The organism is Burkholderia sp. BCC1996, assembly GCF_905339955.1.
Classification (GTDB): domain Bacteria; phylum Pseudomonadota; class Gammaproteobacteria; order Burkholderiales; family Burkholderiaceae; genus Burkholderia.
Genome location: NZ_CAJPHM010000001.1, coordinates 286,518 through 399,111, shown reverse-complemented (window position 1 = coordinate 399,111; position 112,594 = coordinate 286,518). Strand labels below are relative to the sequence as shown.

The window sequence follows — 112,594 nt, the reverse complement described above, 5'->3', positions numbered from 1 at the left end:
CCGTCATTCCCCCCTGGAGCCGGAGCAATGGAGAAAGTCATTTACGTGTTGTGGCGCGACGCGCAGGCCACGCCCGAGCCGTGGAGCCGCAGCGTGCGCGCGCAACTCGCCGACAGGTTGCTGTCGCTCGGCGCGCACGGCGTGCAGGTGAACGTCGCCGACGCCGATGTCGCGCCGGCCGCCGGCCTGAAGCAGACCAACACGCATCCGGGCATCGACGGGATCGTCGCGGTGTGGATCGACAGCGCGAACCCGATGTTCCGCCAGCCGTTCGACGACGCGGTGCGCGCGGTCGTCCCGCACATGGCCGCGTATCTCGTCACTGAATCGCAGCCGATTCCGAACACGCGCTTTCCCGCGCGGCCCGGCGAGCGCACCAGCGGCTTCTCGCAGCTCGCGTTCCTGAAGCGCCCGCCGCGCCTCACGCACGAAGCGTGGCTCGATGTGTGGCACGGCCATCACACGCGCGTCGCGATCGATACTCAGGATAACTTCCTGTATGTGCAGAACGTGGTCGTGCGCGCGCTCACGCATGCGGCGCCCGGCTACGACGCGATCGTCGAGGAGTGCTTCCCGGCCGCGGCGATGACCGATCCATACGCGTTCTTCGATGCGGTCGGTGACGAGGAGAAATTCCAGCGCAACGTGGCGGAGATGATGGACAGCTGCGGGCGCTTCATCGATTTCGACAAGATCGACGTAGTGCCGACGAGCCAGTACGTCGTGAAGGCGGTGCGCGGATAAAACGCGGATAAAAAAAACGCCAACCCGTCATGAACGGGTTGGCGTCGTGCAGCGGGTATGACGATTACGAGAACTGGTTCATCGTGTTGTCCTTGCCCGCCGCCTTCAGCGCTGCTTCGCCGCTGAAGTATTCCTTGTGGTCGTCGCCGATATCCGAGCCGGACATGTTCTGGTGCTTGACGCACGCGATGCCCTGGCGGATTTCCTTGCGCTGCACGCCGGCCACGTAACCGAGCATGCCCTGGTCGCCGAAGTATTCCTTCGCGAGGTTGTCGGTCGACAGCGCGGCCGTGTGGTACGTCGGCAGCGTGATCAGGTGATGGAAGATTCCGGCTTCACGCGATGCATCGGCCTGGAACGTGCGGATTTTCTCGTCGGCGAGCTTGGCCAGTTCGGTCTCGTCGTACTCGACGCTCATCAGCTGCGCGCGGTCGTAGGCCGACACGTCCTTGCCCGCGGCCTTCAGCGCGTCATATGCCTGCTGACGGAAGTTCAGCGTCCAGTTGAACGACGGGCTGTTGTTGTACACCAGCTTCGCGTTCGGGATGACCTTGCGGATTTCGCTGACCATGCCGCCGATCTGCGCGATGTGCGGCTTTTCGGTTTCGATCCACAGCAGGTCGGCGCCGTTCTGCAGCGACGTGATGCAGTCGAGCACGCAGCGTGCTTCGCCCGTGCCGGCGCGGAACTGGAACAGGTTGCTCGGCAGGCGCTTCGGACGCAGCAGCTTGCCGTCGCGCTTGATGACGACGTCACCGTTGCCCAGCTGGTCGGCCGACAGTTCCTCGCAGTCGAGGAACGCGTTGTACTGGTCGCCCAGGTCGCCCGGCGCGTTGGTCACGGCGATCTGCTTGGTCAGGCCGGCGCCGAGCGAGTCGGTACGGGCGACGATGATGCCGTCGTCCACGCCCAACTCTAGGAACGCGTAGCGGATCGCGCGGATCTTCGCGAGGAAGTCCTCGTGCGGCACCGTGACCTTGCCGTCCTGGTGGCCGCACTGCTTCTCGTCGGACACCTGGTTCTCGATCTGGATGCAGCACGCGCCCGCTTCGATGAACTGCTTGGCCAGCAGGTAGGTCGCTTCCGCGTTGCCGAAACCGGCGTCGATGTCGGCGATGATCGGCACGACGTGCGTCACGTGGTTGTCGATCTTTTCCTGGATCGCGGCCTTGGCAGCGGCGTCCTTCGCGGCATCGAGCTCGCGGAACAGGCCGCCGAGTTCACGCGCATCGGCCTGGCGCAGGAACGTGTACAGCTCGCGGATCAGCGCGCTGACCGAGGTCTTTTCGTGCATCGACTGGTCCGGCAGCGGGCCGAACTCCGAGCGCAGCGCGGCGACCATCCAGCCCGACAGGTACAGGTAACGGCGTTCGGTGCTGTTGAAGTGCTTCTTGATGGAAATCATCTTCTGCTGACCGATGAAGCCGTGCCAGCAACCCAGCGACTGCGTGTACTTGGCCGGGTCGGCGTCGTACGCGGCCATGTCGGCGCGCATGATCTTCGCGGTGTACTTCGCGATGTCGAGCCCCGTCTTGAACTTGTTCTGGGCACGCATGCGGGCCGCATACTCGGGGCTGATGGCATTCCACGCGCTGCCGTGGTTTTCCTTCAAGCCAGCCACTGCCTTGATGTCGTCTTGATATTGGGACATGTCAATCTCCTGGGAACGAAGCGCATTTGAGTAAAGGGTTCAGCGTGCCCGCTCCGTGTGACGAAGCGAACTGCATGGACTCAATGGTAACGCCGCGCGACGCACTGTCGAGCAACTCTTATATAAGACATAAGATATAAATTCTGCTTGTTTTTCAATGAGATAAGCAACGCGTTTTGCGATGCAAAACAGGTTTTCAAGCGGCGGGAAGATGACGCGACCGGAATTCGGCGCACATTCCGCGATATGAAACGGCCTTTCGGCAGTTGGTGGGAGGACAGGCGCGGCAATTCATGTTTCGCGCTTTTGCCACCGACATGACAAAACGTCTATACTTGGACAATCCATCGACGGCGAACCGACAGGCGCCGTCCCCGCGTACCGCGATGCGCGCCCTCCTGCCTGGAACCCCATGAGCGACTACCCCGTCTTCGACGCGCTGTGCGAACTGCTGAACACCTCGGGCGCGCGGTTCCGCGTGCTCGATCACCCGGCCGAAGGCAAATCCGACGCGATCGCCGCGCTTCGCGGCACGCGTCCCGAACAGGGCGCGAAGGCGATGCTCTGCACGTTCAAGGACGGCGGCGACGCCACCGCGCTCGCGGTGATCCCCGGCCACCTGAAGATCGACTTCCGCAAGGTCGCCGACGCGGTCGGCCGCCGCAAGGCGACGCTCGCGCCGCCCGAACTCGCCGCCGCGGTCACGCGCTGCGTGATGGGCGCCGTGCCGCCGTTCGTGTTCGACGCGAACGTGGCGCTCGTCGTCGACCCTGCCCTTATCGAACTCAACGACGAAATCGCGTTCAACGCGGGCCGCCTCGACCGCTCGGTCGTGCTCGACGCGTCGGACTACGTGCGGATCGCCCGCCCGCTGCTGGCCGACATCACGCGGCCGGAAACGACCGGCGCGCCCGCGCTCGAGGCCGGCGCATGACCACGCCCCGCCCCAGGCCGCAGTCGGAACAGGCATCGCTGATCGAGCAGGTGCTGCGCATCGCCGAAGGGCTCGGCGCGATGTTCGCGCCGTTCACCGAAGTCGTCGTGCACGACCTGCGCACGCCGGAGCACGCGATCCTCGCGATCCACAACAACCTGTCGGGCCGCGCGATCGGCGATCCGGCGACCGAACTCGGGCTCGCCCGCATCGCGGACGACGACTTCCCGCAGGTGCTCGCGAACTACGCGAACCGCTTCGCCGACGGCCGCACCGCGAAAAGTACATCGATCGGCATCAAGGACTCGGGCGGCCGCTACGTGGCCGCGCTGTGCCTGAACGCGGACGTCACGCTGTTCCGCGGCTTCCAGGGGATGCTGAACCAGTTCTGCAGCACCGAAGGCGCGCCGGTCGCCGAAACGCTCGACCCGGCCGGCGCGGACGCGATCCGGCAGCGCATCGACGCGTTCGCGACGCGCCTCGCGACCACGCCGCGCGAGCTGAAGACCGACCAGCGCCGCGAGCTGATGCAGGCGCTGAAGGCGGAGGGCTTCCTCGAGGTTCGCCGCGCGATGGAAATCGTCGCGCAGCACCTCGGCGTGTCGCGCGCCACTGTATACAACGATGCGAAATGACGCGTGCCCGCGGCGCGCCCCGCTTACCAGTTGACTGACTCTTCCGACGAGCGACTCATGAACACTCCGACCCTCCCCACCTACGACGACGTCGCGGCCGCCGCGGCACGGCTCGATGGCCACGCGCACCGCACGCCCGTGATGACGTCGCGCACGCTCGACGAAGCGCTCGGCGCGCAGGTGTTCTTCAAATGCGAGAACCTGCAGCGCATGGGCGCGTTCAAGTTCCGCGGCGCGTTCAACGCGTTGTCGCGCTTCGACGCGACGCAGCGGCGCCACGGCGTCGTCGCGTTCTCGTCCGGCAACCATGCGCAGGCGATCGCGCTGTCGGCGCGCATCCTCGGCATCCCCGCGACGATCGTGATGCCGCAGGACGCGCCGGCCGCGAAGATGGCCGCGACGCGCGGCTACGGCGGCAACGTCGTGACCTACGACCGCTATACCGAGGACCGCGAGCAGATCGGCCGCGAACTCGCGGAAAAACACGGGCTCACGCTGGTGCCGCCCTACGACCACGCGGACGTGATCGCCGGCCAGGGCACGGCGGCGAAGGAACTGTTCGACGAAGTCGGGCCGCTCGACGCGGTCTTCACGCCGCTCGGCGGCGGCGGCCTGCTGTCGGGCACGGCGCTCGCGACGCGCGCGCTGTCGCCGCACGCGAAGCTGTATGGCGTCGAGCCGGAAGCCGGCAACGACGGCCAGCAATCGTTCCGGTCCGGGTCGATCGTCCATATCGACACGCCGCGCACGATCGCCGACGGCGCGCAGACGCAGCACCTCGGCAACCTGACGTTCCCGATCCTGCGGCGCGACGTCGACGACATCCTGACCGCGACCGACGCGGAGCTGGTCGACTGCATGCGCTTCTTCGCGACCCGTATGAAGATTGTCGTCGAGCCGACCGGCTGCCTGTCGTTCGCGGCCGCGCGCCGGATGAAGGACGAACTGCAAGGCAAGCGCGTCGGCATCGTGATCAGCGGCGGCAACGTCGATCTCGAAAATTTCTGCGCGCTGGTGTCCGCCTCCGCGTAATGCGTCGCGTCGCGCGGATGACCGCATGAACATCCTGTCATCCGCGCGCCGCCGCTCCTTCACGCCGCGTTAAGTTTCGCGCCCTAGACTGAATGCGTTGTCCCGCAGTCAGTCGTGAAGAAGGAGTCACCATGAACACGCACGCGATCGTCGCCGCCTCCCTCGCGGCAGCATCCCTTTCGGCGTTCGCTCAACCGGGCGTGACGTCATCCGGTTTTCCCGCCACGCTGCTGCACGCACCGCACGCCTCGGTCGCGCAGGCAGCCCACCGTTCGCCCGCCGCGCTGCCGCATGCCGGCTTCGTGCTCGCGAAGATCGATCAGAACAATACGCCGCCCGATCGCGGCGGCGACCCGAGCGGCCGCACGCACGGCGGCATGCATATGTAACGCGGGTCACGCTGCGTGAGCCGGCCGCGTCGGTCGGCCGGCCCGCGTCACGCCATCACAACGACGGCAGCGACGGATCGCGCGCGGCGAGGATGTCCGCGGTGCGCCGCTGCAGCGCACCGTCGAGCGTCTCCGGCTGCGGAATCAGCCAGTAGCGCCCGTCGCGAATGCCGTCGAACGCGCGCGCCGCGAACACGTCGGGCGTGAGCCCGTGCGCGTTCAGCATCGCGCGCATCGTATCGACGAAGCCCTGTACTTCGGGCCGGTCGTGCGCGGCGCCGAACGGGTCGTTGAAGATGCCCGTCTGCACCGGGCCCGGCGCGAGCAGCGACACGCCGACCGGCGCGCCGAGCATCTTCAGTTCGCCGTACAGCGATTCGGTCAGCGCGACCACCGCGAATTTCGTCGCCGAGTAAGGCGACATCAGCGGGCTCGGCAGGAACCCGCCGACCGACGCGGTATTGACGACGCGCGCCGGCACGTTGCGCTCGAGCATGCGCGGCACGAAGCTGCGGATCCCGTTCATCACGCCGTGCACGTTGATCGCGACGCTGCGCTCGAACCGTTCCGGCGTGATTTCCCAGCTGAAGCCGGTCGCCATCACGCCCGCGTTGTTGAACAGCAGGTCGACGCCGCCGAAGCGCCGCCAGGCGGCGTCGGCCAGCGCGTCGACGGCTTCCGGGCGGCTGACGTCGGTCGGCACGCACAGCACGTCGGTGTCGAGCGTCGCGGCGAATGCGTCGAGCTTCGCCGGGTCGAGGTCGGCCAGCACCACGCGCATCCCGAGCGCGGCCGCGTGGCGCGCGAGCCCGCTGCCGATGCCGCTGGCCGCGCCGGTGATCACGGCGGTGCCGCCGTCGAAGCGAATCGGGTTCGTCATGTCACAGTCCTGCCGGGTCGATATGGGGATGCGCGTACGCCGGAATCTCGGGCGGCGGCAACGGCGTGCGGCCGTCGAGCGAGCGCACCGCGAGCCCCTGCGACAGCGGGAAATGCAGGCTGTGCGTGACGAGGCCCGTGCGCTCGCGCGCCGGCAGGCTGCACAGCGCGAGTGCGGTTTCCGCCAGATACGCGACGTCCTCGGTCGGATAGCCTTCGGGGATATAGCGGGCCGCGCCCGGCGTGCGGATCGCGGTGCTCGGCGCGACCAGGTTCACCGCGATGCCGTCGGCTTCGAGTTCGGCCGCGAGCCCCTGCGTGAAACGCGACAGCGCGGCCTTGACCGCCGCATAGACGGTCGCGCCGCCCGCGCGCGCGAAGTCGTCGAACGGCCGCAGCGGCGCGAGCGCGGTGACCGAGCCGACGTTCACGATCCAGCCGGCGCCGCGCGCGCGCATCAGCGGAATCGCGGCCTGGCTCAGTGCGAACGGGATGCGCAGGTAGTGTTCGATCGTCGCGTCGAACATCGTCATCGGCATCGCGTCGACGCACGCATAGTCGGCCACGCCCGCGTTGTTCACGAGGATGTCGAGGCCGCCGGCCGCCTCGGCCGCGCGCGCGACGAGCGCATCGCGCTCGGCCGGATTCGACAGGTCGGCCGCGAGTGCGATCGCGCGGCCGCCGGCCTGTTCGATCAGCGCGACCGTTTCGGCGAGCGTGCCGGCGGTCGTCGCCGAGTGCGTGAGTCTGCGCGCCGTCACGACGACGGTCGCGCCTTCGGCTGCGAGGCGCTGCGCGATCGCGCGGCCGATGCCGCGGCTCGCGCCCGTCACGAGCGCGCATTTGCCCGCGAGCGTCGCGGTTCGGTGGTCAGTCATGATGTCTCCGGTGTAGATGATGGTGTGTCGGGGTCGTTATGCGTCAGCCCGCGATATCCGCAACGTGCAGCACGAACTTGGTTTTCGCGTCGCCCGTTTGAACGAGGTCGAGCGCGCGCGCCGCCTGTTCGAGCGGAAAACTGTCGAAGCGCGGCACGCGCAGCGCGCGCGTGCCGAGCCGCTCGGCGATCGATGAAAGCGTGGCGCCGCTCGGCATCCGGCTGTAGGTCATCGCGGTGCGCAGCCCGCGCCGCGCGGCCTCCGCGCCCGTCGCGGCCAGCCGCTGCGCATCGCCGGGCGCGAGCGTCATGATGGTCACGAGCGTGCCGCCCGGCGCCAGCAGGTCGAGCGCGGCGGGCAGCGTATCGCCGCCGACCGCATCGAGCACGAGATCGACGCCGCCGGGCGCCCACGCCCGCACGGCCGTCGCGATGTCCTGCGCGCGATAGTCGATGCTCGCCGCGGCGCCGAGCGCTTCGACGCTCGCGCGGTTGCGCGCCGAGCACGTCGCCACGACGCGTGCGCCGGCCTGGGCGGCAAGCTGGATCGCGAAGGTGCCGACCGCGCCCGCGCCGCCGTGCACGAGCGCGGTCTGCCCGGCCCGCAGCCCGCCGTCGTCGAACAGGCCGGCCCACGCGGCCAGCGCGGGCGTCGGCGTGGCGGCCGCTTCCGCGAAGCCGACCGCGTCGGGCAGGCGCACGACCGAGTCGTGCCGCACCGCGACGTATTCCGCATACGCGCCCCAGCGCCCCGCGCCGACGTCGGTCTGCGCGAACACGCGCATCCCGGGCGCGACACCTTCGACGCCGTCGCCGACCGCCGCCACCACACCGGCCGCGTCGAACCCGATCACGAATGGAAACGTCATTTGCATGAACGCGCCGAGATAGCCTTCGCGGCATTTCCAGTCGGCGGGATTGACGCCCGCGTACGCGACGCGGATCAGCACGTCGCCGGGGCCCGGCTTCGGGGCGGGAACGTCGGCCAGTCGCAGCGCGTCGGAATGGCCGACGCGGTCGATCAGCAAGGCTCGCATGGTGGTGTCTCCGGTGTTGTGGTTTGCATTGCGGCGGGTCGCGTGCGCGTCGCGCGTCACGCCGCCGTGTCGGCCAGCAGGCTCGACGCGAGCGGACAGAACGCGTGCGAGATCGCCTCGACCGTCCAGTCGGGGCTTTCGGCATCGAAGCGACGGTCGACCCAGCCCCAGTGATACGGATGCAACAGGTATTCGCCGAGCAGATCGCCGACGTGCGCGAATTCCTGTTGCCAGACGTGGGTCCACATGCCCGGCGTCACGATCCGGTTCAGTCGCCAGTTGCGGATGCCGGGCATGAATGCCGGCATGCGCAGCAGTTCGCGCTCGAGATCGCGCACCTGCGCTTCGGCGGCCGTGGGCCGCACGCGCAGCATCAGCGTGCGCCATATGCCGTCGTGCAGCGCCGGTTCGCGCAGGCCGCCGCCGATCGCATGACACGCCGCGCCGTCGATCCGCACGACGCCCGGCAGGCCGGCCAGCGCGGCGAAATCCGGCGCGTGGCCGGTCGCCCGTTCGTCGCGCAGCACGTCGAGCGTGTAGTCGCCCGCGCCCCAGCAGCCGTCGAGATTGCGCGCGAGCGCCACGCGGGTCGCGCCCGGCAACGCCTGCGCGGCTTCGCGCAACGCGTGCTCGAATGCGCCGGCATCGCCGGTCGCCGAAACGAAAATCTGGGCCGTGTCATGCCGCATGGTCGACCTCCGTCAGGGCCGGCAGCGGCGCATCGGCATCCGTCATCACATGGCGGCGGCGGGCGTCGCACAGTGCGTCGACGGCCATCCAGAACGCAACCACGTCGCCGTCGGTCAACGCGCGCATCCGGTAGTACGACGGCACATCGGCGACCTGCCACGTCAGCCACAGCGTGCTCGGCTGCCCCGGCACCGCGACGGGCGGCGACACCCAGCGGCCGGCCGCCGTCAGTCCGCGTGCCGCGTGGCCCGGCAAATAGCGGTCGCGCAGCAGCGCGAGAACGTCGGGAATGCGCTCGGGCGCGAGGGTGATTTCGTCTACGATCTGAATCATTCGCGGGTCGTCTCGGGTGGTTCGTGGCGGGATGCGATGCCGGCCGCCTACGCCGTTCCGGCGAGGCCGGAAGCGGCCGGCGTGGATAGCATTCTTGCGTGGCGGCGGCCGGCGAACCCCTATCGGCACGCTCACCGGCCCCTGTCGCAACGCTCAGATCGGGAGACATATGAAACAGCGTGCATTGCCGGCACGCGGCCGCGTGCTGCCGGGCTTCGGTGCCCGTCTGCTCGACGAACTGGCGCGCAGCGGCGTGCCGCCGGCGCAACGGCCTGCGCCGACGGCCGTTGCTGCTGCGTCGACGACGACACCCGGCGGCTTCGTCGCGCTGTACCGCGACGCGATCGAGCGGCTCGAGGCGCAGGTCGCGCGCGGCGACGGCCATCCGCCGATGCGCAAGCAGGAAGTCGACCTGATGTGCCGGTGCCTCCTCAGTTGCGCGACGCTCGCCGACGCGATCCGCTGCGCCGCCGAGTTCTGCGAGATGCTGACGCCGCGCGCCGGCGCACTGTCGCTCGCGGTGCGCGACGGACGCGCGACGTTCCGGATGGATTCGCTGCGCCGCACGCGCAGCCCCGCCGCGTGCCTCGTCGACCTGACGGGACTGTTCTGCTATCTGCAACTGTTCGGCTGGCTGATCGGGCAGCCGCTGCGGCCGGACGAAGTCTGGCTCGGCCATCCGCGCCGCGAAGACGCGATGCCGCTGCTCGGGCTGTTCAACGCGCCGGTCGACGTCGGCCGCAAGACCTACGGCTTCGCGTTCGACGCGGTGCGGCTCGATGCGCGCGTGATCCGCCAGCCGGGCGAGCTGGCCGCGTTTCTCGTCGATTTTCCGTTTCGGCTGATCGATGCCGCGCCGGCCGTCGTGTCATGGGCTCAGCAGGTGCGCGGCTTTCTCGATGCGGCGCTCGCGCGCGAACAGGCGCTGCCCGCGCTCGCGGCGCTGGCGACATGGCTCGGCGTCAGCGAAGCGACGCTGCGGCGGCGGCTGGCGGCCGAAGGCAGCGGCTATCACGCATTGCGCGAACAGTGCCTCGCCGACGTCGCGCGGCGCTGCCTGCGCGAGTCGGACTGGCCGGTCGCGCGGATCGCCGCGCATCTCGGGTTCGGTGGCGAAGAAGCGTTTCGGCGGGCGTTCGTGCGATGGACGGGCATCGCGCCGAGCCGGTTCCGGCGCGATTGCAGCGCCGCCGACGGTGCGTTTCGTCAGACATGAAACGCGGTGCGAAGTCTCGAATTGAAATGATTTCGAAAGCATCCGGCGAGCACTGACGTTTTTTCGCATCCCTGCGCACTTCGATAATTGACGCACCGGCGCGCTCGCCATTACGCTTGCGCGCTGATGGTTCCCGGGAACGGGATCAAAAGGGAACGCAGGAGAGGCCGTGCCTCGAATCTGCGGCTGCCCCCGCAACTGTGAGCGGCGAATCCGCACCACCCCATGCCACTGGGAAACCGGGAAGGCCGGTGCGAATCGCGACCCGCGAGCCAGGAGACCTGCCATCGACCCGAGGTCCAAGCAGCCGCACCGGGCGGGGTGTCCCGATGCGCCAGCACCGCCTTTGGCGGTCGCCCCGTTGCATGGACGGCCCGACCTCAGGACCCTTCAGATGTCCGATCTTTCCGCCTCCGCTTCCACGCCGGAAGCATCGTGCCGTTGCGCGGCCAGTCTGCGCCGCGTGTCCGCACGCGTGTGCCGTGCCAAGTCGTCCGGCACGTGTCATGACGACACGCGTGAATGCCGCCCACGCTGCCCGGTCCCGCGATAGACCAACGAAAACCAGGCGGTACTCGCCGCCCCCCCGCTTACGCTCGCCGTACCTGCAACACGATCACGCTCGCTGCCTCATGAATCTTCGCCACCTTCTCGCCACGTCCGCCGCCACGGCGCTGCTCTCCCCGATCGCCCACGCCGCGGGCGACATGCCGCCCGCGCAGCCGCCCCAACCCGCCGAAGGCGCCGACCTGCCGACGATCAGCGTGACCGACACGCGGCATCTGCCCGAGTCGTTCGACCAGCGCTTTGCGACGACGCAGGTGCTCACGCGCGCCGATCTCGACCGGCTGTCGCCGAGCGACCCGAGCATCACGCAGGCGCTCGCGACGCTGCCGGGCGTGACCGTCTCGCAGAACGGCGGCCCGGGCTCGTCGGCCTCGGTCAGCATCCGCGGCTCGTCGGCCAGCCAGGTCGCGGTGTTCATCGACGGCATCCGGATCGGCTCGCCGACCACCGGCATCGCGCCGTGGGCCGACCTGCCGACCGAAGCATTCGAGCGCGTCGAGGTGATCTCGGGGCCGGCCGCCGCGTCGTTCGGCGCGAACGCGATGGGCGGCGTCGTGCAGCTGTTCACGCGCCGCGCCGCCGGCCAGCCGAACCAGACCACCGTGTCGTTCGGCGGCGGCTCGAACAAGACCTTCGACACGCAGTTGCGCACGTCGGGCACCGTGCCGTCGACGGGGCCGCTCGCCGCGCTGGGTGGCCTCACCTACACGCTCGGCCTGCACGACTACAACACGGCGGGCATCGACGCAACGCGGCCCGTGTTGCCCTACCACGAAGACGGCCGCAATCCGTATCACGCGCAGGACCTCGATGCGCGCCTCGGCTATGCGCGCGACAACTGGTCGATCTCGACGTTCGCGCTGTACCACCGCTCCGACCTGTCCTATGACAACGCCGGCTTTGCGAACCGCGAGCTCGATCATCAGCTGACGACCGGCCTCGCGTTCCATCTCGACGTCACGCCCGACACGCAGTTCGACCAGTCGTTCGGTTATGCGAACGATCGCCAGTTCCTGTACGCGAGCGACCCGGCCATCCCGACGGACCAGATCAACTCGCAGCGCATCAGCTCGTCGACGTCGCTGACCCATCAGGCGCACGGCTTCCACCTGTTCGGCCTGCCGCTGTCGGGCGAGACGAAGGTGGCGTACGACTTCACGCGCGAACAGGCGTTCCTGCCGGTCGACGTGCCGGACGGCGTGCCGACGCGCAACGATTCCGCGTTCTCGCTGCATCAGTCGGCGACGCTCGGCAGCGTGACGATGTTCGTCGCGGGCCGCCACGAGATCATTGCCGGGAAGGCCGTGAACACCGGCAACGCCGCGCTGTCGTGGGCCATTACGCCGGTCTATACGGCGCGCGTGTCGTACGGCAATGCGTTCCGCCTGCCGTCGTTCAACGATCTGTACTACCCGGGCTACGGCAATCCGGACCTGAGCCCGGAACGCAGCGATTCGGTCGAGGCCGCGCTCGACGCGAACACCGCATACGGCACGTTCAGCGCCGCGATCTACGACACGCGCGTCAGCAACCTGATCGCGTACAACCCCGCGACGTTCTCGCCGATGAACATCGGCCGTGCGCATATCCGCGGCATCGACCTGTCGTACAAGGGCACGATCGGCCGCTATACGCCGGTCAGCGTCGCGATCGGGATCCTGAATCCGCAGGACGAGACCAACGACAGCTGGCTCAACCGTCGGCCGCGCCAGACCGTCAGCGTGAACGTCGACCACACGTGGGACGAATTCCATCTGCACGCGCTGAGCACGGGCGCGTCGCTGAGCTACGGCGGCACGACGTTCGACGATCCGGCCAATACGACGTACCTGCCGTCGTACCTGAGCGTGAACCTGCGCGCGTCGTACAGGATCAACGCGCACCTGACGGTGTCCGCCACGCTGTCGAACCTGTTCGACCGTCAGTACATGACCGCGTACGGCTACAACACGCTCGGCCGCACGGCGTTCGGCAAGGTCAGCTATACGTTCTGAGCGGGGTGGTCGGGGCATCGGCACCCAGGTGCGCGGGTGGCGATGCCGACGGGTGTACGGGTGCCGGATCTCGTCGGCCGCGAGCGCAAGATCGCGTGCGCTCGCACCGCGCTACGCGTCACGCCCCTGCGACGCCCCGCACGCCCGCGATCAACTGGATCGCGCCGAACGCGGCGATCACGACGGCCGACATGCGCGATAGCCCGTGCATGAACGTCAGCGACATCTTCGTGCGCAGCGCGGCGGTCGCGCTGCTGAGGCACAGCCACCACGTCGCGGAACCCAGGAACACGCCGGCGACCATCAGCGCCACGGTTGCCCCCATCGAGCCTTCATGCGTGCCCGCCAGCGGGCCGAGCGCCGCGAAGATCCCGACGAACGACAGGATCGTCATCGGGTTCGACAGCGTGAGGCCGAAAGTCGTCAGGAAATCGCGCAGCACGGTCGTGCGCGGCAGGTCTCGAACCGCCGCCGATGCGGTCGACGCAGCCGGCGGCTGCCGCGCAATCGACCACGCCAGCCACACGAGGAACGCGCCGCCGCCGATTTTCAGCGCGACGGTCAGCATCGGGAACGCGGTGACGATGCCGGCGACGCCCAGCGCGCCGAGCAGCCCGTAGATCGCATCGGCGCACGCGGCGCCGATGCCCGTCGCGAACCCCGCGTGAAAGCCGCGGCTCAGGCTGCGCTGGATGCACAGCATACCGATCGGGCCGACCGGCACCGCGATCGACAATCCCATTACGACGGACTTGATGAACAGCATGGCCGGTTCCTCGCGACATGCAATGCGTTGAACCGTCATCGTAGGGAAACTCCGGTCGCCGCTGAAGGCGGTTTTTAAGGAAAAATAGCCGCTTCACCTTAAAAACTCCGCCGCGATGGACGAACTCGACTGGAAAATACTCGCGCTGCTGCAGGCCAACGGCCGCATCAGCTACACGGAGCTGGCACGCCAGGTTCACCTGTCGGTGCCGGCGGTCACGGAACGCGTGAAGCGCCTCGAATCGGCCGGCGTGATCGACGGCTACACGGCGCGGGTCAATCCGGCCGCGGCCGGCTACCCGGTGAGCGCGCTGATCGGCATCACGGTGCCGCAGCCGGCGAAGGCGAAATTCCTGAAGCTGCTGGAGACCATTCCCGAAGTGGTCGAGTGCCATCACGTGACCGGCGCGGATTCCTACGTGATGCGGTTCGTCGCCGTCAGCATGGCGCATCTCGAACAGCTGATCGAGCGCATCAACCTGTATGGCGAAACGCGCACGTCGATCGTGATGTCGACGCCGCTGCCGGCGCGCGGGCTCGCGCGTCCGGCCGCGGCGGTCAAAGGCGTTCGGGGGTGACAGGATGCCCCGCGCTGCGCGATGCTGTGCCATGCGCCGCTTGCGCGAACCGGACAACCTGCCATGCCAGTCATCGGATTCGATCATTACAACCTCCGCGCGGATCGGGCCACGCTCGATACGCTGCGCGACTTCTACGTGAACGTCGTGGGCCTCGAACCCGGGTATCGACCGCCGTTCCAGAGCAGCGGCTACTGGCTCTACGCGGGGGCGCAGGCGATCCTCCACCTGTCGGAAGCGCGGCCCGGCGAGGCGCGGCCGGCGCATGTCGTCAATACGTTCGACCATGTGGCGTTTTCGTGCGCGAATGCCGACGACATGGAGCGGCGTCTTGGCGACGCGCAGGTCCGGTACACGCGCCGGCACGTGCCGGTCACGAGCCAGCTGCAGATCTTTTTCACCGATCCGGCCGGTAATGGCGTCGAGTTGAATTTTGCGGAAGCCGGCGGAGATTCCGGTGACAAACGGTATTAGTGCTCAGCACATCGATCGACGCTGCGGCTTTCCTGAACGTCGTCACGCATGCGGTTTCCGCGTACCTCGCGGCGGAAACTGGCGCTTTCGCGACCATTCCATCGACGTCAGACACATCGGCCCTTACTTGAGATGAATCGATCCAACGCGAAACTGATCACCCTCGTTCTGCGATTTCTATTCGCAAGCCTCTACTTGCCGGCCGCCAATTCGCAAGCCAGCCCTTTTACAGCCCAGAGCAGTCAGTTGAGTGCCTCCATGTCCGACCTGCCCCGTTACGAGAAACTGCCGTTATTCAGTCCTCATCGCAAGTCCTTCGCGTGCGTGTATCAGGCCCAACACGTACCGCCTGTCGACCCCCAGGCTGAATTGTGGTTTCAGCAGGCGCTGGCGCTTGATGATTCGACCATTGACTACGATAAGCGTGATTACCCGAAGATTTACCAACTCTACTCGCAGGCTGCCGAGCGCAATCACTGGAAGGCCATGCTCAATATCGCCTCACTGATATTGAGCGATCGTCAGGGCGTACCAACCCATGATCCCGAAACGGCTATCCGCTGGGTAGAAAAAGCGATGAAACTGGGCGTGCCTGACGCCTACGACATGATGGGGATCTACCATCAGAACGGGCTGATTAAAGGTGGTGATGCCACCAGTGCCTATGCCTTCTTCCAGCGCGCGGCTGATATCGGTAGTCCATCCGCGCAAACTTTCATTGGAACAAAGACGGATGCTGCATATGACGATCCAGGCGGTGAATTCTGGGCCAATTTGCCGGTTGCGACTCAAATGCTGGAATGTGCCTTCGCACAGGGATATGGAGATGCGGCAGATGAATTAGGGCTTGTCTACGCAAGAGATAACACCGCCGAAGGTAAGGCACGCGCCCTAAAAATCTTGCACGAGGGTGTAAAGCTCGGAAGTGCCAAATGCGCACATAGCCTCGCACCGGAGTTCCGAGGCCTAGACCTTACCGATGGAACCAACCTGGTCGGGCATATCGACAAAGCGCGTGCGGAACGTTACAGCAAGCTCGGGGATACGCTCGAGTTCTATCAGGGTCGCCTGAAGCTGCCGAATCTCGACAAGGTGCTCCCGCTGCCACCCGCCCCGTTGCCGAAATGGGATGGTAAAGCACAGACGCTGATCGACGGCGCAAAGGCCGTGACACCGCCCCCCAAACCGCAAAAGAGTGCGGCGCAACAAGGCCGGGAATTCATTCCGGACGGGTATGCCGTGGCGGCACGAGAACGTAGCACGATGGTTGTCACGGGCGACAATCCAGTACCACGCGATGGCTATTGGCTCGCGCTGTATGGCCCACCCTCTGCCTCCAAAGCCGAGCTGATCCCCGTCCGCCGTAACATTGCGGAGCGCTATCAAATCGGGGCACGCTTCGGCACACCGTCATTCGACTGGCTGGCCGCTGAGCAGGTGCAGTGGCACGACCTTGGCGAAGCCTATGCCCTGCCCCCGCAACGCCATGATTGACAGGACTACCGTTCCCCGGAATGCTCGCCGGACGCGCCCCCTCACGCGCCGTACCTGCGATCGTTCCCGGGCACGATGTGCCGCATGCAGATCGAAGCGTTCGGGTTTGGCCCGTCTCGCCTGCCATCACGCGCGGCAAACTTCACCGCTGCTTCTCGAGCTTCACGATCGTCAGCGCACCGTTCACGCGCTCGACCCGGACCTTGACCTTGTCGCCCACGTGCAGCGACGCGATCATCGCCGGGTCGCCGGCCTTGAATGCCATCGTCATCGGCGCCATCCCGACGTTCTGGAGCGCGCCGTGCTTCAGCGTCACCATGCCGTGCTCGGCATCGATCCGTTTCACTTCGGCGTCGGTCAGCGCGGCATCCGACGCCGACGTCTTCGAGTCGCCCATGTCCATGTTCATGTCGGACATGCTGCCGGCTGAATACGCCGGTGTCGCGACGACGTTCATCGCGCAGAGGACGGCGACGGCAATATTTCGAATCTTCATCAACCGACTCCCGGCTGCAGCGGGTAACGCATGGAACGCACCCGCTACACCAGCAACGTCGCGACCGCCCACCCGATCAGCACGACACCCAGCGCCCGGCCGACCCGCTCGCCGCCCGGCAGCACCTTTTCGACCAGCACGAACAGCGACAACGCGACGATCCACACGACGTTCATCACGCCGCCGACGAACAGCAGCGCCATCAGCAGCCAGCAGCAGCCCACGCAATACGCGCCGTGGCGCGCGCCGAGCAGGAAGCTGCCCGTGATCCCCGGGCGCCAGTATGTCGCGAGAAACCGCACCGGCGACCGGCATTGCCGCAGGCAGGCCTGTTTCAGCGGCGAGAACTGATAGACGCCGGCCAGCGCGAGGACGATCGCGGACAGCACGGCGCTCTTCGACCACAGCATCATCCCGGAGATCAGGCCGGCAGGCTGCAGCAGCAACTGCAGCACGGCAGCGCCGACCGAGAACGCGAGCCATACGGCCAAATAGCCGGCCAACAGGCTCGTCGACGTGAATGCCGACCCGGCATCGCCCCGACCGTGATGCCGCAGCACGCGCCGGTACAGCAGCACGACCGGCGCCGCGCCGGGCGTCATCATCGCGATCATCATCACCCACCACATCAGGATCACGGTCGCGAGCGACGGATCCATGGCGCCCATGCCGTCGGCCAGCCGATGCGGAAACAGCGCGACCGCCGTCATGTCCAGCGCCGACATGCCGGTGCCGGCCCCCGTCCACAGGTAGGCCCAGCACGCGCCGACGAGCGCGGTCATGCCGAGCAGCGTGACGACGCGCTCGCGTCCGAGAAGCTCGCCGACGGGGATCATGCCGCGACGCGATGCCGGATCAGCCCGTGGTTGTTCAGGTGCAGCCGTGCGAACTGCGCGTAGCTCCGCTCGAGATCCAGCTGGATGTGGCCGTGCGACCGGCCGGTGCCGGATCCGATCTCGGCCAGCTCGTATTCGAAGCCGTGCGGCAGGTCGATCCGCACGCGATGTTCGGCGCCCGTCACCGGATTGCGGATCGGCTCGCCGACGATGTCGAGCACGCCGTCGATGCTGATCCGGCCGCGCCGCGCATCCACGTCGACGTCGAAATCGATCTTCGCGAAGATCGGCTCGTAGGCCTGCTCGAGCGTCGATGCGAACACGGAAAACATCGTCGCGAACGGATCGGTGTCCTGACCGGTCATGATCTTCAGCACGGCTTCGCACTGCGCGGGACTCGCACGCTCGTCGACGATCGGCTGGCACCGGCCGTGGCCTTCGTGAATCGGTCCGGGCCACTGGAACACGACCGCGATCCGGACGCCGTCGAGCACCACGTCGCCGTAGTGGCCGCTGTCGATCGAAATCGCACCCATCGCTTCGCAGTTGCCGTGCGTCGGCAACGAATTGAACTGGCAGGGGCAACCGTATGAGCAATTGCAGTTCATCAGTTCGGTTCCCTGGATCTCCCACGGCGTCATGGCTTCACCTCGCGCAGTCGCTGGCACGTAATGTTTCGAATCTAGTGCAGCGGACAGGGGAAATCAAAGTGCGCGCAGGTGCCTCGTGCGTCGAAAAAACCAGGCGCCGCGCGGCGCGCAACGATGCCGGCCCGACGCATTCAACCTCGTCGTGCAGCCTCGCCGATGCAGGCGTTTCGATGCGCAACGGCGCGCTCGGACGAGCGTGTTCGAGCCATGTCGGACAAAAGCCGACGGCACGCACGCAGCATCACGAATGCGGGCATCCCGCATCGGTCCTGGTTCATACTGTCTCGCAATCGACGATTCACCCCGACCGTCGCCGTCGCCCCGGATAGCCGTCATGCGCGTTCAAAGTGCGTTGCTGTTTCTCGTCGGCACCCTGCTCACCGCGGGCGGCTACGGTGCAACCTTCCTGCTGTCGATGCGCTTTCGCGCGATCGGCGGCAGCGATCTCGATACCGGCGCGGCACTGGCCGCGGCGACGGTCGGCACGTTCGCCGGCTTGTCGTTCGTCGGCTGGTTCTCGCAGCAGATCGGCACCACACGGATCGCCGCGCTGTCGTCACTGTGCATCGGCGCCGGCATCGTCGGCTTCGCGCTCGTCGGGCGCGCGGCCTACGCGGACCTGCCGTCCGGCTTCCTGGTCGGCTTCGGCTGGGGCGCGTTTCACCTGGCCGCGCCGATGTCGCTGGCCGAGCGTACCAGCGGTGCGGAGCGCGGTACCTGGTTCTTTCGATCGGCGACGTTCCAGATGACCGGAATCGGCGCATCCCCGGCGTTTGCCGCCTATGCGATGCGCATGCTCCACTGGTCGATCGACGACACGCTTTACGCGGTCGGCGCGCTATGCGCGCTCGCGTCGCTGATGCTGGAAGCATTCGGCCGCCTGAGCCCGCGTCCGTCCGCCCCCATCGCCGGCGGCCGGTGGGTGCGCGAACTGCGCACGATCTCGCGCACGCGGGCCGCCGCGCCGATCGCGATGATCGCGCTCGGCACCTGCGTGTTCTCCGGCCTGATGACGTTCCAGATGTCGCTCATGCAGGGCACGCAGGCGCGGCCCGGCACATTCTTCAGCGTTTATACGATGACGGTGGTGAGCGCGCGCTGGCTGCTCGGGAGATGGGTCAGGATGGCGCGCCCCGAAACGGCGACCAAGGGCCTGCTCATGTTGATGCTGCTCGGCGCGCTCGCGATGTTCGGCGCTGCCGCGCACGCATCGCTGCAGTCCGTCGCGGCCGTCCTGCTGGGCGCCGGCTACGGCCTCATGTATCCGGTGATCCAGGCGCAGGCGGTCAACGATTGCCCGGACGCGCAACGGCATGGCGTGCTGACCTGGTTCGTCGCGTCGTATTTCATCGGCGCGTTCGGGTTTCCGTCGCTCGGCGGCTGGGTGATGGTGCATGCCGGCAAGGGCGCGTTGCTGATGCTCATCGCCAGCTGCGGGCTGGCGGCGCTGTCGCTCGCGATCCTGCGCGACCGGCCGGAGCCGGTGCGCACGCAATGACGCAGTGGCGGGACGAACCGCCGCGCAGCCTGCCGGTCAGAACCGCCCGACGTCGACCACCGCCTGGGCGAATGCCTGCGGCGCCTCCTGCGGCAGATTGTGGCCGATACCGCCGGTGATCGTGCGATGCTCGTACTTGCCGGTGAACTTCGCCCGATAGACGGCCGGCGGCACGTGAAATGCCCCGTTCGCGTCGCCTTCCATCGTGATGCTCGGAACCGTGATCGGCGGCGCGGATGCAAGCCGCTGCTCGTATTCGTCGTACTTCGCCTCGCCCACCGCAAGCCCCTGCCGCCACCGGTAATTGTGGATCGTAATGGCGACGTGATCCGGGTTTCGGAAAGCCGGCGCGCTTCGCGCGAAGGTCGCGTCGTCGAAGTTCCATTTCGGCGACGCCTGCTTCCAGATGAACTTGACGAAATCTTCGGTGTACTTCTCGTAGCCGTCGCGGCCGCGGTCGGTCGCGAAATAGAACTGATACCACCACTGGAACTCGCCGGCGGGCGGCAGCGGCATTTTTCCCGCGCTCTGACTGCCGATCAGATAGCCGCTCACCGATACCAGCCCCTTGCAACGCTCCGGCCACAGCACGGCAATGATATCGGCGGTTCGCGCGCCCCAGTCGAATGCACCGAACAGGGCCGTCCGGATGTCCAGCGCATCCATCAGCGCGATGATGTCGAGTGCAACGGCCGTCGGCTGCGCGTTACGCATCGTCTGGTCCGACAGGAAGGTGGTCGAGCCGTAGCCCCGCAGGTACGGGACGATCACCCGATACCCTTGCGCGCCGAGCGCCGGGGCGACGTCGACGAAGCTGTGGATGTCGTATGGCCAGCCGTGCAGCAGCATGACCGGCGGCCCATCGGCCGGGCCTGCTTCCGCATAACCGACATTGAGCAACCCGGCCTTGATCTGCTTGATCGTGGTGAACGACGAATGGCTTCCAGGCTTGATCGGTGGAAGCTGCGGGGTTGCCGACGGCGCATTTTGTGCGTGAGCGGATTGCAGCATCTCGAACTGCGCTGCAACAAGCGCACCGGCTGCCATGCGCGCAAAGCCACGCCGGCGCGGGTCGATTTCTTCTGGCATTTTTATCTCCCGTTTCAGTGGGACTGACCGACAAACCGACAAACAGGCGCTACCGGAAAATGTTAGTCGATAGGAAACGGCTTGCAAGGCGGATTGAAAGACGGCAATAGGACGCATTGCCTGAATCCGTCTGTATGCGCCTGGGTCGCGCGTGCCGCCATCGGCTGGTCGGCTGAGTCTCCGCAATCGCAGCGTCGAATGGTGTCACGCCTGCGCAAATCGTCATCGCGTGAACGTGGAGCCGCAACATGGTGCCCATTCCGGGTACCCGGCGTATCGCATATCTTGAGGAACACGTTGTCGCATCGGACATCGATCTCTCGTCCGGCGAACTGGCAGCGCTGGACGAGCCCGCACCGGTCGGTGCGGCGACAGACGAACGCCATTCGGCGCGAATGATGGCAGCCGTCGGGCATTGACGGCGAAAAACGCGCCGCCGCACGCGACGCATCCGCAGTCCTCGGCGGTGTCATCCTGACGTCAACCTGGTTTCTTCGACGACCGCGCGACCGCGAACCACGCCATCATCGCGCCCGCGACCCACGCGCAGGTCAGCAGCAGGTCGAAGTCCATCATGCCTTCGAAATTTTCACTGTTCTCGAAGCTGCAATGCCGGCTGCCGCGAAATTCGATGCAACCGCTGGCGACCCACTGAATGTGCATGAATACGTGATAGACGGCGAAGGCCGAAGCGATAATGGCAACGCGCAGGCGTAGGGTCGTTTTCATTCGGCGCCGGAGGCGGTGGGATGGTCTGACGCCGATCTTAAGACAACGGCGCCGCATCAGGCAATCGATCCCGCGCGAACGTCGCGACCGGCATGCACGACGGCGAATCGCCATCCGCACAAACCCCGATAAAACCGTGGCATCGCGCTTTCGGCGCGCACGGATTTGCGGTATTCACGCTGATGCACGATGGTCTTGCCGCCGGCAAGCCTCCGCCGCCCGAACGACAACGCGCATCGCTTACGCGTCGTCGATCTGCCGGAGCGTCCTCAGGCAATCCACCGCCAGCTGCTGATAGATCCGCGTGCCGTTCGCCTTCGCGTCGATCTCCGCGTCGCTCAGCCGCCGGACCACACGACCCGGCACGCCCGCGAGCAGCACGCCGCGCGGCACGTCGTAACCGGCCTTCACGAACGCGCAGGCCGCGACGATCGTGGTTGCGCCGATCGTCGCGCCGTCCATCACGACCGCGTTCATCCCGATCATCGTGTCCGGCTCGAGCGTCGCGCCGTGCACGATCGCGCCATGGCCGATGTGGCTATTCACGCCGAGCCGGCACGTCTCGCGGATGCCGACGTGCAGTACGCAGCCGTCCTGCACGTTGCTGCCGTCGCCGACGACGATCGCGCCGAAGTCGCCGCGCAGGCTCGCATGCGGGCCGATGTAGCAGCCCGCGCCGATCGTCACGTCGCCGATCACGACCGCGCTCGGATGAACGTACGCGGACGAAGCGACGCGCGGGCGCATGCCGTCGAATTCGAACAGCGGCATCGCTCAGAGCACCGCGGTCGCTTCGGGCACGAGCGTGAACAGATCGCCGACGAGGCCGTAATCGGCCACGCCGAAGATCGGCGCTTCCGGATCCTTGTTGATCGCGACGATCACCTTCGAATCCTTCATGCCGGCCAGATGCTGGATCGCGCCGGAAATACCGACGGCGATATACAGCTGCGGCGCGACGATCTTGCCGGTCTGGCCGACCTGGTAGTCGTTCGGCACGTAGCCGGCGTCCACTGCCGCGCGCGACGCGCCGAGTGCGGCGCTCAGCTTGTCGGCCAACGGTTCGAGAACCTTCATGTAGTTCTCGCCGCTGCCCAGGCCGCGGCCGCCCGACACGACGATGTTCGCGCTGGTGAGTTCGGGGCGGTCGAGTTTCGTCACCTCCCGGCCGATGAACTGCGACACACCCGCGTCTACTGCCGCTTCGATCTTCTCGACCGCTGCGCTGCCGCCTTCGGCCGCCACCGGATCGAAGCCCGTCGTCCGCACCGTGATCACCTTAATTGGGTCGCCCGACTGCACCGTCGCGATTGCGTTGCCCGCATAGATCGGACGCTCGAACGTGTCGGCCGATACAACCGCCGTGATGTCGGAGATCTGCGCGACGTCCAGCTTCGCGGCGATGCGCGGCGCGATGTTCTTGCCGTACGCGGTGGCCGGCGCGAGGATGTGCGAGTAATTCGACGCGACGGTCAGCACCGTCGCTTCGACGTTCTCGGCGAGACCGTCCGCGAGTTGCGGCGCGTCGGCGAGCAGCACTTTCGAAACGCCTGCGATTTTTGCTGCCGCATCGGCCGCCGCTTGCGCGTGGTGGCCTGCAACCAGCACGTGAATGTCGCCGCCAATGGCCTGCGCGGCCGCCACCGCACTCAACGTCGCGGCCTTGATCGGCGACGCGCCGCCAGCCGATGCCGCATCGTGCTCGGCGATTACCAGAATCGTCATGTCCGTCCGCTCCCTGTTACAGCACCTTGGCTTCGGTCTTCAGCTTGTCGACCAGCGTCTGCACGTCCGGCACCTTCACGCCGGCCGCACGCTTCGGTGGCTCGGCCACCTTCAGCGTCTTCAGACGCGGCGTGACATCCACGCCGAGGTCTTCCGGCTTCACCGTTTCCAGCGGCTTCTTCTTCGCCTTCATGATGTTCGGCAGCGTCACGTAGCGCGGCTCGTTCAGGCGCAGGTCCGTGGTAACAACTGCAGGCAGTTGAAGCGACAGCGTTTCCGCGCCGCCGTCGACTTCACGTGCCACGGTTGCCTTACCGCCGGCGATCGTCACCTTCGACGCGAACGTCGCTTGTGGCAGGCCTGCCAGCGCAGCCAGCATCTGGCCCGTCTGGTTCGAATCGTCGTCGATCGCCTGCTTGCCGAGAATCACGAGCTGCGGCCGTTCCTTGTCGACCAGCGCCTTCAGGATCTTCGCGACACCGAGCGGCTCGACCGCGTCGCCAGCTTCGACGAGGATCGCGCGATCCGCGCCGATCGCGAGCGCCGTGCGCAGCGTTTCCTGCGCCTGCGCGACACCGACCGACACGGCCACCACCTCCGTCACGACGCCGGCCTCCTTCAGCCGCACGGCCTCTTCCACCGCGATTTCGTCGAACGGGTTCATCGACATCTTCACGTTCGCGATGTCGACGCCGGTGCGGTCGGACTTCACGCCGACCTTTACGTTCGCGTCGACCACGCGCTTCACTGCCACGAGCGCTTTCAACTGCCTGCCTCCTCTCTTGTTTCGACCGCCGCGGCGCGTCAGCGCGCGGTGTATCCGCCGTCGATCACCAACTCCGCGCCTGTCACATAGCGCCCGGCCGGCGACACGAGATACAGGATGCCGGCCGCGATGTCGCGCGGGCTGCCGATCTTCGCCATCGGCACGTGGGTCTGCAGATAGCCGAACACGTTGTCGGGATCCTGGCCCATCTGGCGGAACGCGTCCTCGAGCATCGGCGTGCGGATGTAGCCCGGATGCACGGAGTTCGCACGAATGTTCTTCGCCGCATACAGCATCGCATCGACCTTCGCCATCATCCGCACCGCGGCCTTCGATGCGTGATACGCGGGCACGTCGGGGCCGCCGACGATCCCGTACATCGACGACAGGTTCACGATCGAGCCGCCGCCGGCCGCTTCCAAGCGCGGAATCGCCGCACGCGTGCACAGGAACACGCCGTTGACGTTCACGTCCTGCACGCGCTGCCACTGTGCGAGCGTGAGTTCGTGGGTCGGCACGTTGTGCCCTTCGATGCCCGCGTTGTTCACGAGCACGTCGAGGCGCCCGAAGCGCGCGACGATCTCGCCGAACACGCGCTCGACGTCGGCCTCCTGCGTGACGTCGAGCGACCAGAACGCGGCCTGGCCGCCCTGCGCGCGAATCTCCTCGACGAGCGCTTCGGCGGGCTGCGACAGCACGTCGAGGATCGCGACGCTCGCGCCGGCCGCGGCCAGCGTGCGCGCCGTTTCCGCGCCGATGCCGCGCGCGCCGCCAGTGATCGCGGCCACCTTGCCGCGCAGGTCGAACAGGTCTTCGATGAGTTTCATTGTGTCTCCTTGTATTTAGGCGAACCGGTCACGAACGGGCCGGCCATCAAAACCATCGCGCATCATCGCGCCGTCGGCGCAGCCAGGAAATCGAGGCATTCCCGATTGAAATAGGCCGCATGCTCCACCATGACCCAGTGGCCGCAGCGGTTCAGCAGCACGAAGCGCGCGTCGCGGCAACGCTCGAGGAACGTCAGCGCGCCGCCGACCGGATTGAAGCGGTCGTCCGTGCCCCAGAAACCGAGCACCGGGCAGCGCAGGTCGGCGAGCGCGCCCGTCAGGTTCGGCACGCTCATCGTCGACAGCACTTCGGTCGGCTGCTCGACGCACACCTTCATCCGCTCGGCGACGAGCGCGTCGGTGACGATCGCCGGATCGTGCACCAGCAGCGTCAGCAGCTCGCGCATCGTGTCGTCATTCATCTGGCGATTGGTGAAGAGCTGCACCATCCGCTGGATCCCTTCCATCCGGAAATAGGTATCGCGATCCTCGACGCCGCCCGGCGCCATCATGATCAGCCCGTCGACTTCGTCCGGGTAATCGAGCGCGTATTTCAGCGCGATCGCGCCGCCGAGCGAGTTGCCGAGCAGTACGGCCGGCCCGATGCCGAGCGCGGACAGCTGCGCGTGCAGCGTGCCGACGAAGAAATCGAGCGTGTAGGCGACGTCGGACGGCTTCGACGACTGCCCGTAGCCCGGCAGGTCGACGACGATCGCGCGGTGGCCGGCCGCCGCGAATGCCGGGTAGTTGTGCTTGAAGTTGCTGAAACCACTCGCGCCCGGGCCGCTGCCGTGGATGAACACCACCGGGCGGCCTGCGCCCGCCTCGAAATGATGCAGGCGCAAGCCGCCCGGTACGTCGGTGAAGATGCCGGCCGGCGGCGTCGTGGGGTTCGTCATCGCGGGTTGTCTCCTTCGTCGGTCGATGGATGCCTGCCACGATGATTGCGCCGCCGGCGCCGGCCGGCATCATCCTTTCAGACTACGAAGCCGCGCGCGCTTGTTCCTATCATCGGGCCACCGAAAACGGAGGCAGACGATGAACGGATTCGACTACAGCGGCAAGACGGTGCTCGTGACGGGCGGCACCAAGGGCATCGGGCGGTGCATCGCCGAGCGGTTTCTCGCGGCGGGCGCGCGCGTGTTCGTGTGCGGGCGCAGCGCGCCCGACACGCCGCCGTCCGCCGGCGGACGCACGGCCACCTTCATCGCGGCCGACCTGCGCGACATCGAGCAGGTCGACGCGATGCTCGCGACGGCCCGCGCCGCAACCGGCGGCCTCGACGTGCTCGTCAACAACGCGGGCGGCTCGCCGTTCGTGCTCGCGGCCGACGCATCGCCGCGCTTCACCGAATCGATCGTGCGGCTGAACCTGATCGCGCCGCTGCAACTCGCGCAGCGCGTGAACGCGATCATGCAGCCGCAACCGCACGGCGGCGTGATGCTGTTCATCGCGAGCGTCAGCGCGTCGCGGCCGTCGCCCGGCACCGCGGCCTACGGCGCCGCGAAGGCGGGGCTCGTCAACGCGGTCACGTCGCTCGCGGTCGAGTGGGCGCCGCGCGTGCGCGTGTGCGCGATCAGCCCGAGCCTCGTGCAAACCGAATCCGCGACCGAAGGCCACTACGGTGACGATGCGGCGCTCGATGCGATCCGCGCGACGATTCCGGCCGCACGGCTCGCGACGCCCGACGACGTCGCGTCGGCGTGCCTGTTCCTCGCGTCGCCAGACGCGTCGTACACGTCGGGCGCGAACCTGCGGCTCGACGGCGGGGGCGAACGGCCCGCGTTCCTGGCCGCGGCGCAGATGCAAGCGCGCTGACGGACGCGCCGCCAGAGGCGTACGCCGATCGTTTCCAGTCCTAGGGAAGTCATCTAGTTCATTTTGACGATTCCCTGCTATCGCGATCTCCCTACTCTGCCTCTCACGACAACCACAGTCGACCGTCGTCGATACCCCCAGAGGAGACACCATGCATCAACGGATTTCGCGCCGTACCGACAAGCGGGCCACCGCCGCGCTGTCGACGCTGGCCGCCGCGCTGCTGACTTGCGTCGTTCCCGACGCGCACGCCGGCAGCACGATCGAGCTTGGCGCCGACACGACGCTGGACTACACGTTCACGCTGAGTTACGGCCTTGGCATGCGCACGCGTGCGCCGAGCGGCAATCTGCTGACGCCGGCGAACATCAACGGCGACGACGGCGACCGCAACTTCGCGAAGAACAAGCTGATCGAGAACCAGGTCAGCCTGCTCGGCGAAGTGAACCTGAAACACGACGACTGGGGCGTGTTCGTCCGCGCGAGCACGTTCTACGATCAGGCGTACCGCCACCCGAACTACAACGACGCGCCCGGCACGGTCAACCACACGGGCCAGTACAACAATTTCACCGGCGACGCCCGCTACTGGTCGGGCGGCCACACGACGCTGCTCGCCGCCTACGCCTACAACACCTTCAAGATCGGCCCGACGAGCCTGAACGTGAAGGTCGGCGACCAGGTGGTCGCGTGGGGCGAAAGCCTGTTCTTCCCGAACATCGCAGGCGCGCAAGGCCCGGCCGATGCCACCAAGTCCTATGTCGCGGGCGCTCAGGTGAAGGACATCCTGCTGCCGGTGCCGCAGATCTCGACGCAGTGGCAGATCACGCCGAACTTCAGCCTGCTCGGCTACTACCAGTTCTCGTTCCAGCAGAACCGCCTGACCGCGCCCGGCACGTACTGGAGCTATTCGGACGTGGTCGGCCCGGGCGCGCAGTTCATCATCGGCCCGGGCGGGATGATCATTCCGCGCGGGGCCGACGACAAGCCGAGCGCCCGCAACCAGTGGGGTATCGGCGCACGCGTGCGGGTGCTGGGCGACACCGAGCTCGGCGTGTACCACCTGCATTACAACGACATGAACCCGAGCGTCGTCACGACGTACTTCCCGACGCTGCAGTACCAGCAAAAATATTTCAGCAACATCAAGCTGACCGGCGCGAGCTTCTCGACGCAGGTCGGCCCGGTGAACGTCGCGGGCGAAGTGTCGTATCGCCAGGGCGCGGCCGTGCTCGTCAACACGCCGACCGGCGCGCAGTCGACGCGCGCGAACGTGCTGCAGACCAACCTGTCGGGCATCTACTCGATCGGGCCGAGCTTCCTCGCGAACTCGCAGTCGCTGATCGGCGAACTGACGTACGTGCATGCCGGCGGCATCTCCGCGCTCGACGGCTCGACCACGCTCGTCAACTCGCGCAACGCGCTCGCGATGGAGATCGCGTGGACGCTCAGCTACAAGAACGTGTTCAACGGCTGGGATCTCGACGTGCCGCTGACCTACACGCACGACCTGACCGGCACGTCGCCGCTCGCCGGCGCTCTCGGCTCGCTGACGGGCCAGGGCGATCACCGCGTGACGGCCGGCGTGACGTTCACGCGCCTGAGCAACCTGCAGCTGGCGCTCGTCTACGCCAAGTTCCTCGGCTCGCCGAACCCGGTCACGCGTCCGCTCGCGGATCGCGACTACGTGCTCGCCACGGCGACCTACCACTTCTGAGCGGCCCGGCCGCTCGTCACTCAGCAAGAAGAGGATTTGTCATGAAACGAACTCGTCTCCCCCTCCTGCGCGCATCGGTGATGGCCGCATGCGCGCTCGTCGCGACGGCCTCGTTCCCGAAGGTCACGCCGGACGACCTGAAGGCGCTCGACGGCCCGCTCACGCCGATGGGCGCGGTGCGCGCCGCGAGCAAGGACAACAGCGTGCCGGAGTGGTCGGGCAAGTGGCTCGGCACGCCGCCCGACGTGCAGTACAAGCGCGGCAGCCGCTACCCCGATCCGTTCGCGAACGAGAAGCCGGTCGCGACGATCACCGCCGAGAACATGGCGCAGTACGCGGAGCACCTGACCGACGGCCAGAAGGCGATGTTCAAGCGCTATCCGGCCACGTTCAAGATCAACGTCTATCCGAGCCATCGCGACTTCCGCTACGCGGATTCCGTCTACAAGGACATCCGCACGTATGCGCCCGATTCGACGATGACGTCCGACGCGAACGGGCTGACCAACGCGCCGCCGCAGGTGCCGTACCCGATCCCGAAGACGGCCGCCGAGCTGCTGTGGAACCAGCGCTTCTCGTCGGCGATCGGCACCGAGCAGGCAACCTACGACCAGGCGGTCGTGTATTCCGACGGCAACATCGCGTGGGGCAAGGTTCGCTACGACATCTACTCGCCGCGCAACGTCGGCAAGTACGACGTGAAGAGCGACCTCAACAACCGCACGTTCTATCGCAACGCGACGGAGCTGCCGCTGTCCGACCGCGGCTCGCTGATCGTCGGCTTCACGAACTGGGACAAGGCCGGCGCGGACAACTCGTCGCGCACGTGGATGTACAACCCGGGCACGCGGCGCGTGCGCCAGGCGCCCGAATACGGCTATGACCAGCCGCAGGGCCCGGGCGGCTTCCGCACCGTCGACGACGACCGCCTGTACAACGGCCCCGGCGACCGCTACGACTGGAAGATCGTCGGCAAGCGCGAAGTCTACGTGCCGTACGACAACTACAAGGCGATGGACAGCTCGGTCAAGTATGCGGACCTGCTGACCAAGGGACATGAAAACCCTTCGTACATCCGCTACGAGCTGCATCGCGTGTGGGTGCTGCAAGCGACGCTGAAGAGCGGCTATCGTCACCAGTACGCGAAGCGCGTGCTGTACATAGACGAGGATTCGTGGATGACGCTGCTCGCCGACAACTACGACGCACGCGGCCAGCTGTGGCGCACCAACGTCGCGACGACGCTGTACGCATATGACGCGAAGACGTTCTACCCGGGTGTCGTGTTCTTCCACGACCTGATATCCGGCGCCTACATGGCCGACCGCCTGACCAACGAAGGGCCGATGCCGAAGCTCGACAGCAGCCCGCAGTTCAGCGAAGCGTACTTCTCGCCGGACGCGATCCGCAGTTCGGGTAACTAAGCAAATCGCCGACCGCGCCGGAGCCTCGCTCCGGCGCCCGACGCCGCCCGGGACGGCGGCCTTTTCCATTCGAGGGCCCTACCATGTCCAACCGCTTGCATGCGACGCTCGGCGACGAGCTGTATGCCGCGTGGCACTCCCGCGCGCCGGTCGCGCCGCTGTCGGGGCGGCCGCGCCGGCTGTCCCTCGACGATGCGTACCGGATCCAGCAACGCTTCATCGAACGCCGCGTCGAATGCGGCGAATCGGTGGTCGGCAAGAAGATCGGCGTGACGAGCCAGGCCGTGCAGGACATGCTGAACGTGCGCCAGCCCGATTTCGGCATCCTGCTGTCCGGCATGCACTACGCGGCCGGCGAGGCGATCGCCACCGAGTCGCTGATCGCGCCGCGCGCCGAAGGCGAGATCGCGTTCATCCTCGCGCGCGACCTGCGCGGCCCCGGGATCGACCGCACCGACGTGATCGCCGCGACGGCCGCGGTTGCGCCCTGCTTCGAGATCGTCGATTCGCGCATTCGCGACTGGGCGATCCGCATCGAGGACACCGTCGCCGACAACGCGTCGTGCGGCGTGTACGTGCTCGGCGATGCGCGCGTCGATCCGAGCACGCTCGATCTCGCCGCGTGCGAGATGACCATCGAGAAGAACGGCGAGACCGTCGCGCAAGGCCGCGGCGATGCGGCGCTCGGCCATCCCGCCGACGCGGTCGCGTGGCTCGCGAACACGCTCGCCGAATACGACGTGCCGCTGCTCGCCGGCGAGATCGTGCTGTCCGGCTCGCTCGCGAAACTGATTCCGGTCACGGCCGGCGACGCGCTGTCGATGCACATCTCGGGCATCGGCGGTTGCGACGTCCGCTTTATCTAAAGGAAGAGGAAGAATCCTGATGAAGAAAATCAAATGCGCACTGATCGGGCCCGGCAACATCGGCACCGACCTGCTTTACAAGCTGCGCCGCTCGCCGGTGCTCGAACCGGTGTGGATGGTCGGCGTCGACCCTGCGTCCGACGGCCTCGCGCGGGCCCGCGAATTCGGGCTGAAGACCACCGACAAAGGTGTCGACGGGCTGCTGCCGCACGTCGCCGACGACGAGATCCGCATTGCGTTCGACGCGACGTCGGCCTACGTGCACCGCGACAACTCCGACAAGCTCACCGCGCTCGGCGTGAAGATGATCGACCTGACGCCAGCCGCGATCGGGCCGTACTGCGTGCCGCCGGTCAACCTCGACGCGCATCTCGGCAGCGCGCAGATGAACGTGAATATGGTGACCTGCGGCGGCCAGGCGACGATCCCGATGGTGTACGCGGTGTCGCGCGTGCAGCCGGTCGCATACGGCGAGATCGTCGCGACGGTGTCGTCGCGCTCGGTCGGCCCCGGCACGCGCAAGAACATCGACGAATTCACGCGCACGACGTCCGGCGCGATCGAACAGGTCGGCGGCGCCCGCAAGGGCAAGGCGATCATCGTGATCAACCCGGCCGAGCCGCCGCTGATCATGCGCGACACGATCCACTGCCTCACCGACGGCCCGCCCGACGTCGACGCGATCACCGCGTCGGTGCATGCGATGGTCAAGGAAGTGCAGCGCTACGTGCCCGGCTACACGCTGAAGAACGGCCCGGTGTTCGACGGCAACCGCGTGTCGGTGTTCATGGAAGTCGAGGGGCTCGGCGATTACCTGCCGAAATACGCGGGCAATCTCGACATCATGACCGCCGCCGCGGCCGCCACGGCCGAGCGTTTCGCCGAACAGATGCTGGCCGCGACGGCCGCCACCGCTTGAGTCGAGGAGTCACACGATGTCACTAGCAGGCAAGAAGATCACCGTCCACGACATGTCGTTGCGCGACGGGATGCACCCGAAGCGTCACCAGATCACGCTCGACCAGATGCGCAACATTGCGCGCGGGCTCGATGCGGCCGGCGTGCCGCTGATCGAGGTCACGCACGGCGACGGGCTCGGCGGCGCGTCGGTTAACTACGGTTTTCCCGCGCATACCGACGAGGCGTACCTGAGCGCCGTGATTCCGGAGCTGAAGCAGGCGAAGGTGTCGGCGCTGCTGCTGCCCGGCATCGGCACCGTCGAGCACCTGCGCATGGCGCACGAGCTCGGCGTCGGCACGATCCGCGTCGCGACACACTGCACCGAAGCCGACGTGTCGGAACAGCATATCGGCCTCGCGCGCACGCTCGGCCTCGATACCGTCGGATTCCTGATGATGGCGCACATGTCGTCGCCCGAGCAGCTCGTCGTGCAGGCGACGCTGATGGAGTCGTACGGCGCGAACTGCATCTACATCACCGATTCGGCCGGCCACATGCTGCCCGACGACGTGACCGCGCGCATCAGCCAGGTGCGCGCCGCGCTAAAGCCGGAGACGGAACTCGGCTTCCACGGCCACCACAACCTCGCGATGGGCGTCGCGAACTCGGTCGCGGCGGTCGCCGCCGGCGCGAACCGGATCGACGCGGCTGCCGCCGGCCTCGGTGCCGGTGCGGGCAATACGCCGATGGAAGTGTTCGTCGCGGTGTGCGACCGGATGGGAATCGAGACCGGCGTCGACGTGTTCGCGATTTCCGACGTCGCCGAGGATCTCGTCGTGCCGATCATGGACGCGCCGATCCGCCTTGACCGCGATGCGCTGACGCTCGGTTACGCGGGCGTCTACTCGTCGTTCCTGTTGTTCGCGAAGCGCGCGGAAGCGAAGTACGGGATTCCGGCGCGCGACATCCTCGTCGAACTCGGCCGGCAGCGGCTCGTCGGCGGGCAGGAGGACATGATCGAGGATGCGGCGCTGACGATGGCGCGGGCACGGGCGGTGGCGGCATAACGGGGATCTGCGCTGCCTTCCATGTCATGGACGCATCGCAGGTCAGTCTCCGGCCGGAGCCGCGGCGATCGCGGCTCCGTCTTCCGCATAGATGCCTGCCGTCAACGCGCAGGATACGCGTCGCCACCGACGGCGGCAAAAAACGAAACCGTACTGGCCATCCTGGCCGCGCGCAGGCGAATCACCTCCAGCCGCGTCAAATCGTACGCATACTCGGCACGTAGCACGCGAAGCCGATCCGAGCTACCGTTCTCGAACTGACGCCGCGTCATCTCGAGAATGGTCTGCTGGCGCCGCGCGACGGCGCTACGGGCCTGCAGCGCCGTCGTATCGCGATCGATTTCGGTCATCGCATCGGCCACGCTCTGCAATCCGCTGAGCACCACCTGCCGGTAGTCTTCAAACGTCGCATCGTATGCGGCATACGCCGCGTCCCGCGACGCACGCAATTCTCCACCGTGAAAAATCGGTGCGCTTAGCTGGGCACCGATATTCCAGATCGTCGTGCCGCCCGCGAACAACTGGCCGAGCACCAGCGGCGACGACCCGATGCTCGCGCCCAGTTCGATCCGCGGGTAAAGATTGGCCGTGGCAACACCGGCCAGTTCACCGGCAATGTGCAGGCTCGCCTCCGCTGCGAGGATGTCGGGACGTTGACGCACGAACTCCGACGGAACGATCGACGGCAGGTCTTGCGGCAACTGCAGATCGTCGAGACGAAACCGCGGCAGCGATTCGGGCGATGGAACGCCCGCATAGACCGCGAGTTGAAACCGGACCTGCTGCAGTTGCGCGCGCAAGGTCGCCAGTTCCGCCTCGATTCGATCGACGTCCGAATCGCCGTCGATTGTTTCCCGATAAGCCACGCTGCCGATTGCATAGCGATCGTGCTGCGTCTGCCGGACGGCCTGCCGGTTCTGCAACACGCCTTCGTTCAATTCGATTTCGTCGCGCAGCCGCCCTTCCCGGACCGCCGCGGCCGCGATATTGCCGGCCAGCGTCAGGCGTGCCGCGTCTGCCTGATGCTTTCTCAGCGCCGCTTCGTATTGTTTCGCGGCGATCCGATGGCGCTGCGCACCGAAGAAATCGAAGTCGTATCGAACGCTCACGTTTGTGTTGTACAGCATGAATGGCGACGGGTTCGGAATCATCGGCAGGCCGGCCGCAGCGGTATTCAACTGCTCCTTTTTTGCCGACGCGCCGAAATCGACCTGCGGATAGCGACTTGCTCCGCGCTGGCCCTCGAGATACTTCGTGGCTTCGACCAGCCGCGACTCCGCACTCCGCACGGACGGACTATCCTGCATCGCCTGCTCGACGAGTGTATCGAGCGCCGGCGAGCCAAAGCGCCGCCACCAGCGCGGATCGTGTTCGGCCGGCACAGAAGCGCCGTCGCGTTCGGCCGATCCGGCGCTCATTCCCATGAAGGTGGAAGGCAATGCCAGATCGCTCGCGGAACGAGAGACGAACGCGGGATGACGGCACCCTTGCCCCAGGACGATGGCGACCGCGATCGGCAGGAGCGCAATTGCGCGGCAAGCGCGGCGGCCATGATGTGTTCGTTGTGCCATCGTCGTTCAATCGAGCGTGGTTCTGTACGCGAGCAGGCCGAAGGTCATTGCAACCAGCGTGAAAGCGACCATCGTCGCGGCATCGGGCCAAACTTCATTCCATCCGCTGCCCTTCAGGAGGACGCCGCGAATGGCCCTGTTGAAATAGGTCAGCGGCAATCCGTTGCCGATCATCCGTGCCCAGCCCGGCATGCCGGCAAACGGGAACATGAATCCGGAGAGCAGGACGCTTGGCAGAAAATAGAAGAAAGTCATCTGCATCGCCTGCAACTGATTTCGCGCGACCGACGAGATGGCGATGCCGACCATCAGGTTCGCGAGGATCAACAACGACGCGAGGCAGTAGACCGTCACCGGATTGCCTTCGAACGGCACGCTGAATACGAACCGGGCCGCCAGCAGGATGATCGTGCACTGCAGGATGCCGATCACGATGTACGGAACGATCTTTCCGCAGATCACCTCGATGGACGTTGCCGGTGACGCGAGGATGTTCTCGATCGTTCCACGCTCACGTTCACGCGTGATGGCGAGACTCGTCATCATGACCATCGTCATCGACAGGATGACGCCCATCAGGCCCGGAATGATGTTGTACTGCGTAATGCCGGCCGGATTGTAGATCTTGTGCACACGGGCAGAGAATGCTTGCGGCGGCGCGGCTGGCGCCAGCGCTCCCGTCAGATCCTTGTTCAGCACCGTACGCGTCATCGTGTTGAACGCGGCGATCGCATTTCCCGTTGCCGCGGGATCCGTGGCATCCGCCTCGACCAGAATTTCCGGCTGCTCGTCGCGCACCAGCCGCCGCGAGAAGTCGTGCGGCACGCTGACCACGAACTGCACGGTTCCCTTTTGCAGTGCATCACGTGCCGCGCGCTCGGAAAACAGGCCCCCCTGGATATCGAAATAGCCTGTATTGCGCATGCCGGCGACGAGCGATCGCGAGAATTCGCTTGCGTCGTCGGCAAGCACGATCGTCGGAAGATGCCTTGGATCGCTGTTGATCGCGAAACCGAACAGCGCCAGCTGCACGATCGGCAACACGGCGATCATCCCGAGCGTCACGCGATCGCGGCGGATCTGCAGGAATTCCTTCGTCACCATGCTCCACCAGCGGGAAACCGAAAATCCGGTCATGTCAGCGTGGCTCCCCGGATCCGTCCTTCATCAAGTGCAGGAAAACGTGTTCCAGATTCGTTGCGACTCTCTGGATCTCGACGCCATCGCCGCCGACCATTTCGAGCGTCGCGCCGAGCACGGCCTCGTCACGCCCCGAAACGTGCAGCGCACGCCCGAACGCAATCACCTGCTCGACGCCCGGCCGCCCCTTCAGCCGGTCGTTCAATCGCACGAGATCTCCCCCGGACAGCGACCAGGTATGGAGCGCATGCCGCCGTACGAGCTCGCCGGCCTCGCCGTGCGCCAGCAGCGTCCCGTACGCGATGTAGGCGAGCTTGTGGCAACGCTCGGCCTCGTCCATATAGTGCGTGCTGACGAGCACCGAAATGCCGCGCGCCGCCAGACGGTGCAGTTCCTCCCAGAATTCCCTGCGCACGCCCGGGTCGACGCCGGCTGTCGGCTCGTCGAGCAGCAACAGCTCAGGCGACTGCAACAGCGCAGCCGCAAGCGCCACGCGCTGCTTCCAGCCGCCCGACAATGAACCGGCCAGTTGGTTCGCTCGCGATTCCAGTCCCATTTCGGCGAGGATCCGTGCGACACGTTCCTTTCGCGCGTCGATCGCATACAGTCGCGCGACGAAGTCGAGGTTCTCCCGCACCGTCAGGTCCTCCCAGTACGAAAAGCGCTGCGTCATGTAGCCGACCCGCCGCTTGATCTCCTGGCGCTGCGTCAGGATGTCGAATCCGAGGCAGGTCCCGTTGCCGGAGTCCGGCGTCAGTAGTCCGCACATCATGCGCAACGAGGTCGTCTTGCCGCTCCCGTTCGGACCGAGAAAGCCGAATATCTCGCCACGGCCGACCTGCAGGCTCAGGTTCTTGACGACGTGCCGCGCGCCGAAATGCTTGTTGAGCCGATGCACCTCGATCAACGGCGGTGCGTGGTTCATCGCGTCACCTCGACCGGCAAGCCCGGATGCAGTCCGCGCGCATCGGCGGTGTCGGGTCGCGCCTCGACGAGAAACACCAGTTTCGAACGCGCGTCGTTGCTGTAGATGACGGGCGGCGTATATTCCGCGTCCGATGCGATATGTGTGATCGTTGCCGAATAGCCGCGTGCGCACCCGTCGCATGCGAGCTTCACGACATGACCGACGCGCAGATGAGGCAGCGCGACCTCGGGCACGAAGAAGCGCACCTTCGTATTGCGATCGACGAGAATCTTGATCACCGGTTTGCCCGCGACGACCCACTCGCCCGGCGTGAAGAACGTATCGACGACGACACCCTTTCCAGGTGCCTGCACGGACAATTGCCGGTACTGCGTCCGCAGCCGTTCGTATTCGGCCTGAAGCGCGTCGGTGCTCTGTCGTTGCGAACGCAGCTGACCGTCTCGTGCCGGCAACCGCGCCGTCTTCAGCTGACTGGCAAGTTCGCGTACTCGTGCTTGGTCCACCCGCGCCGCCGCGCGCTCGCTTTCGAGTTGATCGAGTGAAATCGCGCGTATTTCGTAGTCGGCTTCGGCACGGGCGAGCCTTTGCGTCGAAAAAACCGCGCTCGCCCGCGCCTGTTCGAGCTGTGCCTTCACCGCATCGATTTCCGATGAACGCTTGCCTTGTTCCAGGTCGCCGAGCGCGTTCCGCGACGATTGCCACTGGTGATACTGGCGTTTGATCGCCTGTTCCAGGTCGGGCGCATCGATCTCGAAGACGCCCGCGCCCGCGTCGACACGGTCACCGCGCGCGGCACGCAATGTCTTCAGGTTCCCCGAGTACGGCGCCGACAAATAGGAAAACTGCCCTTCGATATAGCCGTGATACGTTTCCGGCGACTGGGTGCAACCTGTGGTCAGGAGGCACACGCAAACGAAACCGTACCCGACCCGCCGAGGCGTAAGCGTGATGCGTTCCATAGTGAAGAAACCGAATGTTGCACGGTGGTATGCGACGACCGATTACGCGGTCGGCAATCGACGGTCCGGCGGGCATCGCGCGCCGGTTCGCTGCGTGTAGGCGTCGAGAAACTCGGCGGCAGCCGCACGCCGGATTTCCGTCACGTATTGCGTGCAGCAATGGTCCCCGTCGTCGAATAGCGTCAGCTTGATGCCGTCGGTCAGCCCGAGCCCGTTCAACGTATCGCGCAGCCATGTCTTGTCCGCGACCGACACAAGCGGGTCGCGTCCGCCATGAACGATATGGACGCGGGCGCGGATCTTGCCAAGCATCTTGACGTCGCGGATGGCGAAATGGTCCGCCGCCGCCCGGGCATCCTCGAGCGACGTGATGCCGAGAATCTGGCAAAACTTGCTTTTCAGGAAGAATGGCAGCTTGTTGTAGTCACGCGCGTCGACGGGGCCACCCAGATCGAGAATCGCGCTGACACGCGCGTCGGCCGCCGCGATCTTGTAGGCCCACATGCCGCCCCAACTGATGCCGGCGATGGCATAGCCTTCGGTGTCGATCTGCGGATGGCTGCTCAACGCGTCGACGGCCGCGACGATCGCCTCGTCGAAGTTCTCGGGCCACGTCGTGCCGTCGATCAGGAACGATTCGCCTTGCCCGGGACCATCGATGCACAGTACGGCAAAACCCGCTTCCATAAACAGCAGTTCGCTCGCGAGATGCTCCTCCTTGACGTCGTCCATGCCGTGTACGATGACGACCAATGGACTCTTCCGCGACGACAACGGCATCTGCGGCAAATGCAGGTTCGCCCACATCGGATTGTGTTGCCAGTCGATACGCAGGCGGGCGAATCGCGCGCCGAATGCCCGACGTTCTGCCTCGACGTAGAAGTCACGACAGTGCCGATATGCGATCGTCTTTGCATCCGAAAGCGGCAGGCAACCCCACTGAACCAGATGAGCGAGGAACGACAGACGCCGGTAGTGTGCGATGGCCTCCTCGTCGGACATCCGCGGCAGCATTGCCTCGACCTGCCGAATCTCGCCTTGCAGAAATGCCATGCCCTTCGTCGGCCAGTCCGAGAGACCGTGCATCGCGGCAAGAAAGCGATCCAGCGTGTTCTGGTCGAACAGCGCCGCCCTCCAGCGATTCCAGAACGGCCGAGTGATGTTCTTCACACCCACGACGCGCGACAGCGCGAAGACGGCGCGGCTCAGGATGTGATCGGTAAAGGAGTAGGTTTCGGTTTCGCTCAGGTTACGCATCGTGATTGCCCTTTCGAATCGCCACGCCGAGTTCGGCGGCCTCCTGCTCACTCAAGCCGAGCATCGTTGCACCGAGACGCACGATGGCCGGATCGGGCGAGCCGGACGCCGCCTGGTCCGGGGCGTGCCCGAGCCGACGCTCGTTCGCGTCGATCACCTGATACAGATCGAAACCGAATCGCGAACGCATGACCGCCCGACCCAGTTCGTTGATCATGCAGTTCGAACTGCACGCGCCCGTGTTCTTCGGGAGAATCCAGTCATATCGCTCGATATGAGCAATCTGGGCCTCCCGCTCCGGCTTGCGCACGAGTTCGTAGTACGGGACGAGCACGGTCGGAAACCTGATGTCGTCGGGATCGGCGTCCAGCGAGCCCGCGTGGTCCGGAATCGCTTTCCGAAACGGCTGCACGAACTTGGCGACGAGATCGTTCACTTTCGGCAATGCGCGCGCCGACAACACGCCGGCACCCTCGAGATTCAACCGGTTCTGCCCCTTTTGCGTGCCGATGAAACAAAGCGGAATGCGATGGCGATTCGCGAATGCGCTCGCGCTGACCGCGATCAGCGAAAAGCACGGCCAGCACGCGGAGCCGTACGTCATGGCGCCTTTCTGCAGATCGACATCCGAGTTCCCGTCGATCGAGAATCCCGATCGGAACAGCGCATCCGTGAGCGCCTTGTCGGGACGTTCGATCACCAGTGGAATACCAAGCTTCGCGGTAACGCGCCGCGCGCTCTCGAGGGTTTGCGGCGACTGGTAGCCGGGATCCAGCATCCACGCACAAACGTTCACCCCTTTCTCGGCGAGTTGAACCAGCATGTAGGTACTATCCTTGCCGCCGCTGTAGAGCACCATCGCGGAATAGGTCGAACGTGGCTCACGCGCCGGAATCGAATCGAGCATGGCCGCTGCCGTCCCGAGGCTGGCGTCGCCAACGAACGGCAGGCGTTTCGCGACCGAGAGCGCCTTGTGACGCCACGTGCGCTCGCCGTCGGCGGCGGAAATGATCGAATCGAGCAACCATTCGTGATCCGCATCCGGTTCGTACTCCGCGCGCCGGTCGGATTGCATGCCCGAACAGTGTGTGCACAGCCCGGATGCCACGATCTCGTCGGCGTCGGTGCCGTTCATCAGCGCGTCGTAACGCAACGGCATCCCGCAGCGGGTGCATCCGCGATGGATCGGGATCGTCTTCACGAACGACCTCCCCGCGCGCCGGAGGGTCCGGCCGCATTGCCTAGAAAGCGGCGGAAAGCGGCGACATCGAGCACATGCTTACCGCACTGGAGCGGCGGAATCCCGAACTTCATGTCATCGAACGCGCGCTCGTAGGCAAGCAACTGCGCCGTATCGGCCTCGCCGATATTGCTTGCAAGCCGCGGCAGGCTCGCGCGTAACAACCCTTCGGCGAGGCACGACCATGAAACGACGCTGCCGTGTCCGACGTCGTCGGCGAAATCGAACGGGAAGAACGACCGGTATGCGATCTCGCCTACATCGACAAGCCCTGCGTCGCACGGGAGGATGTCGCCACGCGCCCGCACACGCGCCCACGCCGCGTCGCGATCCCAGCAATAGGGCTGGCTGTCATCGAGCAGGATCGTACCGGCGCGCACGAGGTCGATATCGAGGATGGAAGGCGTGCTGACCGCGCTGACAATGACGTTGGCATCGAGATAGCACCTGCTGTCGTCCGGCAACGCGTAACGCGTCGGAAGCACCTCGACCGATACCCGCATCGGAGAACCTGCCGCCACTTCCTCCGCGAGAGCGCGAACCCTGTCCCGCTGCTGCAGCGTGTCGACGAGGATCAATTCCGCGGGCCGAGTTGCCCGGGGCGAATGCGCCAGCAGCCTGGCCACCCCCGCACCCACGCTGCCGGCGCCGAGAATGGCGAGGACGGCGTCGCCTCCGTTCAATCCCGACTCGGACAGCGCCTTGTCGAACTGGCGGACGATCGAGACCGACGTCACCGCATGGCCGGTCGTCAATTCGAGACCGAGTTCCTTCGAGCGCGCTTCGATGCGGCGTCCGTAATTCGTCAGTGCCCCGGTTAGTCCACCCAGACAGACATGCCGCGCGCCCATAGCGGCCGCCTTGGTCAACCCCTCCTTCTCCATGCGGCTGCGGCTGGATGCGCGCTTTCTCGGGTCGATCATGTCTTCCGCGAGAATCGGCAGAAACAGGATGCCAATGTTGATGTCCTGCGCCTCGATGATCTCGCCGTAGACGGGCTGCAGACAGTCCAGCAAATCTGCGAGCGCGTCGCCGTCGAGCATGTCTGCCCAAGGGAACATCCGCGCAACGTCAGCGCGGTCGCGCGGATGTGTCAGCAGCACGACGTCGACATCGCGCACCGGACCACGTCCCAGCCATTTTCTCTGCGCGGAAGGACCGAAGTAGATATTCGATGCTGTTGCCGCCGGAGACTCTTTTCTTTCATCCATTGGTGTACTTCCATCGTTTCAATGTGAATGGACACGACCGGACCATTGAAAATCAATCCGACGATTCGATCGAATCTTAAAAATCAAAAACTCAAATAATATTTGCCAAGCAAATCCACGAAGGCGGAATGATCCGCCATCGTCACTTGAGACATTCCACGCGAGAGAATCGAGGCCAAAGAAAAAACCGAAACCATCCGGGTCAACGAAAAATTCTATTTTTCCAAACTCAATGCGTCAACACGAAAACGAATGGCGATTATTTTGATTTTGAGATTAAGTCGATAATTACCACTTTGAAACAAATTGGACACTAGTACCAGTACTAAATCGAAATCCCCGGCCGAATAGAATCGTTCGCAGGCCTCAATAGTACGGCGGCGGCCGGATTCGATCATGGAAATTCAGCATTGCAAACAGTGGCCTCATTGTGCCGAGAACGACAAACGAGCGAATTTCGTTGATCGGGTCGCTGGCGCAGGCGCGACGCTGTCGGCTCCGATGTTGCGATGGTGATCGTTCTGACCCCGTGACCGGTGACGCCTGATCCCGAAAACCAATATGGCCGTCGATCAAGTAGGGTGAGGAGCCCCCCTCAGCCCTCTCACACCACTGTGCGAGCCGTTCGTCGAAGATTTCCTGCGAGACGCGGCCGCTCGAGCATTGCGCACGCTTGATGCAGTGATTCGGAGCCGGTAGCCGAATCGGCCGCCACGCGATCGGCAGCCCGCTGCTTCCTTGTTGTCACCGCCCCTTGCTCAGAAGCACGACAACCAGGATCGCGACCAGCGCAGCGAGCCACTTCAAACCGGTGAACACCTTGTCGAGCCTTTCCGTCAGCGCCACGACGGGATTTCCGTCGTCCGTGCGCAGCGGCATCCGCGCTGACCGGCCATCTCCCGGCAGACTGACCTTCGGGAGATCGATGGCGAGATACACGACGTATCCGCTGGCGGTCGGCGCCGCCTTCAATGCGTTGCCGTCCTCACCGGGTCTCAGGAACGCGTGCAATCCCCCCGCCAGCACGGCACCGGGCGGGATCGACGTGTAGACGTCCCGCAGGCACAGCCCGGCCTTGACGGCTGTGACCTGCCCCGCCTCGACGCCGTCGGCAAGTGCCTGCATGCTGCTCGCCGGCACGTCGCACCATGCCCACCACTGAGCCGGTTCCTGCATCTCGTCATCGGACTCGTTGTAGCCGAGCCGTGCCGTGCCAAGCGGATCGTCCGAATGGGTGATGCCCAGTTCGTCCTGCAATTCGCGAAGGCCGTGCCGTTCAGGCTGGCCGATCTCGCGAGCCGCGAAGGTGATGTGTATCGTGCGCGTGCTGTTCTGCACGTCACCCATGATCGACAGACAGCAGTCGTCCAGACTCGCCGTCCCCTGGACATAGGTCGAAAGCGTCGAGTGCGTTGTCCCGCCGGCCGGCTCCAGGCGCCTGACGACCTGGATGTCCTGCAGGGTGAGCCACAGCGACTTCGCCGGGTAGTACGTCTGCACGTTGCCGTCGGCGCCAAGGTGCTCGACCGTATGGCCGGCGGATTTCCCGATTTCGATGCGATGACGCGGGTCCTCCTGTAGCCGGTCCTCGCCTGCATGCCGGTGCCGTCCCTCGTAGCCGGCAAGTTGTCCGGCATCGGGGCGCGTCAGCGGTGTCCGGGGCGCAATCCTGACATTGTCGAGAACGTCGTCGTGGGTACGGACTTCCATGACCGACGCTCCGGCACGGGCGATCGATGCGGCACGGGCTCGTGAACGTATCCCGTATCGCGTGTCGACGACGGGAAGCACATCACGGGCCTCCATGCCGAGCGTGATCCCGGGCGCCTGTTCCGCGAGCGGATCGGCGTACTGCGATCGGGACGCGGCCGAGACCTTCACGAGCGAAGGAAGCAGTCGGGTCAGCAGGTCGGCGTACGGGACCAGCAGCGGCAGGAACAGGCCGGCCAGCGACAGGTTGAACAGCGTATGGAAATCGGCCACCACCCGCCCGTTGTCCGGTTCGATCCTGACCATGACGCAACCGATCGCCGTCAGTGCGACAAGCGCAATCACCACGCCGGCCGACAGAATGAGCAGCATGCCGACCGGCACGCATCGGGAGGCAGGATCGTGTGTCGCGGTCTCCTCCAGCACCGGGCGGATGGCCACGCCCAGGTTGGCACCCAGCACCAGTGCGAAAGCCGTATCGGGGGGAATGACGTTTTGCGCGCACAGCGACATGATCAGGAGCACGATCGCGACGTTCGAATCGGCGGCCCAGGCCAGGCCGGCCGCCAGCAGGACGTCGATCAGCGGTATCGTGGATGCGTCGCTCAGCAACATCCGAAGATTCGGCGCATCCTCGTAGTCCGTCATCAACTCCTGCAGATGATGCAGTGCGAGCAGCAACAGGCCCAGGCCGATGAGCGTGCGCCCCAGTTCATGAGCGCAAGTGTTCGATACCTTGCGGAACATCAGCACGCCAACGAGGATCAGGGCGGGCGACACGGCGCTGACTTCGAACGAAAGCACCTGCACGAGCAACGTCGTGCCCACGTTCGCGCCGAGCACGACGGCCAATGCCGGGACAAGGCCGACGCGCCCCTGCGCGGCGAGTTCGCTCGTCATGACCGTGGTCGTCGTACTGCTCTGCAGCACCGCTGTTACGCCCATGCCGCCGAAGAAGGCAGGGAGTCGCCCGAAAAGCGCCCGTTCCAGCAGCGACCGCAGGCCAGCGCCGAACGCGCGCTGCATGCCGGTCTGAAGCATTTGCGTCCCGAGCAGCACCAGCGCAATCGAGCCGGCGAGATCGACCAGCGTGAACGTGAATGTCATGACTCTGGGCCCCAGACGCCGACCGGTTGTTCTTGTAACGTTTCCCGTCGTGAAGTTCGATCACGCCCGTCGCCGGCCGGCAAGGAAAGGCCAACTCGAATGCGTCTTGTCGCGACGGAGAAACGCACGACCGAACCGTAGATCACGCGACGGGTCTTCCCCCGAAGACGCCGTGCGCCACGTTACGGTCACCCACGGCGGTTTCCATGAAATCATGCGCCGGCAGGCACATCCCCGCTGCAAGTGGCATGCCACCAATGCGGGTCGGGTGCGCAAGGCGCGTTGAAACCGAAAAATACGGAGATGGGCCCGTCGGGCGAATGAATGTGTTGCAGCGTTGATACAGGCCTGCGTCTCTCATGCATCGGCCCATGTTGATTACCGCCATCACGCGCGCCCGACGACCGGGTGGTGGCGTCACCGTCACGAGCGGACCGAGCACGCCGCTGTGCCGACGCATCGGCACGTTTCGAAATTGAAACGCGCGGTGCGATACGTGGATGCGTACAACTGGATGGGAGCGGAGCGCGCGCTATGGACCGGCGCTCGTCGAAGATGGCTCGCCGACGTCGAATCCGCGAACCAGACCGGCGAACGGCGCGAACTGCGCCGTCCATCCGGTGTGCCCGGCCGCATGACCGGGCCGGACGGGTTTCGATCGGTACGGCGTTGCGCCGTCCGATCGCTACTGCTTAGCGACGCGGTTGCCCGGTGCGCGGCGGACGCGGCGAATTCGCGTCCTTGTGGCGGAAGTTGATGCGCCCCTTCGTCAGGTCGTACACCGACAGTTCCAGCGTCACACGGTCACCCGCGAGAATGCGGATGTGGTTCTTGCGCATGCGGCCCGACGCATACGCGCCGACCACGACGCCGTTTTCCAGCGTGACACGGTATTTGCTGTCCGGCAGCACTTCGTCGACGATTCCGTCCAGTTCCAGCAGTTCTTCTTTTGCCAAACCAATTCCTCCAGACAAGTGAGTGACCGCGGCCGCGGCGAGCCACCGGCGCCGTGTCCCGCAACGGGACGGCGGCCGGCAGGATGCCGGGTATCAATTCGTTCAGGCGGGCGACGGGCCCGCCTTGCAATCGGAGCCCGGCGCGTTGCGGCGGTCGGGCGGTCAGTGGCGGCGATGCAATCGGCACCGCGCAAAGTCGGGACCGCGCCGCGTGCGGCATGGCGACGGTCTACTCGGGTTGCAGCATGGGCCGCTGGCGACACGGCGAACGCGTCGCGAGGGCGTTGGATCGCACGTCGTACGGACGTGCGATGGATGAGGGAAGCACACGACCGATGCATCGTGAATGCCGCGATGCATCGGTCGTGTGCGTCGGAACGCGCTGGACGCCGGCTCGGGCCGGCCTCCGCGCGAGATCCGTCCGGCAGCGGCCGCCGCTTGGCGACCGGTGCCGATACGGCTTACTGCGGCGTGATGTTCGACGCTTGCAGACCCTTCGGGCCGCGCTTCACTTCGTAGCTGACCTTCTGGCCTTCGGCCAGGGTCTTGAAACCCGTGCCGCGGATTTCAGAGAAATGGGCGAACAGATCGTCGCCGCCGTTGTCCGGGGAGATGAAACCAAAGCCCTTGGTTTCGTTGAACCACTTGACGGTACCGGTATCCACAAATACTTCCTTAATACGAATGAAATGAACATGCGCCCGTGACGGGCACAGAAAGAATCAAAGAGGGAGAGACCAACGACTGCCGCACGCCGTGCGGCCAATGATGAGCAATCGAGCTTCTTGAAGACTTCGGTCTCGGACACTACGCGGTGCAAGCCGATCCGTCAAGTCCTTTCGATGCGACGCGTGCGCGCGGCAGCATGCGCCGCCTTGTCCGGCGGGCGTTTGCGGCAATCGGAGGCGTAGCGATACGCCCCCATTTTTCCCGCCACTCGCCACGCCGCGCCGTGACTGCGCTATTGCATTACTGCGGTTCGAACACGTGATGCAGCGCCGGCGGCGTCTCGCCGTCGCGGATCTTCATCTCGAACGACTTGCGCGCGACGCTCGACGGCCGCACGTCGGCCGCGTCCAGATAGAACTGCGAATACCAGTCGCGCATCTGGTACAGCGGCCCGTCGCCTTCGCACAGCAGCGGGTTGTCGATCCGCGTCTTGCTGTGCCAGATGTCGACGTCCTCGTAGAACGCGCGCTGCGCTTCCTTCACGTAAGCGTTCGCGATCTCCAGGTTCTGCGCGTCGCTCAGGCCGGCCACCTTCTTCACGATCACGCCGTAGCGCAGCTCGAAACTGTTCATGTCGATCGGCACGTGGCAGTTCAGCAGCACCGAATGGATCGGCTGCCCGCCGCTCTGCCCCGTCATCTGCGTGATGTGCACGGCCGGCCCGAAATACGTCGACAGCGCGGTCAGGCTGTCACCGCCGAGCTTCTCGCTGCGGCCGACCATCAGCTGCGTCGCCTTGTGATCCTCGAACAGGTTCGCGAAATAGTCGATCGGCGCGTGGTGCACGGTCGCGAAGTGCGCGACGTCCGAGATGTTGTCGACCAGCTCGCGGCAGTTCGCGTTGATCACCATCTTGTCGACGACCCAGTCCGACCATTCGTCGGAGAAGCACACGTCGAGCCTCGGAATCGCGACTTCCGGCGGCGGCGCATTGCCTTCCGGGTCGTTCCACACGAACAGCAGGTTGTTTTCCTCGCAGGTCGGCCACGCGCCGATGCGCGCCTTCGGCGGAATCCGCTTGCAATACGGAATCGACGCGCACTGCCCTGCGCCGTTCCACGCCCAGCCGTGGAACGGGCAGACGAGGTTGTCGCCTTCGACCGTGCCGAGGCTCAGGTCGGCGCCCATGTGTGGGCAGTACGCGTCGACGACGTTGATCTTGCCGGTCGAATCGGCGAACGCGGCGAGCTTGCGGCCGAAGATGTTCAGCGTGTGCGGCTTGCCGTCCTTGTAGTCGCGGGCGAGGCCGAGGCAGTGCCAGCCGCGCGCATAGCGCTGCGCGAGCGGCTGGGCTTCGATCTTGTAAGGGCGTGCGGACATGTGGGTTGACTCCTCTTTGGGGAACGCGCGGCGGCCCGCCGCGCACCGGGGTAATGGGTTCGGGGGCGCGTCGTTCAGCGCGCCGGATTGCCGGGTTCGAGCGCGCGCGTCGGTTCGCGCGCGGGTGCCGGCGCAGACGGCGCAGACGACGCGGACGGCTGCGTCAGTTGCGCCACGCGGCGCTCGGCGCGCTCGACGCCGAGCCACGCGGCCAGCGCGGGCAGCAGGAACACCGCGCCGAACAGGTTCACGAGGAACATGAACGCGAGCAGCACGCCCATGTCGACCTGGAACTTCAGCGCGGAGAACGCCCACGTGCCGACTCCGATGAACATCGTGACGGCCGTGAACAGCGCCGCGGTGCCGCGCTGGCGCATCGCGTCGGCGAATGCGTCGGGCAGCGTCGCGCCGTGGCGCAGGTCGTGCTGCAGGCGTTCGTACAGGTAGATCCCGTAGTCGACGCCGACGCCGACACCGAGCGTGATCACCGGCAGCGTCGCGACCTTCAGCCCGATGCCGAGCCGCGCCATCACCGCGTTGCACAGGATCGACACCAGCGTGAGCGGCACGATGATGCACAGCACCGCGCGCCACGAGCGGAACGTGACCGCGCACAGCAGCGCGATCGCACCGAAGATCGACAGCAGCATCGCGACCTCCGCGTCGCCGACCGCCTCGTTGGTCGCGGCCATCACGCCGACGTTGCCGCCCGCGAGCCGGAACGCGACGTTCGGCGTCGGGTTCTCGGCCGCGTAGCGCTTGATCTCGTCGACGATGTGCGCGATGGTCGTGCCTTCGTGGTTCTTCGTGTAGATCAGCACCTGGATCGCCTTGCAGTTCGCGGTGTTCATCCCGTTGTCGGGGTCGAACGCGTTGGAACCCTGCGTGAGCCCGTCGCTGGAGCGCGGCAGCGCGGCCCAGCGCGGATTGCCTTCGTTGAACGCGGCGATGAACACCTTGCCCTGCGACGCGACGCTCGTCACCGACTGCACGCCGGCCACGCCGCGCATGTTCATCTCGAACTTCTCGATCGCGCTCATCACCGGGTAATGCAGGCAGGCGTCGTCGAAACCGGTCGTCTCGACGATCACCGACAGCACGTCGACGCCGATGTTGTACTGGTGCGTGATCGCCGCGTTGTCGACGTTGTAGCGCGAGTTCGCGCGCAGCTCCGGCGCGCCGGTGCCGATGTCGCCGATCTCGAGCCTGCGCGACTCGAGCGTGCCGTACGCGAGCAGCGCGAGCGCGACGGCGAACACGCCGAGCGCGGGCGCCGGGCGCGCGAACAGCGCGAAGCGCGACCACATCGGGCTTCCGCCGGCCGCCGCGGTGCGCTGCGCCCGCGCGAGCGTGCCGCGCTCGAGGCGCGTGTACGACAGCAGGATCGGCAGGAACACCTTGTTGGTGACGATCATCAGCAGCACGCCGAGGCACGCGGTGATGCCGAGCTCGCGCACGATGTCGATCTTGATCCGCATGATCACCATGAAGCCGAGCGCGTTGGTCAGCAGCGCGACCGTGCCCGGCACGAACAGCTTGCGGAACGCGTCGCGCGCGGCCTCCGCCGACGATGCGCCGCGCACCAGCGCCTGCTTCCACGCATTGGTCATCTGCACCGCGTGCGACACGCCGATCGAGAAGATCAGGAACGGCACGAGGATCGACATCGGATCGATGCCGAGCCCGAGCAGCGGCAACGCGCCGAGCAGCCAGACGACCGGCAGCAGCGCGACGACGAGCGCGAGCACGGTCGTCTTCAGCGAGCGCGTATAGGCGAACAGCAGTGCGGCCGTCACGAGGAACGCGAGCGCGAAGAACGCCATCACGCCGGCGATCCCAGCTTCGACGTCGCCGACCAGCTTCGCGAAGCCGATGATGTTCACGTCGATGTCCTGCTTCGCGTAGCGCGCGCGGATTTCCTCGAGCTGGCGCGCGACCGCGCTGTAGTCGAGCCGCTTGCCGGTGGCCGGATCGGTCTCGCGCAACTCCGCGCGGATCAGCGCCGACTTCAGGTCGTTGCCGACCAGGCGGCCGATCTGCCCGGAGCGCGCGACGTTGCGGCGCACCTTCGCGAGGTCGTCCGGGTTCGCGCTCGAGAACTGGCCGGGCACGACCACGTCGCCGCGAAAACCGGCTTCCGTCACCTCGGTGTAGTGCACGTTCGGCGTGAACAACGAGAACACGCGCGAGCGGTTCACGCCGGGGATGAAGAACACGTCGTCGGTCGCGTGGCGCAGCGCGTCCATGAACGTCTGGTTGTAGATGTCGCCGTCGCCCTTCCAGCGCAGGCTGACGAGGATCGTGTTCGCGCCGGGGAACGCGCCCGCATAGCGCTCGAACACCTGCATGTACGGGTGCTGCATCGGGATCATCTTGTTGAAGCCCGGATCGAGCTTCAGGCGCGTCGCGGACAGGCCGAGCGCGAGCGTCAGCGCGACGCACAGCAGCATCAGCAGCCGGCGCTGCCGGATGATGGTATCGGCGCAGCGCTCGACGAACGCGGCGAGGCGCGACGCGGGAACGGCTTCGGTGGAGCGTGACAGGTCGTTCATGGATTTCTCGTGTCGGAACGGACGGAACAGGCGATGCGGACGATGCGGGCGGCGCGGCAACGCGACCGCGGCCGCGCATCAGGACGGCGACGCAGCGAGCGGCGCGACGCCGGCCTCGCCCCCGAGCAGCAGCGCGCCGCGGCCCATGTCGAGCACGGCCGCGAGGCTCTGCACGCCGCCGAGCTTGCGCACGTCGAAGGTCAGGCCGCCGTCGCTCGACCCGACGATCGCGCCGCCCTGCCCGACCAGCACGAGTTCGCCGTCGGCAAGCTGGGTCGCGCCGAAATACGACACCGGCACGTGGCTGTCGACGTGCGTCCAGGTCGCGCCGCGATCGGTGCTGCGCAACACGTTGCCGCGCATGCCGTACGCGACCCAGTCGCCGTTCGCGAGCATCAGCGCGCCGAACAGCGAGCCTTGGTACGGCGACGGCACCTTGTCCCAGCTCGCGCCGTTGTCGGTCGAACGCAGCAGCGTGCCGCTCTCGCCTGCGATCAGCAGGTCGCCGTGGCCGTCGCCGACGATCGCGTTCAGGTGGCGGTCGCCCGCCGGTGTCTTGAGCGGCTGCCACGTGAGCCCCGCATCGTCCGAGCGCAGCAGCTGGCCGAAACTGCCGGCCGCGAACAGCGGGCCGTTCGCGGTTCCCCACACGGACAGCAGCGGATCGGAATGCGCGTTGTCGCCATGAACTTCGCGCCAGTGCACGCCCGCGTCGTCGCTGCGCAGGATCCGGCCGTCGTGACCGACCGCGATGCCGAGCGTCGGCGTGACGAAGCTCACCTGCGTGAGCGTCGATCCCTGGTCCGGCGTGACCGACGCCGGCCGCCAGCGGCCGCTCGCATCGTCGCTCAACAGGATCACGCCGCGCTCGCCGACCGCGACGATGCGCGTGCCGGCGCGGGCGAGCCCGTTGATCTGCAGGCGGTCCGCATGGATCGCGGTGACCGGGAACGCCGGCAGCGGGCGCGGCGAGAACGCGAACAGCGCGGCGCCGAGCACGAGCGCCGACATCGCGAGTCCTGGCAAAGTACGTTTCATCGGTTTGTCTCCTTCTCTGCGAGCGGCCCGGGCCCGCGCCGACGCGCTCGCCCTGCCGCTGCAAGTCTCCGGGCCGTCGGTCGTTGCCGCGGCCTCGAATGGTCCCGAATGGATGGCAGCCGAACCGGGCTGCCGGCTCGGCTGCCGGTGAGCCTTGCTCGAGCGTCGTTACGCGCCGACCTCGAACAGCGCGGCGGCACCCATCCCGCCGCCGATGCACATCGTCACGACCGCATGCCGCACGCCGCGGCGCGCGCCTTCGAGCAGCGCGTGCATCGTCATCCGCGTGCCCGACATCCCGAACGGGTGGCCGAGCGCGATCGCGCCGCCGTCGACGTTCAGCCGCTCGTCGGGGATGCCGAGCGTGTCGCGGCAATACAGCGCCTGGCACGCGAACGCCTCGTTCAGCTCCCACAGCCCGACGTCGCGCACGGTCATCCCGAAACGTTCCAGCAGCTTCGGAATCGCGAACACCGGGCCGATGCCCATCTCGTCCGGCTCGCAGCCGGCCACGGCCAGCCCGCGGAACGTGCCGAGCGGCGTCAGTCCGCGACGCTCCGCCTCGGCCCGCGACATCACGACGACCGCCGCCGCGCCGTCCGACAGCTGCGACGCGTTGCCGGCCGTCACGAACTCGCCCTGCTCGACGACCTTGCCGCCGCTCCACGACGGCTTGAGCCCCGCGAGCCGTTCGGCCGTCGTGTCGGCGCGCACGCCCTCGTCGCGCGCCGCGTGGACGGCTTCGTGGCCGGTCGGATTGCCTTCCTTGTCGAACAGCGCGCGCCGCACGTCGAGCGGCGCGATTTCCGCGTCGAAGCGGCCGGCCGCCTGCGCGTCGGCCGTGCGCTGGTGGCTCTGCAGCGCGAATTCGTCCTGCGCGGCACGCGAGATGCCGTAACGGCGCGACACGATCTCGGCCGTTTCCATCATCGCGATGTACGCGGCAGGCTGATGGTCGAGCACGGCCTGCGAACGCGCGCGGTAGCCGTTCTTGTGCTTGTTCTGCGTGAGCGAGATCGATTCGACGCCGCCCGCGACGACGATCCGCGCATCGCCCGCGCCGATGCTGCGCGCGGCGCTCGCGATCGACATCAGGCCCGACGAGCACATGCGGTCGATCGACATCCCGGGCACCGACGCCGGCAAGCCGGCCGCCGCGGCCGACAGGCGGCCGATGTTGTAACCCTGCGTGCCCTGCTGCGCGGCGCAGCCGATCAGCACGTCGTCGACGTCGGCCGGCGCGACGCCCGCGCGTTCGAGCGCCGCGCGCACGACGTGGCCGCCCAGCGCTGGCGCCTCGGTGTCGTTGAACATGCCGCGAAACGCCTTGCCGATCGGCGTGCGTGCGACGGAAACGATGACTGCGTCTTCCATGAGCTGGCTCTCTGAATCGAAACTAGAAGTAGTAGCGGCTGATCGTGTCGGCGACGCAGCCGGGCTTGGCCTCGCCTTCGATCTCGACGGTCACGCGGACCCACGCCTGCACGCCGCCGTCGAGCGGCTCGACGCGCAGCAGCTCGCCGACGCCGCGCACGCGCGCGCCGACCTTCACCGGCGCCGGGAAGCGGATCTTGTCGCAGCCGTAGTTGACGCCGAGCCGCGCGCCGTCGATGCGCACGATCTGCGGCAGGAAATAATTGACGAGCGACAGCGTCAGGTAGCCGTGCGCGATGCACGCGCCGAACGGGCCGTCCTTCGCGCGCAGCGGGTCGACGTGTACCCACTGGTGGTCGCCCGTCGCGTCGGCGAAGCCGTCGATGCGGATCTGGTCGATCGCGAGCCAGGCGCTCGCGCCGAGCGTGTCGCCGACGGCCGCCGCGAGTTCGCCGGGATGCGCGAACACGCGGGGCGTCGCGCGCACGGGGTCGAGGGTCGCGCTCATCATGCGTGCTGGCTGCTGACCGACAGCACTTCGCCCGTCATGTACGACGCGTAATCGCTTGCAAGGAACACCATCACGTTCGCGACCTCCCAGACTTCGGCGGCGCGCCCGAAGGCTTCGCGCGACGCCAGTTGATTCAGCAGGTCGGCCGGGGCCGACTTCTTCAGAAAATCGTGCATCGCGATGCTCGGCGCGACCGCGTTGATGCGCACCCCGTAAGGCGACGCCTCGAGCGCCGCGCAGCGCGTGAGCGCCATCACGCCCGCCTTCGCCGCCGCGTAGTGCGCCTGTTCCGCCTGCGCACGCCAGCCGAGCACCGATGCGTTGTTGACGATCGCGCCGCGGCCGCGGGCCTGCATGTGCGGCAGCATCGCGCGCGTCATCCGGAACGTCCCGGTCAGGCTAATGTCGATCACCCGCGACCATTCGGCATCGTCCATTTCGACGATGCGTTTCGCGCCGCCGAGCCCGGCGTTGTTGAACAGTACGTCGACGCCGTCGAGCTTGTCCTGCGCGTCCGCGACGAGCGCCTGCACGTCGTCCTCGACCGCGACGTTGCACAGGCGGCCGTAGATCTGCTGCAGCCCCGTTTCGGCGCGCAGCGTCTCCACCGCTTGTTCGAGGCGCTTCTCGTGGATGTCGGAGATGAACAGCGCGCGACAGCCTTCCTCCGCGCAGCGGCGCGCGGCCGCGAAGCCGATGCCCGCGCCGGCGGCGGCCGTGATCAGCACCGATTTGCCGGCGAGCAGCTGGTGGCCCGGCACGTACGCCGGCGCTTTCTGGATCTGGGGTTCGGTCATGCGTTTCCTCGCGGTTCCCTGGGCATGCCGAGCCCGCGCTCGGCCATGATGTTCAGCTGGATTTCGTTGGTGCCGGCGTAGATCGTGTCCGCACGGGAGAACAGGAACACGCGCTGCAGATGGGTGAGCTTCTCGTCGGCCGGATCGATCACGTTCGCGCGCGGCCCGAGCGCATCCATCGCGAGCTGGCCGAGGTCGCGGTGCCAGTTCGACCAGAAATACTTGTAGATCAGCGCCTCGCGGCGCAGCGGCGCGGTGGCGCCGTTCGCGTCGTCCGCGCCCGACAGCATCCGCAGCGCGTTGTAGCGCATCACGCGCAGCCCGGCCCATGCGCGGCCGATCCGCTGGCGCAGCACCGGGTCGCGATCCGCGCCCGATTCGCGCGCGGCGTCGATCACCCAGTCGAGTTCGCGGACGAATTGCATCTGCTGGCCGAGCGTCGACATGCCGCGCTCAAAGCCGAGCAGCGTCATCGCGATCCGCCAGCCGTCGCCCGGCGCGCCGACGAGATCGCGAGCTTCCGCGCGCGCACCGTCGAAGAACACTTCGTTGAATTCGGCGCCGCCGTTGAGCTGCTTGATCGGGCGGATCTCGATGCCCGGCTGGTCGAGCGGCATCAGCAGGAACGACAGCCCCTTGTTGCCCTTCGATGCCGGATCGGTGCGCGCAAGCACGAAGATCCAGTCGGAGTCGTGCGCGAGCGACGTCCACACCTTCTGGCCGTGCACGCGCCAGGTACCGTCGGCGTCCTGCTCGGCACGCGTGCGCACGTTCGCGAGGTCCGAACCCGCGCCCGGCTCCGAGTAACCCTGGCACCAGAACTGCGTGCCGGCGAGAATTCCAGGCAGGAAGCGCGCGCGCTGGTCGTCGGTGCCGCACGCGACGAGCGTCGGGCCGAGCAGCCCTTCGCCGATGTGCCCCATCCGCCCGGGGCCACCGGCGCGCGCGTATTCCTCGTGGAAGATCACCTGCTCGGCGACCGAAAAGCCGCGGCCGCCCGCGTCGGTCGGCCAGCCGAGGCCGGTCCAGCCGCCCTGCGCGAGTTCCCGTTCCCACGCCTTGCGCAGTTCGGGAAACGCTTCCTCGTCGCCGGGGCCGCCGCGGTACTTCAGGCACGCGAATTCGCCGGTCAGGTGCGACTGCACCCAGTCGGCGACTTCGTGCCGCAATTGCTGTTCGCGCGTTTCGCTGTTCATTGGAGGGCTCCGGTGCGCGCGGCGGACGAACGCGTGGCGATCGAAGCCGACGGCGACGACGACGCGAGCACCGCGTCGTGCTGCGACGCGCCGCCGTCGATCGCCTGGCTGGCGATCCATTCGAGCAGTTGCGGCGTGCTGCCGAACTGCGCGCCCGACGCCTGCGCGCGCTTGAAATAGAGATGCGGGTCGTATTCCCACGTGAAGCCGACGCCGCCGTGCAGCTGGATCGCCTCCTGTGCGCAGAACGCATACGCATCGTTGGCGGCGGCTTTTGCGGCCGCGACGTCGGCGCGCAGCGCAGCGCCGGGCGTGCTGCTGCCGGCTTCCGCGTCCCACGCGTGGGCGGCGCCGAGCACGGCCGAGCGCGCGGATTCGATCAGCACCATCATCTGCGCGCAGCGGTGCTTGACGGCCTGGAACGACGCGATCGCGCGGCCGAACTGCACGCGCTGGCCGGTGTAGTCGAGCGTGAGATCGAGGCATTGCTGTGCGCCACCGAGTTGTTCGGCGGCCAGCGCGAGCGCTGCGAACCATGCGGTGCGTTCGAGCAACTTCGCGGCAGCGCCGCCGCTCGCGAACAACGCGTCGCGGCTCACCCGGGCCTCGTCGAGCACGACGCGCGCGATCGGCCGCGTCGCGTCGAGCGTGTCGAGCGGCGTGACGCACAGGCCCGACACCTTCGCGACGTCGATCGCGAACACCCCGATCGCCTGCCCTTCGTTCGCGATCCGTGCCGGGATCATCAGCAGGTCGGCGCGCGCACCGTCGATCACCTGCTCGATCGTTCCGGACAGCGCGTAACCCCCCGCCGCTTCTTCAGCGACGACCGGCAGTTGACCCGCGCCGGCCGGAAGCTCGAGCGGCAATGCCAGCGTCGCGCTGCACGCGCCTTCGGCCAGCTTCGCGAGCCAGCCGGTCGCGCCCGGCGTATCGCAGCCGGCCAGCGCGGTGGCCGCCAGGCACGCGGTCGAAAAATACGGCACGCACGCGACGCGCCGCCCAAGCTGCTCCATCAACAGCGTCTGTTCGACCGCGCCGAGCCCCATCCCGCCCGCCGCCTCCGGCAGCGCCAGCGCGTTCCAGCCCAGCTCGCCCGCGAGCGCGGCCCACAGCGCGTCGTCGCGGCCGGCCGCTTGCTCGATCGCGCGGCGCACGTCGGCCGACGCGCTGCGCTCGGCGAGCACGTCGGCTGCCGCGTCGCGGATCATCGCCTGTTCGTCGGTGAGCGCCAGATCCATCGTCAGCTCCCGTACACGCGCTGCGCGGGCCGCGCATCGGCGAGCAGCCGCGCGACCGCCGGGCCGACCTCGGCCGGCGCCCAGCGCGCGCCGCGATCGACGCTCGGGCCGGTGCGCCAGCCCTCGGCCACCGCGATCATCCCGCCCGCGACCTCGAACACCTGGCCCGTCACGTCGGCCGACAGCGCGCTGCCGAGCCACACGACGAGCGGCGCGACGTTGGCCGGATCGAAATAGTCGAAGCCGCCGTCCTCGGGCTTCTTCATCATGTCGGCGAACACGCCTTCGGTCATCGACGTGCGCGCGGCCGGCGCGAGCGCGTTCACGCGCACGCCGTAGCGCTGCAGTTCGACCGCCTGCATCAGCGTGAGCGCCGCGATGCCGGCCTTCGCCGCGCCGTAGTTCGACTGGCCGATCGAGCCTTGCAGCCCGGCGCCGGAGCTCGTGTTGACGATGCGCGCGTCGACCGGATGGCCGGCCTTCGCGGCGTCGCGCCATACACGTGCCAGCACGCTCGACAGGCAGAAGTGGCCGCGCAGGTGTACGCGCATCACGTCGTCCCAGTCGGTTTCGGTCATGCTGGTGAACATCTTGTCGCGGCAGATGCCTGCGTTGTTGACCAGCACGTGCACGTCGCCGAATGCTTCTCGTGCGGCGTCGACGATCCGCTGCGCGGTGTCGATCCTGGTGATGTCGTCCGAATTCGCGAGCGCGCGGCCGCCGCGTCGTGCGATCTCGTCGCACACGGCCTGCGCTGCCTCGTGCCGGATGTCGTTGACGACAACCGCCGCGCCCTCGGCCGCGAACGCGAGCGCGTATTCGCGCCCGAGCCCGCCGCCGGCGCCGGTGATGATGACGGTGCGTCCGTTACAGATTCCCATGCTGATGCCTCCTGGATCGAGAGATCGTGAAAGTGACGCGCTCACAGGCGCTCGATGATCGTGACGTTCGCGAGACCACCGCCTTCACACATCGTCTGCATCCCGTAACGTCCGCAGGTGCGTTCCAGTTCGTGCACCAGCGTCGTCATCAGCCGCGCGCCGGTCGCGCCGAGCGGATGGCCGAGCGCGATGCCGCCGCCGTTCGGGTTGGTCTTTTCGTGCGGGAAGCGCGTGTCGGCAAGCCAGGCCTGCGCGACCGACGCGAACGCCTCGTTCATCTCGACGACGTCGATCTGCGCCCAGTCGAGCCCGCTCTTCTTCAGCGCGGCCTTGGTCGCCGGGATCGGCGCGGTGAGCATCCACAGCGGATCGTCGCCGAGCACGCTCAGGTGATGAATGCGCGCGCGCGGCGTGAGGCCGTAGCGCTTCAAGGCATCTTCGGACACGATCAAGAGCGCCGCGGCCGCATCGCAGGTCTGGCTCGCGACGGCGGCCGTCAGCGAGCCGCCCGGCATCAGCGGTTCAAGCGTCGCCATCTTGTCGAGCGACGTGTCGGGGCGCGGCGTTTCATCGTGCTGCACGCCTTCGAGCGGCACGATTTCCCGCTTGAAATGGCCGGCCTCGATCGCCGCCACCGCGCGGCGATGGCTTTCCAGCGCATAGCGTTCCATCGCGTCGCGCGACAGGTTCCAGTGATCGGCGATCCGCTGCGCGGCGACGAACTGCGACACCGGCGCATCGCCGAAGCGCGCGCGCCAGCCGGTGCTGCCCGAGAACGGGTCGTTGAAGCCCAGCGACACCGCGCTCGTCATCGCGGACGAGATCGGGATCTGCGTCATCGTCTGCACGCCGCCCGCAACCACCACGTCCTGCACACCGCTCATCACGGCCTGCGCGGCGAAGTGCACGGCCTGCTGCGACGAGCCGCACTGGCGATCGACCGTCACGCCCGGCACCTGCAGCGGCAACCCGGCCGCGAGCCAGCAGGTGCGCGCGATGTTGCCGGCGAGCGGGCCGATCGTGTCGACGCAGCCGAACACCACGTCGTCGTATTCGTCGGCCGGAATCGCGTTGCGTTCGACGAGCGTCTTCAGCACGAAGCCGCCGAGGTCCGCCGCGTGCACGTGTGCGAGCCCGCCCTTGCGGCGGCCGGTCGGCGTGCGCAGCGCGTCGACGATATAGGCTTGTTTCATTGATTGGTCTCCTCGAAGTCGAAGGTCTGCGCGGGGCCGATCGGCAATGCGTCGCCGAGGATCGCGTCGGCCACGCGGGCCTTGTGGAACGCGGTGTCGCCCCAGCTGCCGGAGAGCGCCCAGATCCGCTTCATGAAGATCTGCAGGTCGAGCTCCCACGTGTAGCCGATCGCGCCGTGAACCTGCATCGTGTGGCGCGCGGCCAGCTGCGCGGCGGCGCTCGCCGCGAGCTTCGCGTGCGACACCAGCACCGCGCGCTGCGGGTGATCGTCGGCGATCGCTTGAGCCGCGCGCGCGACCACCGGCCGCGCGAACTCGTAGCGGATCGCGACGTCGGCGAGCAGGTGCTTGAGCGCCTGGTACGAACCGATCGCCTTGCCGAACTGCTTGCGCTGCGCGCTGTAGTCGATCGCGACGTCGAGCACGCGTTGCGTGAGGCCGAGCAATTGCGCGGCCACCGCGAACGCGCCGTGGTCGAGCGCGCGATCGAGCAGCGGCGCGGCTTCGTCGGCGCCCGCGATGCGCGTGGCCGCCGACGGTTCCCAGTCGAGCGTGAACAGGCGCCGCGACGGGTCGACGCTGTCGACCGCGCGCCACGCGCACTGCGCGGGATCGACGCGGTGCAGCTCGCCGCGGTGCTCGCAGAGCAGCGCCTGCGCGACGTGCACGTCGGCCGCATACGGGTTCACCGGATGCACGAACGCGACACGCGCGCGCCCTTCGGCGATGTCGCGCAGCAGCGCGTCGCGCCAGCCGCTGGCGGGCAGCCGCGCGAGCACGCCGGCCGATACCAGCGCCGTGTCGAGCAGCGGCTCCGGGCTGCCGAAATAGCCGTAGGTCTGCGCGAGCAGCGCCCATTCCGCTTCGGTCAGGCCGAGGCCGCCGTGCGCTTCGGGCACCGACACGGCGGTCAGCCCCTGCGACGCGAACAGCGACCACAGCGCGTCGGAGCGGCCGGTCGGCGTGGCCCACAGCTCGCGGATCAGTTCCGGGGTCATCTCGGTCATCAGCAGGCGCTTCACGCTGTCCGCGAGCGCTTCCTGGTCTTCATCGAATACGAAATCCATACGATGTCCGTTCAGTGAGGGAATCGCCGGCGCGCTCACGCGCGCGGCATGCCGAGCATCCGTTCGGCGACGATGTTGCGCTGGATCTCGTTGGTGCCCGCGTAGATCGGGCCGGCCTGCGCGAACAGGAAGCCGTCGAGCCAGTGGCCGAGCGTCGCGTGCTGCGCGGCCGTCTGCGGGACGACCTCGCCGTGCGCGCCGAGAATGTCGAGCGCGGTCTGGTGCATCCGCAGGTCCAGCTCCGACCAGAACACCTTGTTGGTGCTCGATTCCGCGCCGATGTGGCCGCCCTTCAGCAACCGGCTTGCGGTCGCATAGGTCGACAGCGCGTACGCCTGCGCGTCCATCCACGCGGCGACCACGCGTTCGCGCAGCGTCGGGTCGCGATCCGCGCTGTCGCGGTGCGAGAGATACAGGTCGCGCAACGCCTGCGCGGTGCGCTGGAACCGCGCGGGCGAACGCAGCATCAGCCCGCGCTCGAAGCCGGCCGTCGCCATCGCGACCTGCCAGCCCGCGCCTTCGGCCGCGAGGCGGTTCTCGACCGGCACGCGCACGTCGTCGAAGAAAATCTCCGCGAAGCCCGTCTGCCCGTTGAGCTGGCGGATCGGCCGCACCGTGATGCCCGGCGCGGACAGCGGCACCATCAGGAACGTGAGCCCGTGGTGACGCGACGATTCGGGATCGCTGCGGAACAGCCCGAACAGCCAGTCGGCCCACACCGCGCGGGTCGACCAGATCTTCTGGCCGTTGAGCACGTATTCGTCGCCGATGCGGATCGCCGTCGTGCGGATCGCGGCCATGTCCGAACCCGCGTTCGGCTCCGACCAGCCCTGCGCCCACACGTGCTCGCCGGCCGCCATCGCGGGCAGGAAGCGCGCCTTCTGCGCGTCGGTGCCGAAGTCCATCAGCGTCGGGCCGAGCAGGAAGATGCCGTTCTGGTTCACGCGCATCGGTGCGTCGGCGCGCCAGTACTCTTCCTCGAAAATCAGCCACTCGATCAGGTCGCAGCCGCGCCCGCCGAGTTCGCGCGGCCACGTGACCATGCTCCAGCGGCCCGAGTGCAGCGTGCGCTCCCATTCGCGGTGCGCGGCGAAACCTTCCTCGGTATCGAAGCTCGGCAGCCGCTCGCGCGGCACGTGCGCGGCGAGCCATGCGCGGATTTCCGCGCGGAACGCCTGCTGTTGCGGCGTATAGGTCAGGTTCATGCGCGTGCCTCCTCGACGCCTGCCTGCGCGTCGAACCGCGCGTCGCGCTTCTCGACGAATGCGGCGCGCGCCTCCGTCGAGTCGTTCGTCATGTAGGCCTGCAGCGTGAAGCCCTGCTCCCAGCGGTATTTGTCTTCGAGATCGCCGTCCTCGACGCCGTTCAGCGCCTCCTTCGCGAGCCGCACCATCGCCGGGCTTTTCTCCGCGATCTTGCGCGCTATCGCGAGCGCCGCGTCGCGCAACGCGTCGCGCGTCACGACCTGCTCGACCGCGCCGAGCCGGTACGCTTCGGCTGCGTCGATCATGTCGCCGGTGAAGTACATCGCGCGCACCTTCTGCACGCCGAACAGTCGTTGCAGATGCGCGCCGCCGCCCATCGCGCCACGGTCGATCTCCGGCACGCCGAAGCGCGCGCAGTCGGCCGCGACGATGATGTCCGCCGCGCCGCAGATGCCGATCCCGCCGCCGAGCACGAAACCGTGCACGGCCGCGATCACCGGTTTCGGGTTGCGGTGCACCGCGCGGAACGTCTCGTAGTTGCCCGCGTTGACCGACACGATCCGCTCCGGATGCGCGGCGAGTTCCTTGATGTCGACGCCCGCGCAGAAGCCGCGGCCTTCTCCGCGCACGACGATCACGCGCACGTCGTCGTCCTCGCCGAGCGCGTCGAGCGCGCGCGCGAGTGCATGCCAGCCCTGCGCATCGAGCGCGTTCACGGGCGGATGGGCGATCACCAGTTCGGCGATGCCGTCGGCGCGCTCGATCCGGAACGGCGTCGCGCCGCCCGGTTGATTGGATGCAGTCATCTCCAAAGCCTCCCTGTGATGTTTTTTACGCAGCCTGTGCCGCGGTCGCGCCGCGCAATGCGGCCAGCGCGTCGAGCCGCTCGCCGGCTTCCGCGACGATCCGCGCGATCAGCGCGTCGCACGATTCGATCGCGCCGATCATCGCGGCCGCCTGGCCGCTCGGCAGCACGCCTTCGTCCGGCCGCCCCTCGACGATCGCGCGCTGGATCAGGAACGGCGCGTTCGCGGCCATCAGCGTCTGGCTCGCCGTGTAGTCGTGCGAGCGCAGCGCCTTGATCGCGAGGCCGAGCATGTCGCCCGTGCTCAGGCCGTTCTGGCGGCGCCACGCTTCGGCCGTCTTCAGCGCGAACCACGTACGGCGCAGCGGGCCGAAGCGTTCGAGCTTCAGCAGGTACGGGTTGTCGATCATCCGTTGCGGCAGCCCGTCGAGCGCGTCCGACACGCGGATCCGCGCCGGATCGCCGACCGCGACGTAGCGGTCGAGCGTTTCGCGCGGCACCGGCGATTCGGCGCTCATCAGGAAACGCGTGCCCATCGCGATGCCGGCTGCGCCATACGCGAGCGCGGCCGCCAGCCCGCGGCCGTCGAAGAATCCGCCGGCCGCGACGACCGGCACCCGCACCGCGTCGAGCACCTTCGGCAGCAGCAGCGTGGTCGGCACCGAGCCCGTGTGGCCGCCGCCTTCCGCGCCCTGCACCGTCACGATGTCCGCGCCGAGCTCGACCGCCTTCGACGCGTGCTTCGGCGCGCCGACGGTCGGCATGCAGACGATGCCGGCGTCCTTGAAGCGTCGGATCGTCTTCGCGTCCGGCCCGCGGCCGTAACTGACCGCACGCAGCTGGTGCTTGATCGCGAGATCGACCACCTGTGCGGCGTTCTTCTGGAACATGTGGAAATTGATGCCGAACGGCTTGTCGGTCAGCGACTTCACCTTCAGGATCTCGGCCTCGACCTGCCCGGGTTCGAGCGTCGCGCCGGCGAGGAAGCCGAAGCCGCCCGCATTGGCGGTCGCCGCAACGAGCCGCGCGTCGGCCACCCAGCCCATCGCGGTCTGCACGATCGGGTAGCGGCAGCCGAGCAGGTCGCACAGCGGCGTATGCAGCGTCGTGCTCATGCGGCGGCTCCGTTGACGGCGGCCGGCGCCGCATCGGCCTGCGCTTCGTCGTCCGCCGGTTCCGGCTTGCGCTGCGAGCTGGCCATCTTGCGGGCGTCGTAACCGCCGAGGCGGTCGCCACTGACGAGCTCGTTGTGCGCATGCGCGAAGTGATGCCATGCGAATGCCGCATCCATCGCCGCGCGCTTGCCCTGCAGTTCCTCGACGTGGTTCAGCGCCTGCTTGGTCAGCGTGAGGCCGAGGCGCGGCATCGTCGCGATCTTCGCGGCGATCGCGTAGGTTGCATCGCGCAGCCGCTCGCGCGGCACCACGCGGTTGACCATGCCCATCTGATACGCGCGCTCGGCCGGCATCCGCTCGCCGAGGAACAGGAACTCCTTCGCGATGCGCGGGTTCAGCTCGTACGCATGCGCGAAATACTCGACGCCGGGAATCCCCATCCGCACGACCGGATCCGCGAAAAACGCATCCTCCGACGCGACGATCAGGTCGCACACCCACGCGAGCATCAGCCCGCCCGCGATGCACGCGCCCTGCACCATCGCGATGGTCGGCTTCGGCAGGTCGCGCCAGCGCCGGCACATCCCGAGGTACACCTCCTGTTCGCGTGCATACAGAAATTCGCCGCCCTCCTTGTCGACGTGGTCGTACCACAGCGACGCGCGGTCGAACGACTCGTGGATGTCGCGGCCCGGCGTGCCGATGTCGTGGCCCGCCGAGAAATGCTTGCCGGCGCCCGCGAGCACGATCGCCTTCACCGCGTCGTCGTGCGCCGCGCGCCGGAACGCCGCGTCGAGCGCATACGTCATCTTCGAGTTCTGCGCGTTGTGATACTCGGGACGGTTCATCGTGATCGTCGCGATGCCGTCCTCGACCGCGTAGTCGACGACACCGTCGCCGAACGTCATCTGGGTCGCTTCCATGTCGGACCTCATCCGCGGCGCGGCGCCGGATTGTTGCGCACGATCGTCGCGCGCAGGTTGTGAGGGTCGAGCGCACGCACGATGCGCAGGTCTTCCGCATTCGGCGCGGCCGTCGTGCCCAGGTCGGGCGCCGCGATCAGCGGGAAGCCGGTTGCGTCCTGCACTTCGTCGAAGCTCACGCCCGGATGCAGCGAACGCACGCGGATCGCGTGGTCGGGCCCGCCGAAATCCATCACGCACAGGTCGGTGACGATGCTGCGCAGGTCGACGAAGGTCTTCATGCCGGGCAGCCGGCGCGCCGGGTTGTAGCCGACCGTGCACACCATGTCGACTTCGCCTGCGACGAACGTGCGCTTGCCGTGGCCGCTCACGAAGAACGAGTTCGCGTGGTTCGTCGAGTTGCCGGGGAAGCCGCGCGCGCCAAGCAGCTGCGTCTTCGGACGCGCGTAGTCGTCGCCGAGCCACGAGATGTTGGCCTGGCCGAAACGGTCGATCTGCGTCGGCATCACCAGCGCGTGGCGGCGGCCGTGCCACAGGCAGTCGAACACGCGCTCGTAGGTCATCCAGCCGCTCGCCTGCACGCGATAGCCGTCGGGACGCGGCCCGAGCGGGATCGGCGCCTCGACGAGATACGCTTCGCCGTCGGTCAGCATCAGCCCGCTGTTGTACGCGAGCCGCGCGAGGCCGGCCGCGAGCCGCGGGCCCGTGCCGATGCCGGTCGCCAGCACTTCGCCGTCGTCGCGCCAGAGTCGCGCGGACGCGACGATCATCAGTTCCGCGAGGGAATGGTCGAGAGATTCGCTCACAGGCGCTCCTTTACAGAATCGGCAACGGCAGCGTCGTCACGTGCGACAGCCCGCCGACGCCTTCGAGGTACTGGCGCTCGTCCTGGCCGACCACGTCGCGCAGGTACGCCGCCGTTTTCGCGTCGTCTTCCGCGCTGGCGCAATACGCGCGCAGGTGCGGCAGGTCCCAGCCGTAGTCCGGCCCGCACGACGTCGGGTGCGCGCCGCCGGGCGCGTGCACGACGCCGGTGACGAGCGAGCGCTCGAACGGATTGCGGCGCGCGGCGTCGAGGTCGTCGCTCGCGAGCGACACGTCGACCGTTTCCGCCGACACGTAGCAGCGCTGCGCGGCGCGCGCCATCCACGCATCGAAGAACGGATCGGGACCGTCGATGCGCGTGTTGCCCATCCGGTCGGCCGCGTTCACGTGCAGCAGCGCGACGTCGAGTTCGATCGCCGGCATCGCGAGCAGCGTTTCGCCGTCGTCGTACGGCGATTGCACCGTGCGCAGCTGCGGCGCGTGATCGAGCAGCGCGGTGCCGAAACCGGCGCGCGTCGGCAGGAACGGCAGGCGCGCGGCGGCCGCGCGCAGGCCGAGCTGCAGCATCCCTTCATCGAGTTCCAGCACGTCGACGCGGCCCTGTTCGCGGGCCCGGCGGAAATGCGGCTCGAGCGGAATCACGTCGAGCGACACGAAGCCGAACACCGCCTTGCGCACCTTGCCGGCCGCGCACAGCAGGCCGATGTCGGCGCCGCCGTACGCGACGATCGTCAGGTCCTTCAGGTTCGAGCGCGCGATCTCGCGCACCAGTGCCATCGGCTTGCGCCGCGGTCCCCATCCGCCGATGCCGATCGTCATGCCGTCGGCGAGTTGCGCGACCACGTCGCGTGCGGACATCGTCTTGTCGAGAGGTTTCATCGTCATCGTGCTGGCTTACCGGTATCCGATGCTGAAATCGTGGCCCCACTGGCTCACCTTGGTGGCCTCGAATACCGCGTGCTTCGACCAGTCGACCGTGAGGCCGCCGAAGCCGTATTCGAGATCGAAGCCGCCGGGGGTCTTCATGTAGAAAGAAATCATCTGGTCGTTGCAGTGGCGACCGAGCGTCGCCGACATCTTCACGTCGTGCGCGGCGCCCCGATCGAGCGCGCGGCCGACTTCGTCCATCGAGTCGACTTCGGCCATCACGTGCACGCAGCCCGACGGCACCGCCATCTCGAACAGCGCGAGGCTGTGATGGCGCGCGTTGCGGCAGTGCATGAAGTGAATGCGCTTCTCGGGTTCGGCGGGGTCCGGCGTGAACTTCACGCGGTAGATGTCGGACAGCTCGAAGCCGAGCACGCCGCGCACGAACGCGTCGGTCGCGTCGAACTGCGGCGCGGGCAGCACCGCGTGACCGAGCCCCATGTCGCCGGTGACGAAGCGCGCGACGCCCAGCGGCGACACGAAGCGGCGGAAGTCGCAGCGCGCGCCCCAGTACAACTCGTGGCGGTTGCCGGACGGGTCGGTGCACCACGCCATCGCCTGCACGCGGCGCAGCGCGGCTTCGTCGCGCGTGGCGCGCACGGCCTCGACACCCGCCTGCCGCAGTGCCGTCAGCGCGGCGTCGAACGCGGCGCCGTCGGGCAGTTCCCAGCCCGACGCGAAATAGCGATCGGTCGCACCGGGGACGATCACGTAGCGGAAATCGCGCTCGTCCATCTTCAGGTACAGCGCGCCGTCGGGCGCGTCGAGCACCTGCATGCCCAGCACGTCTTCCGCGTAGCGGCGCCACGCATCGACGCGGGTCGCCTCGACGACGACGTAGCCGAGCGCACGGACATCGATCATGTCGGCCTCCTCCAGGTTCAGAATCCATTGTTCGTGAAAGGATTCTGGCCGGTCGGGGATGGCGTCACATCGTCTGTTGGGACGAGAGCGGACGGGTCTTTTAGGACGACGCCGGCCGGGAGAGGACCGGGAATCGGACGCGCGCTAAAGCCCGGTGATACGGGCTGCAAGCGGGCGATGCGCGACGGAGAACGCGCGAGGGAAGAAGGCGGGAAGCGATGGCGGATTGCCGCGACGCGGCAACCCGGCTCACTCGAACGGGTTCAGCAGCCGGACGCCGGTGCGGGCGAAATCGTCGACATTGCGCGTGACGACCGTGAGATCGTTGATCAGCGCGGTGGCCGCGATCAGCTTGTCGAGTGCGTGGGCCGGGTCGGGCACACGCAAATGGCCCCACATCTGGCTGGTTTCGAGATCGACCGGCAGGATGTTCGACGCATAGCCGGACAGAATCGTCGCCATCCATGCCTCGAGCGCCGACGCCTGCGGATGATCGCCGCGATGGCGGATCAGATCGACGCCGCGCCGAAGTTCGGCCACCGTCACGATCGACAGGTAAAGCGGGCTCGCGTCGGCCTCGGCCTGCCTGAAGAACGCGCGCACGCCGCGGTTGGTTCGCTTGCCCTTCCTGATCTCGCTGATGACGTTCGTATCAATCAAAAACACGCCTGACCTCGCCGGAATCCTGAACACGTTGGAAATCCGCGTCTTCGCCGACGTCCGGCATGCTCATCAGCACTTGCGCGAATGTCCTTCGCTTCGGCCGGCCGAGCGCATCGGCCAGAATGGCCCGATGTTCGGCCTCGGCACTCCTGCCGTTCGCCGCAGCCTGCTCTCGAAGGCTCTGAACGATACTGTCATCCACGTTACGCACCAGAAGATTTGCCATGAGTCCCTCCATCCAGATTGCTATCAATGATAGCGCCAACGCGGTGAATTGCAAGCATTGCTATCATCGTCGTGATCGGACGGAAGCCGGTGGTCGGCGTTGGCCGGCGGCAGCAGACGGCATGAAGCCACCCACGTTCCGCCGTCGGCCCGACGCGTCGAACTGCTGTCATCCAAGGTAATCCAGCCGCGGCGACGAAAAAAGACGGCCGAATGGCCATTCACCGACGGATAGTCTGCGCCGGTGGGGGATGTCGGACGCGCGCCGCACGACCATCACCAGCACCGCGACCAGAATCACGGACGCGATCGGCGACATCGTGCCGGTAACGACTGCGACGAATGCCTGGGCCGGCACGGTCCAGGTGAGTGCCAGGACGATAGACTCGAGCCGGTTCGGCCGGACGTTCCGGCAGTCCAGCAACAGGCAACGGGAAGGTCTGCGGATACGGTCACGGCACGAAAGCGTCGAACGGCCGGAGCGCGGCCGTGCCGTAATGCGTCCCGCTCAAAACCGGTACGAGATCCCGATCTGCAGCACCGGGTACCACCGATACCGCGACATCACGCGGTTCAGTTCGTCGAGGCCGCTGGCGGTCAGAATCTGGCTCTTCTGCGGTCCGGCCGCGGCGGCGAGTTGCGGCGACAGCGTGTACGAGCAGCGCGGGATGCCGTACGCGACGCCCAGGTCGGCGACGAAACCGAGCCCCTTCGACGCCGGCCGGTGCCCGTAGCCGATCCCGACATACGGCATCACGGTCGGATAGCGTGCCTCCGCGACCGCGTACATCCCCGGCAGCGCCGGAAAACGCTTGCCGGCGAACACGTAGGTCCCGTCGGTGGGCACCGACACGCCGCGGATATCGTCGTCGTTGAAGCGCAATCCGATCGTCGCGCGAAAGCCGCTGCCGCGCCACGGAAAGATGTCCGCATACAGGCCGCCTTGCCGCAACTTGATGTCGTCCTGGTAGCGATTGCCGGCCACCGTGAAGTCATGCGTCAGATTGATCGCGTTGAAATCCGCGTGTGCGCCGAGCACAGAATTGAAGCTCACTGCCGCGCCGATGCCGACGCCCTGCGTGCCGCCCTGCACGTAGATTTCCTGTGCGTGCGCGCCGGCCGTGACTACCAGCGCCAGCGCTGCCCATTGGTTCATTGTCATTTTCACGGGCGTCCCCCCGACATGTGCCGGGCGCGCCGACCCGCCACGTGCAGCGCATGTCGCCACGCGCGGCGGGTCCCCCGGCACGACATCTTGCAAGCAAGCTTGCTGTTTGACGGATCGAGCGTACGATGCCCGTGCGTGCCGCCGATACGACGCAGCGTGTCCGGCACCACGGGCCGCTATCCCGCGGCTCGATCCGATCCCCGATATTTCGATGTCGTTACGTGCCGCTCCCGCGATTTGTCGTTGCCATCAGTCGCGATTGTGTCGAGCGGCCCGGACCTAACCGCAAGGCATGTGCCATGCGGCGCGAACCGGCACGGGACAAGCGTCGCGGCCAAACGTCCGCGGTGATGCGGGGGAGAATCGACGGAAATGTTTCAGGAACGCATCTGTTTTCGGCACGTCAGCACCGTGCCCGATGCAGCGGAGCGATGCATCGGGTGCCGCGACGCGCGACGGGCAAGCACGCGCGGCTGTCGGCACGCGCGACATCGCAACGGCGTGCAAGCACGTGTGACGTCACGCATGGCAGGAAATGTTTCATCGACGTGACCTCGCGCGAGTCGCGCGTGGTCAGGATGCGAGAAGCGCGCAGCGCGGATCAGGGTGAATACCGAGGACGGTGCGCGCGCAACCAGTTGCCGCCGAGACGGCCGTTCATGCGCTTCGACGCATGCATGCGGGCAGTCGCTCCCGGGCGCCTGCGGCGCGAAGATCCGGGATCGATACGGCGGATTCGGCGCCGAAAGCAACCGAACGTTCGTCTGCAGGGCCCGCTCTCCCGAGCGGGCTCCGCGCATCCGCTACAACCCGTACCCGCCCGAGACGTTCAACTGCTGCCCCGTGATGTAGTTCGCGCGATCCGACGCGAGGAACACCGCCGCACGCCCGATATCGTGCGCCTTCCCCCAGCGCTTGAGCGCGAGCATCTTCTGCGTGTCGTCGATCCACGCCTGGTCGAACTGCCCCTGTTCGAGCAGCACCGGAAACATCCCGGCCTCGATCACGCCGACCAGGATCGAGTTCGCGCGAATCTCGTGACGGCCTTCCTCGCGCGCGAGCCCCTTCACCAGCGCCTCGTTCGCCGCCTTCGGCGCGACCGACAATCCGTCGCGATCCGGCCAGCGCAGATGCCCGGCCGAGCCGAGCGTGACGAACGACCCGCCGCCCGACGCACGGAAATGCGGCAACGCGGCCTTCGCCGCATTGAAGAAGCCGACCGTCTCGACCTCGATCGCACGGCGCCAGTCGTCGTGCGTCATGTCGCCGATGCGACGCTGGTTCACGAACGGGCCGGCCGCCCACACGATCGTGTGCACGCGGCCGTGCGCGTCGATCGCGGCCGCGAGCGCGGCATCGATCTGCGCGGGAGCGGTCACGTCCGCGCAATGCGTGGTGGCCGCGACGCCTGCGGCGCGCACCTCGCGCGCGACGCGCTCGGCCACCTCGGCCTTGCTGCGGTAACCGAGCGCGACCGGCACGCCGGCGCGCGCGAATTCGAGCGCGACGCCCTGCCCGATTCCGCCGCTGCCGCCGAACACGAGTACCGCGCCCTGCGGAAATCCGTTGTCGTTCATGCGTTCGTCCCGTTGATTTCGTGGCGTGCGCCGGCGTTCAGGCCGCCGCTTCGGTGCCCGCGCGCAACCGGTACTTCAGCACCTTGCCGGCCGCGCTCGTCGGCAGTTGCTCGACGAACGTGAAATGCCGCGGCACCTTGTAGTTCGCCATGTTGCTGCGCGCCCAGTCGTTCAGTGCGTCGGCGTCGGTGTGCGCGCCGGGACGCAACACGACATACGCATGCCCGACCTCGCCGAGCCGCGTATCGGGCACGCCGACCAGCGCGACCTGCGCGATCGCCGGATGCGCGGCCAGCAGCCGCTCGATCTCGGCCGGATAGCAGTTGAAGCCGCCGACGATGAACATGTCCTTGATCCGGTCGGTGATCTTCAGGTTGCCGTTCGCGTCGACACAGCCGAGGTCGCCGGTATGCAGCCAGCCGTCGGCGTCGACGGCTTCGCGCGTCGCATCCGGCTGGTTGAAGTAGCCGCGCATCACGTTGTAGCCGCGCACCCAGATCTCGCCGGTCTCGTCCGGCCCGAGCGCCGCGCCGTCCGGCCCCGCGATGCGCAGCTCGACACCCGGCATCGGGCGGCCCGACGTACAGGCGACTGTCTCCGCGTCGTCGCCGTGGCGGCACAGCGTCGCGAACCCGCACGATTCGGTCAGTCCGTAGCCGGTCAGCACGGTCTCGAAGCCGAGCTCGGCGCGCATCCGCTCGATCAGGCTCGGCGCGATCGCGGCCGCGCCCGTCACCGCGATCCGCAGCGACGACAGGTCGCGCGTCGCGCGATCGGGCGCATCGAGCAGCGCGTAGTACAGCGTCGGCGGGCCGGGCAGCACCGACACGCGTTCGTCGGCGATGCGGCGCAAGACGTCGGCCGGCTGGAACACGAGATGCGGCAGCACGGTCGCGCCGCTCGACAGCGCGGCGAGCCAGCCGGCCTTGTAGCCGAACGTATGGAAGAACGGATTGACGATCAGGTAGCGGTCGTCCCGGCGCACGCCGGCGATCGTCGCCCACGCCTGCGCGGCGCGCAGGTTCTGCCCGTGCGCGGTCATCACGCCCTTCGGGCGGCCCGTCGTGCCGGACGTGAACATCAGGTCCATCACGGTATCCGGCGTCACCTGCGCCTCCCGCTCGCGCACGGCGGCGAGCGGCACCGCCGCGCCGCGCGCGAGGAATGCATTCCAGGTTTCATCGTGCGCGCCGGACGGCGGCTCGCCGTCGAACACGACGACGCGTTCGAGCGTCGCGGGCCGGTGCGGCGCGAGCAGCGCCGGATAGGATTCGCCGAGGAAGGTGCCGCAGCAGAACAGCAGCCGCGCACCGCCGTCGTGCAGGATGCCGCCCACTTCCATGCCCTTCATCCGCGTGTTGACCGGCACGAGGATCGCGCCGACGGTGTGGATCGCCAGCGCCGCGACGATCCATTGCGGCAGGTTCGGCGCCCATACGGCGACCCGGTCGCCGGCGTCGATGCCGCTCGCGAGCAGCGCGCGCGCCGCCTCGAGACGCGCCGCATCGAGTTCCGCGTAGGTCAGCCGGCCGTGCTCCGACTCGATCGCCGGATGCGCGCCGTGGCGCGCGGCAGCCCGCGCGATCAGCGCGGGCGTGGTGAGGATTTCGTTGTCCATCGTCATATGCGTCGAAACAGGGTTGCCGTCGGTGCCATCGACACGTCGCGGCTCAATCGGGGAACACCACGCGCAGCGCGTCGCTCGCGGGCCGCGCGCAGCAGGCGAGCGTCCAGCCCGCCGCGATCTCGTCGTCGTCGAGCACGTGGTTGCTGTCGAGCGTCACCGCGCCGCGTTCGACGCGGCACATGCACGCGCCGCACTGCCCCATCCGGCAGGAATTCGGCGCAGGCAGGCCGGCGCGCAGCATCGCGTCGAGCAGCGTTTCTCCGGGCGCGCTGTCGAACGCGAACGCCTCGCCGTCGAGCACCGTCTCGATCGCCGCGCCTTCACCGACGCCGTCGCGATCGTCATCGCCGGACGCCGCCGCCGTTGCGGTCGATGCCGCCGGATCGGCCTGCGCCGGCGCATCCGGCAGCGACGCGAAGCGCTCGACATGCACGCGCGCACGCGGCAGCCCGAGGCCGAGCATCGCGGCGAGCGCGTTCTCCATGAACAGCGCCGGCCCGCAGATGAACGTCTCCTGCTGGCTGAACGGCCGCGCGAGTTCCTCGAGATGCCGCTGCAGCGGCACGCCCTGCACGCTGTCGAGCCAGTGGATCACGCGCAGGCGGCCCGGATGACGGTGCGCAAGCTGCCGCAGTTCGTCGCGGAAAATCACCGCGCGCTCGTCGCGGTTCGCATAGATCAGCGTCAGCATCCCGCGTCCGTGCACGAGCGCCGATTTCAGGATCGACAGCACCGGCGTGATGCCGCTGCCGCCCGCGAACAGCAGCAGGTCGCCGTCGAGCGTGCGCGGCGTGAAGACGCCGGCCGGCGGCAGCACGTCGAGCGCATCGCCCGCGCGAATGCGGTCGCACAGCCAGTTCGACGCACGGCCGTCGCGCACGCGCTTGACGGTGATCTTCGGCGCCGCGTCGATGCCCGGCGCGCTCGACAGCGAGTAGCAGCGCGCGACGGTCGCGTCCGTGCATGGCACGTTCAGCGTCAGGAATTGGCCGGGCCGATACGCGAACGCATCGCGCAACGCGGCGGGCACGTCGAACACGAACGAGCACGCGTCGTCGCTTTCGGCGATGACGTCGGCCACGGTCAGCCGGTGAAAACGGGGATCGCTCATCGCCGGCTCCTCATGCAGTGCGAGCCGCGCCGGCCGCACCCGCCGAAGCCGTATGCCAGCCGGCTTCTCCCGCACGGCACCGCGCGTCGTTCGACGCCAGCGCCAGCGCTGGCGCAACACCGGCGAACGCGTTCAGCACCTGCGTTGCCGCCGCGCCGATCAGCTGCACGAACTCGTGCACGATCGTTGTGTCCGCACCATTCTCGATATTGCGGTTCAATCTGCGTGTCATGGATCGTCTCGTTCCGATGCGGAAAAACGCGCACCGCCGTCACGCGGCCGCGCGGGCCGCGGGCGCGCCGGGCGTCGTGTACGCGCCGTCGAGATAGACGAGCGGATCGACGTCACCGCTCATCAGCACCTCGCGAATGCGCCCGATGAACACCGTATGCGTGCCGTATTCGAAGCGGCCGTCCTGCTCGCACACGAGGCTCGCCTGCGAATCGTGCAGATACGGCACACCCAGCGGCGACGTGTGCCACTCGCCGGTCGTGAAGCGCGCCTCGCCCTTCAGGCGGCCGCTGCAATCGATCGCGATGCCTTCATGCCGTGCCGACAGCACGTTCACGCAGAACGGTGCCCCCGCATCGAGCGGCGGATACAGCGACGCATTGCGGTTGATGCAGATCAGCAGCGACGGCGGATCGGTCGACAGCGAATCGACCGCCGTCGCGGACATCGAGTAGCGCCGGCCGTCGTGCGCGCTGCTGATGACCGTGACGGAGCGCGCGAGGCGGCGCATCGCGAGCAGCATGTCGGTGCGCAGCGGATGGGTGGTGAGATCGCTCATGATTGGACTCCGTCAAGTTCTGTCGTGGACGGCCGGGCTGACCGGCCGCCGGCGTCGGCCGCTTGCGCGGCCAGGTGGTCGGCGGCGATGAACCCGAAGGTCATCGCCGGACCGAGCGTCGAGCCCGCGCCGGGGTAACTCGCGCCCATCACCGATGCACTGGTGTTGCCGATTGCATAGAGGCCGTCGATCGGCGCGCCGTCGGCGCGCAGCACGCGCGCCTGCGCGTCGGTGACGAGCCCGCCCTTCGTGCCGATGTCGCCTGCGTCGATCCGCACCGCGTAGAACGGCGCCTCGTCGACCGGCCCGAGGCACGGATTCGGCCGGTTCTTCGGATCGCCGTAGTACGTGTCGAACAGGTTGTCGCCCTTGCCGAACGCTTCGTCGATACCGGTTGCCGCGTAACGCGCCATGTCGCGCAGCGTGTCGTGCAGCCCGGCCGCATCGACGCCGATCCGCACGGCGAGCGCATCGATCGTGTCGGCTTTCACGAGCACGCCGCGAAACGCGTCCGGAATGCGGGAATCGGGCATCATCGACGCCGGCATGATCGGCCCGCACGGATACTTGCGGCGAAAGCGCGCGTCGAACACCATCCACGCCGGCACGCACGCGCCGGTGCGCGCATGGTCGCGATACATCGCCGGCACGAATTCCGAATACGGCGCGGCTTCGTTGACGAAGCGCTTGCCGAGACCGTTGACGATCACGCAGCCGGGCAGGTTGCGCTCGACGAACAGCGCGCGTTGCTTCTCCTCGCCCGCGACGCCGACCGTAGGCGCGCCCCATACGTGTTCCATCAGCGCGAGCGCGCCGCCGAGCCGGTGACCTTCGGCGATCGCGTCGCCGGTGTTGGCCGGCGGCGTCGCGCTCCATTGCATCTGCGTCGGTTGCGGCAGGTAGCGTTCGCGCATCGGCTGGTTGCGCTCGAAGCCGCCCGCGCCGAGGATCACGCCGCGCCGCGCGGCGATCGTCACCGGCTGCCCGAAGCGCTGCGCGCGCACGCCCGTCACGCGGCCGTCGACGTCGAGCAGGTCGCGCATCGGCGTGTCGAGCCACACGGGCACGTTGCGCTCGAGCAGCGCGCGGCGCAGCCCGCCGATCAACGCGTTGCCGAGCGTCAGGCGCCGGTCGCGCCGCGTGCGGCGGCGCACGCCGAAATCGAGCCAGTAGCGGCCGAACTGCGCGATCGCGAGCCTCATGAAGCCCGGCCCGCGCGAGAACAGCGTGTGCGCCTCCTTCGACGTCACGGCCACGCGGCCGCCGATCAGCGTGCCGGGCGACGGCGGACGCAGCCGGTCGAGTTCGTCGCCGAGCAGCCCGCCGTCGAACGGCAGCGGATCGAGCGCGCGATAGCCCGGCATCGCGCCCGGCAGCTTCTGGAAATAGTCCGCGTACTTCGGCAGCGCCTGGTAGCGCACCGGCGTCTTCGTTTCGAGGTAGCGCAGCATCTCGGGCGCCTGGTCGAGATACGCGTCGAGCCGCTCGCGCGACGATGCGCCGGCCGTGCACGCGTCGAGATAGCGGCTCGCAGCCTCGCGCGTGTCGGTCGCGCCGAGTTCCGCGATATGGTGGTTGCACGGCACCCAGATGCCGCCGCCCGAGATCGCCGACGTGCCGCCGTACAGCGCCGTCTTCTCGATCACGACGACGGACAGCCCGCGGTCGGCCGCGCGGCACGCCGCGAGCAGCGCGCCCGCGCCCGAGCCGACGACCACGACGTCGAACACGTATTGCTGCGCTTGCGTGTCGTTCATCGCCGCCTCGTCAGATGAAGTAGTCCGTGTTCTCGCGGCCGAGCATCACGGCGCCGAGGTTCTGGCCGAAGCGGTCCACGTTGTTCGCGTAGTGCGCGCGGGCCGCGTGCAGGTCGAGGAAGCGGCGCACCAGCGGATTGCGGTGATAGATGCCGTTGCCGCCCGCATAGCGCAGCAGCGCGTTCGCGGCCTGCGCGCAACGCTCGGCGACCTGCGCGGACTGGTAGCGAAAATGCACGCGGCGCTCGATCGACACGGCCGGGCCGCCCGTCACCGACGCCATCAGTTCCGCGAAATTGCGCTTGAGCAGCACCTTCATCTCGTCGATCGCGACGGCCGCGTTCGCGCACGCGTTCTGCGCGCCCGGATCGTCGGTCGTCTTCGTGCCGCTGTTGGCCGACACGCGCGTGGCCGCATAGCCGGTGAAATCGTCGAGCGCGCCCTGCAGCGCGCCGATGCACGACGTGCACACCGCGCGCACGAAGATCTGCGCGAACGGCAGCCTGAACAGCGGCGCGTCGTTGACGGCCAGGCCCGGGCTCGTGCCCATCATCCCGTCGATCGCCTTGTGCGTGCGGTACGCGGGCACGAACACGTCGTCGACGACGATGTCGTGGCTGCCGGTCGCGCGCAGGCCGAGCACGTCCCAGTCCTGCTGGATCCGGTAGTCGGATTTCGGCAGCAGGAAGGTGCGGTATTCGGGAGGCTGACCGGCCTCGGCCGGCGGCACCAGCGCGCCGAGGAACACCCATTCGCACAGTTCGCTGCCGCTCGAGAACTTCCAGTGGCCGGACAACCGGAAGCCGCCTTCGACCGGCGTCACGCGGCCGACCGGCATGTAGGTCGACGCGATCAGCGTCGCGGAATCCTTGCCCCACACGTCCTGCTGCGCGCGCTCGTCGAACAGCGCGAGCTGCCAGTTGTGCACGCCGACGACGCCGTATACCCATGCCGTCGACATGCAGCCGCGCGCGAGCGCCATCTGGATGTCGAAGAAGGCCTGCGGATCGAGCTCGTAGCCGCCGTAGCGTTTCGGTTGCAGCACCTTGAAGAAGCCGGCGGCCTGCATGTCGGCGATCGTCTCGGCCGGGATGCGGCCCTGCGCTTCCGCCTGCGCGGCGCGGCCGGCCAGCGTCGGCGCGAGCGCCTCGGCCCGGGCGATCAGCGTGGCGGCCAATGCGTTCGAATCGTTGTCGCGATGCACGAATGTCTCCTGTGATACGGAGCGCGCGCGGCGGCGCCCACCCCGGTCTCTCTTTAAGTGATTCGTCGCGGGCGGCGCCGCGAGCGAGGGTTCCTGCCGACGATGGTCGGCTTCGCGCGGCCACGCCGCATCGTCCGAAGGGACGACGGGCGCGGCGTGGCGCGACACGCCTCGCCTTATGCGCAGGCGCGCTCCTGTTCCTTGTTGAAGAACGGGATCACGTGCTCGCCGATGTTGCGGATCGTCTCCATCTGCGCGTCGTGCGGCACCGTGCCCATCTGGCACAGGAACAGCACTTCGTCGACGCCCGCTTCCTGCAGGCGGCCCACGTAGCCGATGCAGTCGTCCACCGTGCCGTACGCATGGTTCGGGTTCATCATCGCGAGCGCCGGATCGGCGAAGTTCACGACGACTTCCTCCGACGCGAAGCGCGAGCGGATCACCATCTCGCCGGTATCGGCCTGCACGAGGTCGTCGCCCCACTTCGCCGGGTCCGGACGCTCGCCGCCCGTGTACCAGTACGCGAGCGATTCCATGAAGTAGCGCTGGCCACGGATGCCGATCTTGCGGGCCTTCTGGCCGTCGGCCATCACGACCGTCGGGCACAGCGCCGCGAGGTGCTGGGTCGGGCGGAAGCCGACCTGGTCTTCCGGCTTGCGGTTCGCCCACGCTTCGCGATAGATCGCGTTCTTCTTCGCGACCTCATCGGGGCCGCCGAAGCCGAGCACCAGCGCGCCCATCCCGCGCTGGCCGGCGCGCAGCAGCGCGTCGGTGTTCGTGCAGGCGAGGTACATCGGCGGATGCGGATCCTGGAACGGCTTCGGGTGGATCGGACGCTTCGGAATCTTGATGTACTTGCCGTCGTGCTCGATCTCGTCCTGCACGAACATCTTCGGCACGAGATACATCGACTCGTCGATCATCGGCTGCAGTTCGTTGAGGTCGTAGCCGAACGCGCCCGCTTCCTGCTGGCTGCCGCCCTTGCCGACGCCGAAGTGCACGCGGCCGCCCGACAGGATGTCGAGCAGCGCGACGCGCTCGGCGACCTTGATCGGATGGTTCATCGCCGGCGGCAGGCACACGACGCCGTGACCGAGGCCGATGCGCGTTGTGCGGCCGGCCAGGTACGCAAGGAAGGTTTCCGGCGCGCTCATGTGCGCATAGTTGGTCAGCGACGTGTGCTCCACGCACCAGATCGTGTCGAAACCGACCTGTTCGGCCAGCAGCGCCTGTTCGACCGTCTCCTTGAACACCCGGTGGTCGCCCTCGCGCGATGCGTCGGTGGTCTGGGCTTCGTAGATGAGGGAAAACTTCATTGCGTGCGTCTCCATGTATGTTGGACGAGTCGGGGTCGCGCAGGCCGCCCGCACGATACGGACGAATAGCGACGGTCCACGGATGGGAGTGTCGGCGCGCGGGCCCGCCCGGGCATCGTCTGTTTGGAGTAACGGCACGCACGCGGGGACAGAGGGGTTTCACCGTCGTCCGATCGGACTGCGTCGCGGCCGGCACCGCGCGCTAGCATCGAACGACGGTGCGGTGCGCGCCGGACACATCACGACAAGGGAGAGAGGGAATGAAGGTATCGATGCTGCTGTACCCGGTCGACGACATCGACACGGCGCTGCCGCTGTTCGTCGACGGACTGGGCCTGAACGTGAAGTTCCGCGACGGCGACCGCTACTGCGCGCTCGACGGCGGCCCGCTGACGATCGCGCTGGTCGCCGGCGACGAGCAGATCGTCGAGCGCGCGGCGCTCACGCTGCGGGTCGATGAGGATGACGACCTTTACGCGGCGATGGCGCGGGTCGTGAAAGCCGGTGCGTCGGTGCGCGTGCCGGTGCAGGCCGGGCCGCACGAATACCGCGCGGTGCTGGAGGACAAGAACGGCGCGCTGCTGGTGCTTTCGCAGAAACGCGCGGCATGACACGGCGACGCGGTGCGTGGCGCGCGGACCGGCCGGCGGGGACCCGGCCGGATGCCGCGCGAAGCGTCGCCGTCCGGTAACAACGTGCGCTACCCGCTTTGATCGACCGCGCCGGACGCGCGCAGGTCGCTGGCTTCCGGTAGCTCGAGCAGCGTGCCGGCCGGCTGGCTGAGCCGCTTCGCGGCGCGCGCGATGCATTCGACGTCGGGCAGCGCGGGCGGCCGGTCGCCGTTCAGCGCATCGAGGCATCTTCCCGACGACCGCCGGAATCGGTACCATCGAGTGCTCGTAGACCGGCCGTGCGCCGGCGCGCGCCCGCTGTTGCCGGGCCGCGCCGCCCGTCACGTCGCCGCCGCGCCGGTCGCCGCACTTCCCGTTTCGTCATGTCCCGCGAACCCTCACACTCCGCGCTGCTGTGGATCGTCGCCGCCGCGTTCTTCATGCAGTCGCTCGACACCACGATCGTCAACACCGCGCTGCCGTCGATCGCACAAAGCCTGCATGCGTCGCCGCTCGCGATGCAGCCGGTCGTGGTCGTCTATACGCTCACGATGGCGATGCTCACGCCGGCATCCGGCTGGCTCGCCGACCGCTTCGGCACGCGCCGCGTGTTCTCGCTCGCCATCCTGGTGTTCTCGCTCGCATCGATCGGCTGCGCGGCGTCGCACACGCTCGGCCAGCTCGTCGTCGCGCGCGCCGTGCAGGGCATCGGCGGCTCGATGCTGCTGCCGATCGGGCGGCTCGCCGTGCTGCGCCGCGTGCCGGGCGAGCGGTACGTCGCGGCGATCGCGTTCGTGTCGATCGCCGCGCAGCTTGGCCCGATCGTCGGGCCGACGCTCGGCGGCTGGCTCACGCAGGCGATTTCCTGGCACTGGGTGTTCATCGTCAACGTGCCGGTCGGCGTGGTCGGCTTCATCGCGGTGCAGCGCTTCCTGCCGCACGACCAGGCGATGCAGCCGCCGCCGTTCGACTTTATCGGCTGCGCGATGCTGTCGGTCGCGATGATCGCGCTGTCGCTCGCGATCGATCCGCCGATGCGCGCGCACCGCACCGGCTGGGCGATCGGGCTGGCCGCGCTCGGCGTGGCGAGCGCGCTCGCGTACCTGCCCCATGCGCGGCGCCGCCCGCAACCGCTGTTCCGGCTCGGGCTGTTCCGCGAGCCGAACTTCGGCGCGGGGCTGCTCGGCAACCTGCTGTGCCGGATCGGCACGAGCGCGGTGCCGTTCATGCTGCCGCTGCTGATGCAGGTGCAGCTCGGCTATACGCCGCTGCAGTCGGGGATGATGCTGCTGCCGGCCGCGATCGCCGGCGTGATCGCGAAACGCTGGATCGCGCCCCTCGCGAAACGCTTCGGTTATGCAACGTTCCTGGTCGTGAACACGGGGATCGTCGGTGGCGCGATCGCCGGGTTCGCGCTGGTGTCGGCCCGGCCCGCGCCGGTGCTGGAGATGGCGTTGCTGGTCGTGTTCGGCGCCGCGAACTCGATGCAGTTCGCCGCGATGAACGCCGTGACGCTCAAGGGCCTGTCGCACGCCGACGCCGGCAGCGGCAACAGCCTGTTCACGATGATGCAGATGCTGGCGATGGGGCTCGGCGTATCGATCGGCGGCGGGCTCGTGAACCTGTTCGCCGCGCATTGGGGCTCGATGGCGAACGGCTTCATGCTGTCGTTCGTCTGCATGGGCGCGGTCACGCTGCTGTCGTCCGTCGTGTTCCGGCGGATCGATACCGCCGCGCCGCCGCGGCCGGTCGCGCCGCGGCCGTCCGTGTAAGCGCCGCCGCGGGCGAGCGCGGCCGTCAGTTCACCGGGCGACGCTCGACGACCCGCTTGAGCACCCAGCGGATCGACGAACCGTCGGCCGGCGGCTGCGCGACGCGATATTCGTCGACTTCCAGCACATATTGATAGCCGGGCTGGTACGCAAAGCCCTCGATGCCCGCGTACCACAGGCTCCAAGGCTCGGCCGGGCCGCTGCGCACCTGCAGGCAGTCCATCGGCGCGACGCCCGTGCAGCGCGCCGCCTGCGACGCGACATAAACGGTCCGGGTCACGGGCCGGCCGTCGGCCGGGCGGTCCGCGCGTGCATCCGGCGCGGCCGCTCCGGTCTGGCATCCGGCGAACAGCGTGCTGCCGGCAATCAAGGCCGCGCCGAGCAGCGTTCTGGTGTTGCGATTCATCTGATGGTCCTCGGGAAGCGTTGGCGGGCCGATTAGACGAATGCTGCGCCGGCAAAGTTCACAAATGGCTTACAGCGCGCGCGCCGCCACCCTCATTCGTGGGATGTCACGTCTGCACGGGCACGTTACCGTATTCCGGTGCAGGCAACCGCGCGCCGCCGCCGGCGGTCCGCATTCGCGCATGCACGCACCCGCACGCCCGGCGCACCGCGACCCGGCGGCGGCAACAGGAGACAACCCGATGACCACGGCGCCCCCGGCCCTTCCCCCGTGCCTTGCCCAATCGAAACTGACGCTCGAGCAGTACGACGCGCTGCTCGCGACAATCTACGAAGGCCCGCTGGAAGACGTGCCGTGGGGCGGCGCGCTCGAACAGATCCGCGTGCACCTCGACGCGAACTACGTGACGATGATCCTGCGCTGGCCCGCCAGCGGCCACGCGGGGCTGATGATCAATGCGTCCGCGGCGAGCGCGCCGCTGACCGGCGTCGCATCGTACAACAACTACTATTACGCGCTCGATCCGTTCGTGAACCTGCCGAGCGATCGCGTCGTCACCGTCGACGAGCTGCTCGGCGTCGGCGTGTGGCGCAGCAGCGCGATGTATCGCGAGTTCCTCGAGCCGTTCGACGTCGGCTACCTGATGGGCGCCGACCTGCGCACGCCCGACGGGATCGAATGCCGCTTCCGCGTGTGCCGCTCGCATCACGGCCGCGGGTTCTCGGCGACCGACAAGGCCGTCTGCAATGCGCTGCTGCCGCACCTGAAGCGCGCGGTGCGGCTGCATGCGAAGTTCGGGATGGTCGAATCGGAGCGCACGCTGTATGCGAGCGCGATCGACCGCATGCTCGTCGCGACCGCGATCCTCGACGAGCGCGGCACGATCATGAAGACCAATTCCGTCGCGGACGAGATCTTCGCCGAATGCGACGGGCTGCGCGTGCGCGCCGGTGCGCTCGAGGCATCGTATCCGCTGGAGGACCGCAAGCTGCAAAAGCTCATCCGCCAGGTGCTCGCGGAGCGCGCGGGCGGCGCGCCGTCGGTCGCGCAGGCGATTGCCGTGCCGCGCCCGTCCGGCAAGCCGCCGCTCGGCGTGCTGATCCGTACGGTCCCGCTCAGCGAATGGTCGGAGGACAATCCGCGCCGGCCCGCGTGCGCGATCTTCATCCGCGATGCGGAGCGCAAGTCGCAGGCGTCTCACGACATCGTGCGCAAGCTGTTCGATCTCACGCCGGCCGAGACCGCGCTGGCGCTCGCGCTCGTCAACGGATCGACGCTCGAGGAAGCGGCCGACGAACTCGACATCAGCAAGAACACCGCGCGCTCGCACCTGCGGGCGATCTTTTCCAAGACGGGTGTCACGCGACAGGCGACGCTCGTGCGAACGTTGCTGAACAGCGTGTTGTCGCTGGGGTGAGGCGTTCGACAGGCCGGGAAGCCGGATTCGTGGACGGGTTGCTCCCGACGCCGGAAAGCAGGAAGCGGTCTGCACCGAAACGGCCGATGCAGACGGTATGAGCGCCAGCCTGAAACCCGTTCCGTTTCGCCAAGTCGTGATCGTGTATTACCATCGGCGTTTCCTCGTACGCTTCGTCGCGGCGCGTGCGCCCGCCCGGCCACGGGCGAGCCGCGCCCCCTGTTCGCATGACCTCACCCGTTCCGTCCGACACCGCGCTGCGGCCGCAGCCGATCGACGCGCTGACCGTGCCGGCCGCGCTCGACGGACGCGCGGGCACCAATCGCTCCACGAGCGCGCATCCGCAGATCGCCGCGACCCATGATCTCGACGCCGTGCGCGCATGGCTCGCACGCTTCGTCGATACGCCCACCACGTTCCAGAACTACCGCAAGGAGGCCGAGCGCCTGCTGCTGTGGGCCGTGATCGCGTGCGGCAAGCCGCTGTCGTCGCTCACGCACGAGGATCTGGTCGTGTACCGGCAGTTCCTGCTCGCGCCCGCGCCCGCCGACGTGTGGTGCGCGAACGGCGGCCGCAAGCATCCGCGCGGCGACCCGCGCTGGCGGCCGTTCTACGGGCCGCTGTCGGCGGCCAGCCAGCGGCAGGCGATGGTGATCCTGAACGTGATGTTCTCGTGGCTCGTGCAGGCCGGCTATCTGGCAGGCAATCCGCTCGCGCTGTCGCGCCAGCGGCAACGGCGGCCCGCGCCGCGCGTCACGCGCCATCTCGGGCCGCCGCTGTGGCAGGCGGTCAAGGATGCGATCGCCGCGATGCCGCGCGACGATGCGCGTGCCGCCTTCCATGCGGATCGCGCGCGCTGGGTGTTCACGCTGCTGTATCTCGGCGGACTGCGCATCACCGAGGCGGCAGACACGACGATGGGGCAATTCTTTGCACGGCGCGATGCGAACGGGCGCGATCGCTGGTGGCTCGACGTGACCGGCAAAGGCGGCCGCCAGCGCCTCGTGCCGGCCACCGCCGAGATGATGGCCGAGCTCGCGCGCTACCGGCGCGCGCATGGCCTGCCCGCGCGGCCGGCCGACGGCGAAACCACGCCGCTCGTGCTGCCCGCCGGTCGCACGCGCAAGCCGCTCACGCGCGCGGCGCTGCACCGGATCGTAAAGCAGGTGTTCCGGTTCGCGGCCGAGCGGTTGCGTGCGCAAGGGGATGCAGGCGAACAACAGGCGCGCGTGCTCGAACAGGCATCGGCCCACTGGCTGCGCCACAGCGCGGGTTCGCACATGGCGGACGGACGCGTCGACCTGCGGCTCGTGCGCGACAACCTCGGTCACGTATCGCTGACGACGACGAGCCAGTATCTGCACGCAGACGACGACTGGCGACACAGCGAAACCGAGGAGAAGCACCGGATCGGCTGGTGAACGGCGCGCCGGCCCCCTGCTTCAATACACGGCGGCCCAGTGCCCGGGCACCCACGCCCAGTGGTTGCCGGCCCAGCGGTAATGACCTTTCGCCCAGCGATAACCGGGCGCGGGCGGCGGCGGCATCACTTCGACGACCGGCGCCGGCTGCGGCGGCCGCGCGGGTTCGACCACGCACGCGGACAGCAGCGCCGCGCTCGTCGCCACCCATACGGCAAGCGATACGGATCGGATCTTCATCGTCGATTCTCCCTGTTGTGTAATTGATCGGTCAGCGGAGGCGAACCCGCGTACGCCGTGCATCGAGCTGCGCATCGCTCCGCGCGTCACGCGGTTCCGCGAACGAGGCCCGTCATCGGCCGCGTCGCGCCGCTTTCCGCGAACAGCATCGACGCGGTATGAGCGGGATCGAGCCGCAGGCTTTCGGCGGCCGCGCCCGCGATCAGCGCGTCGAGCGACGCGGTCGGCTTCAGGTCGCGCCCTTCGTACAGGTCGCCCGGCCGCAGGCCCGGCCAGTCGGCGATCACGCGTCCGCCCGCGACCGCCCCGCCCGCCAGCATCGCGACCGACGCCTGCCCGTGATCGGTGCCGCCCGTGCCGTTCGCGGCGGCCGTGCGGCCGAACTCGGTCGCGACGAGCACCGTGGTCCGCTGCCACACGGGCCCGAGACCGTCGCGCAACGCGGCGAGCATCGTGTCGAGCGCCTTCAACTGATTCGCGAGCCGCGCGTTCTGCGCGCTGTGCGTGTCCCAGCCGGCCGTCTCGATCATCGCGATCCGCGGGCCGTCGTCGCGCGCGAGAAACGTCGCCGCGAGCTTGCCGACGCCCGCCGGATCCTGGCGCGCATGCGCGTCGCCGGCGAGACCGCGCGCGGCCATCGCCGATTGCCACAGCGGCGCGAGCTGTGCGTCGGCCTCGTACAGCGCCGACACGCGCGCGAGCAGGTCGTCCGGTGCGGCCGGCAACCCGGACGCCGCATACGACGCGGCCTGCACGCTGCCGCGCAACGCGAGCGGCACCGTCGGCGCGAACGCGATCGCGTTGTCCCGCGTCGCCGGCAACATCGCGGCGAGCCGGTTCAGCCAGCCGTCCTTCACCTGGTACGGCGCGCGCCCGCCCGTCTCGAGCACGTTCTGGCCGTCGAAATGCGAGCGGTCGCGATACGGCGACGCGATCGCGTGGACGAACAGCGCCTCTTTGTCGCGAACCATCTGCGCGGTCCGCACGAGCGACGGATGCAGCGCGAACGTGCCGTCGATGCGGGTCGCCGTCGACGCGTCGATCGCCAGCGGGCCGCGCAACGACGCATACGCGGGTTCCGCATACGGGACGACGATGTTCAGCCCGTCGGCCGCGCCGCGCTGGATCACGAACACGAAGCGCCGGTCGGTTTCGACGTTCGCGAACACGATGCGCGGCGCGACGAGGATCGCGCCCGCACCGGCGGCGGCGATGCTCAGGAAATGTCGACGGGTAAGGGATCGGGCCATGTTCATCTCCGTTGAAAATCGGGCGACACGAGCAGAAGTGCAAGCGACGTGGTCGCGCTCTCGGCACGCGAGAGTGCCGTCGCCGTCGGTGCGCTCAGCGAGCCGGCCAGCAGCGTCTTGCCGAGCGTGCGCGGGTCGAGCCGGTCGCCCGTGCGTGCGGCAAACCGCTGCGCGATCTCGACGCGGCGCACCAGCGCGTCGGGCGCGGCCCAGCTCGCGGCGACGTCGTCGTAGCCGGCCGGCGACCCGGGCCGCCATACCGGCTGGCCGAGCTGCGCGAGCAGCGGCGCGGCCTTCAGGTCGCCGGTATCGCGCCAGCCGAGCCCGCGCAGCGACGACACGGCCCACTCCCACGGCGTCTTGAACTTGCGATTGACCGGCGACCATGCGTCTGGCGCATCGACCAGCGCGCGATAGACGGTCGGCAAATCGCCGCCGCTCGTATCGAATGCACGGGCGAGCCGGTCGGTGAGCGCGGGCGGCGGATCGTCGGCGACGAAATGTCGGGCGAGCTGGAACGCGACATGCCGGCCCGTCGCCGGCGAACGCGCCAGATCGCCCAGGATCGCGCGCGCTTGCGCGTCGCCCGGCTGATCGTAGGTGCGGCTCATCACCGTGCGCGCGCCCGGTTCGTGCAGTTTCGGGCGGAACACGAACGCGCCGGGCGCCACATCGCCGGGCTGCGGCCCGCGTCCGCCGGCGATGCTCCAGCCGGTCAGCGCACGCGCGAATTCCGTCACGTCCGTTTGCGTGTAACCGGTGCGTACCCCGAGCGTGTGCAGCTCCATGATTTCGCGCGCGAGGTTCTCGTTGAGGCCGCGCCGTGCCGCCGGCTGGCGGGCTTCGGCGCGCAGCGCGGCCGGGCTGTCGGGGCCGACCGAGCGCGCCTGGTCGAGGAACAGCTGCATCGCGGGATGCTGCTCGACGGCGACGAGCATGTCCTCGAAGCGGCCGAGCACGTGCGGGCGGATCGCATCGCGCTCGAATGCGCCCGCATACGCGGCAACCGGCCCCTTGTCGACCGACACCGCGAAATGGTTCGACCAGAAATGCACGAGCCGCTCGACGAACGGCGTGGACGTGGCGAGCGCGCTGTTCAACCGCGCAGTGACGGCGCTGCGATAGGCGTCATGGCCGTCGCGACGGATCGACTGCGCACTCGCGCGCCTGGCCGCCGCGTCGTCGCTCGTCATCGTGTTGCGGGTCGTCGCGAAGCGCGTGGCGAGCGTGACCGCGTCCGGCTCGCCGGCCCATGCGGCCGGCCTCGGGTCGTAGCGGTCGAGCTGGGCGACCAGCGCGCCCTTCGGATCGGCAGGCGGCGCGTCGTCGGCCCGCGCGCCGAGACCGAAGCGGTTCAGCGCGATGGCGGCCGGTGAGATGTCGTTCGGGTGGTCCATGACGGGGGCTCTCGCGATGCGTACCCGTGTTTAACGGAGGGTGGCGGGAAATCCGTCGCGGAATCGGCGAAGTATTTTCGGTTCGGCTCGCGGATGCCGAAGCGTGCCGCGTCTTGCACGAAGCTTTCAGCTGACGGAGAGCATTCGCTTGCGCTGCCTAATCGTCAGATCGTTCGAGCCGCCGGCCGGTAGGCAAAAGGAGCATTGAACGCAGGTCGCACCGTTGCCACAATTCCAAAGGCGCGCGGGATCCGTTGCGCGCGCAATGCAATGACGCGTGAGCGCTCTTTCGATGACCCGCGACAGCGTTCGTCTTGCCGCGCTGATCCCGATGCCGCACAGCCACTACAGCGAAAGGGCGCGGTGTGCGCTTGACCGGCTTGCGCTGCCGTACCGGGAAGAAACACCGCATGTCCCGCTGCTGCATTGACTGGCGACGAAATGCAACGGCGGCAGCACCGTGCCGTTGCTGGTTCATGACGGCTTGCGCTTCACGGCGGCGGATCTGGCTTTTGCAGCGCTTGCCGCGCCGATGCTTTTTCCCGCGGAGTATCGTGCGGCTTACCCTTCGCTCGATGACGCGCCCGCCGCGATGCGCGATGAGGTCATGCGGCTGCGCGATACGTCGGCAGGACGATTCGCGCTGGGCTTGTATGGAGAAGTACGAGACCGGGTATGTGCTGTCGCCTGGCGATGACAATTCGAGCCCGTTGATGAGTGTCATGAATTGCGTGCGTGGCCGGATCCCGTTGCGCTGCATTTCGCTGCGCGGTCTCGCCAGAGTGCAACGATTTCCCGCTGGGAGAAGACCATGCAACCCGGAATGTCTGCAGTGCTGTGCTGCGTGCTGTCCGCTTCGACGATCGCTGTTGCTCAAGAGAAGCATGTCGCCGCATTCGACGCACCGGCGGGCGGAAACAAGTACACGCAGCAACACGTCCTCGAGGTTGGCGATGTCCCCGGGCACCAGTTGCGGCTATATGAACTGGTGCGCAGCTACGGTGGCAAGGACCAGACCATCGAAGGCATCGTTCTGAAGGAAGCCGTCATCCGCGCCACAAGCGATCTGACCGACCTGAACGGGCTCGGTCGCAGCTATGTGGAATACAGAATGGAGAACGGCGACAGGATTTTCGCGCGCGGCTATTTCCTCAACCACAAGCTGCCCGACAGCAACCGGCTGAAGAACCTCACGGAACTGGACATCACCGGCGGTACAGGCAGATTCCGTGGCATCCACGGCATCGTGCGCGCGGAAACTGTCTCCGATGCCAAGGCTTTCAACCAGAACCATACCGAACTCGAATACTGGTTCGAGAAGTAGCCGGGAGATGGATTCACATCGGCGAACGCATGGGCAATCCGGCGTCCTTTCCGGGCCCGCCATGCGCGCGGCGATCACCCCAGCTCGAACGACGTCACCCCGAACACGCGGTCGATCGCGATCGCGGGCGCTTCCTTCGTATACATCCGCGCGGTTTCGAAGACGCTCGACATGCCGTGCCGTTCCGCCAGCGCGACGGCCGCGGGATTCGTTTCCGGCACGTCGAGCACGATAACCTCGCCGGGCATGCGCGCCGCCAGCGCGCGAAACAGCCCCGTGGCGACGCCGGCGTCATCGGCGAACAGCGGGCCGATCTTGCAGCCCGCCTTGCAGCGGCGCACGACGCCGTATCCGGTGATGCGACCCGCGTCGACCGTTGCGAGCGCAACAGCATCCGGCTGCGCGAGCCACGCGGAGACGAAACGCGCGCGCGGCGCAGGAAAACACTGGCGATCGTACGCCAGCAACTGCTCGAACGGGACCTCGGCCGCCGCGGCCGCGTGCGCGCATCCGATGCCGTCCACACGGCCCTGATAGCGGATGTTGCGATACGCGAGCCGGAACCCGGACTTCCGGTAGTTCGCCTGTTGTGCCACGACACCGTCGAGACCGACATTGCGGTTTCCCAGGTAACGCATGCCGTGCTGCCAGATTCGCATGCCGAAGCCTTTGCCGCGAAACCCGGGTTTCACGATGTACAGACCGATGAAGCCGAAGCGTTCGTCATACGCGACGGCAGCAAGGCACGCGACCGGCTCGCCACGCCACACGCCGACGAAAAAACCGGCCGGGTCCGCTTCCCTGAAACACGGCGGATCATGCAGGCCGGGGTTCCACCCTTCGGCTGCCGCCCATTCGACCGACATGGCCACCTCGTCGGCCGACATGGTGCGCACGATCAAGTCTTCGCTTCGATCCATGATTCGCCTCCGTCGCGGCACTCGAGATCGCCGCCAACCGATTCGCGAGCGTGACGCGTCGTCACGCCACGCCAGTTACTGGCTCCCCACCGCGTCGTGCTTCCTCTGAAACCTCGCCGGCAGCCGCCAGTTCCCGCTGCGTCGCAACCCGTCGACGAATTTCACGCGCTCGTCCGGCGTCAGCGTCGCCGCGAAATCGACGATGCTGCGCTCGACCTGCCCCCGCAACGCACTATCGGCCGCCCGCGTCCGATCGAGCGCCGCGTCGATCGCCGCACGATCGAGCTGCGGCGCCGCCAGCAGATCCAGCACCGTGATCCGCCCGTCACGCCCTTCCCGCGCGAAATCCCGACCTTCGTTGCGCGCCGCCTTCAGCGCCGCCGCAAACGCTTGCTGACGCACGTCGGACAATTCGTCCGCGGCGAACCGCAATGCCGTGCGCTGTCCGGGCATTCCGCCCCCATCCAGGCCACGATGCGTCGAAAACCATTGATACGCGCCGCCGCCGATCGCGCCGAGCATGAACACGTTCAACACGACCGACCCGACGAGCACGAATTTCCAGCCGCGTTCGCTCATTCGTCGCCTCCGTCGATGCCCGGGCCGCCGAACGTCGTCGTCAGGTAGCCCGGTTCGTGTTGCGCGAACGGCGCACTGCCGAGCATCAGCATCGACACGGCCACCGCGCCCGCCACCGCGCCCGCCAGCCCGACACCGGCAAATGCCGCGCCCGACCACCACACCGTGCCCCGGCGCCGCGCACGTTGCGGCGCGGGCGCCGACGCGACGATGCGTTCGACGAGCGCCGGCGCGGGCGGCTCGACCGTATCCTGCATGAGCCAGGCATCGAGCGCGGCGGCATCGTCGAGCGCCGCGAGCGCGTCGCGCGGATGCGCTTGCGCCCACGCTTCGGCCGCCGCGCGTTCGTCGCGCGGCCAGCGCCGCGCATCCGAGCCGTACGCGGCGACGATGGTACGGAATCTTTCGGGTGTCATCGCTTGTCCTCGCTAGGTGGGTCGCCGGCCAGTTGCGCGCGCAGGTTGCGCCTCGCGCGCGCGAGCAGGCTTTCCAGCGCATCGACGGTGATGCCCATCAGGTTGGCCGCTTCAACGTTCGACATCTCCTGATAGTACTGGAGCACGAGCGCTTCCCGCTGCCTGGGCGGCAACGCGGCGAGCGCCTCGCGCACGCGCGCATCGCGCGCGCGCAACTCCGCGTGCGCGGCCGGCTCGGGTTGCGGGTCGGGCACGTCGGGCAGCGTGTCGACCGGCTCCTCGCGCCGCCCGCGCAACCGGTCGTAGCACAGGTTCAGCACCACGCGATGCAGCCACGTGTCGAAGCGCGCTTCGCCGTCCCGCCAGCGCGGCGCGTGATGCCAGATCCGCAGGAAGGTTTCCTGCGCAACGTCTTCGGCTTCGGTCCGGTCGCCGAGCATGCGCGTCGCGAGCGCAAGCAGGCGCGGCAGCTTGCGTGCGACGAGCACGCGCACGGCCGACGTGTCGCGCGCGCCGACCCGCGCGACGAGTTCCGCGTCCGGATCGGCGTCGCTCAACGCGGGCTGCTCCGCCATGCGCGGCGCGCCCGCCGCATGCTGCCGGCGAGCGTGCCCGCCGTCCGGCTGAAGCTCATCGTCGTGCTCTCCTTGCATGCGTCGGGCCGGCGCCGCACGGCGCCATGCCGGCGCGTCCACGGCGCGTCGCGCGCCGTGTCCGGCATCCGCCCGGCCGGTTTCGTCGACATCCGGTTCGAACGGCATATCGATCCTGTCGATCGCGAGCCGGCCGGCGCGATCAATATACGACGACCGGCGCCGGCCGGTAATACACCGGACGCGCCGGCACCACGACGCAGCCGGCCAGCACGACGGCCACGGCTGTCAGGATCACGATGGTTCGAAAAGGCATGGCTTAACGGATGAGGTTGTGTGGAAGTCCCGCCGCACCGGCGCTGCACGCCGCGCGGCACCCTGCGCGTCACGCCCAGTGACCCGGCACCCAGCGCCAGTTCGGGCCGCGCGCGGCCCAGTGTCCGGGCAACCAGCGATAGCCGACGCGCACCGCTTGCCAATGCCCGGGGATCCACACGTAGCGGCCCTGCCGCCAGTGCCAGTGGCCCTGATCCCACACGTAGCCCGCGCGTGGCGCCGGCATCACTTCGACGCGCGGCGGCGGCGGCGCGACCGGCGCGACGATGACGGCCTGCGCGAATGTGGCGGAGGTCGCCAGCGCGGCCACGCATCCCGCTGCAACCCGTAATGAAATGGAAAGTTTCATGCAAGACTCCGAAGCGTCGTGTAGCGAACGTGATGGCCGGAAGTGGCCGTTCGTTCGTTAAACGACGCATGCGGAAAAATCCGTCGCGACGCGCGCAAATAAATTTCCGCCGCGCCGGCGACGCCGCGCTCACCCGGCGACACATCGGGCCCGGGCGTGGACGACCGTCTGTCACAACCCGGCAAAACTGCGCTTCGACAATGCGTGTCACCGGGATCCCGCTCGTTTCCGGCCCACGCCCCGGACGCGCTCGCGCACGGCCGGGCGGTTCCGCATTTCGCGTGTCACTCAACGAAAATACGATCATGTCGAACCAGGACAACTTCCCCGCCGAGTCGAACGAGCCGGCCGCTTCCGTATCGCGTCGCGGCTTCCTGAAACTGGCCGGCGTCTCCGGCCTCGCCACCGCCGCAGGCGGGCTCGCGGCCGCCCGTGCCGCCGGGTCGAACCCGGACGGCACCCCCGAACAGGTGCACCTGACATGGGGCAGCGACCCGGCGTCGGAAGTCGCGATCTCGTGGGCATCGCTCGCGCCGGCCGTCAATCCGCGGGCGCGGATCGTCGCCGACGGCGAACCGGCACGCACCGTGCACGGCGTGCAGCGCCTTTACACCGACGGCCTGAACGGTGAAACGGTGTTCACGTACCACGCACGCGTGCACGGCCTGAAGCCGAACACGCGCTACCGCTACGAACTGACGGCCGACAACGACAGCAACGCCGCGCAGCCGTTTGCCGCGACCTTCACGACCGCGCCGCGCGGGCGCGCACCATTCCGCTTCACGAGCTACGGCGACCTCGCGACGCCGAACGGCGCATGGGTGCTGTCGTCGCCGCAAAGCCGCTTCGCGGTGCAGGCCGTCGAGCAGTTCCAGCCGCTGTTCCACCTGCTGAACGGCGACCTCTGCTACGCGAACCTGAACCCCGCGCATCAGCCGGAGGTGTGGCGCGACTTCGGCAACAACAACCAGACGTCGGCCGCGAACCGCCCGTGGATGCCGTGCCCGGGCAATCACGAGATCGAATTCAACAACGGCCCGCAGGGGCTCGACTCGTACCTCGCGCGCTACACGCTGCCGGAGAACGGCACGCGCTTTCCGGGCCGCTGGTACAGCTTCCGCGTGAGTTCGGTGCTGTTCATCTCGCTCGACGCCGACGACGTCGTGTACCAGGATGCGGCCGCGTTCGTCGGCGGCCCGGCCCCGCTGGTGCCGGCCGCGAGCACCGGCCACGCGCCGATCGAACCGGGCACGTCGTTCTACGTGCGCGGCTACAGCGACGGCGTGCAGACGCGCTGGCTCGAGCACACGCTGCGTCAAGCGTCGCACGATGACGACATCGACTGGATCGTCGTGCAGATGCACCAGGACGCGCTGAGCTCGTCGAAGACGGGCAACGGCTCGGACAAGGGCATCCGCGAGGCGTGGCTGCCGCTGTTCGACCGTTACGGTGTCGACCTCGTGCTGTGCGGTCACGATCACGATTACGAGCGCAGCTACCCGGTGCGCGGCTGCAATCACCGCGCGGGCGTCGATGCATCGACCGGCGAAGTCGTCGAGACGCTGCAGCCGCGTCCGGTCGGGTCGACCGATCCCGAGCGCACGACCTTCGACACGAGCCACGGCACGATCCACCTGATCCTCGGCGGCGGCGGCACCAGTGCGCCGCTCGACGTGTACGGCGAGAACCCGGCGACCGGCTTCGCGCAGGCCAAGGTCTTCACGAAGCCGAACCGGCCGGTGCCGGGCGCCGCGCCGAACACGTTCGTGCGCAAGCCGGCCGATGCGCTGGAGGATGCGATCTGGTCCGCGCGCCGCGATACGGGCACGGGCTACGGGATCGCGGTGTTCGACCACGATCCGGGCAAGCCGGGCGGCCACACGACGATCACGATGCGCTACTACCATGCGCCGGGCGCGGATCAGCACCCGAGCGCACAGTACGAGCTGTTCGAGACGATCGAGCTGAGCAAGAAGCGCCGCGAGCGCTGATGCGACGGCCGCCCGCAACGCATGATCGCGCGGCGGGCGGCCGGGGCTGGCGCGTGCGGGACGGCGCGCGCGACGCGCTGATGGATACGGCGAATACGTGACGGCTGCGCCATGCGGAGCGGCTGCGTCTATTCGACCGCCGCACCTTGCATGCTGCGCATCGGCACGCCGGTTTCCACAGCAAGCCGCGTTGCCGCCACCGTGCCCCTAGCTTCGCGATTCCAGCGCGATACGCACGGCCAGTCCGGCCAGCACGGTCCCCATCAACCCGCGCTGCACCCGCGCCCAGACGGGCCGACCGGCGAGAAACCCCGCGATCGAGCCGGCCATGCTCGCGATCAGCGCATTCACGCAGACACTGACCGCGATCTGCACGCAGCCCAGTGCCAGCGATTGCGCGAGCACGCTGCCGTGCCCGGGCGCAATGAACTGCGGCAGCAGCGACAGGTACATCACCGCGATCTTCGGGTTCGCGAGGTTGGTGACGAAGCCCATCGTGAAGAGCCGCACGCCGCTGTCGTGCGGCAGTTGCCGCACCTGGAACGCGGAGCGGCCGCCCGGCTTGAGCGCCTGCCACGCGAGATACGCCAGGTACAGCGCGCCGGACAAACGCAGCGCGTCATACGCGTACGGCACGGTCAGCACCAGCGCGGTAATGCCGAATGCCGCGCAGAACATGTAGAACACGAACCCCAGCGCGACGCCGCCGAGCGACACCAGCCCCGCACGGCGGCCCTGGCAGATCGAGCGGGAGATCAGGTAAAGCATGTTCGGGCCGGGCGTCAGGGCCATGCCGAGCGATACGAGTCCGAAAGCAATCAGGGTGGGCAAGGCCGGCACGGCAGTCTCCTTCGGGGCGATGAAGTCGGGGCGAGTGTCCAGCAATGTATTGCATGTCGGTGTCTGTCGGCATGAATAAACTGCAAGTCACGCATGAGCGCGCTTCACCCCGTCATCGCGTCGTTCCGCCGGCCCGCTACTTGCCCTTTTTCGCGCGTGCCTGCACCGCCTTTCCCGCCTTCGCGCGTTGCGCGTCGACCAGTTTCACGAATGCGTCGGCGACCGCGTTGCCGCTCGCGTTCCACGCCAGTCGCACGGAACGATGCAGCCTGGGCGACAACGCCAGCACCCGGCCGCCGAACCGGGTATAGGTGAGCGTGATGCGCGGGACGATCGACACGCCCATTCCCGCCTCCGCCATCGACAGAATGGTCCGCATCTCGACCACGTTGAACGCGGCGCGAAGCGATGCACCGTTGCGCGCGAAGTAATCCGCGATGACCGGCCCGCACCCCGCCTTCGAAAAAATGAACGGCATCGTCGCCAACCGTTTCGCCGACACGCTCTCGCGGCCGTCGAACATGCCGTCCGCCGCCACCGCGACGAAATCCTCGTCGAGCAACGGCAGGTTGTTCGCGAAGGTCTTCGTGCCGGCGACCACGCCGATGTCGGCGGTGCCGTCGTCGAGCCACCCTTCGACTTCCGCGTCCGTGCCTTCGAGCAGCACGGCCGTCACGCCCTCATGCGCCGCCTTCAACGCTTCGAGCGCGGGTACGACGAACGCGAGCGAGACGCTCGGCAGCGACGCCACCACCAGCCGACCCTCGAGCTTGCCGCGCGCCAGGCCGAACTGCTGGCGCAGCGTCTGCGCTTCCCGGACGACGTTCTGTACGTACGGCCACAGGCGTTCGCCGGCAGCGCTCAGGACGACCGGCTGGCGGTCGCGCAACAGCAGCTTGACCTCGGTGATGTCCTCCAGTTCGGTCAACGCGTGGCTGATCGCGGATTGACTGCGGCTGAGCCGATCGGCCGCGGCCGTCAGCGAGCCGAGTTCGACCACGGCAGCCAGGGCCTGCAACTGCGCAAGCGTCATCTCGCCTCCTTGTTGGGTGCATGTATTTTTCACATGATAGAGCGACGCATCATGAATTTGATTGAGCCGGTGTCATGCGCTTCGATGGCGCGCCATCGCGTGACCTCGCCCGATGCCCCGCGCCGCGCTCGGGCAAGATTCAGCCTCGAATCATGTCGAACGCCGTCGCCGGACACGCGCAGGATTGCACCGGCGCCCGCGCCCGTCCAAGCCCCGTCCGTTGCGCCTTCAGCTCCGATCGCCAAGACGCGTTAGACTGTCCCGATGGAACAATGCCGTTATTGCCAGAGAATCCGCGATGAATGGGATTGCCACGGGGACGAATGCCGCCGGGCAATCGCGAAGGCACTGCGCCGGCAGCGCGCGGGCCTGCCGATGGTGCCCGATCGCATCCGCAACGAGCTGCCGTCCGGCGCGCCCACCCAGCAGGTGATCGCGGTCCTGTCGCGCCAGCGCCTGCGGGCGCGCCGCGGCAACGAGGAACGCCGCGAGCGCAAGAAAATCGACGACGCCGACGGCGTCTGATCCGCCAACGCCCCCCCGCCAGCCGCCCCACCTGCCGATGCCCCGCCACCGGGCGTTCGCCCGTGCGCGATGTCTCGCCGCCCGTCCGCCGTCAATTTGCAATTCCCGCAACGCGGAACGGGGACGGATCGAACTTACGTTGGAATTGTTGCCTCACCGACAATGATCTTTCGCTGGAATCCACGTTTACCCTGAATCCAGCGACGCCTACGATGTAATCAATCGCTTACGACATGGTGTCGCCGGCGAACCCAATAGAACATCGGAGGTCATCATGAAATCGCTCGTTCCCGCAGTCGTCGCCGCTGTCGCCCTGTCCGCTTCGTTCGGCGCCTTCGCCCAAAGCACCGTGACCCGCGCGCAGGTGCGCAACGAACTCGTCCAGCTCGAAAACGCCGGCTACAAGCCGAGCCAGTCGAGCCCGTACTACCCGGCCGACATCCAGGCCGCGCAAGCGCGCGCACACGCTGCCGACAACAGCGGCTACGGCGCGCAGCCGGCCCCGGTCATCCAGGGCGGCGCACCGGCGGTCAAGGTGCGCAACGCGCGCGACTCGGTCTACTTCGGCCACTAAGTCGGCCGCCGCGTGCATCGCGCGCGGTCCGCCCGGATCCAGCGAGCCCGTCCCGTGACGGGCTCGCCGCGTTTTTGCCGCGCGCCGGGCCGGCCTGCCGTCAGCGGCTGCCCTCCGCCGCCACGCGGCCGCCGTCGTCCGTGGCGATACCGCCGCCGAGCAGTTCCTGGTAACGCACGCACGCGCACTGCGCGGACGCCTTCGCCGCGTACATCGCCGCGTCGGCCTTGACCAGCAGTTCCTCGGCCGACGCGCCATCCGCCGGATATTCGCTCACGCCGATGCTCGCGCCCACGGCCAGGTGCCGGTCGCCGAATTCCAGTTCCTCGGCCATCACGATCTGGATACGCGACGCGATATCGCCGATCACCGCGGGCGATCGCACGTCCGAAATCAGCACGATGAATTCATCGCCGCCGAGCCGCGCGGCCATGTCGCCGCTGCGCAGCGCGAGGCTCAGCCGTTTCGCAACCGCGACGAGCGTGCGATCGCCGGCCGCGTGCCCGTGCTGGTCGTTGATCTGCTTGAAGCGATCGAGATCGACGAACATCACCGCCAGCCCCTCGCGCACCGCGGCCGCATGCCGGATCGCGGCATCGAGATGCTCCATGAACAACAGGCGGTTCGGCAAGCCGGTCAGCGGGTCGTGACCGGCGAGATGCGCGAGCTCAAGCTGCTTCGCGCGCAGCATCGCGACCTGCGTGCGGATCTCGACGCGCATGCTGTCGAAACAGCGCGCCAGCACGCCGATCTCGTCGGCCCGCGCGACCGGCAACCGTTCGGCGGCCGGATCGTCGAACACGTGGGTCGCCGCGCGCGCGAGCATCTGCAACGGCCGCGTGATCGCGCTCGCAAACAGGATCGCGAGAATCACCGCCGCCACGCTCATCAAGAGCACCATCCGGATGATCCGCTCGCCGAGCATCCCGGCCGGCGCCAGCACGTCCGTGAGCGGACGCGCCATGCCGAGCACCACGAAGCGGTTGCCCTCGTTGTTGCCGAACGGCGTGCGCACGAACGCGAACATCTGGCCCGGTGCGGCGTCGGGCTGCGTGAGACCGTTGAGCGCCACGTTCGTGCGCGCCCCGACGAACAGCAGCCGCGTGTCGGGGAAGCTGTCCTGCATCAGCACGCGGTGCCCGCGATCGAAGCCGAAGATCTGCGACGGATCGGGGTGCACGAGGAAATCGCCCCATTTGTTCGCGAGATACACCACGTAGTCTGGCGGCAGATCGCGTTCGAGCCGGTCGAACATGCGCGTCAGCTCGACGTCGACGACCAGCGCGCCGACGACCCGGCCGCCTTCGTCGACCACCGGCGTGCCCACGCGCAGGATCGGCAGCCCTTCGGCCGCATGCGAGCCGGTCTCGTGGTTGATCGCGATCGGCGACAGGTAGATATGACCGGGCGCCGTCGCAAGCGTATCGAATACGTAAGGAAACTGCCCTTTTTCCTGGAATGCACTGTCCGGCAACACGACGATGCCATGCGCGTCGCGATCGACGCGGATCCGCTCGAGCCCGAAATCCCCGCGCGCGATCAGCCGGATCTGCAGGTACTCGGGGTGGTTCTTCATGAAGCTGTAATACACCTGTTCGAGCCGCGTGCGCGGCGCGCGATCGGCGCCTTCCCCGCTCGCGACGGACGCGGACGCCGGCAATTGCGCGAGCACGAGCACATCGTCGGCCACGTCGGACAGCGCGGTCGTGAAGCGCTGTCCGAGCAAGTGCGTCGACATCAGCAGGCTGTGCTGCGCTTCCTGCACGAGCATCGTCCGGTTCGCGCGGTAGGTGTAGTAGCCGGTCGTGCCGGACGCGATCACGCCGATGCACGCGAACAGCATCGACAGCTTCCACGTGAGCCCGAGCCTGATCATTTTTCGAACCGCTCCGGCCGGTCGCCCGACACGATGCGGCTCCATAGCGACTCACGCCGCGCGATGTCCTCGACCGGCTGGATCCAGACGAGGTGCTGGTGGCCGGCCTCGAGACCGGGTGGCGGTTGGAGCGTATTCGCGAGCCCCTGGCGTTCGGTCAGCAGCACGCCGATCGCCGGTTCGAGCATGTAGTTGATCCACGCGAACGCCAGTTCGCGATGCTCCGCGCCGCGCGTGACGCCCCAGCAGTCGAGCCACGCGAGCGCGCCTTCGTCCGGAATCACGTAGCCGACATCCGCACCGGCGCGACGCAGCTGTTCGACCTGCTGCGTGCCATAGTTGCCGAACATCAGCGCCGCGCGATGCTGGACGAACAGCGTGGTCGCCTCGTCCGGAAGCGTGTAATACGTGAGCAGGTTGCGCCGCAGTTCGACCAGCTTGTGCGCGACGGCAAGCGTTTGCGCGGGCGACAGGTGAAACGGGTCGGGATAGCCGAGCGCGAGCGCGGTGAACGAAAAATTATGCGGCGCGCTGTTGAAGTCGAGCACCTTGCCGCGGTAACGCGGATTCCAGAGTTCCAGCATCGAGCGCGGCGCGACCGGCACCTGCTTGCGATCGTAGATCAGTCCCATCGACGAATATGTGAACGGAATCGCATAGGTCGAGCCGTTGCGCACGAGTCCGCCGATCGTCGCGAGCTGCTGGAAATTCGGCAGTTGCCGCCGGCGGTTGGGGATCTGCGACAGGTCGATCGGCGTGAGCAGGCCGTCGCTCGCATAGCGCTGGATCTCGGCCGTGTTGGCCGCAAGCACGTCGTACGGCGGCGGCGACGCGCTGTGCATCCGTGTCCACAACGCTTCGTCGGAATCGACGAAGGTTACTTCGACGTGCACATGAAAGTGCGTCTCAAATGCATTGACGACATCGTTGTCCGCGTAGCCGGGCCACGCAAGGACACGCAGTACGTTGTCGCCGACGGTCTCGGGGGAAGCGGCGCAGGCAGGCAGGCCCTGCCAGCCCAGCGTCAGGACGACAAGCCACCGGCACGCGGCGCGGCGCGCACGGCGCGCGCCGATTCCCCTGATCAATCGGTCCTCGTCCGAATTCCCCGTATGCATTCGACTGTCCTTTTTTCGAGTCGATGCTTGATCGTGCAACAAGACCACAAAAAATATCGCCGCGCAATTGGAACAAGCCGCACGCGCACTGCATCCGCCTATTCGGAGCGCGTCATCCGTGTACGCGTTCGATCGCACGTCGCTGCACGCGCTCGATCCCGGCCACGCGAACGGAGAATCATCAGGTGAAAGGCAAGACGCGACGTGTGCCAACTCCGCTTGCAGCCACGGCGCCACGCGGCATGTACTGCGTATGCGTTCGGAGCGTTCAGTGCATTCGATGCATTCGGCGACGCGCGTCATCCGTCGCGTCGTGTCGTCACCTCCGCCTGCATGTGCGTCGCGCCGTCGCATGCGCATCCACGCCACGCAGGCGTTAACGCCGCGATCACGCGCGACGGATGCGCACGCATCGGCATCGCCACGACAGCGCGACCGGCCGCGGCCGTCGCGCTTTCCTTTTCGGGCCGCTCGTCGGACAATGACGCGCGCCCGCCGGCGCGGCGCCGCATCGGCCCCGCGCGAGCGGCACCAAGCATGCTCCGCCCGAGCCGATGAAACGCTACGAAACCCTCGCCCAGACGATCGCCGACGAAATCCGCAACGGCAACCTCGCGGTCGGCACGCGCCTGCCGTCGCTGCGGCAGATCATCGCGCAGCATGGCGTGAGCCAGTCGACGGTGTTTCGCGCGTACTACCTGCTCGAACAGTGGGGGCTGATCCGCGCACGCGAGCGTTCCGGCTATTACGTCGCGCCGGGCGCGGGCCCGGCGGCGAACCCGTCCGCGAAACGCCGCGCGAGCCGTGCCGGCGCCACGCGCAAGGTCGACATCAGCGACCTCGTGTTCTCGGTGCTCGACGCCGCGACGCAGCCCGGCATCGTGCCGCTCGGCTCCGCATTTCCCGCGCCGCAGCTGTTTCCGCTGCCGCGCCTCGCGAAATCGCTCGCGCAGGCGACGCGGCTCGTCAGCCCGTGGAGCACGGTCGTCGACCTGCCGCCGGGCAGCGAGGCGCTGCGCCAGCAGATCGCGCGACGCTATCTGGCAACCGGTGTCGCGCAGCCCGTCGACGAGATCGTCGTCACCAACGGCGCGCTCGAAGCGCTGAACCTGTGCCTGATGGCCGTCACGCGGCCCGGCGACGTCGTCGCGGTCGAGTCTCCCGGCTTCTATGCGGCGCTGCAGGCGATCGAGCGGCTCGACCTGCGCGCGGTCGAGATTCCCGTCGATCCACGCACGGGCCTCGATCTCGATGCGCTCGCGAACGCGCTGGACCGGCACGACATCCGCGCGTGCTGGTTCATGACCAATTTCCAGAATCCGACCGGCGTCACGCTGTCGCTCGACAAGAAGCGCGCGCTCGTCGAGCTGCTGGCCGCACGCAAGGTGCCGCTGATCGAGGACGACGTATACGGCGAGCTGCATTTCGGCCCCGACTACCCGCTGCCCGCGCGCGCATTCGACCGGCACGGCCTCGTGATGCATTGCAGTTCGTTCTCGAAGACGCTCGCGCCCGGCTACCGGATCGGCTGGGCCGCCGCCGGCCGGTTCGCGGAGAAGGTGCAGCGGCTCAAGCTGATGACCACGCTGTCGGCGAGCATTCCCGCGCAGGCCGGCATCGCGAACTATCTGGAGCACGGCGGCTACGACCGTCACCTGCGCAAGCTGCGCGGCACCCTGCAGGCGCAGCTCGCGCGCATGGACAACGCGCTGCGGCGCTGGCTGCCGCCCGGCGTCGAGTGGGTGCGGCCGGACGGCGGTTATTTCCTGTGGCTGTCGTTTCCCGACGCGATCGACGCGATGGAACTGCACCGCCAGGCGATCGCGCGCGGCATCAGCTTCGCACCGGGGCCGCTGTTCTCGGCCGCGCACGGCTTCGAGCGCTGCGTGCGCGTGAACTTCGGCCATCCGTGGAGCCGCGACATCGAGCGCGCGATCCGCGTGCTCGGCGAGCTGGTCGCCGGGCCGGCGGTACGCAAGTCGGGCTGATCGCGCCTCGTGCGCACGCTGCGCGCCGCCCGCATCATGTCCATGCAGCGAAGCCGCGCGCGGGTTACATTGCTGGTCCCGCCGCTCCTTCACGATTGCCCATGAGCCAACTGCCCTACCTCGATCACGACGCGTTGCTGAAACTGGCGGCCGAAGCGGCGCACGTTACGCAGCCGTGCACGTGCACGAGAACCTCGCTCGCCGGCTGGACGACCCTGCCGCTGTCGCTGCAGGACACGCAACTGACCGAAGTGGCCACGCTTGCGCTGCCCGGCGAGGCCGAGCCGAGCTTCGACGAATATCATCCGGCCGGCACGCGCTATGCGTCGGACGACGCGCCGATCGCACCGCGCCACTTTCCGTACAACCGCTGCAACGTCAGCCGCTGCGTATCGTGCGGCCGGCTTTATCTGCGCTATCAGGAAGGCGGCGGCTACTTCATCGACCAGCGCATCCGCGCGCTCGATCCGGCGTTGATCGTCGACGCACCGGCGCAAGCCTGAACCCGACGGCGGGGCATGCGCAACGCATGCCCCGGCACACACCGGCGCGTCCCGCCGATCTGCTGCGCCCTTTCCGTTCCGATCTGTTAAGCCGTTTCCTCTCCGATCTGCTGCGCCGATTCCGTTCCGATCTGCTGCTTGTCCCGCCGCCCCGCGTTCCCTACGCTGTCCCTGTTGCCCGACACCCGTCGCAACATCCCCTCCCGAGCAGCGCGCGCCCTTGCGCCGCCGCTCCTCTCGCGTATCACGTCATGTACCGATATACCGATTTCGACCGGGCGCTCGTGCGCAGCCGCGCCGCCCAGTTCCGCGACCAGCTCGAACGCTGGCAGCACGGCACGCTGAGCGAGGATGCGTTCCGGCCGTTGCGCCTGCAGAACGGCTGGTACGTGCAGCGCCATGCGCCGATGCTGCGCGTGGCCGTGCCGTACGGCGAGCTGTCGAGCGCGCAGCTGCGCGTGCTCGCCCGGATCGCACGCGACTACGACGTGCCCGACGACGCCACCTACCGCGCCGCCTGCGACGCGCAGGCGCTGCTCGGCACGCTGCGCCTGCCGACCCGCAACGCGCACTTCACGACCCGCACCAACGTGCAGTTCAACTGGATTCCGCTCGCGCAGGCAGCCGACGTGATGGACCTGCTCGCGACCGTCGACATGCACGGGATCCAGACGAGCGGCAATTGCATCCGCAACATTTCGTGCGACGAGCGCGCGGGCGTCGCGCCGGACGAGATTGCCGATCCGCGCCCGTTCGCCGAGGTGATGCGCCAGTGGACGACACTGCATCCGGAATTCGCGTTCCTGCCGCGCAAGTTCAAGATCGCGATCACCGGCGCGGCCGAGGACCGTGCGGCGACCGACTGGCACGACGTCGGGCTGAAACTCGTGCGCAACGACGCGGGCGAACTCGGCTTTCGCGTGAGCGCCGGCGGCGGCATGGGCCGCACGCCGCTGATCGCGACGCTGCTGCGCGCGTTCCTGCCGTGGCAGCAGGTGATGAACTACATCGAGGCGATCGTCCGCGTGTACAACCGCTACGGGCGGCGCGACAACAAGTACAAGGCGCGCATCAAGATCCTCGTGAAGAGCGAGGGGCAGCGCTATATCGACGACGTCGAGGAAGAATTCCGCCAGATCGTCGAGCATGACGGCGGCCCGCACACGATCCCGCAGGCCGAGTTCGACCGCATCGCGGCATCGTTCGTGCCGCCGCGCCTCGCGCCCCGCACGGTCGACCTGCAGGATGCCGAAGCGCGCATGGCCGCGCACGCCAGCCGCCATCCGGCCTTCGCGCGGTGGCTCGCGCGCAATGTCGCAGCACATCGCGACCCAGCGCTGCGCATCGTCACGCTGTCGTTCAAGCGCCGCCTGCAGGCGCCCGGCGACGCGTCGCCCGAGCAGCTCGACGCGCTCGCCCAACTCGCCGAGCGCTTCTCGGCCGGCGAGGCACGCGTCACGCATACTCAGAACGTGGTGCTGCCGTGGGTGCACGTCGACGACCTGTTCCTGCTGTGGGAGCAAGCGCGCGCGATCGGCCTTGCCAGCGCAAACGTCGGACTCCTGACCGACATGATCGCGTGCCCGGGCGGCGATTTCTGCGCGCTCGCGAACGCGCGCTCGATCCCGATCGCCGATGCGATCGCCGAGCGGTTCCAGGATCTCGACATGCTGCACGACGTCGGCGACATCGACCTGCACATCAGCGGCTGCATCAACTCCTGCGGCCATCATCACAGCGGGCACATCGGCATCCTCGGCGTCGACAAGGACGGCGCCGAGTGGTACCAGGTGACGCTCGGCGGGTCGGACGGCTCGAGCGCGAGCGGCCCCGCGCGGCCGGGCAAGGTGATCGGCCCGTCGTTCTCGGCGGACGAGATCGTCGATGTCGTTGACGCGCTCGTCAACGTCTATCTCGACGCGCGGCTCGACGCCGACGGCCGCAGCGAACGATTCATCGACACGGTGCGCCGCATCGGCGCCGAGCCCTTCAAGGCCGCGGCCAACGACGCACGTCACCAGGCGGAGCACGCATGATCCCGACCGACCAAAGCCCGAACGCACGCATCCGGCTGCTGACGCCGGCCGAACACGCCGACGATACGAACGCGCCGGACACCGCGCCCCGCACGACCCTGACGATCGGCAACGACGAGGAGCTGCGGCCGCTCGCCGCACGCATCGCGCAGGCCGCGCGCATCGACCTGCACTTCCCGTCCTTCACCGACGGGCGCGCATACAGCCAGGCGTATCTGCTGCGCAAGCGCTTCGGCTTCGCCGGCGACCTGCGCGCGACCGGCGACGTGCTGGTCGATCAGTTGCTGTTGATGGAGCGCACCGGGTTTTCGAGCGCGGTGCTCGGCGCCGATGCCGATCTGGCCGCCGCGCGCCGGCAGCTCGACCGGTTTCCCGGCTTCTATCAGCGCGACGCGAGAACGGCGGCGCCGCGGCAGGAAGCGGCGCCGCAAGTCGAGACGCAAGCCGGGAAATGAAAACGGGCGGCCCGCAGGCCGCCCGTCCGATGAACCACAAGCGCCGCGCCCGCCGCACCGCGGGCGCCGGCGTTCAGCGCGCCGCCACCGGCTTGCCGAACGCGCCGAGGATCTTCTTCTCGAGCGCGATGTAGTCGTGGCCGAAGTGGTGGTCGCCGCCCGTCTTGATCACGTCGGCACCGCTATTCGCGAGCGCCGGACACATCGTGTCCTTCTCTTCCGCGCCGTAGAAGCATTGCACGAGCTGCGGCGGCACCTTCGCGATTTCCGGCGCGACCTTCATCGCCTTGTCGCTCGCCGGCATCCCGAGCCAGCCCGTCACGCGGATCTGGAAATCCGCCGCCGGCGCGAAGCCGAGCAGCGACATCACCGCCACCTTGTCACGCAGGTCGGCCGGCAGCCGGTTGTACGCGAACGGCATCACGTCCGCGCCGAATGAGTAGCCGACCAGCGCCACGCGGTTCGCATGCCAGCGCGCCATGTAGGTGCGCATCACGCGCGCCAGGTCGCGGCTCACCTGTGCAGGCGGCTTCTCGCTCCAGAAGTAGCGCAGGCTGTCGATGCCGACCACCGCCACGCCGTCGCGCTGCAGCGCCTCGGCGATCGTCTTGTCGAGATCGCGCCAGCCGCCGTCGCCCGAGATCACGATCGCGAGGCGGTCGCTGCCGCCCTTGGCCGGCAGCTCGACGAGCGGCAGGTCCGACACGTCGAGCTCGTCGGTGCTGCTGGTGTCGTGCAGGTGCGACGTGACGAGCGACACGAGCGTCGCGGTGTCGCCGGCCGCGGCCGTTTCGACGAAACCCGGCATCGCGCGGCGCACGATCGTCGGATCGGGCGGGCACGGCTTGAAGCGCGCATCGAGCTTCGCCGCCGGCGCGACCGACGCGACACCGGCGATCGTGTTTTCCGGCGCCATCGACAGGATCTGCTTCGCGATCACGCCGCCCTGGCCCACGCCCGCGACGATCGGCGTGTAGTAACGCGCCGATTGCGCGAGGCGTTCGAGCTGGTGGCTGACCGCTTCGGCGTCGCCGTCGAGGTGGTGACAGGTTTCCTGCTTCGCGGCGAGGTTCGCCGCATAACGCTCCGAATCCACCCCGACCGTCATCGCGCCCGCTTTCGCGAGGGCGTCGGCCGCCTGCTGGTCGGCGGCGCCCCAGCCCCGCCCGCGCGAGAACAGCACGACGAAGCCGCGCAGCGGGCCGCCCGGCTTCGTCACGGTCACGGGGCCGTAGCGGCCGCCCGACACGGTTTCCGGTTGCGCCGCGGCCTGCGCCGCGAACGCCGCGCCGGCCAGCATCATTCCCGCGCAGGCGACAGCCGCCCGCGCGATACCCTTCTTCAACATCATGAACGCCGACCTCCAGCCAGCAGGGACAGATCCGCGAGCGTGACGAACACGCCGACCGAGCCCGAGGCCGCGAGATAGCGCGGCTCCCAGTGCGGCTCGAACTTGCTCTTGAATGCACGCAAGCCGCGGAAGTTGTAGAAGCGGCCGCCGAAGCGCCAGACCATCAGCCCGAACCGGTGCCACGGCGACGGCATCTTCGCCGCCCCCATCCCCGAGAACGGCGCGATGCCCAGGCTCAGCTTGCGGAAGCCCGCCTCCTTCAGATGCAGCGCGAGCTGCGTAAACAGATACTCCATCGCATACGGCGACGCGTCCGGCAGATGACGCATCACGCCGACCGTCGCCTCGGTGTTGAGGTCGGTCGTCATGAACGTGACGAACGCGATCGGCTTGTCGGCCTGGCGCACCAGCATCACCGACTGCGTCGCGAGATAGCCGTCGTGGAACGCGGCCACCGAGAAGCTCTTCTCGCGCGCGTCGCGGCTGTCGAGCCAGCCGTCGGAGATGTCGCGCAGCGACGGCAGCGCGGCCGGCACGTCGCGCGGCGCGATCACCTCGACCGTCAGCGCGTCCTTGTCGCCGCGACGCAGCGCATAGCGCAGGTGCGACCGGTTCGAACCCTTCAGGTCGAAGCGGTCGAGCGCGATATGCGCTTCCTCGCCGAGCTTCATCAGCGTGAGCCCTGCGTCGAGATACAGCGGCAGCGCGTTCGCGCGCACCTGGTAGAACGCCGCGCGGCCGCTGTGCGCATGCGCCAGCGCGATGAACTTGCCGATCAGCGCCGGCCATTCCTCGCGCGGGCCGACCGGATCGTGCAGCGCGGCCCACGTGCGGCCGTTCTTCGCATACATCAGGAAGGCGCGGCGCGATTCGGAGAACAGGAACGACTTGTCGCCCATCAGCGCGAGGCCCGCATCGCTGCACTCCTGCGCGCGGATGATCTGCTCCGCGTCGATCAGGTCCTGCTCGGCGGGCTTCACGAAACGCCCGGGCGCCGGCCGCAGCAGTTGCCACAGCGCGAACATCGCGACGAACACGCCGGCCGCCAGCGTCGCGCGCAGCGCCCGCGGCGCGCGCTCGTCGAACGCGAAATGCGACCACAGATCGCGCGTGTAAGGCACGTCGCGGAACGCGAAGCACAGCACCCACACGGCGAGCACGAGCACCATCGTCACCGACACGAACCAGCTCACCGTGAAGCGCTCGGCGAGCAGCGACGAATGCCGGTTGAAGCGGCGGCGGCTGACGAGCAGCAGCACCAGCAGCGTGCCGAGCACGCCGGCCTCGACGAACGCGAGGCCCTTGGCCAGCGACAGCGCGAGGCTCGCGAGCGTCAGCGCGAAAGTCATCCACCATGCGCCGTCGAGCCGGCGCAGCAGCCCGCGCGCGACGAACAGCAACGCGACGCCCAGCACGCTGCAGATCACCTGCGAGCCTTCGAGCACCCACAGCGGCACGATGTTGCGCAGGATCGCGATCCGGTGCCAGAACGCGGGCGTCGCGCTCGAGATCACCAGCATCCCGCCGACCGCGAAGGTCACGAGGCTCAGGAACAGCGGCGCCAGCTGCGACACGCGCGCGGCCTGCCGCGTCACGAGCCGGCGGCGCAGCGCGCGGCCCTCGAACCCGGCCAGCAGGCCGGCCGACAGCACGAGCGGCACACCGAAGTAGATCGCGCGATAGGCGATCAGCGCGGCGACCATCGCGTGCGCCGGCACTTCGCGGCCCAGCGTGAAGACCATCGCGGCCTCGAACACGCCGATCCCGCCCGGCGTATGGCCGATCATCCCCAGCAGCAGCGCGGCCGCGTACACGGTGATGAAGGTCGGCAAGCCGACTGGAGCGGACGGCAACAGCACCCACAGCGTCAGGCCCGCGGCCACGACGTCGAGCACCGCATAGACGACCTGCGCGACGAGGTCGCGCCGCGCCGGCACGTCGAACGAGAGCCATTTGAAACGCGTGACGACCGGGCGCGCGGTGCTGCCGCACATCGCCGTCATCACGGCCAGCACGACGAGTAGCGCCGCGCCGCTCCACGTCAGCACGGCCGGCGCGACATGCAGCATCGCGGCGAGCGTCTGCGGCACGCAGACCATGCCGAGCGCCGTCATCAGCACCAGCGCGAGCGCGAGCGTGCCGCTGGTGAATACGGTCATCCGGCCGATCTGCGCGGGCGTGACGCCCGACGCACCGTATACGCGCGCGCGCACGGCGCCGCCCGTCAGCGCGCCAAAGCCGGTCGCATTGCCGAGCGCGGAGCCGGCGATCGCGCCGATCCACAGCGCGGCGCGCGGCACTTTCGCGGCGACGTAGCGCAGGCCGACCGCATCGCGGGCGACGAGCGCGAGATAGCTGAGGGCCGTCGCGGCCAGCGACGCGCCCCACTCGCCCGCGGACAGGTGGCGCAGTTGGCGGATCACCGACCGGTAGTCGACGGATTCGGACAGGTGCTGGAACACCACGATCAGCAGCAGGCCGATGCCGAGCGCGAGCAGCGGCGACAGCACGCGCTCATTGCGGATCAGCGTCGCGACACGGGCGATCGCTGCCGCGGCACGGCCGGGCTGGCCAGGGTGGCGGGAAGACATAGAGTGTTCAGTGGTGGTGCGTAGCTTGTCGCGGCGCAGGGTGGCCTCGCGGCGACGAATCTGGTTGTTCTGCGTGGGCGGTCGGCCTGGGACGAAGCCAGGCGGCGCCTGAATCAGAAATTACGAGTATACGGATTTTATATTACAGAATCTTTCGATCCCGTACTGAGCGGTTCGGGCGCGGCGGTCGCATCAACGACGCGTCAAATTCATGCGCAAGGTGCGCATCATACCGGGAACCGCCGGGAATTTTTCATCGAATGAATGACTTGCGACGCTTTTGGGAGAAATTCTCCCGGCCCGACCGAGCCCGCGAGAGCAAACCCGCGACCGGCGCGGGATTCGGGGAATGGGGACGGATTGCCGTGCCCGCCTTACGGGCCCTTTGTCGCGCCGTCATCGTGCCAGTCGGCGCCGGCCCGCTCCCGCAGTATGTCGATGAATGCGCGCAGCTTCGCCGGCACGTGCTTGCGATTCACGTAATAGAGCCACATCGGCGGCAGCGTCCGGCACGCGCCCGGCAGCACCTCGATGAGCGTGCCGTCGCGCAGGTCCGCGTCGATGCGCTCGCGCATGAACGCGAAAGCGATGCCGACACCCTCGCGCGCGGCATCGATCACCGCATCCGCGTCATTCGTCACGAGCACACCTTCCGGGTCGAGATCGACGTCGCGGCGCCCGTCGTGCAGCAGCCATTTGTGCAGGCGCCCGCTCTCGGAGAACCGGAACCGGACGCACGCATGGCGCTCTAGCTCGGCGATCGACGCGGGCGTGCCGTGCCGCGCCAGATAGCCGGGCGAGGCGACCAGCGCGCAGGTCAGCGCGGGCGCGATCCGCACGCCGATCATGCCGGGCTGCAGCCGGTCGGCAAGACGAATCCCCGCGTCGAAACCCTCCTTCGCGATATCGACCAGCTCGTTCTCGTAGCGGATTTCGAGCCGGACCTTCGGATAGCGCGCGCGGAACGCGGCCAGTATGGGCGCGATCACGAGCGAACGCGCGAGCGGCAGCGCCGTGACGCGCAACAGCCCGCCCGGCTCGCTGCGCACCTCCTTCAGCACGTCGCGCGCCTGCATGACCTGCCGGTACGCGGGCTCCGTCTGCTGCCGGTAATGCTGGCCGGCTTCGGTCAGGCTCACGCCGCGCGTGCTGCGGTTGAACAGCTTCACGTTCAGCTCGCCCTCGAGCTGGCCGATCGCAAGACTGACGGCGGCGGGCGTCAGTCCCAGCGCGGCGGCCGCGCGCGTGAAGTTGCCGGCCGTCGCGACCGTCATGAACACGTGCAGCCCGGCCATCGGATCGCGTCTGCTCATCATTAAAAAAACTTGAAACTCCTTCGAGCGGAATGCTGATTCTCCCATATACCGGAACTACCTACACTGGCCCTGTCGTCTTCCACCGGAGCATCGAATGAATCCGCATCACAGCCCCGCACTGCCGCTCGCAGCTGTCCAGCAGACGATCGAAGCCGCGCTCGCGCAGGCCGCGTCGCTGCAGGTCGCCGGTGTGTCGATCGCGATCGTCGACGCCGGCGCGAACCTGCTTGCATTCATCCGCACCGACGATTGCTTTCTCGGTGCGATCGACCTCGCGCAACGCAAGGCGCTGACGGCGATCCGCTTCCGCGCATCGACCGCCGCGCTCGGCGCGATGTCCGGCGACGGCCCGCTGCGCGGGATCGAGCACAGCCACGGCGGGCTCGTCACGTTCGGCGGCGGCGAGCCGCTCGTCGACGGCGACGGGCGCTGCGTCGGCGCGATCGGCATATCGGGCGGCAGCGTCGAGCAGGACGACGCGATCGCGCGACATTGCCGCGATCGCTTTCACGCAACCTTTCCCACCTCGAGGTAAGCACATGGCTCAGAAACGCATCCTCATCACCGGCGCGGGCAGCGGCTTCGGTCGCGAAGTCGCGCTGCGGCTCGCACAACACGGTCACGCGGTCACGGCCGGCGTCCGCACGACCGCCGAAATCGACGCGCTGACGGACGCCGCCGCGCAGCGCGGCACGGCACTGCGCGCGGTGAAACTCGACGTGACGTCGGCCTACGACCGCGCCCGCGCGGCCGAATTCGAAGTCGACGTGCTCGTGAACAACGCGGGCGTCGGCGAAGCCGGCGCGCTGGTCGACCTGCCGGTCGAGATCGTGCGCGAGCTGTTCGACGTCAACCTGTTCGGGCCGCTCGAACTCACGCAGCAGATCGCCCGCGGCATGCTCGCGCGCGGGCACGGCAAGATCGTGTTCGTGTCGTCGATCGCGGGGTTGATCACGGGGCCGTTCACGGGCGCCTATTGCGCGTCGAAGCACGCGGTCGAATCGGTCGCCGAGGCGATGCACGCGGAACTGGCGCCGCACGGCATCCGTGTCGCGGTCGTGAACCCGGGCCCGTACAGCACCGGCTTCAACGACCGCATGATGGAAACGCCGCGACGCTGGCGCGATCCGGCCGTCCACACGGTAACGCCCGAGCGGCTGACCTTCCCGCTCGAGCAGCACGATCCGGAGGAAATGATCGCGAAGATGGTCGACGTGATCGAAAACGACGGCGGCGCATTCCGCAACCTGCTGCCACAGTCGTCGGAAGCATTCGTGCGCGCCGAGCAGGCGCGCGCGTGGGACCGGCAGCAGTGACGCAGGCCGGCGGCGGCAGGCGGGTCACGCAGGAACGCCCTGCCCGCCGCCCGGCCTGTCGCGTACGACGTTCGCCGTCGATGACCTTCCCGACGGCACGAACCGTCGCGGGTCAATGCGTCGCCGAAGCCGGGCCCGCAACCGGGCGGGCCGCGTCGAGCTGCGCCGCGCGTGGTCAGTACACGTCCCGCATGTAGCGCCGCGCCTTCGAGAGCTTCGCGACGTAGTCGTTCGCGGCTTCGTCCGACATCCCGCCGTGCTCGGCGACGACCGCCTTCAGCGCGGTATCGACGTCCTTGGCCATCCGCGCGGCGTCGCCGCACACGTAGAAGTGCGCGCCTTCCTCCAGCCACTTGTACAGCTCGGCGCCCTGCTCGCGCATCCGGTCCTGCACGTAGATCTTGTCGGCCTGGTCGCGCGAGAACGCGAGATCGAGCCGCGTGAGGAAACCGCTGTCGCGCATCGCGCTCAGTTCGTCGCCGTAGTAGAAGTCGGTCTGCGCATGCTGCTCGCCGAAGAACAGCCAGTTGCGGCCGCGCGCGCCGCGCGCCTGCCGCTCGTGCAGGAAGCCGCGGAACGGCGCGACGCCGGTGCCGGGCCCGACCATCACGACCGGCACGTCACCGTTCACCGGCGGCCGGAAATGCGCGGACTTCTGCACGAACACCGGCACGCGGCCGTCGTCCGCGCGATCGGCGAGGAACGTCGACGCGACGCCTTTGCGCGCGCGGCGGCCGTTGTGATAACGCACGGCCGACACCGTCAGGTGAATCTCGCCCGGGTGCGCGCTCGGGCTCGACGCGATCGAATACAGGCGCGGCTGCAGCCGCTTCAGCATCCCGACCAGCTCCGCGCCCGACAGCTCGACCGGGAACTCGTGCAGCACGTCCGCGAGCTGTTGCCCCCACAACCATTGCTTCAGGTCGGCCTTGCGATCGTCGCCGAGCAGCGCCTTCAGCGCGCCGTTCGCGCTGCGCGACGCGATGAACGCGAGCGTGTCGGGGTGCGGGCGCGTGATGTCGAAGTGGCGCGCCAGCGCATCGCCGAGCCGCACGTCGCCGACGCCCGCGACCGACACGGGGGCGTCGGCCTTCAGCGCAGTGACCGACAGCAGCTCGTCGACCAGTTCCGGGCAGTTGGTCGGCCACACGCCGAGCGCGTCGCCGGTTTCGTATTCGAGGTTCGCGCCTTCGGTCGACAGCGACACGTAGCGCGTGTCCTTCGCGGCGCCCGGCCGGTTGAGCCGCAGGTTCGCGACGAGCTTCGACGGCGCCGGATGCGCCTTGGTCGGCAGCAGCCCCGACGCGCTCATCCCGGCGGTCGGCACCGCATGCAGCGCCGCATCCGCTTCCTTGATCCGGGCGACCACGCGTTCGAGCCACTGGTCGGCATCGCGCTGGAACTCGACGTCGCAATCGACGCGCGCGCACAGGCGCGCCGCGCCGAGTTCCGCGAGCCTCGCATCGAGCCGGCGGCCGTGCCCGCAGAACTGGTCGTAGTTGCGATCGCCGAACGCTAGCACAGCGAAGTGCACGCCGTCGAGGCGCGCGGCGCTGCCGGCCTGCAGCGCGTCCCAGAACTCGCTGCCGTTGTCGGGCGCGTCGCCGTCGCCGAACGTGCTCGTCATCAGCAGCACGTATTGCGCGCCGGCCAGCGACGCGACCGGATAGTCGGACATGCACGCGGTGCGGATCTCGAAGCCGGCGTTCATCAGCTGCGTCGCGTAGTCCTCGGTCAGCGATTCGATGTTGCCGGTCTGCGACGCCCACAGCAGCACGACCTTCGGGCGCATGCGCACGATCCGCACGCCGCCGGGCGCGGCGGCCTCGGCCGGCAGTGCGGGCACAGCGCCTTCCGCGGTGTGGGCCGGCACCGCTCGGCTGAACAACCCCGCCAGCATCCCGTCGAGCCAGAGCCGCACCGGCGGCGTGAGCGGCGCACCGGCCGGCAGCACCGGCACGCCGCCGTCGCGCCGGCCGGCGCTCGCCTTCAGCCCGCTGACGAGGCCGGCCACGTACAGGCGCTCCGCGTCGGTGAGCGGCGGCGGCGCGAGATCGGCCACGCCGAGCGCGGCCGCGAAAGTGTCGAGGTCTGCCATGTCGGATTCCTGTGAAGCCGTGATCTGCACCGCCGCCGGCACGGGCCGCGCGTCGCCGGCGGCGGCATCGGGTCGCGCCGTGTCGTCGGCGGCGGACGCGAACGCGTCCGTGTCGACGCGCGCGAGCGCGACCGCGCAATACTTCAGTTCGGGTTGCTGCGATTCCGGATCGATCGCGTCGTTCGTCACCGCGTTGATGCACAGGTCGTCGCCGTACACGTCGTTCCAGTGCATCGGCGCGAAGCAGTTGCCGCGCTGCACGCGCTCGGTCACGACGGCCGGCAGCACGACGCGACCGCGCGCCGAGCGAATCTCGACGCTGTCCTGCGTGGCGATGCCGAGCGCGCTCGCGTCGTCCGGATGCAGTTCGACGAACGGGCGCGGATTGAGCTTGTTCAGCATCGCGACCTTGCCCGTCTTCGTCATCGTGTGCCATTGATGCTGCAGCCGGCCGGTGTTCAGCACGATCGGGAACGTGTCGTCCGGCAGCTCGGCCGGATCGACGTGCGGCCGCGCGAAAAAGCGCGCCTTGCCCGACGGCGTCGGGAACGCGAGGCGCGGCGCAGCGCCGCCGTCGGCTGCCGCGCGCGGCGGCTGGCTCACGCCGTCGTTCAGGTAGCGGATCGGGTGCCGCTCGCGCGCGGCGCCCGGCGCGACCGGCCATTGCACCGGGCCGTCGCGCAGCGCCGCATGGCTCGCGCCGCGCAGGTCGTAGCCGGTCGCCGGATTCGAAAACCGCACGATCTCGTCGAACACGTCGGCCGCCGACGCATAGTCGAACGCATCGCCGAAACCCATCTCGCGCGCGACTTCCGCGACGATGCGCCAGTCCGGCAGCGCGTCGCCGGGCGGTGCAACCGCGGCGCGCATCAGCGTCATGTTGCGTTCGGAGTTGATCATCACGCCGTCGCCCTCGGCCCACAGCGCGCCGGGCAGCAGGATGTCCGCGTAGCGGTTGGTCTCGGTGTCGAGGAATGCGTCCTGCGCGATCACGAGTTCCGCGGCCTGCAACCCGGCGATCACGTTCTGCCGGTTCGGCACCGTCGCGACCGGATTCGTGCAGACGATCCAGCACGCCTTGATGTCGCCGGCCGCCATCCGTTCGAACAGGTCGACGGTGCCGCGGCCGGCGTCCTTGCGCAGCGTGCCGGCCGGCACGCGCCACAGGTGTTCGA

The 112,594-nt window shown here is 67.9% G+C and carries 106 protein-coding genes, 1 pseudogene and 1 riboswitch (1 of these 108 running past the window's edge); of the genes and pseudogenes, 32 read left to right on the top strand and 75 right to left on the bottom strand.

Translation table 11 applies throughout. From position 1 onward, the window contains the following. Positions 1 to 27 precede the first annotated feature (27 nt). Positions 28 to 744 carry an EthD domain-containing protein gene (locus U4Z64_RS01775; RefSeq protein ID WP_321819075.1) on the top strand — a complete coding sequence of 239 codons (717 nt, stop codon included), beginning with the start codon at positions 28 to 30 and terminating at the stop codon, positions 742 to 744. Between the two features lie 64 nt (positions 745 to 808). Here the strand turns inward: U4Z64_RS01775 and U4Z64_RS01770 are convergent, their stop codons facing one another. After that, complete coding sequence (locus U4Z64_RS01770; RefSeq protein ID WP_044844609.1) at positions 809 to 2,395, bottom strand: isocitrate lyase; 1,587 nt, start codon at positions 2,393 to 2,395, stop codon at positions 809 to 811. Between the two features lie 412 nt (positions 2,396 to 2,807). On the opposite strand from U4Z64_RS01770, the gene U4Z64_RS01765 reads away from it, so the two are divergent. The 4 genes from U4Z64_RS01765 (at position 2,808) to U4Z64_RS01750 (ending at position 5,385) form a co-directional block, all read left to right on the top strand. After that, positions 2,808 to 3,329 (top strand): YbaK/prolyl-tRNA synthetase associated domain-containing protein, encoded by a 522-nt coding sequence (locus tag U4Z64_RS01765; protein ID WP_321819074.1) that lies wholly within the window; start codon positions 2,808 to 2,810, stop codon positions 3,327 to 3,329. Then, positions 3,326 to 3,964 carry a transcriptional regulator gene (locus tag U4Z64_RS01760; protein WP_321819073.1) on the top strand — a complete coding sequence of 213 codons (639 nt, stop codon included), beginning with the start codon at positions 3,326 to 3,328 and terminating at the stop codon, positions 3,962 to 3,964. The genes U4Z64_RS01765 and U4Z64_RS01760 overlap by 4 nt, the downstream gene beginning before the upstream one ends. 57 nt (positions 3,965 to 4,021) lie before the next feature. Continuing rightward, on the top strand, positions 4,022 to 4,996 hold the full coding sequence (locus U4Z64_RS01755; RefSeq protein WP_321819072.1) for a threo-3-hydroxy-L-aspartate ammonia-lyase: 975 nt from the start codon (positions 4,022 to 4,024) through the stop codon (positions 4,994 to 4,996). A gap of 131 nt (positions 4,997 to 5,127) precedes the next feature. Next, complete coding sequence (locus U4Z64_RS01750; protein WP_321819071.1) at positions 5,128 to 5,385, top strand: hypothetical protein; 258 nt, start codon at positions 5,128 to 5,130, stop codon at positions 5,383 to 5,385. A gap of 55 nt (positions 5,386 to 5,440) precedes the next feature. Here the strand turns inward: U4Z64_RS01750 and U4Z64_RS01745 are convergent, their stop codons facing one another. From U4Z64_RS01745 to U4Z64_RS01725, 5 genes are read right to left on the bottom strand one after another with little or no spacing between them, the layout of a single operon-like run. Next, a complete protein-coding gene (locus U4Z64_RS01745; RefSeq protein ID WP_124522869.1) occupies positions 5,441 to 6,265 on the bottom strand; it encodes an SDR family NAD(P)-dependent oxidoreductase in 825 nt (274 codons plus the stop codon). 1 nt (position 6,266) lies between these two features. Continuing rightward, a complete protein-coding gene (locus U4Z64_RS01740; protein ID WP_321819070.1) occupies positions 6,267 to 7,142 on the bottom strand; it encodes an SDR family NAD(P)-dependent oxidoreductase in 876 nt (291 codons plus the stop codon). Between the two features lie 43 nt (positions 7,143 to 7,185). Further along, positions 7,186 to 8,178: an NADP-dependent oxidoreductase gene (locus U4Z64_RS01735; protein WP_321819069.1), complete on the bottom strand. Its 993-nt coding sequence runs from the start codon at positions 8,176 to 8,178 to the stop codon at positions 7,186 to 7,188. A 56-nt stretch (positions 8,179 to 8,234) separates the two neighbouring features. Beyond that, positions 8,235 to 8,867, bottom strand: coding sequence for a Dabb family protein (locus U4Z64_RS01730; protein ID WP_321819068.1), 633 nt, complete (start codon positions 8,865 to 8,867; stop codon positions 8,235 to 8,237). Next, positions 8,857 to 9,201, bottom strand: coding sequence for a hypothetical protein (locus tag U4Z64_RS01725; RefSeq protein WP_321819067.1), 345 nt, complete (start codon positions 9,199 to 9,201; stop codon positions 8,857 to 8,859). Before U4Z64_RS01725 ends, U4Z64_RS01730 begins: the two co-directional genes overlap by 11 nt. Before the next feature lie 169 nt (positions 9,202 to 9,370). Here U4Z64_RS01725 and U4Z64_RS01720 point away from each other — a divergent pair, with 169 nt between their 5' ends. Together U4Z64_RS01720 and U4Z64_RS01715 are read left to right on the top strand one after the other, a co-directional pair. Beyond that, positions 9,371 to 10,417, top strand: a complete 1,047-nt coding sequence (locus tag U4Z64_RS01720) for a helix-turn-helix transcriptional regulator (protein WP_321819066.1) — start codon at positions 9,371 to 9,373, stop codon at positions 10,415 to 10,417. Positions 10,418 to 10,527: 110 nt separating this feature from the next. Next, a riboswitch (cobalamin riboswitch) is annotated at positions 10,528 to 10,721 on the top strand. Positions 10,722 to 11,049: 328 nt separating this feature from the next. After that, a complete protein-coding gene (locus tag U4Z64_RS01715) occupies positions 11,050 to 12,978 on the top strand; it encodes a TonB-dependent receptor domain-containing protein (protein WP_321819065.1) in 1,929 nt (642 codons plus the stop codon). A gap of 118 nt (positions 12,979 to 13,096) precedes the next feature. Here U4Z64_RS01715 and U4Z64_RS01710 read toward each other — a convergent pair whose 3' ends face one another. After that, the gene (locus tag U4Z64_RS01710) at positions 13,097 to 13,744 is read right to left on the bottom strand and encodes a LysE/ArgO family amino acid transporter (RefSeq protein WP_321819064.1); all 648 of its coding nucleotides are present in this window, start codon (positions 13,742 to 13,744) and stop codon (positions 13,097 to 13,099) included. Positions 13,745 to 13,859: 115 nt separating this feature from the next. On the opposite strand from U4Z64_RS01710, the gene U4Z64_RS01705 reads away from it, so the two are divergent. The 3 genes from U4Z64_RS01705 (at position 13,860) to U4Z64_RS01695 (ending at position 16,289) form a co-directional block, all read left to right on the top strand. Further along, a complete protein-coding gene (locus U4Z64_RS01705; RefSeq protein WP_044844621.1) occupies positions 13,860 to 14,321 on the top strand; it encodes an Lrp/AsnC family transcriptional regulator in 462 nt (153 codons plus the stop codon). A 63-nt stretch (positions 14,322 to 14,384) separates the two neighbouring features. Continuing rightward, entirely contained in the window at positions 14,385 to 14,795 is a 411-nt protein-coding gene (locus U4Z64_RS01700) for a VOC family protein (protein ID WP_321819063.1), read from the top strand. 258 nt (positions 14,796 to 15,053) lie between these two features. After that, a complete protein-coding gene (locus U4Z64_RS01695) occupies positions 15,054 to 16,289 on the top strand; it encodes a tetratricopeptide repeat protein (RefSeq protein ID WP_321819062.1) in 1,236 nt (411 codons plus the stop codon). A 142-nt stretch (positions 16,290 to 16,431) separates the two neighbouring features. Here the strand turns inward: U4Z64_RS01695 and U4Z64_RS01690 are convergent, their stop codons facing one another. From U4Z64_RS01690 to U4Z64_RS01680, 3 genes are read right to left on the bottom strand one after another with little or no spacing between them, the layout of a single operon-like run. After that, positions 16,432 to 16,785: a copper-binding protein gene (locus tag U4Z64_RS01690; RefSeq protein ID WP_321809536.1), complete on the bottom strand. Its 354-nt coding sequence runs from the start codon at positions 16,783 to 16,785 to the stop codon at positions 16,432 to 16,434. A gap of 44 nt (positions 16,786 to 16,829) precedes the next feature. Next, positions 16,830 to 17,621, bottom strand: coding sequence for a DUF2182 domain-containing protein (locus U4Z64_RS01685; RefSeq protein WP_321819061.1), 792 nt, complete (start codon positions 17,619 to 17,621; stop codon positions 16,830 to 16,832). Continuing rightward, positions 17,618 to 18,262, bottom strand: a complete 645-nt coding sequence (locus U4Z64_RS01680; protein ID WP_044844625.1) for a DUF1326 domain-containing protein — start codon at positions 18,260 to 18,262, stop codon at positions 17,618 to 17,620. Before U4Z64_RS01680 ends, U4Z64_RS01685 begins: the two co-directional genes overlap by 4 nt. A gap of 343 nt (positions 18,263 to 18,605) precedes the next feature. Here U4Z64_RS01680 and U4Z64_RS01675 point away from each other — a divergent pair, with 343 nt between their 5' ends. Next, the gene (locus U4Z64_RS01675) at positions 18,606 to 19,769 is read left to right on the top strand and encodes an MFS transporter (RefSeq protein ID WP_321795739.1); all 1,164 of its coding nucleotides are present in this window, start codon (positions 18,606 to 18,608) and stop codon (positions 19,767 to 19,769) included. Between the two features lie 36 nt (positions 19,770 to 19,805). Here the strand turns inward: U4Z64_RS01675 and U4Z64_RS01670 are convergent, their stop codons facing one another. After that, on the bottom strand, positions 19,806 to 20,858 hold the full coding sequence (locus U4Z64_RS01670) for an alpha/beta hydrolase (RefSeq protein ID WP_321819121.1): 1,053 nt from the start codon (positions 20,856 to 20,858) through the stop codon (positions 19,806 to 19,808). 248 nt (positions 20,859 to 21,106) lie between these two features. Here U4Z64_RS01670 and U4Z64_RS01665 point away from each other — a divergent pair, with 248 nt between their 5' ends. After that, positions 21,107 to 21,277 (top strand): hypothetical protein, encoded by a 171-nt coding sequence (locus tag U4Z64_RS01665; RefSeq protein WP_321819060.1) that lies wholly within the window; start codon positions 21,107 to 21,109, stop codon positions 21,275 to 21,277. Between the two features lie 61 nt (positions 21,278 to 21,338). Here the strand turns inward: U4Z64_RS01665 and U4Z64_RS01660 are convergent, their stop codons facing one another. The 6 genes from U4Z64_RS01660 to U4Z64_RS01635 form a co-directional block, all read right to left on the bottom strand. Continuing rightward, complete coding sequence (locus tag U4Z64_RS01660; RefSeq protein WP_124485054.1) at positions 21,339 to 21,587, bottom strand: hypothetical protein; 249 nt, start codon at positions 21,585 to 21,587, stop codon at positions 21,339 to 21,341. Between the two features lie 240 nt (positions 21,588 to 21,827). Continuing rightward, complete coding sequence (locus tag U4Z64_RS01655) at positions 21,828 to 22,358, bottom strand: transferase hexapeptide repeat family protein (protein ID WP_321819059.1); 531 nt, start codon at positions 22,356 to 22,358, stop codon at positions 21,828 to 21,830. A 3-nt stretch (positions 22,359 to 22,361) separates the two neighbouring features. Next, on the bottom strand, positions 22,362 to 23,312 hold the full coding sequence (locus U4Z64_RS01650) for an electron transfer flavoprotein subunit alpha/FixB family protein (RefSeq protein WP_321819058.1): 951 nt from the start codon (positions 23,310 to 23,312) through the stop codon (positions 22,362 to 22,364). Between the two features lie 16 nt (positions 23,313 to 23,328). Continuing rightward, positions 23,329 to 24,078: an electron transfer flavoprotein subunit beta/FixA family protein gene (locus tag U4Z64_RS01645; protein WP_321819057.1), complete on the bottom strand. Its 750-nt coding sequence runs from the start codon at positions 24,076 to 24,078 to the stop codon at positions 23,329 to 23,331. A gap of 38 nt (positions 24,079 to 24,116) precedes the next feature. Continuing rightward, positions 24,117 to 24,905, bottom strand: a complete 789-nt coding sequence (locus U4Z64_RS01640; protein WP_044844631.1) for an SDR family NAD(P)-dependent oxidoreductase — start codon at positions 24,903 to 24,905, stop codon at positions 24,117 to 24,119. 62 nt (positions 24,906 to 24,967) lie between these two features. Then, positions 24,968 to 25,804 (bottom strand): alpha/beta fold hydrolase, encoded by an 837-nt coding sequence (locus U4Z64_RS01635; protein WP_321819056.1) that lies wholly within the window; start codon positions 25,802 to 25,804, stop codon positions 24,968 to 24,970. Between the two features lie 139 nt (positions 25,805 to 25,943). Here U4Z64_RS01635 and U4Z64_RS01630 point away from each other — a divergent pair, with 139 nt between their 5' ends. The 6 genes from U4Z64_RS01630 (at position 25,944) to dmpG (ending at position 32,697) form a co-directional block, all read left to right on the top strand. After that, complete coding sequence (locus U4Z64_RS01630; protein WP_321819055.1) at positions 25,944 to 26,723, top strand: SDR family oxidoreductase; 780 nt, start codon at positions 25,944 to 25,946, stop codon at positions 26,721 to 26,723. 151 nt (positions 26,724 to 26,874) lie between these two features. Next, a complete protein-coding gene (locus tag U4Z64_RS01625) occupies positions 26,875 to 28,440 on the top strand; it encodes a DUF1302 domain-containing protein (RefSeq protein ID WP_044845648.1) in 1,566 nt (521 codons plus the stop codon). Positions 28,441 to 28,481: 41 nt separating this feature from the next. Next, entirely contained in the window at positions 28,482 to 29,864 is a 1,383-nt protein-coding gene (locus U4Z64_RS01620; RefSeq protein ID WP_124484696.1) for a DUF1329 domain-containing protein, read from the top strand. Between the two features lie 83 nt (positions 29,865 to 29,947). Further along, positions 29,948 to 30,730, top strand: coding sequence for a 2-oxopent-4-enoate hydratase (dmpE, locus tag U4Z64_RS01615; RefSeq protein ID WP_321819054.1), 783 nt, complete (start codon positions 29,948 to 29,950; stop codon positions 30,728 to 30,730). A gap of 19 nt (positions 30,731 to 30,749) precedes the next feature. Further along, positions 30,750 to 31,649: an acetaldehyde dehydrogenase (acetylating) gene (locus U4Z64_RS01610; protein WP_044845651.1), complete on the top strand. Its 900-nt coding sequence runs from the start codon at positions 30,750 to 30,752 to the stop codon at positions 31,647 to 31,649. 16 nt (positions 31,650 to 31,665) lie between these two features. Beyond that, positions 31,666 to 32,697, top strand: coding sequence for a 4-hydroxy-2-oxovalerate aldolase (dmpG, locus tag U4Z64_RS01605; protein ID WP_321819053.1), 1,032 nt, complete (start codon positions 31,666 to 31,668; stop codon positions 32,695 to 32,697). A gap of 101 nt (positions 32,698 to 32,798) precedes the next feature. On the opposite strand, the gene U4Z64_RS01600 is transcribed toward dmpG, so the two are convergent. The 39 genes from U4Z64_RS01600 to U4Z64_RS01410 all read right to left on the bottom strand — a co-directional run bounded on the left by U4Z64_RS01600 (position 32,799) and on the right by U4Z64_RS01410 (position 76,777). After that, on the bottom strand, positions 32,799 to 34,268 hold the full coding sequence (locus tag U4Z64_RS01600; RefSeq protein WP_321819052.1) for an efflux transporter outer membrane subunit: 1,470 nt from the start codon (positions 34,266 to 34,268) through the stop codon (positions 32,799 to 32,801). Between the two features lie 6 nt (positions 34,269 to 34,274). Next, positions 34,275 to 35,405, bottom strand: coding sequence for an ABC transporter permease (locus U4Z64_RS01595; protein ID WP_321819051.1), 1,131 nt, complete (start codon positions 35,403 to 35,405; stop codon positions 34,275 to 34,277). Position 35,406: 1 nt separating this feature from the next. After that, the gene (locus U4Z64_RS01590) at positions 35,407 to 36,333 is read right to left on the bottom strand and encodes an ABC transporter ATP-binding protein (protein ID WP_321819050.1); all 927 of its coding nucleotides are present in this window, start codon (positions 36,331 to 36,333) and stop codon (positions 35,407 to 35,409) included. Further along, a complete protein-coding gene (locus tag U4Z64_RS01585; protein WP_321819049.1) occupies positions 36,330 to 37,244 on the bottom strand; it encodes an HlyD family secretion protein in 915 nt (304 codons plus the stop codon). The genes U4Z64_RS01590 and U4Z64_RS01585 overlap by 4 nt, the downstream gene beginning before the upstream one ends. Positions 37,245 to 37,337: 93 nt before the next feature. Next, complete coding sequence (locus tag U4Z64_RS01580; RefSeq protein ID WP_321819048.1) at positions 37,338 to 38,552, bottom strand: alpha/beta hydrolase family protein; 1,215 nt, start codon at positions 38,550 to 38,552, stop codon at positions 37,338 to 37,340. Then, positions 38,545 to 39,753: a phosphoadenosine phosphosulfate reductase family protein gene (locus U4Z64_RS01575; protein WP_321819047.1), complete on the bottom strand. Its 1,209-nt coding sequence runs from the start codon at positions 39,751 to 39,753 to the stop codon at positions 38,545 to 38,547. The genes U4Z64_RS01580 and U4Z64_RS01575 overlap by 8 nt, the downstream gene beginning before the upstream one ends. Beyond that, entirely contained in the window at positions 39,750 to 41,003 is a 1,254-nt protein-coding gene (locus tag U4Z64_RS01570) for a hypothetical protein (RefSeq protein ID WP_321819046.1), read from the bottom strand. The genes U4Z64_RS01575 and U4Z64_RS01570 overlap by 4 nt, the downstream gene beginning before the upstream one ends. 744 nt (positions 41,004 to 41,747) lie before the next feature. Further along, positions 41,748 to 43,820 carry a Na/Pi symporter gene (locus U4Z64_RS01565; protein ID WP_321819045.1) on the bottom strand — a complete coding sequence of 691 codons (2,073 nt, stop codon included), beginning with the start codon at positions 43,818 to 43,820 and terminating at the stop codon, positions 41,748 to 41,750. A gap of 692 nt (positions 43,821 to 44,512) precedes the next feature. After that, complete coding sequence (gene infA, locus U4Z64_RS01560; protein ID WP_011355053.1) at positions 44,513 to 44,776, bottom strand: translation initiation factor IF-1; 264 nt, start codon at positions 44,774 to 44,776, stop codon at positions 44,513 to 44,515. Positions 44,777 to 45,237: 461 nt separating this feature from the next. Then, on the bottom strand, positions 45,238 to 45,441 hold the full coding sequence (locus U4Z64_RS01555) for a cold-shock protein (RefSeq protein ID WP_006751843.1): 204 nt from the start codon (positions 45,439 to 45,441) through the stop codon (positions 45,238 to 45,240). A 304-nt stretch (positions 45,442 to 45,745) separates the two neighbouring features. Continuing rightward, entirely contained in the window at positions 45,746 to 46,825 is a 1,080-nt protein-coding gene (locus U4Z64_RS01550) for a Rieske 2Fe-2S domain-containing protein (RefSeq protein WP_321819044.1), read from the bottom strand. A gap of 74 nt (positions 46,826 to 46,899) precedes the next feature. After that, entirely contained in the window at positions 46,900 to 49,377 is a 2,478-nt protein-coding gene (locus U4Z64_RS01545) for an efflux RND transporter permease subunit (protein WP_321819043.1), read from the bottom strand. A 78-nt stretch (positions 49,378 to 49,455) separates the two neighbouring features. Beyond that, on the bottom strand, positions 49,456 to 50,415 hold the full coding sequence (locus tag U4Z64_RS01540; RefSeq protein ID WP_321819042.1) for a sialidase: 960 nt from the start codon (positions 50,413 to 50,415) through the stop codon (positions 49,456 to 49,458). A gap of 168 nt (positions 50,416 to 50,583) precedes the next feature. Next, a complete protein-coding gene (locus tag U4Z64_RS01535; protein WP_321819041.1) occupies positions 50,584 to 51,789 on the bottom strand; it encodes an acetyl-CoA C-acyltransferase in 1,206 nt (401 codons plus the stop codon). Between the two features lie 22 nt (positions 51,790 to 51,811). After that, the gene (locus tag U4Z64_RS01530) at positions 51,812 to 52,297 is read right to left on the bottom strand and encodes a MaoC family dehydratase (RefSeq protein WP_321819120.1); all 486 of its coding nucleotides are present in this window, start codon (positions 52,295 to 52,297) and stop codon (positions 51,812 to 51,814) included. After that, positions 52,297 to 53,097 carry an SDR family oxidoreductase gene (locus U4Z64_RS01525; protein WP_321819040.1) on the bottom strand — a complete coding sequence of 267 codons (801 nt, stop codon included), beginning with the start codon at positions 53,095 to 53,097 and terminating at the stop codon, positions 52,297 to 52,299. Before U4Z64_RS01525 ends, U4Z64_RS01530 begins: the two co-directional genes overlap by 1 nt. After that, entirely contained in the window at positions 53,094 to 54,293 is a 1,200-nt protein-coding gene (locus tag U4Z64_RS01520) for an acyl-CoA dehydrogenase family protein (RefSeq protein WP_321819039.1), read from the bottom strand. Before U4Z64_RS01520 ends, U4Z64_RS01525 begins: the two co-directional genes overlap by 4 nt. Further along, positions 54,290 to 55,534 (bottom strand): acyl-CoA dehydrogenase family protein, encoded by a 1,245-nt coding sequence (locus U4Z64_RS01515; RefSeq protein WP_321819038.1) that lies wholly within the window; start codon positions 55,532 to 55,534, stop codon positions 54,290 to 54,292. Before U4Z64_RS01515 ends, U4Z64_RS01520 begins: the two co-directional genes overlap by 4 nt. 2 nt (positions 55,535 to 55,536) lie before the next feature. Further along, positions 55,537 to 56,415, bottom strand: a complete 879-nt coding sequence (locus tag U4Z64_RS01510) for an SDR family oxidoreductase (protein WP_044845667.1) — start codon at positions 56,413 to 56,415, stop codon at positions 55,537 to 55,539. A 41-nt stretch (positions 56,416 to 56,456) separates the two neighbouring features. Continuing rightward, complete coding sequence (locus U4Z64_RS01505) at positions 56,457 to 57,608, bottom strand: acetyl-CoA C-acetyltransferase (RefSeq protein ID WP_321819037.1); 1,152 nt, start codon at positions 57,606 to 57,608, stop codon at positions 56,457 to 56,459. Next, a complete protein-coding gene (locus U4Z64_RS01500) occupies positions 57,605 to 58,675 on the bottom strand; it encodes an acyl-CoA dehydrogenase family protein (protein ID WP_044845669.1) in 1,071 nt (356 codons plus the stop codon). Before U4Z64_RS01500 ends, U4Z64_RS01505 begins: the two co-directional genes overlap by 4 nt. 35 nt (positions 58,676 to 58,710) lie before the next feature. Then, the gene (locus U4Z64_RS01495; RefSeq protein WP_321819036.1) at positions 58,711 to 59,880 is read right to left on the bottom strand and encodes an acyl-CoA dehydrogenase family protein; all 1,170 of its coding nucleotides are present in this window, start codon (positions 59,878 to 59,880) and stop codon (positions 58,711 to 58,713) included. Continuing rightward, complete coding sequence (locus U4Z64_RS01490; RefSeq protein WP_321819035.1) at positions 59,877 to 60,686, bottom strand: enoyl-CoA hydratase family protein; 810 nt, start codon at positions 60,684 to 60,686, stop codon at positions 59,877 to 59,879. Before U4Z64_RS01490 ends, U4Z64_RS01495 begins: the two co-directional genes overlap by 4 nt. Positions 60,687 to 60,711: 25 nt before the next feature. Beyond that, complete coding sequence (locus tag U4Z64_RS01485; protein ID WP_044845672.1) at positions 60,712 to 61,800, bottom strand: NAD(P)H-dependent flavin oxidoreductase; 1,089 nt, start codon at positions 61,798 to 61,800, stop codon at positions 60,712 to 60,714. Next, on the bottom strand, positions 61,797 to 62,723 hold the full coding sequence (locus tag U4Z64_RS01480) for an enoyl-CoA hydratase (protein WP_044845673.1): 927 nt from the start codon (positions 62,721 to 62,723) through the stop codon (positions 61,797 to 61,799). The genes U4Z64_RS01485 and U4Z64_RS01480 overlap by 4 nt, the downstream gene beginning before the upstream one ends. Positions 62,724 to 62,731: 8 nt before the next feature. Beyond that, positions 62,732 to 63,529, bottom strand: a complete 798-nt coding sequence (locus U4Z64_RS01475; protein WP_124484681.1) for a CoA-transferase subunit beta — start codon at positions 63,527 to 63,529, stop codon at positions 62,732 to 62,734. A 10-nt stretch (positions 63,530 to 63,539) separates the two neighbouring features. After that, complete coding sequence (locus tag U4Z64_RS01470) at positions 63,540 to 64,433, bottom strand: CoA transferase subunit A (protein ID WP_321819034.1); 894 nt, start codon at positions 64,431 to 64,433, stop codon at positions 63,540 to 63,542. A 9-nt stretch (positions 64,434 to 64,442) separates the two neighbouring features. Beyond that, complete coding sequence (locus U4Z64_RS01465) at positions 64,443 to 65,339, bottom strand: VOC family protein (RefSeq protein WP_321819033.1); 897 nt, start codon at positions 65,337 to 65,339, stop codon at positions 64,443 to 64,445. A 249-nt stretch (positions 65,340 to 65,588) separates the two neighbouring features. Continuing rightward, positions 65,589 to 66,005, bottom strand: coding sequence for a type II toxin-antitoxin system VapC family toxin (locus tag U4Z64_RS01460; RefSeq protein ID WP_193759899.1), 417 nt, complete (start codon positions 66,003 to 66,005; stop codon positions 65,589 to 65,591). Beyond that, the gene (locus tag U4Z64_RS01455) at positions 65,992 to 66,228 is read right to left on the bottom strand and encodes a FitA-like ribbon-helix-helix domain-containing protein (RefSeq protein ID WP_014899176.1); all 237 of its coding nucleotides are present in this window, start codon (positions 66,226 to 66,228) and stop codon (positions 65,992 to 65,994) included. The genes U4Z64_RS01460 and U4Z64_RS01455 overlap by 14 nt, the downstream gene beginning before the upstream one ends. Positions 66,229 to 66,735: 507 nt before the next feature. Continuing rightward, positions 66,736 to 67,383: a hypothetical protein gene (locus tag U4Z64_RS01450; protein ID WP_415750545.1), complete on the bottom strand. Its 648-nt coding sequence runs from the start codon at positions 67,381 to 67,383 to the stop codon at positions 66,736 to 66,738. 815 nt (positions 67,384 to 68,198) lie between these two features. Next, positions 68,199 to 68,972 carry an SDR family NAD(P)-dependent oxidoreductase gene (locus U4Z64_RS01445; RefSeq protein ID WP_321819031.1) on the bottom strand — a complete coding sequence of 258 codons (774 nt, stop codon included), beginning with the start codon at positions 68,970 to 68,972 and terminating at the stop codon, positions 68,199 to 68,201. 37 nt (positions 68,973 to 69,009) lie between these two features. Beyond that, positions 69,010 to 70,596 (bottom strand): FadD3 family acyl-CoA ligase, encoded by a 1,587-nt coding sequence (locus U4Z64_RS01440; protein ID WP_321819030.1) that lies wholly within the window; start codon positions 70,594 to 70,596, stop codon positions 69,010 to 69,012. A 46-nt stretch (positions 70,597 to 70,642) separates the two neighbouring features. Next, entirely contained in the window at positions 70,643 to 71,710 is a 1,068-nt protein-coding gene (locus tag U4Z64_RS01435) for a ferredoxin--NADP reductase (RefSeq protein ID WP_321819029.1), read from the bottom strand. 10 nt (positions 71,711 to 71,720) lie between these two features. Then, positions 71,721 to 71,942: a hypothetical protein gene (locus U4Z64_RS01430; RefSeq protein ID WP_124570887.1), complete on the bottom strand. Its 222-nt coding sequence runs from the start codon at positions 71,940 to 71,942 to the stop codon at positions 71,721 to 71,723. Positions 71,943 to 71,981: 39 nt separating this feature from the next. Then, the gene (locus tag U4Z64_RS01425) at positions 71,982 to 72,500 is read right to left on the bottom strand and encodes a flavin reductase family protein (RefSeq protein WP_044845681.1); all 519 of its coding nucleotides are present in this window, start codon (positions 72,498 to 72,500) and stop codon (positions 71,982 to 71,984) included. Beyond that, positions 72,497 to 74,257, bottom strand: coding sequence for an FAD-dependent oxidoreductase (locus U4Z64_RS01420; RefSeq protein ID WP_321819028.1), 1,761 nt, complete (start codon positions 74,255 to 74,257; stop codon positions 72,497 to 72,499). Before U4Z64_RS01420 ends, U4Z64_RS01425 begins: the two co-directional genes overlap by 4 nt. A 10-nt stretch (positions 74,258 to 74,267) precedes the next feature. Beyond that, positions 74,268 to 75,461, bottom strand: coding sequence for an acyl-CoA dehydrogenase family protein (locus U4Z64_RS01415; RefSeq protein WP_321819027.1), 1,194 nt, complete (start codon positions 75,459 to 75,461; stop codon positions 74,268 to 74,270). Positions 75,462 to 75,637: 176 nt separating this feature from the next. Then, positions 75,638 to 76,777, bottom strand: a complete 1,140-nt coding sequence (locus U4Z64_RS01410; RefSeq protein ID WP_044845714.1) for an LLM class flavin-dependent oxidoreductase — start codon at positions 76,775 to 76,777, stop codon at positions 75,638 to 75,640. A gap of 260 nt (positions 76,778 to 77,037) precedes the next feature. Between U4Z64_RS01410 and U4Z64_RS01405 the strand changes: the two genes are divergently transcribed. Next, on the top strand, positions 77,038 to 77,388 hold the full coding sequence (locus U4Z64_RS01405; RefSeq protein ID WP_059522625.1) for a VOC family protein: 351 nt from the start codon (positions 77,038 to 77,040) through the stop codon (positions 77,386 to 77,388). 89 nt (positions 77,389 to 77,477) lie between these two features. Here U4Z64_RS01405 and U4Z64_RS01400 read toward each other — a convergent pair. Continuing rightward, positions 77,478 to 77,624 (bottom strand): annotated as a pseudogene (locus tag U4Z64_RS01400) (LysR family transcriptional regulator); the annotation flags it as partial. Between the two features lie 147 nt (positions 77,625 to 77,771). Between U4Z64_RS01400 and U4Z64_RS01395 the strand changes: the two are divergent. Then, entirely contained in the window at positions 77,772 to 79,160 is a 1,389-nt protein-coding gene (locus U4Z64_RS01395; protein WP_321819026.1) for a DHA2 family efflux MFS transporter permease subunit, read from the top strand. A 25-nt stretch (positions 79,161 to 79,185) separates the two neighbouring features. On the opposite strand, the gene U4Z64_RS01390 is transcribed toward U4Z64_RS01395, so the two are convergent. Next, entirely contained in the window at positions 79,186 to 79,566 is a 381-nt protein-coding gene (locus tag U4Z64_RS01390; RefSeq protein ID WP_321819025.1) for a DUF4377 domain-containing protein, read from the bottom strand. Between the two features lie 241 nt (positions 79,567 to 79,807). Between U4Z64_RS01390 and U4Z64_RS01385 the strand changes: the two genes are divergently transcribed. Together U4Z64_RS01385 and U4Z64_RS01380 are read left to right on the top strand one after the other, a co-directional pair. Further along, a complete protein-coding gene (locus U4Z64_RS01385) occupies positions 79,808 to 80,983 on the top strand; it encodes a helix-turn-helix transcriptional regulator (RefSeq protein WP_321819024.1) in 1,176 nt (391 codons plus the stop codon). A 227-nt stretch (positions 80,984 to 81,210) separates the two neighbouring features. Further along, complete coding sequence (locus U4Z64_RS01380) at positions 81,211 to 82,404, top strand: tyrosine-type recombinase/integrase (protein WP_321819023.1); 1,194 nt, start codon at positions 81,211 to 81,213, stop codon at positions 82,402 to 82,404. 21 nt (positions 82,405 to 82,425) lie between these two features. Here U4Z64_RS01380 and U4Z64_RS01375 read toward each other — a convergent pair whose 3' ends face one another. The 4 genes from U4Z64_RS01375 to U4Z64_RS01360 all read right to left on the bottom strand — a co-directional run bounded on the left by U4Z64_RS01375 (position 82,426) and on the right by U4Z64_RS01360 (position 86,015). After that, complete coding sequence (locus U4Z64_RS01375) at positions 82,426 to 82,644, bottom strand: YXWGXW repeat-containing protein (RefSeq protein WP_321819022.1); 219 nt, start codon at positions 82,642 to 82,644, stop codon at positions 82,426 to 82,428. Positions 82,645 to 82,730: 86 nt separating this feature from the next. Continuing rightward, the gene (locus U4Z64_RS01370; RefSeq protein ID WP_321819021.1) at positions 82,731 to 83,894 is read right to left on the bottom strand and encodes a DUF1501 domain-containing protein; all 1,164 of its coding nucleotides are present in this window, start codon (positions 83,892 to 83,894) and stop codon (positions 82,731 to 82,733) included. 2 nt (positions 83,895 to 83,896) lie between these two features. Beyond that, on the bottom strand, positions 83,897 to 85,291 hold the full coding sequence (locus tag U4Z64_RS01365) for a DUF1800 domain-containing protein (protein WP_321819020.1): 1,395 nt from the start codon (positions 85,289 to 85,291) through the stop codon (positions 83,897 to 83,899). Positions 85,292 to 85,448: 157 nt separating this feature from the next. Then, positions 85,449 to 86,015 (bottom strand): hypothetical protein, encoded by a 567-nt coding sequence (locus U4Z64_RS01360; protein WP_321819019.1) that lies wholly within the window; start codon positions 86,013 to 86,015, stop codon positions 85,449 to 85,451. 87 nt (positions 86,016 to 86,102) lie between these two features. Here U4Z64_RS01360 and U4Z64_RS01355 point away from each other — a divergent pair, with 87 nt between their 5' ends. After that, positions 86,103 to 86,615, top strand: coding sequence for a hypothetical protein (locus tag U4Z64_RS01355; protein ID WP_321819018.1), 513 nt, complete (start codon positions 86,103 to 86,105; stop codon positions 86,613 to 86,615). A gap of 74 nt (positions 86,616 to 86,689) precedes the next feature. Here U4Z64_RS01355 and U4Z64_RS01350 read toward each other — a convergent pair whose 3' ends face one another. From U4Z64_RS01350 to U4Z64_RS01330, 5 genes are all read right to left on the bottom strand, one after another. Next, positions 86,690 to 87,535 (bottom strand): GNAT family N-acetyltransferase, encoded by an 846-nt coding sequence (locus U4Z64_RS01350; protein WP_321819017.1) that lies wholly within the window; start codon positions 87,533 to 87,535, stop codon positions 86,690 to 86,692. Positions 87,536 to 87,610: 75 nt separating this feature from the next. Next, a complete protein-coding gene (locus tag U4Z64_RS01345; RefSeq protein WP_321819016.1) occupies positions 87,611 to 88,114 on the bottom strand; it encodes a periplasmic heavy metal sensor in 504 nt (167 codons plus the stop codon). Further along, the gene (locus tag U4Z64_RS01340) at positions 88,111 to 88,530 is read right to left on the bottom strand and encodes a hypothetical protein (protein ID WP_321819015.1); all 420 of its coding nucleotides are present in this window, start codon (positions 88,528 to 88,530) and stop codon (positions 88,111 to 88,113) included. The genes U4Z64_RS01345 and U4Z64_RS01340 overlap by 4 nt, the downstream gene beginning before the upstream one ends. Next, a complete protein-coding gene (locus U4Z64_RS01335) occupies positions 88,527 to 89,291 on the bottom strand; it encodes an RNA polymerase sigma factor (RefSeq protein WP_321819014.1) in 765 nt (254 codons plus the stop codon). Before U4Z64_RS01335 ends, U4Z64_RS01340 begins: the two co-directional genes overlap by 4 nt. 217 nt (positions 89,292 to 89,508) lie before the next feature. Next, complete coding sequence (locus tag U4Z64_RS01330) at positions 89,509 to 89,808, bottom strand: YXWGXW repeat-containing protein (RefSeq protein ID WP_321795856.1); 300 nt, start codon at positions 89,806 to 89,808, stop codon at positions 89,509 to 89,511. A 305-nt stretch (positions 89,809 to 90,113) separates the two neighbouring features. Between U4Z64_RS01330 and U4Z64_RS01325 the strand changes: the two genes are divergently transcribed. Then, on the top strand, positions 90,114 to 91,799 hold the full coding sequence (locus tag U4Z64_RS01325; protein ID WP_321819013.1) for a metallophosphoesterase family protein: 1,686 nt from the start codon (positions 90,114 to 90,116) through the stop codon (positions 91,797 to 91,799). Between the two features lie 207 nt (positions 91,800 to 92,006). On the opposite strand, the gene U4Z64_RS01320 is transcribed toward U4Z64_RS01325, so the two are convergent. Both U4Z64_RS01320 and U4Z64_RS01315 read right to left on the bottom strand, forming a co-directional pair. Continuing rightward, entirely contained in the window at positions 92,007 to 92,639 is a 633-nt protein-coding gene (locus U4Z64_RS01320) for a LysE family translocator (RefSeq protein ID WP_321795859.1), read from the bottom strand. A gap of 136 nt (positions 92,640 to 92,775) precedes the next feature. Beyond that, positions 92,776 to 93,672: a LysR family transcriptional regulator gene (locus tag U4Z64_RS01315; RefSeq protein ID WP_321819012.1), complete on the bottom strand. Its 897-nt coding sequence runs from the start codon at positions 93,670 to 93,672 to the stop codon at positions 92,776 to 92,778. Between the two features lie 264 nt (positions 93,673 to 93,936). Between U4Z64_RS01315 and U4Z64_RS01310 the strand changes: the two genes are divergently transcribed. Then, the gene (locus U4Z64_RS01310) at positions 93,937 to 94,197 is read left to right on the top strand and encodes a hypothetical protein (protein ID WP_321819011.1); all 261 of its coding nucleotides are present in this window, start codon (positions 93,937 to 93,939) and stop codon (positions 94,195 to 94,197) included. Positions 94,198 to 94,471: 274 nt separating this feature from the next. Next, the gene (locus U4Z64_RS01305) at positions 94,472 to 94,771 is read left to right on the top strand and encodes a DUF4148 domain-containing protein (protein ID WP_321819010.1); all 300 of its coding nucleotides are present in this window, start codon (positions 94,472 to 94,474) and stop codon (positions 94,769 to 94,771) included. 100 nt (positions 94,772 to 94,871) lie between these two features. On the opposite strand, the gene U4Z64_RS01300 is transcribed toward U4Z64_RS01305, so the two are convergent. Both U4Z64_RS01300 and U4Z64_RS01295 read right to left on the bottom strand, forming a co-directional pair. Beyond that, a complete protein-coding gene (locus U4Z64_RS01300) occupies positions 94,872 to 96,647 on the bottom strand; it encodes a diguanylate cyclase domain-containing protein (protein WP_321819009.1) in 1,776 nt (591 codons plus the stop codon). Next, positions 96,644 to 97,765, bottom strand: coding sequence for an extracellular solute-binding protein (locus tag U4Z64_RS01295; protein WP_124484652.1), 1,122 nt, complete (start codon positions 97,763 to 97,765; stop codon positions 96,644 to 96,646). The genes U4Z64_RS01300 and U4Z64_RS01295 overlap by 4 nt, the downstream gene beginning before the upstream one ends. Before the next feature lie 554 nt (positions 97,766 to 98,319). Between U4Z64_RS01295 and U4Z64_RS01290 the strand changes: the two genes are divergently transcribed. The 4 genes from U4Z64_RS01290 (at position 98,320) to U4Z64_RS01275 (ending at position 102,747) form a co-directional block, all read left to right on the top strand. Continuing rightward, the gene (locus U4Z64_RS01290) at positions 98,320 to 99,753 is read left to right on the top strand and encodes a PLP-dependent aminotransferase family protein (protein ID WP_321819008.1); all 1,434 of its coding nucleotides are present in this window, start codon (positions 98,320 to 98,322) and stop codon (positions 99,751 to 99,753) included. Between the two features lie 101 nt (positions 99,754 to 99,854). After that, positions 99,855 to 100,256: a hypothetical protein gene (locus tag U4Z64_RS01285; RefSeq protein WP_321819007.1), complete on the top strand. Its 402-nt coding sequence runs from the start codon at positions 99,855 to 99,857 to the stop codon at positions 100,254 to 100,256. Positions 100,257 to 100,507: 251 nt separating this feature from the next. Then, the gene (locus U4Z64_RS01280; protein WP_321819006.1) at positions 100,508 to 102,292 is read left to right on the top strand and encodes a nitrite/sulfite reductase; all 1,785 of its coding nucleotides are present in this window, start codon (positions 100,508 to 100,510) and stop codon (positions 102,290 to 102,292) included. After that, a complete protein-coding gene (locus U4Z64_RS01275) occupies positions 102,289 to 102,747 on the top strand; it encodes a DUF934 domain-containing protein (RefSeq protein ID WP_321819005.1) in 459 nt (152 codons plus the stop codon). The genes U4Z64_RS01280 and U4Z64_RS01275 overlap by 4 nt, the downstream gene beginning before the upstream one ends. A 73-nt stretch (positions 102,748 to 102,820) precedes the next feature. On the opposite strand, the gene U4Z64_RS01270 is transcribed toward U4Z64_RS01275, so the two are convergent. The 3 genes from U4Z64_RS01270 to U4Z64_RS01260 all read right to left on the bottom strand — a co-directional run bounded on the left by U4Z64_RS01270 (position 102,821) and on the right by U4Z64_RS01260 (position 108,002). Beyond that, positions 102,821 to 104,098 carry a virulence factor family protein gene (locus tag U4Z64_RS01270; RefSeq protein ID WP_321819004.1) on the bottom strand — a complete coding sequence of 426 codons (1,278 nt, stop codon included), beginning with the start codon at positions 104,096 to 104,098 and terminating at the stop codon, positions 102,821 to 102,823. Then, positions 104,095 to 106,689 carry a bifunctional lysylphosphatidylglycerol flippase/synthetase MprF gene (gene mprF, locus U4Z64_RS01265; protein WP_321819003.1) on the bottom strand — a complete coding sequence of 865 codons (2,595 nt, stop codon included), beginning with the start codon at positions 106,687 to 106,689 and terminating at the stop codon, positions 104,095 to 104,097. The genes U4Z64_RS01270 and mprF overlap by 4 nt, the downstream gene beginning before the upstream one ends. Positions 106,690 to 107,063: 374 nt before the next feature. After that, on the bottom strand, positions 107,064 to 108,002 hold the full coding sequence (locus tag U4Z64_RS01260) for a LysR family transcriptional regulator (RefSeq protein WP_321819119.1): 939 nt from the start codon (positions 108,000 to 108,002) through the stop codon (positions 107,064 to 107,066). A 97-nt stretch (positions 108,003 to 108,099) separates the two neighbouring features. On the opposite strand from U4Z64_RS01260, the gene U4Z64_RS01255 reads away from it, so the two are divergent. Together U4Z64_RS01255 and U4Z64_RS01250 are read left to right on the top strand one after the other, a co-directional pair. Then, a complete protein-coding gene (locus tag U4Z64_RS01255; protein ID WP_321819002.1) occupies positions 108,100 to 108,540 on the top strand; it encodes a heme-binding protein in 441 nt (146 codons plus the stop codon). A 4-nt stretch (positions 108,541 to 108,544) separates the two neighbouring features. Next, positions 108,545 to 109,321, top strand: coding sequence for an SDR family oxidoreductase (locus U4Z64_RS01250; protein ID WP_124484644.1), 777 nt, complete (start codon positions 108,545 to 108,547; stop codon positions 109,319 to 109,321). Between the two features lie 175 nt (positions 109,322 to 109,496). Here the strand turns inward: U4Z64_RS01250 and U4Z64_RS01245 are convergent, their stop codons facing one another. Then, positions 109,497 to 112,594: the 3' portion of a bifunctional nitrate reductase/sulfite reductase flavoprotein subunit alpha gene (locus U4Z64_RS01245; protein WP_321819001.1), read on the bottom strand. The gene runs 1,090 nt beyond the window's last position; only the last 3,098 of its 4,188 coding nucleotides appear in the window; its start codon lies off the right edge, out of view; the stop codon is at positions 109,497 to 109,499.

Excerpts from the sequence above, each read along its gene's own strand:
- U4Z64_RS01610 (WP_044845651.1), top strand. The coding sequence starts at position 30,750 with ATGAAGAAAATCAAATGCGCACTGATCGGGCCCGGCAACATCGGCACC.
- dmpE (WP_321819054.1), top strand. The coding sequence starts at position 29,948 with ATGTCCAACCGCTTGCATGCGACGCTCGGCGACGAGCTGTATGCCGCG.
- U4Z64_RS01525 (WP_321819040.1), bottom strand. The coding sequence starts at position 53,097 with ATGACCGAACCCCAGATCCAGAAAGCGCCGGCGTACGTGCCGGGCCAC.
- U4Z64_RS01295 (WP_124484652.1), bottom strand. The coding sequence starts at position 97,765 with ATGCATACGGGGAATTCGGACGAGGACCGATTGATCAGGGGAATCGGC.
- U4Z64_RS01450 (WP_415750545.1), bottom strand. The coding sequence starts at position 67,383 with ATGAACCAATGGGCAGCGCTGGCGCTGGTAGTCACGGCCGGCGCGCAC.
- U4Z64_RS01595 (WP_321819051.1), bottom strand. The coding sequence starts at position 35,405 with ATGACCGGATTTTCGGTTTCCCGCTGGTGGAGCATGGTGACGAAGGAA.
- U4Z64_RS01470 (WP_321819034.1), bottom strand. The coding sequence starts at position 64,433 with ATGACGATGAAACCTCTCGACAAGACGATGTCCGCACGCGACGTGGTC.
- U4Z64_RS01335 (WP_321819014.1), bottom strand. The coding sequence starts at position 89,291 with ATGCCGTTCGAACCGGATGTCGACGAAACCGGCCGGGCGGATGCCGGA.
- U4Z64_RS01405 (WP_059522625.1), top strand. The coding sequence starts at position 77,038 with ATGAAGGTATCGATGCTGCTGTACCCGGTCGACGACATCGACACGGCG.
- U4Z64_RS01455 (WP_014899176.1), bottom strand. The coding sequence starts at position 66,228 with ATGGCAAATCTTCTGGTGCGTAACGTGGATGACAGTATCGTTCAGAGC.
- U4Z64_RS01565 (WP_321819045.1), bottom strand. The coding sequence starts at position 43,820 with ATGACATTCACGTTCACGCTGGTCGATCTCGCCGGCTCGATTGCGCTG.
- U4Z64_RS01655 (WP_321819059.1), bottom strand. The coding sequence starts at position 22,358 with ATGCCGCTGTTCGAATTCGACGGCATGCGCCCGCGCGTCGCTTCGTCC.
- U4Z64_RS01280 (WP_321819006.1), top strand. The coding sequence starts at position 100,508 with ATGTACCGATATACCGATTTCGACCGGGCGCTCGTGCGCAGCCGCGCC.
- U4Z64_RS01490 (WP_321819035.1), bottom strand. The coding sequence starts at position 60,686 with ATGACTGCATCCAATCAACCGGGCGGCGCGACGCCGTTCCGGATCGAG.
- U4Z64_RS01270 (WP_321819004.1), bottom strand. The coding sequence starts at position 104,098 with ATGATGTTGAAGAAGGGTATCGCGCGGGCGGCTGTCGCCTGCGCGGGA.
- U4Z64_RS01410 (WP_044845714.1), bottom strand. The coding sequence starts at position 76,777 with ATGAAGTTTTCCCTCATCTACGAAGCCCAGACCACCGACGCATCGCGC.
- U4Z64_RS01530 (WP_321819120.1), bottom strand. The coding sequence starts at position 52,297 with ATGAGCGCGACCCTCGACCCCGTGCGCGCGACGCCCCGCGTGTTCGCG.
- U4Z64_RS01305 (WP_321819010.1), top strand. The coding sequence starts at position 94,472 with ATGAAATCGCTCGTTCCCGCAGTCGTCGCCGCTGTCGCCCTGTCCGCT.
- U4Z64_RS01685 (WP_321819061.1), bottom strand. The coding sequence starts at position 17,621 with ATGATCCCCGTCGGCGAGCTTCTCGGACGCGAGCGCGTCGTCACGCTG.
- U4Z64_RS01315 (WP_321819012.1), bottom strand. The coding sequence starts at position 93,672 with ATGACGCTTGCGCAGTTGCAGGCCCTGGCTGCCGTGGTCGAACTCGGC.
- U4Z64_RS01445 (WP_321819031.1), bottom strand. The coding sequence starts at position 68,972 with ATGAACGACAACGGATTTCCGCAGGGCGCGGTACTCGTGTTCGGCGGC.
- U4Z64_RS01420 (WP_321819028.1), bottom strand. The coding sequence starts at position 74,257 with ATGAACGACACGCAAGCGCAGCAATACGTGTTCGACGTCGTGGTCGTC.
- U4Z64_RS01330 (WP_321795856.1), bottom strand. The coding sequence starts at position 89,808 with ATGAAACTTTCCATTTCATTACGGGTTGCAGCGGGATGCGTGGCCGCG.
- U4Z64_RS01380 (WP_321819023.1), top strand. The coding sequence starts at position 81,211 with ATGACCTCACCCGTTCCGTCCGACACCGCGCTGCGGCCGCAGCCGATC.
- U4Z64_RS01740 (WP_321819070.1), bottom strand. The coding sequence starts at position 7,142 with ATGACTGACCACCGAACCGCGACGCTCGCGGGCAAATGCGCGCTCGTG.
- mprF (WP_321819003.1), bottom strand. The coding sequence starts at position 106,689 with ATGTCTTCCCGCCACCCTGGCCAGCCCGGCCGTGCCGCGGCAGCGATC.
- U4Z64_RS01735 (WP_321819069.1), bottom strand. The coding sequence starts at position 8,178 with ATGCGAGCCTTGCTGATCGACCGCGTCGGCCATTCCGACGCGCTGCGA.
- U4Z64_RS01520 (WP_321819039.1), bottom strand. The coding sequence starts at position 54,293 with ATGAACAGCGAAACGCGCGAACAGCAATTGCGGCACGAAGTCGCCGAC.
- U4Z64_RS01440 (WP_321819030.1), bottom strand. The coding sequence starts at position 70,596 with ATGACGATGGACAACGAAATCCTCACCACGCCCGCGCTGATCGCGCGG.
- U4Z64_RS01385 (WP_321819024.1), top strand. The coding sequence starts at position 79,808 with ATGACCACGGCGCCCCCGGCCCTTCCCCCGTGCCTTGCCCAATCGAAA.
- U4Z64_RS01770 (WP_044844609.1), bottom strand. The coding sequence starts at position 2,395 with ATGTCCCAATATCAAGACGACATCAAGGCAGTGGCTGGCTTGAAGGAA.
- U4Z64_RS01750 (WP_321819071.1), top strand. The coding sequence starts at position 5,128 with ATGAACACGCACGCGATCGTCGCCGCCTCCCTCGCGGCAGCATCCCTT.
- U4Z64_RS01500 (WP_044845669.1), bottom strand. The coding sequence starts at position 58,675 with ATGGATTTCGTATTCGATGAAGACCAGGAAGCGCTCGCGGACAGCGTG.
- U4Z64_RS01250 (WP_124484644.1), top strand. The coding sequence starts at position 108,545 with ATGGCTCAGAAACGCATCCTCATCACCGGCGCGGGCAGCGGCTTCGGT.
- U4Z64_RS01725 (WP_321819067.1), bottom strand. The coding sequence starts at position 9,201 with ATGATTCAGATCGTAGACGAAATCACCCTCGCGCCCGAGCGCATTCCC.
- U4Z64_RS01630 (WP_321819055.1), top strand. The coding sequence starts at position 25,944 with ATGAACGGATTCGACTACAGCGGCAAGACGGTGCTCGTGACGGGCGGC.
- U4Z64_RS01300 (WP_321819009.1), bottom strand. The coding sequence starts at position 96,647 with ATGATCAGGCTCGGGCTCACGTGGAAGCTGTCGATGCTGTTCGCGTGC.
- U4Z64_RS01485 (WP_044845672.1), bottom strand. The coding sequence starts at position 61,800 with ATGAGCACGACGCTGCATACGCCGCTGTGCGACCTGCTCGGCTGCCGC.
- U4Z64_RS01670 (WP_321819121.1), bottom strand. The coding sequence starts at position 20,858 with ATGCCAGAAGAAATCGACCCGCGCCGGCGTGGCTTTGCGCGCATGGCA.
- U4Z64_RS01550 (WP_321819044.1), bottom strand. The coding sequence starts at position 46,825 with ATGTCCGCACGCCCTTACAAGATCGAAGCCCAGCCGCTCGCGCAGCGC.
- U4Z64_RS01690 (WP_321809536.1), bottom strand. The coding sequence starts at position 16,785 with ATGAAGATTCGAAATATTGCCGTCGCCGTCCTCTGCGCGATGAACGTC.
- U4Z64_RS01395 (WP_321819026.1), top strand. The coding sequence starts at position 77,772 with ATGTCCCGCGAACCCTCACACTCCGCGCTGCTGTGGATCGTCGCCGCC.
- U4Z64_RS01275 (WP_321819005.1), top strand. The coding sequence starts at position 102,289 with ATGATCCCGACCGACCAAAGCCCGAACGCACGCATCCGGCTGCTGACG.
- U4Z64_RS01310 (WP_321819011.1), top strand. The coding sequence starts at position 93,937 with ATGGAACAATGCCGTTATTGCCAGAGAATCCGCGATGAATGGGATTGC.
- U4Z64_RS01365 (WP_321819020.1), bottom strand. The coding sequence starts at position 85,291 with ATGGACCACCCGAACGACATCTCACCGGCCGCCATCGCGCTGAACCGC.
- U4Z64_RS01375 (WP_321819022.1), bottom strand. The coding sequence starts at position 82,644 with ATGAAGATCCGATCCGTATCGCTTGCCGTATGGGTGGCGACGAGCGCG.
- U4Z64_RS01260 (WP_321819119.1), bottom strand. The coding sequence starts at position 108,002 with ATGAGCAGACGCGATCCGATGGCCGGGCTGCACGTGTTCATGACGGTC.
- U4Z64_RS01570 (WP_321819046.1), bottom strand. The coding sequence starts at position 41,003 with ATGGATGAAAGAAAAGAGTCTCCGGCGGCAACAGCATCGAATATCTAC.
- U4Z64_RS01480 (WP_044845673.1), bottom strand. The coding sequence starts at position 62,723 with ATGGAAGCGACCCAGATGACGTTCGGCGACGGTGTCGTCGACTACGCG.
- U4Z64_RS01650 (WP_321819058.1), bottom strand. The coding sequence starts at position 23,312 with ATGACGATTCTGGTAATCGCCGAGCACGATGCGGCATCGGCTGGCGGC.
- U4Z64_RS01635 (WP_321819056.1), bottom strand. The coding sequence starts at position 25,804 with ATGACGAACCCCACGACGCCGCCGGCCGGCATCTTCACCGACGTACCG.
- U4Z64_RS01510 (WP_044845667.1), bottom strand. The coding sequence starts at position 56,415 with ATGGGAATCTGTAACGGACGCACCGTCATCATCACCGGCGCCGGCGGC.
- U4Z64_RS01580 (WP_321819048.1), bottom strand. The coding sequence starts at position 38,552 with ATGCGTAACCTGAGCGAAACCGAAACCTACTCCTTTACCGATCACATC.
- U4Z64_RS01325 (WP_321819013.1), top strand. The coding sequence starts at position 90,114 with ATGTCGAACCAGGACAACTTCCCCGCCGAGTCGAACGAGCCGGCCGCT.
- U4Z64_RS01600 (WP_321819052.1), bottom strand. The coding sequence starts at position 34,268 with ATGGCACAACGAACACATCATGGCCGCCGCGCTTGCCGCGCAATTGCG.
- U4Z64_RS01675 (WP_321795739.1), top strand. The coding sequence starts at position 18,606 with ATGCGCGTTCAAAGTGCGTTGCTGTTTCTCGTCGGCACCCTGCTCACC.
- U4Z64_RS01745 (WP_124522869.1), bottom strand. The coding sequence starts at position 6,265 with ATGACGAACCCGATTCGCTTCGACGGCGGCACCGCCGTGATCACCGGC.
- U4Z64_RS01465 (WP_321819033.1), bottom strand. The coding sequence starts at position 65,339 with ATGATCGATGTCCGTGCGCTCGGCTACGTCGTCGTCGAGGCGACCCGC.
- U4Z64_RS01430 (WP_124570887.1), bottom strand. The coding sequence starts at position 71,942 with ATGACACGCAGATTGAACCGCAATATCGAGAATGGTGCGGACACAACG.
- U4Z64_RS01285 (WP_321819007.1), top strand. The coding sequence starts at position 99,855 with ATGAGCCAACTGCCCTACCTCGATCACGACGCGTTGCTGAAACTGGCG.
- dmpG (WP_321819053.1), top strand. The coding sequence starts at position 31,666 with ATGTCACTAGCAGGCAAGAAGATCACCGTCCACGACATGTCGTTGCGC.
- U4Z64_RS01665 (WP_321819060.1), top strand. The coding sequence starts at position 21,107 with ATGGTGCCCATTCCGGGTACCCGGCGTATCGCATATCTTGAGGAACAC.
- U4Z64_RS01515 (WP_321819038.1), bottom strand. The coding sequence starts at position 55,534 with ATGGATCTGGCGCTCACCGACGAACAGGCGATGATCCGCGACGCGGCA.
- U4Z64_RS01715 (WP_321819065.1), top strand. The coding sequence starts at position 11,050 with ATGAATCTTCGCCACCTTCTCGCCACGTCCGCCGCCACGGCGCTGCTC.
- U4Z64_RS01435 (WP_321819029.1), bottom strand. The coding sequence starts at position 71,710 with ATGAGCGATCCCCGTTTTCACCGGCTGACCGTGGCCGACGTCATCGCC.
- U4Z64_RS01620 (WP_124484696.1), top strand. The coding sequence starts at position 28,482 with ATGAAACGAACTCGTCTCCCCCTCCTGCGCGCATCGGTGATGGCCGCA.
- U4Z64_RS01535 (WP_321819041.1), bottom strand. The coding sequence starts at position 51,789 with ATGGAAGACGCAGTCATCGTTTCCGTCGCACGCACGCCGATCGGCAAG.
- U4Z64_RS01505 (WP_321819037.1), bottom strand. The coding sequence starts at position 57,608 with ATGAAACAAGCCTATATCGTCGACGCGCTGCGCACGCCGACCGGCCGC.
- U4Z64_RS01695 (WP_321819062.1), top strand. The coding sequence starts at position 15,054 with ATGTCCGACCTGCCCCGTTACGAGAAACTGCCGTTATTCAGTCCTCAT.
- U4Z64_RS01290 (WP_321819008.1), top strand. The coding sequence starts at position 98,320 with ATGAAACGCTACGAAACCCTCGCCCAGACGATCGCCGACGAAATCCGC.
- U4Z64_RS01360 (WP_321819019.1), bottom strand. The coding sequence starts at position 86,015 with ATGACACTCATCAACGGGCTCGAATTGTCATCGCCAGGCGACAGCACA.
- U4Z64_RS01370 (WP_321819021.1), bottom strand. The coding sequence starts at position 83,894 with ATGGCCCGATCCCTTACCCGTCGACATTTCCTGAGCATCGCCGCCGCC.
- U4Z64_RS01700 (WP_321819063.1), top strand. The coding sequence starts at position 14,385 with ATGCCAGTCATCGGATTCGATCATTACAACCTCCGCGCGGATCGGGCC.
- U4Z64_RS01340 (WP_321819015.1), bottom strand. The coding sequence starts at position 88,530 with ATGACACCCGAAAGATTCCGTACCATCGTCGCCGCGTACGGCTCGGAT.
- U4Z64_RS01720 (WP_321819066.1), top strand. The coding sequence starts at position 9,371 with ATGAAACAGCGTGCATTGCCGGCACGCGGCCGCGTGCTGCCGGGCTTC.
- U4Z64_RS01755 (WP_321819072.1), top strand. The coding sequence starts at position 4,022 with ATGAACACTCCGACCCTCCCCACCTACGACGACGTCGCGGCCGCCGCG.
- U4Z64_RS01345 (WP_321819016.1), bottom strand. The coding sequence starts at position 88,114 with ATGAGCGAACGCGGCTGGAAATTCGTGCTCGTCGGGTCGGTCGTGTTG.
- U4Z64_RS01425 (WP_044845681.1), bottom strand. The coding sequence starts at position 72,500 with ATGAGCGATCTCACCACCCATCCGCTGCGCACCGACATGCTGCTCGCG.
- U4Z64_RS01350 (WP_321819017.1), bottom strand. The coding sequence starts at position 87,535 with ATGGATCGAAGCGAAGACTTGATCGTGCGCACCATGTCGGCCGACGAG.
- U4Z64_RS01255 (WP_321819002.1), top strand. The coding sequence starts at position 108,100 with ATGAATCCGCATCACAGCCCCGCACTGCCGCTCGCAGCTGTCCAGCAG.
- U4Z64_RS01390 (WP_321819025.1), bottom strand. The coding sequence starts at position 79,566 with ATGAATCGCAACACCAGAACGCTGCTCGGCGCGGCCTTGATTGCCGGC.
- U4Z64_RS01545 (WP_321819043.1), bottom strand. The coding sequence starts at position 49,377 with ATGAACGACCTGTCACGCTCCACCGAAGCCGTTCCCGCGTCGCGCCTC.
- U4Z64_RS01355 (WP_321819018.1), top strand. The coding sequence starts at position 86,103 with ATGCAACCCGGAATGTCTGCAGTGCTGTGCTGCGTGCTGTCCGCTTCG.
- U4Z64_RS01730 (WP_321819068.1), bottom strand. The coding sequence starts at position 8,867 with ATGCGGCATGACACGGCCCAGATTTTCGTTTCGGCGACCGGCGATGCC.
- U4Z64_RS01775 (WP_321819075.1), top strand. The coding sequence starts at position 28 with ATGGAGAAAGTCATTTACGTGTTGTGGCGCGACGCGCAGGCCACGCCC.
- U4Z64_RS01705 (WP_044844621.1), top strand. The coding sequence starts at position 13,860 with ATGGACGAACTCGACTGGAAAATACTCGCGCTGCTGCAGGCCAACGGC.
- U4Z64_RS01680 (WP_044844625.1), bottom strand. The coding sequence starts at position 18,262 with ATGACGCCGTGGGAGATCCAGGGAACCGAACTGATGAACTGCAATTGC.
- U4Z64_RS01710 (WP_321819064.1), bottom strand. The coding sequence starts at position 13,744 with ATGCTGTTCATCAAGTCCGTCGTAATGGGATTGTCGATCGCGGTGCCG.
- U4Z64_RS01760 (WP_321819073.1), top strand. The coding sequence starts at position 3,326 with ATGACCACGCCCCGCCCCAGGCCGCAGTCGGAACAGGCATCGCTGATC.
- U4Z64_RS01640 (WP_044844631.1), bottom strand. The coding sequence starts at position 24,905 with ATGAAACTCATCGAAGACCTGTTCGACCTGCGCGGCAAGGTGGCCGCG.
- U4Z64_RS01590 (WP_321819050.1), bottom strand. The coding sequence starts at position 36,333 with ATGAACCACGCACCGCCGTTGATCGAGGTGCATCGGCTCAACAAGCAT.
- U4Z64_RS01495 (WP_321819036.1), bottom strand. The coding sequence starts at position 59,880 with ATGAACCTGACCTATACGCCGCAACAGCAGGCGTTCCGCGCGGAAATC.
- U4Z64_RS01660 (WP_124485054.1), bottom strand. The coding sequence starts at position 21,587 with ATGAAAACGACCCTACGCCTGCGCGTTGCCATTATCGCTTCGGCCTTC.
- U4Z64_RS01625 (WP_044845648.1), top strand. The coding sequence starts at position 26,875 with ATGCATCAACGGATTTCGCGCCGTACCGACAAGCGGGCCACCGCCGCG.
- U4Z64_RS01765 (WP_321819074.1), top strand. The coding sequence starts at position 2,808 with ATGAGCGACTACCCCGTCTTCGACGCGCTGTGCGAACTGCTGAACACC.
- U4Z64_RS01540 (WP_321819042.1), bottom strand. The coding sequence starts at position 50,415 with ATGAAACGTACTTTGCCAGGACTCGCGATGTCGGCGCTCGTGCTCGGC.